This window comes from Avibacterium endocarditidis (genome assembly GCF_965138825.1).
GTDB lineage: Bacteria > Pseudomonadota > Gammaproteobacteria > Enterobacterales > Pasteurellaceae > Avibacterium > Avibacterium endocarditidis.
The window spans coordinates 1-115343 of sequence record NZ_CBCSDH010000004.1 but is presented as its reverse complement, the minus strand read 5'-3'; the positions used below and the strand labels follow the sequence as shown (position 1 = coordinate 115343).

The 115343-nt window shown below is 40.3% G+C and carries 111 protein-coding genes, 1 tRNA gene, 1 pseudogene and 2 riboswitches (1 of these 115 running past the window's edge); of the genes and pseudogenes, 67 read left to right on the top strand and 46 right to left on the bottom strand.

Features of this window, described 5'->3' with window-relative positions:
• Positions 1-639, top strand: partial view of a cation diffusion facilitator family transporter gene (locus ACNAV8_RS03550; RefSeq protein ID WP_103854711.1) — the 3' portion only. It extends 276 nt beyond the left edge of the window; the window shows 639 of its 915 coding nt (coding positions 277-915); its start codon lies off the left edge, out of view; the stop codon is at positions 637-639.
• A 113-nt stretch (positions 640-752) separates the two neighbouring features.
• Complete coding sequence (pfkA, locus tag ACNAV8_RS03545; RefSeq protein WP_103854712.1) at positions 753-1718, top strand: 6-phosphofructokinase; 966 nt, start codon at positions 753-755, stop codon at positions 1716-1718.
• Positions 1719-1788: 70 nt separating this feature from the next.
• On the opposite strand, the gene ndk is transcribed toward pfkA, so the two are convergent.
• The 4 genes from ndk to ACNAV8_RS03525 form a co-directional block, all read right to left on the bottom strand.
• The gene (gene ndk / locus ACNAV8_RS03540; protein ID WP_103854713.1) at positions 1789-2214 is read right to left on the bottom strand and encodes a nucleoside-diphosphate kinase; all 426 of its coding nucleotides are present in this window, start codon (positions 2212-2214) and stop codon (positions 1789-1791) included.
• A 9-nt stretch (positions 2215-2223) separates the two neighbouring features.
• The gene (pepB, locus tag ACNAV8_RS03535; RefSeq protein WP_103854714.1) at positions 2224-3531 is read right to left on the bottom strand and encodes an aminopeptidase PepB; all 1308 of its coding nucleotides are present in this window, start codon (positions 3529-3531) and stop codon (positions 2224-2226) included.
• A 114-nt stretch (positions 3532-3645) separates the two neighbouring features.
• On the bottom strand, positions 3646-4854 hold the full coding sequence (locus tag ACNAV8_RS03530; protein WP_103854715.1) for a low temperature requirement protein A: 1209 nt from the start codon (positions 4852-4854) through the stop codon (positions 3646-3648).
• A gap of 13 nt (positions 4855-4867) precedes the next feature.
• On the bottom strand, positions 4868-5416 hold the full coding sequence (locus ACNAV8_RS03525) for a DUF924 family protein (RefSeq protein WP_415777223.1): 549 nt from the start codon (positions 5414-5416) through the stop codon (positions 4868-4870).
• A 176-nt stretch (positions 5417-5592) separates the two neighbouring features.
• Between ACNAV8_RS03525 and infA the strand changes: the two genes are divergently transcribed.
• The 4 genes from infA (at position 5593) to ACNAV8_RS03505 (ending at position 9878) form a co-directional block, all read left to right on the top strand.
• A complete protein-coding gene (gene infA, locus ACNAV8_RS03520) occupies positions 5593-5811 on the top strand; it encodes a translation initiation factor IF-1 (protein ID WP_005627617.1) in 219 nt (72 codons plus the stop codon).
• Positions 5812-5943: 132 nt separating this feature from the next.
• A complete protein-coding gene (locus ACNAV8_RS03515; protein WP_415777222.1) occupies positions 5944-7815 on the top strand; it encodes an ATP-binding protein in 1872 nt (623 codons plus the stop codon).
• A 91-nt stretch (positions 7816-7906) separates the two neighbouring features.
• Positions 7907-9370: a sucrose-specific PTS transporter subunit IIBC gene (locus ACNAV8_RS03510; protein WP_103854716.1), complete on the top strand. Its 1464-nt coding sequence runs from the start codon at positions 7907-7909 to the stop codon at positions 9368-9370.
• Between the two features lie 106 nt (positions 9371-9476).
• Positions 9477-9878, top strand: coding sequence for an NUDIX hydrolase (locus ACNAV8_RS03505; protein WP_103854717.1), 402 nt, complete (start codon positions 9477-9479; stop codon positions 9876-9878).
• Positions 9879-9950: 72 nt separating this feature from the next.
• Here ACNAV8_RS03505 and ffh read toward each other — a convergent pair whose 3' ends face one another.
• Entirely contained in the window at positions 9951-11336 is a 1386-nt protein-coding gene (gene ffh / locus ACNAV8_RS03500) for a signal recognition particle protein (RefSeq protein WP_415777221.1), read from the bottom strand.
• A gap of 169 nt (positions 11337-11505) precedes the next feature.
• Between ffh and ACNAV8_RS03495 the strand changes: the two genes are divergently transcribed.
• From ACNAV8_RS03495 to tolA, 6 genes are all read left to right on the top strand, one after another.
• A complete protein-coding gene (locus tag ACNAV8_RS03495) occupies positions 11506-12315 on the top strand; it encodes a cytochrome C assembly family protein (protein WP_103853413.1) in 810 nt (269 codons plus the stop codon).
• A gap of 42 nt (positions 12316-12357) precedes the next feature.
• Entirely contained in the window at positions 12358-13638 is a 1281-nt protein-coding gene (locus tag ACNAV8_RS03490; protein ID WP_415777220.1) for an HlyC/CorC family transporter, read from the top strand.
• A 271-nt stretch (positions 13639-13909) separates the two neighbouring features.
• Positions 13910-15961, top strand: a complete 2052-nt coding sequence (locus ACNAV8_RS03485) for a TonB-dependent siderophore receptor (protein WP_103855593.1) — start codon at positions 13910-13912, stop codon at positions 15959-15961.
• A 165-nt stretch (positions 15962-16126) separates the two neighbouring features.
• Complete coding sequence (exbB, locus tag ACNAV8_RS03480) at positions 16127-16573, top strand: TonB-system energizer ExbB (RefSeq protein ID WP_103853410.1); 447 nt, start codon at positions 16127-16129, stop codon at positions 16571-16573.
• A gap of 9 nt (positions 16574-16582) precedes the next feature.
• Positions 16583-16969: a TonB system transport protein ExbD gene (gene exbD, locus ACNAV8_RS03475; RefSeq protein ID WP_103853409.1), complete on the top strand. Its 387-nt coding sequence runs from the start codon at positions 16583-16585 to the stop codon at positions 16967-16969.
• The gene (gene tolA / locus ACNAV8_RS03470) at positions 16970-17746 is read left to right on the top strand and encodes a cell envelope integrity protein TolA (protein ID WP_103855594.1); all 777 of its coding nucleotides are present in this window, start codon (positions 16970-16972) and stop codon (positions 17744-17746) included.
• A gap of 54 nt (positions 17747-17800) precedes the next feature.
• On the opposite strand, the gene ACNAV8_RS03465 is transcribed toward tolA, so the two are convergent.
• Positions 17801-19597 carry an ABC transporter ATP-binding protein/permease gene (locus ACNAV8_RS03465; RefSeq protein WP_415777219.1) on the bottom strand — a complete coding sequence of 599 codons (1797 nt, stop codon included), beginning with the start codon at positions 19595-19597 and terminating at the stop codon, positions 17801-17803.
• A 210-nt stretch (positions 19598-19807) separates the two neighbouring features.
• Here ACNAV8_RS03465 and ACNAV8_RS03460 point away from each other — a divergent pair, with 210 nt between their 5' ends.
• From ACNAV8_RS03460 to ACNAV8_RS03440, 5 genes are all read left to right on the top strand, one after another.
• Positions 19808-21466 carry a putative transporter gene (locus ACNAV8_RS03460; RefSeq protein WP_415777218.1) on the top strand — a complete coding sequence of 553 codons (1659 nt, stop codon included), beginning with the start codon at positions 19808-19810 and terminating at the stop codon, positions 21464-21466.
• Between the two features lie 250 nt (positions 21467-21716).
• Entirely contained in the window at positions 21717-23063 is a 1347-nt protein-coding gene (locus ACNAV8_RS03455; protein ID WP_103853405.1) for an outer membrane protein transport protein, read from the top strand.
• A gap of 151 nt (positions 23064-23214) precedes the next feature.
• Positions 23215-23754 carry a methylated-DNA--[protein]-cysteine S-methyltransferase gene (locus ACNAV8_RS03450; RefSeq protein WP_103853404.1) on the top strand — a complete coding sequence of 180 codons (540 nt, stop codon included), beginning with the start codon at positions 23215-23217 and terminating at the stop codon, positions 23752-23754.
• 30 nt (positions 23755-23784) lie between these two features.
• A complete protein-coding gene (gene mutH / locus ACNAV8_RS03445; RefSeq protein WP_103853403.1) occupies positions 23785-24453 on the top strand; it encodes a DNA mismatch repair endonuclease MutH in 669 nt (222 codons plus the stop codon).
• A 70-nt stretch (positions 24454-24523) separates the two neighbouring features.
• The gene (locus ACNAV8_RS03440; protein ID WP_103853402.1) at positions 24524-25249 is read left to right on the top strand and encodes a TerC family protein; all 726 of its coding nucleotides are present in this window, start codon (positions 24524-24526) and stop codon (positions 25247-25249) included.
• A gap of 109 nt (positions 25250-25358) precedes the next feature.
• Here the strand turns inward: ACNAV8_RS03440 and ACNAV8_RS03435 are convergent, their stop codons facing one another.
• Positions 25359-25826: a surface-adhesin E family protein gene (locus tag ACNAV8_RS03435; RefSeq protein ID WP_103853401.1), complete on the bottom strand. Its 468-nt coding sequence runs from the start codon at positions 25824-25826 to the stop codon at positions 25359-25361.
• 233 nt (positions 25827-26059) lie between these two features.
• On the opposite strand from ACNAV8_RS03435, the gene purM reads away from it, so the two are divergent.
• The 7 genes from purM to ACNAV8_RS03400 all read left to right on the top strand — a co-directional run bounded on the left by purM (position 26060) and on the right by ACNAV8_RS03400 (position 31865).
• Complete coding sequence (purM, locus tag ACNAV8_RS03430; protein ID WP_103855507.1) at positions 26060-27097, top strand: phosphoribosylformylglycinamidine cyclo-ligase; 1038 nt, start codon at positions 26060-26062, stop codon at positions 27095-27097.
• On the top strand, positions 27097-27735 hold the full coding sequence (gene purN, locus ACNAV8_RS03425; protein ID WP_415777217.1) for a phosphoribosylglycinamide formyltransferase: 639 nt from the start codon (positions 27097-27099) through the stop codon (positions 27733-27735). Before purM ends, purN begins: the two co-directional genes overlap by 1 nt.
• A gap of 142 nt (positions 27736-27877) precedes the next feature.
• Entirely contained in the window at positions 27878-28420 is a 543-nt protein-coding gene (gene pyrR / locus ACNAV8_RS03420; RefSeq protein ID WP_103853398.1) for a bifunctional pyr operon transcriptional regulator/uracil phosphoribosyltransferase PyrR, read from the top strand.
• Positions 28421-28516: 96 nt separating this feature from the next.
• Complete coding sequence (locus ACNAV8_RS03415; protein WP_250363526.1) at positions 28517-29461, top strand: peptidylprolyl isomerase; 945 nt, start codon at positions 28517-28519, stop codon at positions 29459-29461.
• An 84-nt stretch (positions 29462-29545) separates the two neighbouring features.
• Positions 29546-30397, top strand: coding sequence for a 16S rRNA (adenine(1518)-N(6)/adenine(1519)-N(6))-dimethyltransferase RsmA (gene rsmA / locus ACNAV8_RS03410; RefSeq protein ID WP_103855506.1), 852 nt, complete (start codon positions 29546-29548; stop codon positions 30395-30397).
• Positions 30398-30401: 4 nt separating this feature from the next.
• Positions 30402-31223 (top strand): bis(5'-nucleosyl)-tetraphosphatase (symmetrical) ApaH, encoded by an 822-nt coding sequence (apaH, locus tag ACNAV8_RS03405; protein WP_103855505.1) that lies wholly within the window; start codon positions 30402-30404, stop codon positions 31221-31223.
• 15 nt (positions 31224-31238) lie between these two features.
• Complete coding sequence (locus tag ACNAV8_RS03400; protein WP_415777232.1) at positions 31239-31865, top strand: HI_0552 family protein; 627 nt, start codon at positions 31239-31241, stop codon at positions 31863-31865.
• A 125-nt stretch (positions 31866-31990) separates the two neighbouring features.
• On the opposite strand, the gene ACNAV8_RS03395 is transcribed toward ACNAV8_RS03400, so the two are convergent.
• Entirely contained in the window at positions 31991-32701 is a 711-nt protein-coding gene (locus ACNAV8_RS03395; protein WP_411607059.1) for a hypothetical protein, read from the bottom strand.
• Between the two features lie 77 nt (positions 32702-32778).
• On the bottom strand, positions 32779-33081 hold the full coding sequence (locus tag ACNAV8_RS03390) for a hypothetical protein (protein WP_415777216.1): 303 nt from the start codon (positions 33079-33081) through the stop codon (positions 32779-32781).
• Between the two features lie 143 nt (positions 33082-33224).
• Between ACNAV8_RS03390 and ACNAV8_RS03385 the strand changes: the two genes are divergently transcribed.
• The 4 genes from ACNAV8_RS03385 (at position 33225) to holA (ending at position 37918) form a co-directional block, all read left to right on the top strand.
• Complete coding sequence (locus ACNAV8_RS03385) at positions 33225-33602, top strand: helix-turn-helix domain-containing protein (protein WP_103855502.1); 378 nt, start codon at positions 33225-33227, stop codon at positions 33600-33602.
• A 146-nt stretch (positions 33603-33748) separates the two neighbouring features.
• Positions 33749-36331, top strand: a complete 2583-nt coding sequence (gene leuS / locus ACNAV8_RS03380; protein WP_415777215.1) for a leucine--tRNA ligase — start codon at positions 33749-33751, stop codon at positions 36329-36331.
• Positions 36332-36380: 49 nt separating this feature from the next.
• Positions 36381-36881 (top strand): LPS-assembly lipoprotein LptE, encoded by a 501-nt coding sequence (locus ACNAV8_RS03375; protein WP_103855501.1) that lies wholly within the window; start codon positions 36381-36383, stop codon positions 36879-36881.
• Entirely contained in the window at positions 36881-37918 is a 1038-nt protein-coding gene (gene holA / locus ACNAV8_RS03370) for a DNA polymerase III subunit delta (protein ID WP_415777214.1), read from the top strand. Before ACNAV8_RS03375 ends, holA begins: the two co-directional genes overlap by 1 nt.
• Positions 37919-37999: 81 nt before the next feature.
• Here the strand turns inward: holA and menH are convergent, their stop codons facing one another.
• Genes menH through ACNAV8_RS03355 form a run of 3 tightly spaced genes read right to left on the bottom strand, consistent with a single transcriptional unit; the run spans position 38000 to position 41782 of the window.
• Entirely contained in the window at positions 38000-38755 is a 756-nt protein-coding gene (gene menH / locus ACNAV8_RS03365; protein ID WP_415777213.1) for a 2-succinyl-6-hydroxy-2,4-cyclohexadiene-1-carboxylate synthase, read from the bottom strand.
• Positions 38756-38770: 15 nt separating this feature from the next.
• Positions 38771-40477 carry a 2-succinyl-5-enolpyruvyl-6-hydroxy-3-cyclohexene-1-carboxylic-acid synthase gene (gene menD / locus ACNAV8_RS03360; protein ID WP_415777212.1) on the bottom strand — a complete coding sequence of 569 codons (1707 nt, stop codon included), beginning with the start codon at positions 40475-40477 and terminating at the stop codon, positions 38771-38773.
• 30 nt (positions 40478-40507) lie between these two features.
• Complete coding sequence (locus ACNAV8_RS03355) at positions 40508-41782, bottom strand: isochorismate synthase (protein ID WP_415777211.1); 1275 nt, start codon at positions 41780-41782, stop codon at positions 40508-40510.
• A 208-nt stretch (positions 41783-41990) separates the two neighbouring features.
• On the opposite strand from ACNAV8_RS03355, the gene ACNAV8_RS03350 reads away from it, so the two are divergent.
• Positions 41991-43205 (top strand): pyridoxal phosphate-dependent aminotransferase, encoded by a 1215-nt coding sequence (locus tag ACNAV8_RS03350; RefSeq protein ID WP_103855498.1) that lies wholly within the window; start codon positions 41991-41993, stop codon positions 43203-43205.
• A 51-nt stretch (positions 43206-43256) separates the two neighbouring features.
• Here the strand turns inward: ACNAV8_RS03350 and ACNAV8_RS03345 are convergent, their stop codons facing one another.
• From ACNAV8_RS03345 to fadR, 7 genes are all read right to left on the bottom strand, one after another.
• On the bottom strand, positions 43257-46352 hold the full coding sequence (locus ACNAV8_RS03345; RefSeq protein WP_415777210.1) for a type I restriction endonuclease subunit R: 3096 nt from the start codon (positions 46350-46352) through the stop codon (positions 43257-43259).
• A 3-nt stretch (positions 46353-46355) separates the two neighbouring features.
• Positions 46356-48482 (bottom strand): AAA family ATPase, encoded by a 2127-nt coding sequence (locus ACNAV8_RS03340; RefSeq protein ID WP_415777209.1) that lies wholly within the window; start codon positions 48480-48482, stop codon positions 46356-46358.
• An 18-nt stretch (positions 48483-48500) separates the two neighbouring features.
• Positions 48501-49055: a restriction endonuclease subunit S gene (locus ACNAV8_RS03335; RefSeq protein ID WP_245872587.1), complete on the bottom strand. Its 555-nt coding sequence runs from the start codon at positions 49053-49055 to the stop codon at positions 48501-48503.
• Positions 49027-49389: a restriction endonuclease subunit S domain-containing protein gene (locus ACNAV8_RS03330; RefSeq protein WP_103853382.1), complete on the bottom strand. Its 363-nt coding sequence runs from the start codon at positions 49387-49389 to the stop codon at positions 49027-49029. The genes ACNAV8_RS03335 and ACNAV8_RS03330 overlap by 29 nt, the downstream gene beginning before the upstream one ends.
• Positions 49386-50369, bottom strand: coding sequence for a RhuM family protein (gene rhuM, locus ACNAV8_RS03325; RefSeq protein WP_103853381.1), 984 nt, complete (start codon positions 50367-50369; stop codon positions 49386-49388). The genes ACNAV8_RS03330 and rhuM overlap by 4 nt, the downstream gene beginning before the upstream one ends.
• Positions 50366-51913, bottom strand: a complete 1548-nt coding sequence (locus ACNAV8_RS03320) for a type I restriction-modification system subunit M (protein WP_415777208.1) — start codon at positions 51911-51913, stop codon at positions 50366-50368. Before ACNAV8_RS03320 ends, rhuM begins: the two co-directional genes overlap by 4 nt.
• Before the next feature lie 73 nt (positions 51914-51986).
• Complete coding sequence (gene fadR / locus ACNAV8_RS03315; protein WP_103855494.1) at positions 51987-52712, bottom strand: fatty acid metabolism transcriptional regulator FadR; 726 nt, start codon at positions 52710-52712, stop codon at positions 51987-51989.
• A 132-nt stretch (positions 52713-52844) separates the two neighbouring features.
• On the opposite strand from fadR, the gene nhaB reads away from it, so the two are divergent.
• Together nhaB and dsbB are read left to right on the top strand one after the other, a co-directional pair.
• Positions 52845-54386: a Na(+)/H(+) antiporter NhaB gene (nhaB, locus tag ACNAV8_RS03310; RefSeq protein ID WP_103855493.1), complete on the top strand. Its 1542-nt coding sequence runs from the start codon at positions 52845-52847 to the stop codon at positions 54384-54386.
• 12 nt (positions 54387-54398) lie between these two features.
• Positions 54399-54932: a disulfide bond formation protein DsbB gene (dsbB, locus tag ACNAV8_RS03305; protein ID WP_103855492.1), complete on the top strand. Its 534-nt coding sequence runs from the start codon at positions 54399-54401 to the stop codon at positions 54930-54932.
• Positions 54933-55001: 69 nt separating this feature from the next.
• Here the strand turns inward: dsbB and ACNAV8_RS03300 are convergent.
• Positions 55002-55629 (bottom strand): annotated as a pseudogene (locus ACNAV8_RS03300) (IS1595 family transposase).
• Positions 55630-55694: 65 nt separating this feature from the next.
• Here ACNAV8_RS03300 and ACNAV8_RS03295 point away from each other — a divergent pair.
• The 5 genes from ACNAV8_RS03295 (at position 55695) to ACNAV8_RS03275 (ending at position 58742) form a co-directional block, all read left to right on the top strand.
• Positions 55695-56234, top strand: a complete 540-nt coding sequence (locus tag ACNAV8_RS03295; RefSeq protein ID WP_415777207.1) for a SprT family zinc-dependent metalloprotease — start codon at positions 55695-55697, stop codon at positions 56232-56234.
• A gap of 18 nt (positions 56235-56252) precedes the next feature.
• On the top strand, positions 56253-56849 hold the full coding sequence (locus ACNAV8_RS03290) for an opacity family porin (RefSeq protein WP_103855117.1): 597 nt from the start codon (positions 56253-56255) through the stop codon (positions 56847-56849).
• Between the two features lie 139 nt (positions 56850-56988).
• Complete coding sequence (locus ACNAV8_RS03285) at positions 56989-57399, top strand: DNA polymerase III subunit psi (protein ID WP_103855116.1); 411 nt, start codon at positions 56989-56991, stop codon at positions 57397-57399.
• Positions 57399-57842, top strand: coding sequence for a ribosomal protein S18-alanine N-acetyltransferase (gene rimI, locus ACNAV8_RS03280; RefSeq protein WP_103855115.1), 444 nt, complete (start codon positions 57399-57401; stop codon positions 57840-57842). The genes ACNAV8_RS03285 and rimI overlap by 1 nt, the downstream gene beginning before the upstream one ends.
• A 9-nt stretch (positions 57843-57851) precedes the next feature.
• Positions 57852-58742 carry a DMT family transporter gene (locus ACNAV8_RS03275; protein ID WP_103855114.1) on the top strand — a complete coding sequence of 297 codons (891 nt, stop codon included), beginning with the start codon at positions 57852-57854 and terminating at the stop codon, positions 58740-58742.
• A 28-nt stretch (positions 58743-58770) separates the two neighbouring features.
• Here the strand turns inward: ACNAV8_RS03275 and ACNAV8_RS03270 are convergent, their stop codons facing one another.
• From ACNAV8_RS03270 to focA, 6 genes are all read right to left on the bottom strand, one after another.
• Positions 58771-59211: a methyltransferase family protein gene (locus tag ACNAV8_RS03270; protein ID WP_103855113.1), complete on the bottom strand. Its 441-nt coding sequence runs from the start codon at positions 59209-59211 to the stop codon at positions 58771-58773.
• The gene (pflA, locus tag ACNAV8_RS03265) at positions 59211-59951 is read right to left on the bottom strand and encodes a pyruvate formate lyase 1-activating protein (protein ID WP_103853371.1); all 741 of its coding nucleotides are present in this window, start codon (positions 59949-59951) and stop codon (positions 59211-59213) included. The genes ACNAV8_RS03270 and pflA overlap by 1 nt, the downstream gene beginning before the upstream one ends.
• Before the next feature lie 135 nt (positions 59952-60086).
• Positions 60087-60902: a 5'-nucleotidase, lipoprotein e(P4) family gene (locus tag ACNAV8_RS03260; RefSeq protein WP_415777206.1), complete on the bottom strand. Its 816-nt coding sequence runs from the start codon at positions 60900-60902 to the stop codon at positions 60087-60089.
• A 103-nt stretch (positions 60903-61005) separates the two neighbouring features.
• Positions 61006-62025: a hypothetical protein gene (locus tag ACNAV8_RS03255; RefSeq protein ID WP_415777205.1), complete on the bottom strand. Its 1020-nt coding sequence runs from the start codon at positions 62023-62025 to the stop codon at positions 61006-61008.
• 122 nt (positions 62026-62147) lie between these two features.
• Positions 62148-64460 carry a formate C-acetyltransferase gene (gene pflB / locus ACNAV8_RS03250; protein ID WP_415777204.1) on the bottom strand — a complete coding sequence of 771 codons (2313 nt, stop codon included), beginning with the start codon at positions 64458-64460 and terminating at the stop codon, positions 62148-62150.
• A 74-nt stretch (positions 64461-64534) separates the two neighbouring features.
• A complete protein-coding gene (gene focA / locus ACNAV8_RS03245) occupies positions 64535-65389 on the bottom strand; it encodes a formate transporter FocA (protein WP_415777203.1) in 855 nt (284 codons plus the stop codon).
• A gap of 265 nt (positions 65390-65654) precedes the next feature.
• Between focA and hinT the strand changes: the two genes are divergently transcribed.
• The 4 genes from hinT to rlmC are packed head-to-tail and all read left to right on the top strand — an operon-like array spanning position 65655 to position 68604.
• Entirely contained in the window at positions 65655-66005 is a 351-nt protein-coding gene (gene hinT, locus ACNAV8_RS03240; RefSeq protein WP_103854702.1) for a purine nucleoside phosphoramidase, read from the top strand.
• The gene (locus ACNAV8_RS03235; protein WP_103854701.1) at positions 66005-66373 is read left to right on the top strand and encodes a YcfL family protein; all 369 of its coding nucleotides are present in this window, start codon (positions 66005-66007) and stop codon (positions 66371-66373) included. The genes hinT and ACNAV8_RS03235 overlap by 1 nt, the downstream gene beginning before the upstream one ends.
• A gap of 8 nt (positions 66374-66381) precedes the next feature.
• Positions 66382-67425: a beta-N-acetylhexosaminidase gene (gene nagZ / locus ACNAV8_RS03230; RefSeq protein WP_103854700.1), complete on the top strand. Its 1044-nt coding sequence runs from the start codon at positions 66382-66384 to the stop codon at positions 67423-67425.
• A gap of 9 nt (positions 67426-67434) precedes the next feature.
• Complete coding sequence (gene rlmC / locus ACNAV8_RS03225) at positions 67435-68604, top strand: 23S rRNA (uracil(747)-C(5))-methyltransferase RlmC (RefSeq protein WP_415777231.1); 1170 nt, start codon at positions 67435-67437, stop codon at positions 68602-68604.
• A gap of 21 nt (positions 68605-68625) precedes the next feature.
• Here the strand turns inward: rlmC and ACNAV8_RS03220 are convergent, their stop codons facing one another.
• Positions 68626-68865, bottom strand: a complete 240-nt coding sequence (locus ACNAV8_RS03220; protein ID WP_103854699.1) for a YgjV family protein — start codon at positions 68863-68865, stop codon at positions 68626-68628.
• A 109-nt stretch (positions 68866-68974) separates the two neighbouring features.
• A complete protein-coding gene (argE, locus tag ACNAV8_RS03215; RefSeq protein WP_103854698.1) occupies positions 68975-70117 on the bottom strand; it encodes an acetylornithine deacetylase in 1143 nt (380 codons plus the stop codon).
• Between the two features lie 100 nt (positions 70118-70217).
• On the opposite strand from argE, the gene argC reads away from it, so the two are divergent.
• The 9 genes from argC (at position 70218) to ACNAV8_RS03170 (ending at position 80360) form a co-directional block, all read left to right on the top strand.
• Positions 70218-71225: an N-acetyl-gamma-glutamyl-phosphate reductase gene (gene argC, locus ACNAV8_RS03210; protein WP_415777202.1), complete on the top strand. Its 1008-nt coding sequence runs from the start codon at positions 70218-70220 to the stop codon at positions 71223-71225.
• Positions 71226-71237: 12 nt separating this feature from the next.
• Positions 71238-72011, top strand: a complete 774-nt coding sequence (gene argB, locus ACNAV8_RS03205) for an acetylglutamate kinase (RefSeq protein WP_103854697.1) — start codon at positions 71238-71240, stop codon at positions 72009-72011.
• Positions 72012-72094: 83 nt separating this feature from the next.
• Positions 72095-73468, top strand: coding sequence for an argininosuccinate lyase (gene argH / locus ACNAV8_RS03200; RefSeq protein WP_103854696.1), 1374 nt, complete (start codon positions 72095-72097; stop codon positions 73466-73468).
• A gap of 291 nt (positions 73469-73759) precedes the next feature.
• Entirely contained in the window at positions 73760-74797 is a 1038-nt protein-coding gene (gene citC, locus ACNAV8_RS03195; protein ID WP_415777201.1) for a [citrate (pro-3S)-lyase] ligase, read from the top strand.
• 39 nt (positions 74798-74836) lie between these two features.
• Positions 74837-75124, top strand: a complete 288-nt coding sequence (gene citD, locus ACNAV8_RS03190; RefSeq protein WP_103854695.1) for a citrate lyase acyl carrier protein — start codon at positions 74837-74839, stop codon at positions 75122-75124.
• Positions 75121-75999, top strand: a complete 879-nt coding sequence (gene citE, locus ACNAV8_RS03185) for a citrate (pro-3S)-lyase subunit beta (RefSeq protein WP_165381773.1) — start codon at positions 75121-75123, stop codon at positions 75997-75999. Before citD ends, citE begins: the two co-directional genes overlap by 4 nt.
• 50 nt (positions 76000-76049) lie before the next feature.
• Positions 76050-77525, top strand: coding sequence for a citrate lyase subunit alpha (gene citF / locus ACNAV8_RS03180; RefSeq protein ID WP_410683476.1), 1476 nt, complete (start codon positions 76050-76052; stop codon positions 77523-77525).
• Complete coding sequence (citG, locus tag ACNAV8_RS03175; protein WP_410683288.1) at positions 77525-78916, top strand: triphosphoribosyl-dephospho-CoA synthase CitG; 1392 nt, start codon at positions 77525-77527, stop codon at positions 78914-78916. Before citF ends, citG begins: the two co-directional genes overlap by 1 nt.
• Positions 78917-78926: 10 nt before the next feature.
• Positions 78927-80360 (top strand): anion permease, encoded by a 1434-nt coding sequence (locus ACNAV8_RS03170; RefSeq protein WP_103854692.1) that lies wholly within the window; start codon positions 78927-78929, stop codon positions 80358-80360.
• Positions 80361-80483: 123 nt separating this feature from the next.
• On the opposite strand, the gene ispD is transcribed toward ACNAV8_RS03170, so the two are convergent.
• The 5 genes from ispD to ACNAV8_RS03145 form a co-directional block, all read right to left on the bottom strand.
• On the bottom strand, positions 80484-81179 hold the full coding sequence (ispD, locus tag ACNAV8_RS03165) for a 2-C-methyl-D-erythritol 4-phosphate cytidylyltransferase (RefSeq protein ID WP_103854691.1): 696 nt from the start codon (positions 81177-81179) through the stop codon (positions 80484-80486).
• A 12-nt stretch (positions 81180-81191) separates the two neighbouring features.
• Positions 81192-81470 (bottom strand): cell division protein FtsB, encoded by a 279-nt coding sequence (gene ftsB / locus ACNAV8_RS03160; protein WP_103853356.1) that lies wholly within the window; start codon positions 81468-81470, stop codon positions 81192-81194.
• Between the two features lie 257 nt (positions 81471-81727).
• Positions 81728-82873 (bottom strand): N-acetylneuraminate epimerase, encoded by a 1146-nt coding sequence (locus ACNAV8_RS03155; protein WP_415777200.1) that lies wholly within the window; start codon positions 82871-82873, stop codon positions 81728-81730.
• A gap of 53 nt (positions 82874-82926) precedes the next feature.
• Positions 82927-83910, bottom strand: a complete 984-nt coding sequence (locus tag ACNAV8_RS03150) for a sialic acid TRAP transporter substrate-binding protein SiaP (RefSeq protein ID WP_130231557.1) — start codon at positions 83908-83910, stop codon at positions 82927-82929.
• Between the two features lie 374 nt (positions 83911-84284).
• The gene (locus tag ACNAV8_RS03145) at positions 84285-86132 is read right to left on the bottom strand and encodes a TRAP transporter large permease subunit (protein ID WP_415777199.1); all 1848 of its coding nucleotides are present in this window, start codon (positions 86130-86132) and stop codon (positions 84285-84287) included.
• Between the two features lie 346 nt (positions 86133-86478).
• On the opposite strand from ACNAV8_RS03145, the gene ACNAV8_RS03140 reads away from it, so the two are divergent.
• The 5 genes from ACNAV8_RS03140 to nanA are packed head-to-tail and all read left to right on the top strand — an operon-like array spanning position 86479 to position 90349.
• The gene (locus ACNAV8_RS03140) at positions 86479-87168 is read left to right on the top strand and encodes an N-acetylmannosamine-6-phosphate 2-epimerase (protein ID WP_103854690.1); all 690 of its coding nucleotides are present in this window, start codon (positions 86479-86481) and stop codon (positions 87166-87168) included.
• Between the two features lie 18 nt (positions 87169-87186).
• Positions 87187-88068, top strand: coding sequence for an N-acetylmannosamine kinase (locus ACNAV8_RS03135; protein ID WP_103854689.1), 882 nt, complete (start codon positions 87187-87189; stop codon positions 88066-88068).
• A gap of 18 nt (positions 88069-88086) precedes the next feature.
• Complete coding sequence (gene nanQ / locus ACNAV8_RS03130) at positions 88087-88557, top strand: N-acetylneuraminate anomerase (RefSeq protein ID WP_103854688.1); 471 nt, start codon at positions 88087-88089, stop codon at positions 88555-88557.
• 21 nt (positions 88558-88578) lie between these two features.
• The gene (locus ACNAV8_RS03125) at positions 88579-89448 is read left to right on the top strand and encodes a MurR/RpiR family transcriptional regulator (protein WP_415777198.1); all 870 of its coding nucleotides are present in this window, start codon (positions 88579-88581) and stop codon (positions 89446-89448) included.
• A gap of 19 nt (positions 89449-89467) precedes the next feature.
• Positions 89468-90349 carry an N-acetylneuraminate lyase gene (nanA, locus tag ACNAV8_RS03120; protein ID WP_103853348.1) on the top strand — a complete coding sequence of 294 codons (882 nt, stop codon included), beginning with the start codon at positions 89468-89470 and terminating at the stop codon, positions 90347-90349.
• Positions 90350-91154: 805 nt separating this feature from the next.
• Here nanA and ACNAV8_RS03115 read toward each other — a convergent pair.
• Positions 91155-91231: transfer RNA gene (locus ACNAV8_RS03115), tRNA-Asp, on the bottom strand.
• Positions 91232-91318: 87 nt separating this feature from the next.
• The gene (dnaQ, locus tag ACNAV8_RS03110) at positions 91319-92086 is read right to left on the bottom strand and encodes a DNA polymerase III subunit epsilon (protein ID WP_103854687.1); all 768 of its coding nucleotides are present in this window, start codon (positions 92084-92086) and stop codon (positions 91319-91321) included.
• An 81-nt stretch (positions 92087-92167) separates the two neighbouring features.
• On the opposite strand from dnaQ, the gene rnhA reads away from it, so the two are divergent.
• The gene (rnhA, locus tag ACNAV8_RS03105) at positions 92168-92632 is read left to right on the top strand and encodes a ribonuclease HI (RefSeq protein WP_415777197.1); all 465 of its coding nucleotides are present in this window, start codon (positions 92168-92170) and stop codon (positions 92630-92632) included.
• A 58-nt stretch (positions 92633-92690) separates the two neighbouring features.
• Here rnhA and manA read toward each other — a convergent pair whose 3' ends face one another.
• From manA to manX, 5 genes are all read right to left on the bottom strand, one after another.
• On the bottom strand, positions 92691-93902 hold the full coding sequence (manA, locus tag ACNAV8_RS03100; protein ID WP_181021984.1) for a mannose-6-phosphate isomerase, class I: 1212 nt from the start codon (positions 93900-93902) through the stop codon (positions 92691-92693).
• Between the two features lie 2 nt (positions 93903-93904).
• Positions 93905-94459 (bottom strand): DUF986 family protein, encoded by a 555-nt coding sequence (locus ACNAV8_RS03095; RefSeq protein WP_415777196.1) that lies wholly within the window; start codon positions 94457-94459, stop codon positions 93905-93907.
• A 94-nt stretch (positions 94460-94553) separates the two neighbouring features.
• The gene (locus ACNAV8_RS03090) at positions 94554-95390 is read right to left on the bottom strand and encodes a PTS mannose transporter subunit IID (protein ID WP_017807081.1); all 837 of its coding nucleotides are present in this window, start codon (positions 95388-95390) and stop codon (positions 94554-94556) included.
• 13 nt (positions 95391-95403) lie between these two features.
• Complete coding sequence (locus tag ACNAV8_RS03085; RefSeq protein ID WP_017807082.1) at positions 95404-96207, bottom strand: PTS mannose/fructose/sorbose transporter subunit IIC; 804 nt, start codon at positions 96205-96207, stop codon at positions 95404-95406.
• A 12-nt stretch (positions 96208-96219) separates the two neighbouring features.
• On the bottom strand, positions 96220-97203 hold the full coding sequence (gene manX, locus ACNAV8_RS03080) for a PTS mannose transporter subunit IIAB (RefSeq protein ID WP_103855475.1): 984 nt from the start codon (positions 97201-97203) through the stop codon (positions 96220-96222).
• 398 nt (positions 97204-97601) lie between these two features.
• Between manX and ACNAV8_RS03075 the strand changes: the two genes are divergently transcribed.
• The 10 genes from ACNAV8_RS03075 (at position 97602) to ACNAV8_RS03030 (ending at position 105135) form a co-directional block, all read left to right on the top strand.
• Positions 97602-98816, top strand: a complete 1215-nt coding sequence (locus tag ACNAV8_RS03075; RefSeq protein ID WP_415777195.1) for a type II secretion system F family protein — start codon at positions 97602-97604, stop codon at positions 98814-98816.
• Entirely contained in the window at positions 98813-99514 is a 702-nt protein-coding gene (locus ACNAV8_RS03070; RefSeq protein WP_415777194.1) for a prepilin peptidase, read from the top strand. The genes ACNAV8_RS03075 and ACNAV8_RS03070 overlap by 4 nt, the downstream gene beginning before the upstream one ends.
• A gap of 47 nt (positions 99515-99561) precedes the next feature.
• Positions 99562-100191: a dephospho-CoA kinase gene (gene coaE / locus ACNAV8_RS03065; RefSeq protein WP_103855472.1), complete on the top strand. Its 630-nt coding sequence runs from the start codon at positions 99562-99564 to the stop codon at positions 100189-100191.
• Complete coding sequence (yacG, locus tag ACNAV8_RS03060) at positions 100184-100387, top strand: DNA gyrase inhibitor YacG (protein ID WP_103855471.1); 204 nt, start codon at positions 100184-100186, stop codon at positions 100385-100387. Before coaE ends, yacG begins: the two co-directional genes overlap by 8 nt.
• A gap of 39 nt (positions 100388-100426) precedes the next feature.
• Positions 100427-100693: a GNAT family N-acetyltransferase gene (locus ACNAV8_RS03055; protein WP_415777193.1), complete on the top strand. Its 267-nt coding sequence runs from the start codon at positions 100427-100429 to the stop codon at positions 100691-100693.
• A gap of 290 nt (positions 100694-100983) precedes the next feature.
• Positions 100984-101098: riboswitch (glycine riboswitch) on the top strand.
• 102 nt (positions 101099-101200) lie between these two features.
• The gene (locus ACNAV8_RS03050; protein ID WP_103855470.1) at positions 101201-102568 is read left to right on the top strand and encodes an alanine/glycine:cation symporter family protein; all 1368 of its coding nucleotides are present in this window, start codon (positions 101201-101203) and stop codon (positions 102566-102568) included.
• A gap of 354 nt (positions 102569-102922) precedes the next feature.
• Positions 102923-103243 carry a ribosome hibernation-promoting factor, HPF/YfiA family gene (gene hpf, locus ACNAV8_RS03045; RefSeq protein ID WP_103855469.1) on the top strand — a complete coding sequence of 107 codons (321 nt, stop codon included), beginning with the start codon at positions 102923-102925 and terminating at the stop codon, positions 103241-103243.
• A 105-nt stretch (positions 103244-103348) separates the two neighbouring features.
• Positions 103349-103393, top strand: a riboswitch (PreQ1 riboswitch).
• 2 nt (positions 103394-103395) lie between these two features.
• The gene (gene queC, locus ACNAV8_RS03040; RefSeq protein WP_103855468.1) at positions 103396-104079 is read left to right on the top strand and encodes a 7-cyano-7-deazaguanine synthase QueC; all 684 of its coding nucleotides are present in this window, start codon (positions 103396-103398) and stop codon (positions 104077-104079) included.
• Positions 104072-104494 carry a 6-carboxytetrahydropterin synthase QueD gene (gene queD, locus ACNAV8_RS03035; protein WP_103855467.1) on the top strand — a complete coding sequence of 141 codons (423 nt, stop codon included), beginning with the start codon at positions 104072-104074 and terminating at the stop codon, positions 104492-104494. Before queC ends, queD begins: the two co-directional genes overlap by 8 nt.
• A 14-nt stretch (positions 104495-104508) precedes the next feature.
• The gene (locus ACNAV8_RS03030) at positions 104509-105135 is read left to right on the top strand and encodes a 7-carboxy-7-deazaguanine synthase QueE (RefSeq protein ID WP_103855476.1); all 627 of its coding nucleotides are present in this window, start codon (positions 104509-104511) and stop codon (positions 105133-105135) included.
• A gap of 57 nt (positions 105136-105192) precedes the next feature.
• Here ACNAV8_RS03030 and ACNAV8_RS03025 read toward each other — a convergent pair whose 3' ends face one another.
• The 4 genes from ACNAV8_RS03025 to ACNAV8_RS03010 are packed head-to-tail and all read right to left on the bottom strand — an operon-like array spanning position 105193 to position 108930.
• The gene (locus ACNAV8_RS03025) at positions 105193-105840 is read right to left on the bottom strand and encodes an ABC transporter ATP-binding protein (RefSeq protein ID WP_103855466.1); all 648 of its coding nucleotides are present in this window, start codon (positions 105838-105840) and stop codon (positions 105193-105195) included.
• Positions 105837-106634, bottom strand: a complete 798-nt coding sequence (locus ACNAV8_RS03020; RefSeq protein WP_103855465.1) for an ABC transporter permease — start codon at positions 106632-106634, stop codon at positions 105837-105839. Before ACNAV8_RS03020 ends, ACNAV8_RS03025 begins: the two co-directional genes overlap by 4 nt.
• Entirely contained in the window at positions 106634-107767 is a 1134-nt protein-coding gene (locus tag ACNAV8_RS03015; protein ID WP_103853331.1) for a capsule biosynthesis protein, read from the bottom strand. The genes ACNAV8_RS03020 and ACNAV8_RS03015 overlap by 1 nt, the downstream gene beginning before the upstream one ends.
• An 11-nt stretch (positions 107768-107778) precedes the next feature.
• Positions 107779-108930 carry a polysaccharide biosynthesis/export family protein gene (locus tag ACNAV8_RS03010; RefSeq protein ID WP_415777192.1) on the bottom strand — a complete coding sequence of 384 codons (1152 nt, stop codon included), beginning with the start codon at positions 108928-108930 and terminating at the stop codon, positions 107779-107781.
• Between the two features lie 271 nt (positions 108931-109201).
• On the opposite strand from ACNAV8_RS03010, the gene ACNAV8_RS03005 reads away from it, so the two are divergent.
• Together ACNAV8_RS03005 and ACNAV8_RS03000 are read left to right on the top strand one after the other, a co-directional pair.
• Complete coding sequence (locus ACNAV8_RS03005) at positions 109202-110197, top strand: stealth family protein (protein ID WP_415777191.1); 996 nt, start codon at positions 109202-109204, stop codon at positions 110195-110197.
• Positions 110198-110332: 135 nt separating this feature from the next.
• On the top strand, positions 110333-114019 hold the full coding sequence (locus ACNAV8_RS03000) for a CDP-glycerol glycerophosphotransferase family protein (RefSeq protein ID WP_415777190.1): 3687 nt from the start codon (positions 110333-110335) through the stop codon (positions 114017-114019).
• Positions 114020-114084: 65 nt separating this feature from the next.
• Here ACNAV8_RS03000 and ACNAV8_RS02995 read toward each other — a convergent pair whose 3' ends face one another.
• Positions 114085-114444: an LbetaH domain-containing protein gene (locus ACNAV8_RS02995; protein WP_219827900.1), complete on the bottom strand. Its 360-nt coding sequence runs from the start codon at positions 114442-114444 to the stop codon at positions 114085-114087.
• Between the two features lie 82 nt (positions 114445-114526).
• Positions 114527-115138 (bottom strand): hypothetical protein, encoded by a 612-nt coding sequence (locus ACNAV8_RS02990; RefSeq protein ID WP_415777189.1) that lies wholly within the window; start codon positions 115136-115138, stop codon positions 114527-114529.
• Between the last annotated feature and the right edge of the window lie 205 nt (positions 115139-115343).

Here is a 115343-nt window from a genome sequence, read left to right as displayed (position 1 = left end):
AGTGCGATCTTCCTTTTATTACAAGGGATTTACCGTTTAACTTCACCGCAGCCGTTAAATCAAACCTATCTCGGCATTATAGTTACGCTGTTTTCCATTGTGGCAACCTTGCTTCTGGTGCTGTATCAAAGCCATATCATCAAGCAAACCGATAGCCCTGCGATTAAGGCGGATCGCTTGCACTATCAAACAGATTTGCTGATGAACATTGCCATTTTATGTTCTTTAGGGTTGAGCTTATGGGGTATGCTGTGGGCTGATGCAATTTTTGCTATTGTAATTGCTTTATATATTTTATGTAATGCGGCAAAAATGTTTTACGATGCTATTCAGTTATTGCTCGATCAAGCCTTGCCGCTAGAAGAAATTACGCAAATTGAACAGGTAATTCAATCGCAGCCGAATATTTTAGGCTTTCACGATTTGCGTACTCGCCGTTCAGGGGCAATTCGTTTTATTCAATTTCATTTGGAACTCGATGATCACCTTTCTTTTGTAGAGGCGCATCAAATCACCGATCATCTAGAACAGCGTTTACGCCAATGTTTTCCCCGCGTGGATATAGTAATTCATCACGAACCAACCAGCGTGGTGCAGATTGAACAAGCTCAAGCTGATAGCTTACAGCCAAATACTTAACCTAAATCAAAATGTGATAGAATTCACAAAATTTTTCTAGAGCAGGTTTTGCGAATAGTGTAAGCTACGCACAGTTTTTATATTATTAACTTTGAATAAAGGTATTAACGATTATGATTAAAAAAATTGCCGTATTAACAAGTGGTGGGGACGCCCCTGGAATGAATGCTGCGATCCGTGGCGTGGTTCGTTCAGCCTTAGGCGAAGGCTTAGAAGTTTATGGTATCTATGATGGTTATCACGGACTTTATCACAATAAAATCAAACAATTAACACGTTATAGCGTATCAGATATTATTAACCGCGGCGGAACATTCCTTGGTTCAGCACGTTTCCCAGAATTTAAAAAACCAGAAGTGCGGGCGAAATGTGCGGAAATTTTACGTTCCCACGGTATTGATGCGCTCGTTGTTATCGGCGGAGACGGTTCTTATATGGGCGCAAAATTGCTCACCGAAGAACACGGCTTCCCTTGCGTGGGTATTCCCGGCACGATTGATAACGATGTGGCAGGCACAGACTACACCATCGGCTATCAAACCGCATTAGAAACGGCGGTAACGGCTATTGACCGTTTGCGTGATACCTCAAGTTCGCACCAACGTATTTCAATCGTGGAATTAATGGGCAGACATTGTAGCGATTTAACCATTTCTGCGGGGATTGCAGGTGGCTGTGAATACATTGTTGCGTCTGAAGTGGAATTTGACCGCGAAGCATTAATTCAACAAATCGAACGTAGTATTTTGAGAGGTAAACGCCACGCAATCATTGCAATGACAGAGCATATTTGTGATGTGAATGAGTTAGCCAAAGAAATTGAAGCCCGTGTAAAACACGAAACACGTGCGACGATTTTAGGGCATATCCAACGTGGTGGTACCCCTTGCGCCTTTGACCGTATTTTAGCTTCTCGTATGGGTGTTTATGCAGTAGATCTGCTTTTACAAGGCAAAGGTGGCTACTGCGTGGGTATTCAAAACGAACAACTTGTTCATCACGATATTATTGACGCAATTAATAATATGCGCCGTGAATTTAAAGCTGACTGGCTCAAAATGGCAGCCCGTTTGGATTAATTTTCTATTTTTTATGCTTATAAAAAAGAGCCAATTTTTATTGGCTCTTTTGTTTTAGAAAATCACAAAATTACTCTACTCTTGGGCAAATTTCTTCGCCAGCAAAGAAATAGGCAATTTCACGGGCGGCGCTTTCTGGGCTATCAGAGCCGTGAACGCAGTTTTGTGTTTTGCTTAAAGCAAATTCTTTGCGCAATGTGCCTTCATCGGCTTCTTCAGGGTTGGTTTTGCCCATTAAAGTGCGGTAGCTTTTTATCGCATTTTCTTTTTCTAGCACCGAAACCACCACTGGCGCGGAAGTCATATATTTCACCAAATCATCAAAAAATGGCTTTCCTTGATGTTCCGCATAAAACCCTTCTGCTTGTGTTTGCGTTAAATGCACCATTTTCATTGCGATGATGTGAAACCCTTCACTTTCTAAGCGGTTGAGAATTTTGCCAATTAAATTACGCTCTACCGCATCAGGTTTAATAATGGATAATGTCCGCTCCACGCTTTCCTCCTATGAATTTGCTTGGTTGAGTAAAAAATGCGCCAAGGTCTGCACGCCAATGCCTGTTGCGCCTGTTGCCCATAAATCACTGGCTGATTTACAATAAGTCGCCGAACAATCAATATGCAGCCAATGGCGTTGGTAATTTTTCACGAAGTAAGATAAAAATGCTGTTGCCGTACTTGCGCCTGCGCCCACTGGTACTGTGCCAATATTGGCGATTTGGGCAAATTGAGAGCTGATCTGCGCGCGGTGAAATTCTTCAAAAGGCAAACGCCAGAAAGGTTCGTTAGCCGTTTGTGCAGCGTTAAACAAGCTTGCAACCAGTTCGTTATCCATTGAAAGGACGCTGTGATAATCATTGCCCACCGCCATTTTTGCCGCGCCCGTTAAGGTGGCGCAATCAATAATAAATTGTGGATTTTGCTTATCCGCTTCAATTAAGCCATCAGCTAGCACTAAACGCCCTTCTGCGTCTGTATTCAACACTTCAGCGGTTACGCCATTGCGATAAGTGATAATATCGCCCAACTTCATTGCTTCGGCGCTTACCATATTTTCTGCACAGCAAAGATAAAGCTTCACGCGCTGATTTAAACCGCCTGCAATGGCCATACCTAATGCGCCTGTAACTAAAGCAGCTCCGCCCATATCGGTGCGCATTGTGGACATTGAATCGCTTGGCTTTAAGCTATAACCACCACTGTCAAAGGTGATTCCTTTGCCCACTAAACAAGCTAAAACAGGGGCGTTTGGATCTTGGCTTGGGTTGAACTCTAATTGCAGCATTGCTGGCTTATGGTTGGAGGCTTTGCCCACATTCCAAATGCCTTGATAATTTTTCTCTAATAAGGCTTCGCCAGAAATAATCTCAAAATTCACCGCACTTTCATTGGCGTATTCTGCTGCAAGCTCGGCAATAAATTGCGCAGCACGCTCAGCTAATTTTTGTGGTGTGATAACATCGGAAGGTAAATTAATGATTTCTCTAACAAAATCACCGCACTGAATGCGGGCAAATAGCTCCGCTTGCGGCTCGTCATCTAAATGAGGAAACTCAATGGCATAATCCTGTTTTGCCGAATAAAAACCTTGATAAAACGCCCAACAGTTTTCTAAATCCCAATTTTCGCCCACTAATTCCACCTCTTTAATGCCTTGATTACGCAATTTGCGCGCGGCTTTTTGAATTAAAGTGCGGTTGGAATTTGTGGAATTTTGTTTAAGGTGAACCGTGCCTTCGTCATTTGCAAAACTCAATAATGCATTTTCGCCCCAAACTGGGCTGGCAGGTTGTGTTGAAAGGTGAATTAACATAATGCTCTTCCTTATTTAGATTAGGTTTAGTTATCCTAATACAAGAGTGAGAAAAATCAAAATGTTAAATCTCCCCTAGCCCATTTTTTCGACTAGGGGAAAGATCAATGAAACTTAACCAATTGGCTTCGTTTTATAGAATGAGATCATTGCAATTGGTGCAATCACGGTGAACCAAATTGACCATTGCAACGGCATTCCTAAATACACACATAGCACGCCAAGGAAAGTCGCAGCGATAGCAAGCACAAAACCGATCACGCTGTAATTGGTGTCTTTGTCTAAATACCAACGCAAGAATGCTAAGGCAATGAGATAAACTGCCGAGCAAATGCTTAACACGGTCATTGCAAATAAAGGTGAAACAGAATGTGCATTTGAACTTGCGTGTTCCACCACTTCTGCCATTGTGCCAAATTCTTTCACGGAATCGGCTAACAATTCTAATCCAGAACCTAAAGCGGTAAGCGCGATGAAAATCAATAAATGTCCGTAGCCATAGACTAAGGCATTATTTAACGTGCGATCACTGTGTAAAAATTCCCCCCAAGGCATTTTGAAATAAAGCCACCAAAGGGAGAACATTAACGCTGAAATCCCTAAGCCTAATGGGAATGCTTCAGTGAGCATTGCTTCATTACTGTGGAATAATGGTGTGATGGCGTTAGTTGCGCCTAAAATCCCTTCGCCCAAAACGATAATCACTAATAAGCCGTAACGCTCTGAAATGTGGTGTGGGTGCCAAGGGGTTTTGTTGGCGCTTTCCGCCCAGGCCGGCACAGAAAGCTCAAGCAAGGCTAAGAATGGGAATAAGGTGTTGAATAAATAAGGGAATTTTAATGCCACAATAGTCCAACAAATTTGTGCGAAAATAATTCCGAAGGCATAACGTAAGCAGGTGGTGCGGCGCTCTGGATCACCTTTTGCAGCACGAAACCATTGATATGCCATTGCCACACGCATTACGATGTAGCCGATCAAAATCATCACATAATCGTTGTGCTCAAATACATTATTAATGCCAATAGCTAAAATAATCGCGCCGAACATTTGCACCATTGTTACGATACGATAAGTAAAATCATCATTGTCGTAAGCAGAGGCAAACCAAGTAAAGTTCATCCACGCCCACCACACGCAGAAAAACGAGGTGGCAAAATGGATTAAGCCTTCACTAAAATGATGCGCCGCAAGGGCGTGATGCAAGCCGCTTGCAGTCGCCGCAATGGCGATCACAAAAACTAAATCAAAATAAAGCTCTAATGTGGTGGCAACACGATGGGCTTCGTGATGATCACGGGCTTTCATTAATTTATGAATCATTCAATACTCCGAATTAAAAAGAAGAATTAGGCTGGTTTAAAAATTCAATTTCTTCCGCTGTTGAGGTGCGATTTAAAATCGCATTGCGGTGCGGATAACGATTAAATTTATCAATAATCGCTTTATGGCGCAGTTCAAAATCTAAGGTGTAATCATCATTGAGTGCGGTAAATAATTCCACCGCTTGCTGATGAATCAGCGCTGATTCACTGTGCATATAAGGCATAATCATAAATTTACGCCATAAGGTCGGTAGACTAGCAAAATCAGGCTGTTTAATGGCTTCTTGAGCCAACACTAATGCCATTGAATCCTGCGCAAAGGCTGCTGGGGTGTTGCGATATAAATTACGCGAGAATTGATCTAACACGATAATTTCTGCCAAGCGCCCTTCAATGCTTTCACGCCAGTTGGCGCATTCACCTTGCGCGGCGGCTTTTAAAGTGCGGTCAAATTTTTCGCGAATTTTGTCATCAAATTCATCGCTTTTCACAAACCAAAACGGCTGATTCTCTTCGCTAAACCAAAAATCTAGCACCGCTTGTGGCGAGGCAATACTCATAAACATTTCCTTAGTTGACGATAAAAAATGAAGTGAATTTCACGGCGGCGGATTTTACCACAACTTATTAAATTTTGCCCATTAGGCTAAATTTCTAGAAAAAACTTGGTGAATGCGGGTGAAAAGAGTATAATTCGCCCGTTTTTTGACTTATTTTATTAACATTAGAGGAATTAATGGCTAAAGAAGATTGCATTGAAATGCAAGGCACGATTTTAGAAACCTTGCCAAACACGATGTTCCGTGTGGAATTGGAAAATGGACACGTTGTAACCGCACATATTTCAGGGAAAATGCGTAAAAACTATATTCGTATTTTAACTGGCGATAAAGTAACCGTGGAAATGACCCCTTACGATTTAAGTAAAGGACGCATTATTTTCCGCAGCCGTTAATTATCGCATCATTTTTCTTCTTACCTATTCAAATTTTGCCCTAGCCTTGTCTAGGGCAAATTTTTATCTCTTTTTTTATGCGTTGTTGTTATCATAACGCTATTGTCTATTTGGCTAAATCAAGGTTGTAAAATGAGAAATATCAAACACTTCGCACAACGTTATGTGGATTGGGTGATCCGCCTTGGACGCGTGCGATTTTCTATACTTGGCGTCTTAGCACTGGCGGTGCTGGCTTTATGCACACAAGTGTTGTTCAGCCTTTGTGTGGTGGGAACGGTTTATTGGACGGACGTGGTGCGTTCCGTGGTGTTTGGCTTGATTTCCGCGCCTTTTGTGATCTATTTCTTCACCCTTTTGGTGGAAAAACTGGAAAAATCTCGCCTTGAATTAGCCAAATTAGTGGAAAATTTACGCCGTGAAGTCTCAGAAAGAATGGTGGCAGAAAAAAAACTTTCTGTGGCATTAAATGATTTAGAACAAAATAGCCGTAACAAAACTGCGTTAATGACCACCATTAGCCACGAATTACGCACACCGCTGAACGGCATTATTGGCTTAAGCCGTATTTTATTAGACGGCAATTTAAGCACCGAACAGCAAAATTATCTGAAAACCATCAATATGAGTGCGGTGTCTTTAGGGCATATTTTTAGTGATATTATTGATTTAGAAAAAATCGATGCGCACAAAATTGAGTTAAACCGCAAAGAAACGGATTTTTATGCTTTTCTTAATGATATTGCCAATTTTGCTACCTTAATGGCGGAGCAAAATCAGCTCAAATTTGAACTGGAATACGAACCTGATTTACCGCAATGGCTGATGCTAGATAGTGCCAGATTAAGCCAAATTTTATGGAACTTAATTAATAATGCGGTGAAATTCACCCCAAAAGGCGTGATCAAACTGAAAGTTAGCCGAACTGGCGAACAGCAATTTGCCTTCGCCATTTCCGATACGGGTATTGGCATTGCTGAAAGCGAGCTAGCGAATATTTTTGCGATGTATTACCGCGTGCAATCCAATCAATATCAGCACGCAGGCAGCGGCATTGGTTTGGCAGTTTCCAAAACCATTGCCAATTTAATGGGCGGCGATCTCAGCGTGCAAAGTGCGGTGGGAAGAGGCTCCGTTTTTACCTTAACCATTCAAGCCGAGGCGGTCAGCAAGCCGTTAGCCTATCATCAACATCTACCAAGCCAGCTGCGTATTTTGCTGATTGAAGATATTGAAGTGAATGTGATCGTGGCGAAATCCGTGCTGGAAAAATTGGGCTATGAAGTAGATGTCGCAATGACGGGACAACAAGCCATTGAAAAATTTGAACAAAATAGCTATGACTTGCTGCTTATTGACATTCAACTGCCTGATATGTCGGGCTTTCAAATCGCCCAGCATTTACGCCAAAAATACGAAAATGATGAATATGATTATCTGCCGCCACTCATTGCGCTCACTGCCAATGTAATGCACAATAAGCAAGAGTATTTACAGCAAGGAATGGACGATATTCTGCGTAAGCCCCTTTCTTTAGAGGCGCTGACGCAATGTCTTTATCAATATTTTGCTGATGAGATTGCGCTGCCGCTAGGCGAAAATTCTTCCAAAGCAATGAGAGAAACGACAATAGAGCAAGATGACGCACTAGATTTCGCCACACTCAATGAATTTGTCGCTTTATTAGGCGTAAAAACAGTAAAAAATAACACCGCACTTTTCCAACAGCTAATGCCCGATTATATGGCGGAATTAATGGCGGCTTACCGCATTTATCAAACTCAACCCGCGCACAAAACTGAAGTCGGCAACATTGCGCATAAAATCAAAGGTGCGGCAGGTTCGGTGGGCTTAAAACGAATCCAACAAATCGCCGAACAAGCCCAGCATAGCGAAAACCCAAATTGGGAAAGCGAAATCGCCAATTATTTGGAACAATTATCGCAAAATTGGCAAAAAGATTTAGATAAGTTAATAAATTGGCTAAATTCTGTTGATCATTAGCAAAGTTTTTACACATTACACTAGCCACGCTTAAAGGTTTTAGCTAGAATCTGTGCAATTTTAATTCAATATCAACAAGAGGAGAAAACCGATGAATTTTCCAAATGTTGCCAAGCAGGTGATTGATAAACTGGGCGGCAAAGATAACATCAGTGCGCTTGCACATTGCGCAACTCGCTTACGCATTGTGGTGAAAGATGAAAGCAAAATTGACAAAGAAGCGATTGAAAATATTGATGGTGTAAAAGGTCAATTTGCAGTTTCTGGCCAGTATCAAATTATTTTTGGTTCAGGTACCGTAAATAAAGTACACGATGAAATGGCGAAACAGCTGAACATCGGCGATATGACCAAAAATGAAGTTGCAAAACAAGCTTCAGAAAATAACCAAGGGTTAATTATGCGCTTGGTGAAAGGCTTGGCGGATATTTTCGTGCCAATTATCCCTGCTATCGTGGCGGGCGGTTTATTAATGGGTATCCACAGTATGCTTACCGCACAAGGTTTCTTCTGGGACGTACCACAAGCCTTGCGTGATTCTAGCCAGCCAATTACAGGTTATTCCGTAGTCGATCGTTTTAGCAATCTTTCTGATCTTGTTGATTTTATTAATACTATTGCCAACGCGCCATTCGTGTTCTTGCCTGTGTTGCTCGGTTTTTCTGCTACTCGTAAATTCGGCGGAAATCCGTTCTTAGGGGCAGCGTTGGGAATGTTATTGGTTCACCCTGCATTAGCAGACGGTTGGAACTATGCCCTTACTGCTGCACAAGGCAAAATCACACACTGGAATGTGTTCGGTTTAGAAATCGAAAAAGTGGGCTACCAAGGCACGGTAATTCCAACGTTAATTTCTGCTTGGGTTCTGGCTACATTAGAAAAAACGTTCCGTAAATTTGTGCCGTCTTACCTAGACAACCTGATTACTCCAATGTTCTCGCTATTTATCGCGGGTTTACTTGCTTTCACCGTGATTGGGCCAATCGGACGTGAAGCAGGGGATTTGATCACTATCGGTTTAACTTGGTTATATGACAAACTTGGCTTTATCGGTGGCGGTATTTTCGGGACATTCTATGCACCAATCGTTATCACTGGTATGCACCAAACCTTTATCGCCGTAGAAACGCAACTGCTTTCTAATATGTCATTATCGGGCGGTACATTCATCTTCCCAATCGCGGCAATGTCAAACGTCGCACAGGGTGCGGCTTGTTTAGGTGTGGCATTCGCATTGAAAGATCCAAAAGTACGCGGCTTAGCCATTCCTTCGGGTATTTCTGCTTTATTAGGGATCACTGAGCCTGCAATGTTCGGGGTGAACTTACGTTATCGCCAAGCTTTCTTAGCAGCAATGATCGGTTCAGGTTTATCCAGTGCCTTTATTGCGTTCTTTAATGTGAAAGCGCAAGCACTTGGCGCAGCAGGGTTCTTAGGTATTCCGTCTATTAAACCAGACAGCCTTGCAATGTACAGCGTGGGTATGGTGATTTCTTTCGCCGTTGCGTTTACTCTTTCTGTTATTTTAGTAAAACGCGCGCAAGCTAAAGCGTAATTTTTATAAAATTCGCAAAAAAAGCACCGCACTTTGATCTGCACCTTAAACAGGAATACAATATTCTGCGTTTAAGGTGCAGATTTTTATTTTCAGCGAGGCAAAAATGAAGACGCAAATCGATAAGCTAGCTTGGCTATACATTAAAGATAAACAATTATTAATGGCACGCTCTAAAGGCAAAGAGAAATTTTATCTCCCCGGAGGAAAAAGAGAGCAAGGCGAAAGTGATCAACAAGCCCTAATGCGCGAAATTAAAGAAGAATTGGGCATCGACTTAATTGAAAATAGCCTTCAACGAATCGGTGCATTTTCCGCTCAAGCAGACGGAAAAAATATGGATTGCGTTGTAACGCTCACCTGTTACAAAGGCGATTTCATCGGTGATTATCGCCCTGAAAGTGAAATTGCTGAATTAGCTTGGATTGGTTATCAAGACAAAGAAAAATGTTCTCTCGCCACACAAAAAGTTTTGGAATATTTAAAACAGCAAGGGATGCTGGAATAAAAGAACTAGAATAAATACAAAAAAACCGCACTTTTAAAGTGCGGTTTTATTTTTACCGTTTTTTATGGTTAATTAGCGTTTGAACATATTGCCAAGACCGCCTAGGCCGCCCATTCCCCCCATCACTCCTTTCATTCCGCGCATCATTTTTGCCATACCGCCTTTGCGCATTTTTTTCATCATACGCTGCATTTCGTCAAATTGCTTGAGCAATTTATTCACGTCTTGCACCTGTGTGCCTGAGCCAAGCGCAATGCGACGGCGGCGTGAACCTTTGATGATCTCAGGTTTGGCGCGCTCTTTTAGGGTCATTGAATTGATGATGGCTTCCATTTTGATGAACATTTTGTCATCAACTTGATTTTTAATATGATCAGGCAGATTTTTCGCGCCCGGTAATTTTTCAAGCATTGTCATCATTCCGCCCATTTTTTTCATTTCAACGAGCTGATCGCGGAAGTCTTCCAAGGTGAAATCATCGCCTTTTTGGAATTTTTTCGCCATTTTTTCCGCTTTTTCTTGATCCACAGAACGTTGTAGATCTTCGATTAGCGAAAGCACGTCCCCCATTCCTAAAATGCGTGAAGCCACACGATCAGGGTGGAAAGGCTCAAGGGCATCTGTTTTTTCCCCAACCCCTAGGAATTTAATCGGTTTGCCGGTGATTTGGCGAATAGAAAGTGCCGCACCGCCGCGCGCATCGCCGTCCACTTTGGTGAGAATCACGCCAGTAAGTGGGAGGGCTTCGTTGAACGCTTTTGCAGTGTTGGCGGCGTCTTGACCCGTCATTGCGTCCACGGTGAAAAGAGTTTCCACAGGATTAAGTGCGGTGTGAATTTTTTGGATTTCCTCCATCATTTCGCCATCAACGTGCAGGCGACCAGCGGTATCCACAATCAACACATCATAGAATTTGAGCTTAGCCTCTGCTAGGGCGGCTTGCACAATCTCTACTGGATTTTGCTGGCTGTTAGACGGGAAAAAATCCACCCCAACGGCTTGCGCGAGGGTTTCAAGCTGTTTGATCGCCGCAGGGCGATACACGTCCGCCGACACCACCATCACTTTTTTCTTCTGACGTTCACGCAAGAATTTAGCTAATTTCCCCACACTGGTGGTTTTACCCGCCCCTTGCAAACCCGCCATTAGGATCACCGCTGGCGGCTGAGTGGCAAGATTTAGGCTTTCATTTGCTTCACCCATCGCTTTTTCAAGCTCGGATTGCACTATTTTGAGAAATTCTTGCCCCGGTGTTAAGCTACGATTCACTTCCTCGCCGATAGCACGTTCTTTCACTTTATTGATAAATTCACGCACCACAGGCAACGCCACGTCTGCTTCAAGCAATGCCATACGCACTTCGCGCAGGGTATCTTTAATATTATCTTCGGTTAAACGCCCTTTCCCTGTTATGTTACGCAGGGTTTTCGAGAGCCGATCAGAAAGGTTTTCAAACATCGTTTTTCCTAAATTTGAGTGGAATGAAATGAAATAAATTGTGCCAATTATACTGAAATCCCACAGATTTTCATCATTTGAAAGAAATTTATAGCGATTTTAGTGCGGCAAGGCTAGAATAAGAATAGTTCTTAATTTGGCATTAAAGCGAATAAAAAGGTGAATAAAAATGTGGTTTGCCGTTGTTTCAATTTTTTTATATTTAATTAGTATTCTTCTCATTACCCCGATGTTGTTGAAAGCCCATTCGGGCGAACAAACCAAAAAACCGAATAAAACATTGTTTTTTTGCACCGCACTTTTGGCGATTATTACCCACGGCATTAGCCTTGCGCCGTTGTTTTCCCATTGGGCGAATGAGCAAACCTTCACCTTAATGGACATCAGTTCCTTGCTAAGTGTGATCGTGGCAGCTTTAGCAACTTTTGCCATTGGTTTTCGGGTGAATACGCTATGGTTTTTGTTGCCGATTGTCTATTGCCTTGCCATTATCAATTTGATTTTACAAACATTTTTACCTTTTTCTATCGTGCAGCATTTGATCCACAATGTGGGTTTATTCTTGCATATCGGCTTGGCGTTGTTGGCTTATGCTGTCTGTTTTATTGCCACTTTATATGCCGTGCAGTTGTGGTGGATTGACCGCAATCTTAAAAGTAAAAAACTGGCTCTATCGCCAATTATTCCGCCATTAATGACGGTGGAACGCCATTTTTTCCGCTTAATGTTAAGTGGTGAAGTGTTGCTTACCTTAACGTTAATTTCTGGTGCGATTTATTTGCCAGATTTCTTCGGCGTACAAAATGTACAAAAAGCCATCTTTTCTTTCCTTGCGTGGTTGGTGTTAGGTGTCGCGTTAATCGGGCATTGGAAATGGCATTGGCGTGGAAAAAAGGTGATTATTTATAGCATTTCAGGTATGATTTTGCTTTCGATTGCCTATTTTGGAAGTCGAGTTGCGTTTGGGCTAGGGCTTTAATTTTGCCGCCCAAGAACGATGGTTTTATAAAAGGACTTGATTTTGGATAGTATTCCCCTTAGTACGTTATTTATCACTTTAATTATTTTACTCATTTTATCCGCCTATTTTTCCAGTTCAGAAACAGGCTTGCTTTCCGCCAACCGCTATCGTATGCGCTTTTTAGCCGAAAAAGGGCATAAAGGGGCGAAAAAAGCAGAAAAACTTTTGAAAAAAACAGATATTTTACTTAGCCTGATTCTTATCTGTAATAACCTTGTGAATATTTCCGCCTCTGCCATCGCCACCATTATTGGTATGCGTTTATATGGCGATATGGGCGTGGCGATTGCTACAGGGGCATTAACTTTCGCAATGTTGATCTTTGCGGAAATTTTCCCGAAAACCATTGCCGCACTTTATCCAGAAAGAGTGGCGTTTTTATCCAGCCATATTCTCACACCATTGCTGAAAATTTTTAGCCCCATTGTGTTCTTGATGAACCTAATTATTCGTGGCTTGATGAAATTATTTCGCGTGAAAAACGAGCAAAAAACCAGCTCGCTAAGCACCGAAGAATTACGCGCCATTGTGAACCAATCGGGGCATTTCATTCCTTCCGCCCACCAAGAAATGTTGCTTTCTATTTTAGATTTAGAAAAAGTTACCGTGGACGACATTATGGTGCCGCGCAACGACATTGGCGGGATCGACATTGACGATGATTGGAAAGCCATTATGCGTCAGCTCAACCATTCCGCACATAGTAAAGTGGTGCTGTACAAAGAGAGTATGGACGAAAATGTACTGGGTATCTTACGGGTGCGTGAGGCTTACCGCTTAATGTTGGACAAAAATGAATTTAGCAAAGAAACGCTCATTCGTGCGGTGGACGAGGCTTATTTTATCCCTGAAGGCACACCGCTTAATGCGCAATTATTGAATTTCCGCAACAAAAAAGAGCGTATTGGCTTGGTGGTGGACGAATATGGCGACATCAAAGGCTTGGTCACCTTGGAAGATATTTTGGAAGAAATCGTGGGCGAATTTACCACGTCAACTGCCCCGTCCATTGATGAAGAAGTTACTCAGCAATCTGACGGCTCAATGATCATTGAAGGCTCTGCCAATATTCGTGATCTGAACAAATTGTTTGACTGGCATTTAGACACCGACGAAGCGCGCACTTTCAACGGATTGATTTTAGAGCATTTGGAAGAAATCCCCGAAGAAGGCACGGAATGTGAAATCAACGGTTTAAAAATCACTATTTTAGAAGTAGCGGATAATATGGTGAAACAAGCAAAAGTAGAAAAAATCTCACCAACAAAACAGCCAGAATAAACGGTTTTTCCTATCATAAAATCACAAAGACGGAAGGTAGTTTGCCTTTCGTCTTTTTCTTTTGCCTTTTATTTACTTTTTATCTTTAAACGTTATCTAATTTATTTCACAAAGTGCGGTGATTTTTTACAAAATTTTTCTCAATTTTTAAGGATTTTCTTCCTGTTTCAGAAATTTTTATCTTTTGAATTTTTAGTTATTGACCATAAATGCAAAAGTAAACAATAATAATTCTCAATAATTTGACAATATGAAATAAAGGAAGTTCATTATGAAAAAAGCAAAATTTGTTCTTTTACCTCTCGCTACGCTTGTTGCTACAGCGGTACAAGCGGAAAGCCTTGGTGTGATTGATGTCATCACGGAAAATACAGGGGCGAAAAGCAAAACCAATGTTGTTACCCTAAAACAAATGGAACGTAGCACGGAGACGGATTTGCGTGGTTTATTATTTGATGAGCCAGCCATCAATTTCGGTGGCGGAAATGGTGGGACATCACAATGGGTAACTATTCGTGGAATGGGGCAAGATCAAATTGATTTCAAAGTGGATAATACGTATTCAGATACACAATCTTTCCATCACGAAGGGCGGTTTTTACTCGATCCCGCTTTGATTAAGCGTATTGATGTGCAAAAAGGGGCGGGGTCAGCCAGTGCTGGGATTGGTGCAACCAGTGGCTCAATCATTGCAACCACAGTTGATGCGCAGGATTTATTGAGAGAGGGGCAAAATTTTGGCTTTAAGCTCACTGGTGGCGTACGCAGTAATAAAGGCTATACGCAAGGCGCAAGTGTTTATGGCAAAGTTGGGGCATTTGATGCCTTGATTTCTGGCAACTGGAACCATAAAGAAAATTACAAAGGCGGTAAAGGCTACCAAAACCTTAACGGCTCAGACATTGTACAAAACAGTGCCTTAGGTGAGCGTGGTTTATTAGCCAAACTCGGTTGGGATATTACTGAAAATCAACGTGTGGTATTAAGCCATCGCCAAGAGCGCTATTACGGCGTAAGAGCATTGCGTGAAGAATTTGATTTTACCAATTCTTATATTTCTACATCACGCTTATCACCAGAGCAACGCAATAAGGGTTACAGCTTAAGTTCCGTTTATGCTGGGAAAGACAGACGTGGCAATGATTCTTACTATGTCCTTGATCAAAACGGTAACTATGTTGTGAATGAAGATAACAACAATCCACGTTACCGCACCACCACGCAAGATACCACCAATTTAGAGTGGACGGGTAAAAATATGGGCTTTATTACCGAAGCCAACGCCAATGTTTATCACACTAAACGTGTGCGTAAAGAACCTACAGGGCAAACCCGTATTCTTACCACTGGGGCAAACTTAAATTTAGACAGCGCTATTGGTGAAAATCACCTTGTGAAATACGGTGTAAACTATCGTAAACAAGTGGGGAAACCAAACCAACTTGCCGCAGGGGCGCATAATCAACGTAAAGATGATCTTGGATTTTATGTAGAAGGCATTTGGGGCATTGGGCCAGTTACCCTAACCACAGGCGCACGTTACGACTATTTTGAGTTTAAGGCCTCTGATGGTAAAAAAGCCAGCAAAGGGCATTTCAACCCAAGTGCGGGCTTAATTTGGCAAGTTTCTGATGATTTAAGCCTGAATACCAGCTTGAACTATGCAAGCCGCAGCCCTCGTTTATATGAAGTGGTGATTGCAGGCTCTGGCACAATTAGCGTGGATAGCAATATCCGTGCAGAGCAAGCACGCAATGCAGAAATTGGTTTTAACTACGATTTGAACGACAGCTTCTCATTAAACGGAAGTTACTTCTGGCAAAAAGTGAAAGATGCGATGTCGTTAAAAAATAACGCCATTTACAACGGCGCATTATTGCGTAACCAAGGTTATGAATTAGGCGCAGCTTACAAATATTCAGGGCTAACCTTGCGTGCTGGCGTGGCTGAAAGCAAGCCAGAAGTTTATGGCAATGTGGCGGATAATACCGTATTTGCCGTTGCTACTGGGCGAACTTGGACGACTGAGGTTTCCTATAAATTTGAGCAACCTAATCTTGAAATCGGTTGGAAAGGACGTTTTGTTGAAGGTGAAACGGGAACACCAAGCCGTGGTTCTGGTTCAGGCGACAGCGTGAAACAACCGGGTTACGGCGTCAATGATCTTTACGCAAGTTGGGAAGCAAACGAAAATCTCACCATTAATGTTGCGGTGGATAACGTGTTCAACAAGAACTACAAAAGCCACAGCCAACGTGCAGGGGTAAACAGCCTAACTGGCGCAGGGCGTGATTTCCGAATGAATGTGAGTTACACATTCTAAATGTGAAAAAACAAAGTGAGGTGATTTTTCACCGCATTTTTTGTTTGTGCTTTGACCGCAAATTTTTAATTTGCTACAATTTGCAACCTAATTGAAATTCATTCTCAATAACAATTAAGGGCAATTTGCCTCGTTTTATTTGAAGTCAGCGTTAAGGATTTCTCAATGCCGCAATTATTCGCATTTTTACAACATTATGTTGATTACATTATTTTAGGTTTACTCGGTTTAATGAGCTTTATTATGGTATGGTTCGTGATTGAACGCTTTATCTTTTTAAGCCGTGTGAATGTTTCGCACTACACCAATATCCACGAGTTAGACATTGATCTCAACCGTAACCTAACTATTATTTCCACCATTGGCTCAAATGCCCCTTATGTGGGTTTATTGGGTACAGTTATCGGGATTTTATTAACTTTCTATGAATTAGGAAATTCAGGTGGGGACATTGATGCCGCTGCCATTATGCTTAACCTTTCCCTCGCCTTAAAAGCCACGGCGGTGGGGATTTTAGTTGCCATTCCATCAATGGTGTTTTACAACGGCTTGCAACGCAAAGTGGAAGTCAATCGCCTAAAATGGAAAGCCTTAAACGGACAAAAAATCTAGGGGCATAATGTGAAAAAGTTTGATGAAATCAATATTATCCCTTTCATTGACATTATGTTAGTGTTGCTGGCGATTGTCTTAATCACCGCGTCTTTTATTTCGCAAGGCAAAATTCAAGTGAACGTGCCAAAAGCCAGCAGCACCGTAGCGTTTAAATCGGACGATTTAGCCAAATTATTAACCGTTACGGAAACAGGCGAAATCTTTTTTAACGATAAGCCGACAGATTTAGCGCAAATGGAAAAAGAAGTGGCAAGCTGGGCAAAAGATCAAAAAGTGACCCTGAAAGTGGACGCCAAAGCCACATTCCAAGATTTTGTTAGCCTGACAGATTTAATGGCGAAAAATAACATCAAAAATGTTGCCATTGTTACAATGAAAGAAAAAGGCAAATAAATGGCAAATAAACATCGTTCTTGGTTCGGCTTCTTCTTTTCTCTCCTATTTCACGCCACCGTGATCGGGGCGATTGTCTATGCTGTAAAAGCCGATAGCAGCGCCAATGGGTATCAAGCAGACGTGATCGACAACAGTATTTCAATGGAAATGCTAATGGGAATGACCGTTGAAGAACCTGAACCCGCGCCAGAACCTGTTGCAGAACCTGAGCCAGAGCCAGTGGCAAAAGAAACGGTGCCCGATCCCATTGTAAAACCTGAACCGCCAAAACCGGAAAAGCCAAAAGAAATTAAGAAAGAAAAACCGAAAGAGAAAAAGAAAGAAAAACCGAAAAAAGAGAAACCTCAACTCAAAGAGAAACCTTTGGCGAATAAGGCGCTTGAAAAAGGGGATCGCAATGTGAATTCTGAAGCGAAAATCACAGCGACAGCAACCAGCTTAGGCAAGGCAACGGTGAATAATCCAAACCTTGTTAGTAAAAGTGCTGGCTCTGATGTAAAGAATGCCTATATGGGCGCATTGCGCCGAGAAATAGAACGCCATAGACGCTACCCACAACGGGCTAAAATGATGCGTAAACAAGGGGTGGCGACAGTGAGTTTTAATATTGCTGCAGATGGTTCGTTGAGTAATATTCAACTCGTAAAATCCTCTGGTAATAATGATTTAGATAAAGCCGCCTTAGAGGCGGTAAACCGAACAAAATCTATCGGCGCAAGACCAGCAGGACTTTCACCTTCAATGACCGTGCCAATTCGGTTTAGTATTCTATAAAATATGAAGTGCGGTGGAAAAATATTGAGTTTTTCCACCGCACTTTTCTTTACCCTAATTTTCCATCGGTTGGATTAATTTCCAGCTTTTATCTGCCTGAATTTGCAAATGCAATCTGTGATGCTTAAGTAAGGTGGAGCGATGACCTACGCTGATTATGGTGGTATTTGGCAATGCGCTTTTTAATAACTGATACATTGCGTCTTCCAATCCTTCGTCCATACTTGCTGTTGCTTCGTCAAGAAATGCCACCTGTGGCTTGTGTAATAATAAGCGGGCAAAGGCAAGGCGCTGTTGTTCGCCGAGAGAAAGCACGCGCGTCCAATCTTGTTCTTGCTCGAGCTTATCGGTTAAATGTCCTAAATTAACTTGTTGCATAATTTGTTGGATTGCAGCGAGATTGCAATCTTCACTTGCCATTGCAGGATAATAAAGGGCATCAATTAAGCGACCTTGCGGCAAATAAGGTTTTTGCGAAAGAAATAGGGCGCTGTGTTGCGGGCAGATTACGGTGCCTTCGGAATATTGCCAAAGCCCTGCTGCGGTGCGTAATAGCGTGGTTTTTCCAACCCCAGATTGCCCTTGAATTAGTACCCTTGTGCCTAGGGGAAAGGTGAGGTTTAAGTTTTCAATCAGGCTTTTTCCATCAGGGCGTTTTATAGTGAGATTTTGGAATGCCACTTCGCCTTGGCTATCTTGAAGCTGGGTTTTAGACGGTTGATTAACTGCGTTGATCGCACTATGAAAACCTGTTAAACGATCAAGCACAGCACGGTAAGCCGCGAAATCATCATAAGAATTACGATAAAAAGAAAGAGATTCTTGTACTTTGCCAAAGGCTTGGGCGGTTTGCATTAAATCACCGAGTTTGATTTGTTCACTGAAGTAGCGCCCCGCTTGAATAAGAAGTGGGAAGACAACGGAGATCTGTGAAACAGCTAAGTTAAAGCCAGATAATTTCAGGGTGCGGTAAACCAGTTGCCAGATGTTTCCAATAATTTTATTGAATTGTTTGAACAATAAGTGTTGTTCCATTTTTTCACCACGGTAGAAGGCAATGCTTTCCGCATATTCTTTTAGGCGAATGAGGGAATAACGGTAATTTGCGTTGAGCCTTTCATTAGCGAAGTTGAGTTTAATTAATGGTCGTCCAATTCTAAAGGCAATCACACTGGTAATAAGCACATAAATAAACACTAAAAATACCATCATATGCGGGATTTCATAGCCCGCGATTTCCATTGGCCCTGATAAGTTCCACAAAATCGCGGTGAATGCGATGAGTGAAACTGTGGAGGAAATCACGCCTGTAGCAAAACTGAGCGAGCTGTTGATGTAAGATTCAATATCTTGCTGGATACGTTGATCGGGATTGTCTAGCTGATTGAGGCTATATAGGGTTTTATAATAGGCTTGGTTGGCTGTCCATTTTTCTACATAATGCCCATTGAGCCAAGTTCGCCATTGAATTTTGAAGCGTTGCGAAATGTAGTAGGTAAACAGCACATTCAACACGTGAACAGTGGCAAGCAAGGAAAATACGACCATTTGTTGCCAGAATACACTGACATTCATTTCTTGTAATGCGCTGTACATTGCGTTATACCAATTAGAAAATAGAATATCTAACCGCACAGCAACTAGATTAAAGAAGATGATCACCCAAAAATAGCAGAGTGGTTTGAGGCTCTGTTTGGGGGAAAGGTAATTTTTAGCTAAAAGCCAAAATTGATGCGCCCAGCGAGTTGTTTTGACTAAAAGCGCTAAGATAAGGGAGAAGACAATGCTCGTAATCACGAGGCTTTGGATTATCCATAAAAATGAACTTAGTAATTCGTCTGACCAATTCATAATATTTCCGAGTAATGAGTTGATAGAAAAGAAAATAGTTAATCGTGTTGTTTAGATAGCAGAATGAGAAATTTGTTCAAAGATTGTTAAAGAAATTAATGCGGTAAGCAAGAAAAATGTGATGTAGATTAAATTTTTGGACTTTAATTTATTCTTTCTATCTGGAGATTGCTATAATTTTTTTAGTTAAATTAAATTTTTGAGGTTGTTATGAGTGATATTGCAGTTACGATTAGCATTTTAGCCCTCGTTGCGGTGGTCGGATTATGGATCGGTCATTTTAAAATTCGTGGCGTAGGGCTCGGTATTGGGGGGGTATTGTTTGGGGGGATCATTGTTGCCCATTTTACCAACCAATATGGCGTGCATTTAGATGCACATACGCTACATTTTATTCAAGAATTTGGCTTGATCTTATTTGTTTATACGATTGGTATTCAAGTAGGGCCGGGTTTTTTTGCCTCATTACGAGAATCAGGCTTAAAACTCAATGGGTTAGCGGTACTCATCGTATTACTTGGGGCAGCCAGTGTGGTTGTGTTATATAAAGCCGCTGATGTGCCACTTGATATTATTCTTGGGGTTTATTCTGGGGCGGTAACTAATACTCCATCTTTAGGGGCAGGGCAACAAATTCTTGCTGAATTGGGAATGAGCCATACCACCAGTAATATGGGTATGGCTTATGCCGTAGCTTACCCTTTTGGGATTTGTGGGATTTTACTCACAATGTGGTTAGTGCGGTTGTTTTTTAAAATAAAAGTGGAAGAAGAGGACGCCAATTTCCAACGCGAAAGCGGTCAGGATAAGGAAAGTTTGCGTTCAATGAATGTGCGCGTAACCAACCCAAATCTTAACGGCTTGCCGCTAATTGAAATCCCGGGGTTTGAAAGCAAAGAGGTGGTTTGCTCTCGCTTAAAACGTGGTGATAACGTAAGCGTGCCGAATGCAGACACCGAAATTTTTCTTGATGATTTGCTCCATTTAGTAGGGGAAGCGCATACATTAAGAAAAATGAAACTCGTGATTGGTGAAGAAGTGGATGTGCCACGTTCAACGCTCACTGGTGATCTTCGTTCTGAGCGCATTGTGGTAACCAATGAAAAAGTCTTGGGAAAACGCATTAAATCTTTGGGTATTCATCAAAAATATGGTGTGGTGATTTCTCGGTTAAACCGTGCTGGGGTGGAACTTGTACCAAGTGCAAATACGAGCTTGCAATTTGGTGATGTGCTACACATTGTCGGACGCGCTGATATGATTGATAACGCCATTGCCTTAATTGGTAACGCACAGCAAAAATTGCAACAAGTGCAAATGCTCCCTGTTTTTATTGGGATTGGCTTAGGGGTGTTAGTCGGCTCAATTCCTTTTTATATTCCGGGCCTTTCTGTGGCGCTAAAACTGGGTTTAGCTGGTGGGCCGCTTGTTGTTGCGCTGATTTTGGCAAGAATAGGGAGCATTGGAAAACTTTACTGGTTTATGCCACCAAGTGCTAACTTAGCGTTACGCGAAATTGGCATTGTTTTATTCCTTGCGGTTGTAGGGCTAAAATCAGGCGGTAACTTTGTGGATACCCTAGTAAATGGTTCTGGGCTTGAATGGATGGGCTATGGCATTATCATCACCTTCTTCCCATTAATGGCGGTGGGGCTGTTTGCGCGTTTATACCTAAAACTTAACTACCTGTCTTTATGTGGTTTACTTGCAGGCTCAATGACAGATCCCCCTGCGCTTGCCTTTGCCAATGCGATTAAAGAAGACAGCGGAATTGCCGCACTTTCTTACGCCACCGTTTATCCATTGGTGATGTTCTTGCGGATACTCTCACCACAGTTATTAGCCATTTTATTGTGGTCTTTTTTCTAACTTTTCTCACATTTAGTAATTTATCAATGCCCGGCTTAGCTGGGCATTTTTTTATTCTTATTTTTGATATAACAGCTAAGTTTGCGATGAACTGGCTGCTTATTATCCCTTTGTTTTCTTTTTATATTTTTCAACTGGTCTGAACTCTGATTAGTTAGGCTAAATTTGTTTGCACTAGTGTAGTGCTTTCTTTATAATCCAGCAGCTTTTCTAATCAATTTTTATCAATTTAATCGAAAAAAGGTTACAAATGACTAAAACAACAATTTTTTCAAGAACATTACTTTCTTCTGCATTATTAGCTGTTGCAGGAGGTGCACAGGCAGCAGCATTCCAATTAGCAGAAGTTTCAAGCTCAGGTTTAGGCCGTGCCTATGCTGGTGAAGCAGCCATTGCTGATAACGCCTCTGTGGTGGCAACCAACCCAGCTTTAATGACTTTATTTAAAACCAACCAATTTAGCGTGGGTGGGGTTTATGTGGATTCTAAAATTCGTGTTGATGGTACGGTAACCGCGACAGCTGCTCTAAATACTACTTCTGCACAGGTTGCGCAAGGAAGCTTAGCTAATAACAATGTGGTTCCGGGGGCATTTGTACCAAATATGTATTTTGTTGCGCCAATAAACGATAAATTTGCGATTGGAGCCGGAATGAACGTTAATTTTGGTTTAAAAAGCGAATATAGCTCAGATTATAATGGCGGCATTTTTGGTGGAAAAACAGATCTAACGACCATTAATTTAAATTTAAGTGGTGCATATCGTGTAACACAAGGGTTAAGTTTCGGTGCAGGGCTAAATGCGGTTTATGCAAAAGCCAAACTTGAACGTAATGCTGGGGTTCTTGATGATGCCTTAGAAAAATATTCACAGATCTTAACTGCGGCACGTTCATCATTTGCTGCGGTGGTTACCGCACAAAGTAACGCGATGGCGAAAACCACATCAGTTGTTCGTTTACAAGATAAAAATGCCTGGGGGCTTGGTTGGAATGCGGGCTTAGTTTACGAATTTAACGAAGCTCATCGTCTTGGTTTTGCTTATCATTCTAAGGTTGATATTGATTTTAAAGATAGAGCCGCTATTGGTAATAGTCAAACGGGAGTGGGTGGACTGACTTTACATTTGCCTAGCTACTGGGAGTTCTCTGGCTTTCACCAATTCACGGATGATTTTGCATTGCATTATAGCTACAAACGCACTAAATGGAGCCGTTTACAAAGCTTACATGCAACATTTGATAATGGAAGCGAAGCGTTCCATAAGGATCTTAATTACCGCAATGCTTCACGCTTTGCATTAGGTGGTACTTATAAAGTGAATGAACAACTGCTCTTGCGTGCGGGTGTTGCTTATGACAAAGCAGCGGGCGAAGCAACGGCAGCTATTCCTGATACAAACAGAACTTGGTATAGCTTAGGAGCAACTTATGCATTTACACCAAATCTCTCGGTTGATTTTGGTTTTGCTCACTTACGCGGTAAAAAAGTTCACTTTACTGAAGATTATGTGAAAGGCACGATCAAAATTGAAGCGGATTATATCTCCAAATCCAGTGCCAACCTCTACGGTTTAAATCTAAATTACAGTTTCTAATTTGACTGACTAGGAATTTACCCTAATTTCACTATAATAAGCCTATCCTCTGTGATAGGCTTTTTTGTTCATGCCGATAATGGTGGAAATCATTTCATCTATTTAGATAAAGTGCGGTCGGTTTTTCATTAATTTTTTATGAGGGATATCAATGAGCGAGATCTATTATTGCTACTACTCATCACCAATCGGGCGGTTATTGATGATTAGCCAAGATAACAAATTAACCAATTTGGATTTAGAAGCGGAGCAAATTGCGCCAAATCCAAAATGGATTTTACAGGAAAATCACCCGCTCTTTGCGCAAGTTTCGGCGGCATTAACCCGTTATTTTAATGGTGAAAAAGAAGATTTTGCAGGGATTCCGCTGAATCCACAAGGCACGCCTTTTCAGCAAAGCATTTGGCAGCAGCTTTGCCAAATTGCTTATGGTGAAACCACAAGTTATGGCGAGTTAGCCAATCGCATTAACAAACCGAAAGCGGTGCGCGCCGTGGGTGGTGCGGTGGGGAGTAATCCAATTAGCATCATTATTCCTTGCCATCGCGTGTTAGGAAAAACACGTCAGCTAACGGGATTTGGCGGTGGATTGCCTGCCAAACGCCATTTGTTACAGTTAGAAAATATTGCTTATGTGGATAAAGGCGTGGAATACGTCAAACAGAAATTATTGAAAAAGTATCAACGCTAACAAAAACTTGATAAAAAAGCACCGCACTTTATGAATAGCCCAAATTCCGAACAAGCTCTACTCTCCCTTGCGCGATCGCTGGCGGGACTCACTTTTGGTGAAGTCGCCAAGGAGTTGAATATGTCTGTGCCGCCCAATTTGAAACGGGATAAAGGCTGGGTGGGAATGTTGCTGGAAACTGCCTTGGGTGCAACTGCTGGGAGCAAAGCGGAACAAGATTTTGCCCATCTTGGCATTGAGCTCAAAACCATTCCCATTAATCGTCAAGGAAAGCCCCTTGAAACCACCTTCGTCAGCCTTGCGCCGCTGATTCAAAATAGCGGAATCACTTGGCAATCTTCTCACGTTCGCCATAAATTATCCAAAGTGCTGTGGATTCCCATTGAGGGTGAACGCACCATTCCCCTTGCCGAACGTCATATTGGGCAGCCTATTTTATGGCAGCCCTCGCCCGAACAAGAGCAACGTTTGCAGCAAGATTGGGAAGAATTAATGGAATATATCGTATTTGGTCGGCTTGATGAAATTACCGCACGCCTTGGTGAAGTGCTACAACTTCGCCCTAAAGGCGCAAATAGTAAATCGCTAACCAAAGGCATTGGGCGAAATGGCGAGGTGATTGACACCTTACCGCTCGGCTTTTATTTATGCAAAAATTTCACCCACGAAATCCTGCAACAATTTCAGCAAAATGGCTGATTTTCCTTTCCATTAAAGCCAGAAATCTATATCATTGTTCGCTTTAGATTTAATCTATAAGGAACTTATTATGTTTGACTGGATCGCCAGCCCCGAAGCCTGGGTGGCTTTATTTACCCTAACCGCATTAGAAATTGTGTTGGGCATTGATAACATCATTTTTATCAGTATTTTAGTCGGGCGTTTGCCAGCCCAACAACGTCAATCAGGGCGAATTATCGGCTTAGGCTTGGCAATGGCTACGCGTATTTTATTGTTGCTTTCCCTTTCTTGGTTAATGAAACTCACTGAGCCGTTATTTGAGGTTTTCTCGCAACAAATTTCAGGACGTGATCTTATTTTAATCGTGGGCGGATTATTTTTGGTGGCGAAAAGCACCCACGAAATTCATCACGCAATGACGCCAGAAGAAGAGGGCGAAGACCAAAGTGCGGCAAAAAAAGTGAATTTTTTCAGCGTACTCATTCAAATTGCCATTTTAGATATTGTATTCTCGCTGGATTCCGTGATCACCGCTGTGGGAATGGCAAGCGAAATTGGCGTGATGATTTTGGCGATTGTGATTGCCGTCGGCGTAATGATGCTAGCAGCCAAACCGATTGGCGATTTTGTGGAATCGCACCCAACGCTGAAAGTACTTGCTCTTTCGTTCTTGATTTTAGTGGGCGTGGCATTAATTGGTGAAGGCTTAGATTTCCACATTCCAAAAGGCTACATTTACTTCGCAATGGGCTTCTCCGTGGTGGTAGAAATGATCAATATCAAAATGCGTAAGCGTTTGATTAAACGCCCATAATGCTAGAATAAAGAAGTGCGGTGCAAAAATTCTGAAAATTTGCACCACACTTTGTTTTTCTTCTTTTAACTTTTTCCAGCCCTAATTTTTTTATTTTACTTTTATTGCCTTACCATTTTCGATACATATTGGCGCACATCACTTGCCCTAACACATAAAGGGTGGAATTTTTTTGCAATTTTACCGTGTGTCGTTGTTGTTTGCGTAAGGCGGCGCGGATACCATCGCCCCAAAATTCACTGTAGTAATCCGTTCTAACTTGGGTAAGACGATAAGTATTACAGTTAAGAATTTTGTATTGACGCACGGAGCGCGCGTAAAGTTCTGGGCGCTCTTTATACACGAATAAGCCTTTATCCGAATTAATTACCACATCAAAATGAATTAAGTGCTTGTCTTCGTTATCCACCCAAACCGATTGGGTATCTACATAATATTCTGCATTCGGCGCTAATTTGAAATAGCCTGCTTTGGTTAAGGTTGGCAGAACGAGTTTGACTTCTGGGGGCGGTGAAGTAGGCGTAGTAGAACAAGCGGCAAGTAGCATTACGCTAAGCAATAAACCTAATTTTTTCATTTTGACCTCCTTACATTCTGAGGAAGAACGCTCGTTGATTAGGTTAGAATCATTCTGGCATATTTGAATGGGGATTTCTAACAAAAAAAGACGATTTTGTGAGCTGTTCCACAAAATCAGCTTTACATAAAGAGTGAAAATAAAGCGACGCGATAAAATTTATCGCAAACGATTGCGTAGGCGTGCTACAATACGCGCGATTTTCAGTAACTCAAGTCATATAGGAAAAAATCGTGAGCAAACAATCATTAAGTTACAAAGATGCGGGTGTGGATATTAACGCAGGCAACGCGTTAGTGGAAAAAATTGAAGCCGATGTTAAACGCACCACGCGTCCTGAAGTTATTGGTGGATTGGGCGGATTTGGCGCGCTTTGTGCATTGCCGAGCAAGTATAAAGAGCCAATTTTGGTGTCTGGCACAGACGGTGTTGGCACAAAATTACGCCTTGCCATTGATTTGAATAAACACGATACCATCGGCATTGACTTGGTGGCGATGTGCGTTAATGATTTGGTGGTGCAAGGAGCAGAACCGCTATTTTTCCTAGATTATTATGCCACAGGCAAATTAGACGTAGATGTGGCAGCCAGCGTGATCAAAGGCATTGCCAACGGTTGTGAACAATCAGGTTGCGCTTTAGTGGGCGGTGAAACCGCAGAAATGCCGGGAATGTATCATCAAGGTGATTATGATTTAGCAGGCTTCTGCGTGGGTGTGGTCGAGAAGTCAGAAATTATTGACGGCAGCCAAGTGAAAGTGGGCGATGCGTTAATCGCATTAGGCTCAAGTGGCGCACATTCCAATGGTTATTCATTAATTCGCAAAGTGATCGAGCGTTCAGGCATCGACCCTGCGAGTGCAGAATTAGACGGCAAGCCTTTCGCTGATCAAGTGTTAGCGCCAACCAAAATTTATGTTAAATCCATTTTACAATTGATCAAACATGTGCCTGTTCACGCCATTTCTCACTTAACGGGCGGTGGCTTCTGGGAAAATATCCCTCGCGTGTTACCGCACAATGTGCAAGCCGTGATTGATGAAACAAGCTGGCAATGGCCTGCCATTTTTAACTGGTTGCAAGAGCAGGGCAATATCGATCGCTATGAAATGTATCGCACCTTCAACTGCGGGGTGGGTATGATCATCGCCTTGCCACAGGATCAAGTGGAAACCGCGTTGGCATTATTGCAACAAGCAGGCGAAAATGCGTGGCAGATTGGTCGCATTGAAAGTGCGAGCGAAGGCGAAGAGCAGGTTGTTATTCGTTAATGAAAAAGATTGTTGTACTGATTTCTGGTGAAGGGCAAACCTTGCAAAGCATTATTGATGCTTGCAAGGCGGGGGATATTCCTGCGCAAATTTGTGCTGTTATCGCCAATAAAGCAAACGCTTATGGCTTACAGCGCGCGAAAATGGCTGAAATTCCCACCGCACTTTTTGAACGCAAGGATTACGCTGATAATCTAGCGATGGATCGGGCTATCGGTGATTATATTGCTGAGCTTGGTGCGGATTTAATTGTGCTAGCTGGTTATATGAAAATCCTAACTGCTGAATTTACCCAACGTTTTGCAGGCAAAATTCTCAACATTCACCCATCACTGTTGCCGAAATATCCGGGCTTACACACTTATCAGCGCGCGTTAGAAGCGGGCGATCAAGAACACGGTACAACGGTGCATTTTGTCAATGAGGAAGTGGACGGTGGTGCTATTGTACTGCAAGCCAAAGTGCCAATTTTTCCAGATGATGAAGTCTGTGATATTGAGCAGCGTGTGAAATATCAAGAGCAGCAAATTTATCCTTTAGTGATAAATTGGTTTGTTACCGATCGTTTAACGCTTCAAAATGGCAGCGCCTATTTAGATAGTAAATGCCTGCCAAATGCAGGTTATGCAATGGATTAAGGATACAAAGCACAAACTTCAGTTTGTGCTTTTTCTTTATTCTGTCGGAGAAAGAATTTCATTAAGTGCGGTCATTTTTTTGTGAATTTTTGGTATAGTAGCGAAAATTCATCATAACTTAGTTACTCTTTAGGATTTATAAATGGCAGAAAAAATTCTGATTGATGAAGATCGATTTATGCGAACCATTTCTCGAATTTCGCACGAAATCATCGAAAAACATCAAAATCTCAATGACCTCATTATTGTCGGAATTAAGCGCCGTGGGGCGGAAATTGCAGAGTTAATCAAGCGTAAAATTAATGATTTAACAGGTAAAGAGCTGCCTTCCCTTGATTTGGATATTACCTTTTATCGCGATGATTTGGAATATGTTGAGCCGCAAAGCCAATCGCCTGTGTATAGCGGCGCATCAAATTATGTGAGTATTCAAAATAAAATTGTAATTTTGGTTGATGATGTGTTGTTCACGGGGCGCACCATTCGAGCGGCGTTAGATGCGTTAATTGATTTTGGGCGAGCGGCAAAAGTGGAATTAGTGATTTTTGTGGATCGCGGACACCGTGAATTGCCAATTCGTGCCGATTATGTCGGCAAAAATGTGCCAACCAGTCGTGCGGAAAAAGTGCAAGTTCGGACGATGAAGTTTGATCAATGTTACGAGGTGGCGCTGGTATCAAAATAAACGTCGTGTAAAAAATGTTTTATCAAACTAAATCGATGAACCTTTTGGCAAATTGACACTCTAACGTAAAATAATTTGAACTAATAAATGGAAAATATGAAAGGATTTAACTTTAAAGCGATTTTAGTAGGTTTGGTGGGATTATTTGCGCTTTCAGCGAATGTATCTGCCGTAGAACGCGTGGTTGCCACCGTGAATGGAAGCCCTATTTTAGAAAGCCAAGTGCGTACTGCTTTAGGTAAAAAGGCCAATACAGAAGCAAATCGCGAGGCGGCATTAAATACGGTGATTGATGATATTTTAGTTAATCAAGCCATTAAAGATTCTGGTGTGAGTGTGAGTAGCGCACAAGTTGATCGCGTAATGGAAGATATTGCGGCACGCAATGGCTTGACGTACGGACAACTACTTGATGTATTGGATTATCAAGGCATTAACTATCATCAGTATCGCCAACAGATCGCAAATCAATTATTAATGTCGGAAGTGCGCAATCAGGCGATTGGTAAAAGTGTTGATGTAACCCGAGAAGAAGTGCAAGAACTTGGGCAAAAATTGCTTGATCAAGCGAAAGCACAGGGTAAAGAGAAAAAAGTTACTGGAACAGAATACCAAGTTCGTCATATCTTATTGAAATTAAACCCATTATTAAATGATGCGCAAGCGAAAGCGCAATTAACTCAAATTCGTGCGGATATTTTGGCGCATAAAACCACCTTTGCTGATGCTGCATTAAAATATTCTAAAGATTATTTATCTGGCGCGAATGGCGGCAGTTTAGGCTTTGCTTTCCCAGAAACTTATGTGCCACCCTTTGCTAAAATGGTACAAAGCACGAAGAAAGGCACCATTTCTGCACCATTTAAAACAGAATTTGGCTGGCATATTTTAGAAGTTACTGACACTCGCCAAGGGGATCGTACCCGTGATGCTTATATGCAAAAAGCCTATGAACAGTTAGTCAATCAACAACTGCGCGAAGCCTCACAAGATTGGGTGAAAGCCTTGCGTAAAACTGCGAATATTAAATATTTCAAGTAATTTGAAGCAATCACGAAATCCCAGCCCCAATGCTGGGATTTTTGTTTTATAATAGCGTGTCTTTTTTAACAGTGATAAATCATTATGAGTTCAAGAAAACATCTAGGTCATACCGCCCGTAAACGTTTCGGGCAGAACTTTTTATCAGACGATAATATTATTCAAAGCATTGTGGCAGCCATTTATCCACAGCCAGATCAATTCTTAGTAGAAATCGGCCCCGGTTTGGGGGCGCTAACAGAACCTGTTGCGGAGCAAGTTGAGCATTTAACCGTTGTGGAGTTAGACCGAGATTTGGCTGAACGTTTGCGTCATCACCCATTTTTACATCAAAAGTTGAATGTGATTGAAACAGATGCGATGCAGTTTGATTTTGGGCAACTTTACCGTGATGAGCATTTAGCGGAAAAAAATCAGAAATTACGCATTTTCGGCAATCTTCCTTATAACATTTCAACGCCATTAATGTTCCATTTGTTCAACTATTGCGAACAAATTCAAGATATGCACTTTATGCTACAAAAAGAAGTGGTAAAACGTCTTTGCGCTGCACCGAATAGCAAGGCTTACGGACGCTTAACCATTATGGCGCAATATTTTTGCCAAGTAATGCCTGTATTGGAAGTACCACCGAGTGCTTTTAAACCAGCGCCCAAAGTGGATTCAGCAGTAGTGCGTTTAATTCCACACAGCACGCTTCCGCACCCAGTGAAAGATTTATACTGGCTCAATCGCGTGTGTACGCAAGCCTTTAATCAACGTCGTAAAACCTTGCGTAATGCACTTTCTACACTATTTTCTGCGGAAAATCTCACCGCACTTGGGATTGATTTAAATGCGCGGGCAGAAAATCTTTCCATTGCCGATTATGCCAGATTAGCAAACTGGCTATGTGATAACCCTGTGGTGGAAAACACACAGAGCGAAACGGAATAAAACAATGGCAACCTACTTAGTCGGCGATCTGCAAGGCTGTTATGATGAATTGCACGCTTTGTTGGAAAAGGTAAACTTTGATCCGAGCCAAGATGTGCTTTATTTAGTGGGTGATTTGGTGGCGCGTGGGGATAAATCCCTTGAATGTTTACGTTTAGTCAAATCCCTTGGTAACGCGGCGCACACCGTGCTGGGCAACCACGATTTGCACTTAATTTCCACCGCACTTGGCATAAAAAAAATCAAACCCAAGGATCGCGTGGAGGCCATTTTTAACGCCCCTGATTTTCACGAATTGATTGATTGGCTACGCCAGCAACCCTTGCTTATTCATAATCAACAAGCAGGATTTTTACTCACTCACGCAGGGATCTCGCCTGATTGGGATCTTGCCACGGCAAAAGCCTGTGCTGCCGAAGTGGAGCAAGTGCTACGCCACGGTGATTATTATGCAATGATCGAACAGATGTATGATAACCAGCCTGATCGCTGGTCGCCTGATTTACAGGGTATCGATCGCCTACGTTACATTATCAACGTATTTACCCGTATGCGTTTTTGCTATTATGATCATCGCCTTGATTTCGCTTGCAAAGCCCCTGTTGATGAAGCACCTGCGGAGCTAACCCCTTGGTTTCGGCTTAATAATCCTCTATTCAAAACGGAAAATATCGTCTTTGGCCATTGGGCCAGTTTAGTGGATACGCCTACGCCAGCTAATATTTATGCCCTTGATACCGGCTGTGTGTGGGGTAATCGAATGACAATGCTACGCTGGGAAGATAAACAGTATTTTACTCAACCCGCAATGAAACAATACACCTAACCTATGAAAGAAAAACTGATTACTTCTGCCAGTTGCGAGCTATTCAATCTTCCTTTTTTTCAGTTCGCCCAGATGAAAAAATTCTGCCCAGAGCAAATCCCACAAATTAAAGCGGATTACAAACGGCAATGGAATTTATGGAAAACGGCGATTTTGCAAGTGGCGCAACGCCTTGGCCCACCTTTTGCTGAACCCCATATTGAAAAATGGTGTAATGGTTGGCAAGTACGGGCGCATTTTTTCGCTTATTTCAAATATGAATTTAACAAAAATTCTGCCGCCATTTTATCGGTTATTTTAAATCGCCGCCGTTTACAAGTGAGCCTTGATTGGCATTGCTATCGCGCCGATCGCTCGCAAATCAATGTACAACAATATAACCAATGGTTTGAACAGCTGGATCAAACTCAGTATGCCGATTTTGATTTTTGGCGTGGTGATGAAAGCGAATACGCCGATTTCCGTAAAGTGCGGTCGCTTTCTGCGCAGGATTTTTTACTCAACAATGATGAAGATTTTTTCTGTATAGGGAAAAATATTGAAAAAGCCGAGTTAGATCACATTGATGCAGTGGAATTTATCGCACAAACCATTCGAGAGTTAGTGCCGTTGTATGAGAAATGCCATTTGGAATCAATGTAACTCTAACAAAATATATATTTATTATTTTGAAAGCACCTTTAGCGAATAAATCACTAAATAAAATATGAACGCTCCCTCTCTTAAATACATTTTCTCAGAAAAGAAACGTTCAATTTATTTTTATATTATAAAAACTCTTTTCTCTCTCGTTCCATCAAGTTGCGCAAATGCTCAAAATGATTCTTATCTAGACGTTGAAAACATTTATCTATTAATTTTTTTCCTTCATCTATTGCTACAGCATAATTATTGGCTACCCATTGGTCATAAGTAATGCCTGTTTTTTCCTCATCGCATTTAAACGCACCATCAACTCTAGAATGAGTCAAATAAATTTCAAACCCTACTTTCAATTTAAAGTAATCGCCATCATAAACAAGATAATTAGGCTTTGTATAGAAATAAATTGGTATAGGTGAATAATCTTTAGCAGCAGAAAAACGGATATTTTGTTTTATGGCTTCAATATATTTAGGGTAGGCATAGCTATGACTTATATTGGGAATATTTGTTACGCTTCCTTCAAGTTCGTCTTTTGAAAAACCAAGATCGTTCCAACTACACGAAAACAAAGAAAATGGATTGCAGAGAACCACCCCAAAAGTACTATTGAATGCAGCTTTCGCGGCAGTATGTCCTCTTGTTATGACTCGAAGATTATCTTGTGAGGGGGTTGGCTTTTGTGGTTCAGCTCCTAGTTTACCCACACCATAATAGATATTTATGGTGCTACCATCAATAGTAACGAACTTCTCGCTATGGGGAGTTTTATCCTGTGTTGCACAAGATGTAATTAGTAAAGGGCAACCCAATAGCAGTAAAATAAGTTTATTCATTTTTTCTCCAAAAAATTTATCATTATTAATAAAATAATAAAGATGCTAGGGACATATTAGTTAATGATATTCCTATCTTAAAATAGCTGATAACCTTGCTTTTTAAGCATTTCCACTTTCCGTTCCCATTTTTCTTTATCATCTGGAGATACTCCCCATATGAATCCTTTTGCCTGCATACAGCTGATGATTAATGTATCTTTTTCTGTTGGGGCAACTTTATTCATCCCTACGTCATAAATACATTTTGCCTTGCTAATTCTGGCTTCTTCATTACTTGTTCCTTGTTTATACCAGCGTTCTGCGGGCATAGGAGGGTAGGAAAGCATTGCACAGCTAGTTGTCATTAAGATCATGGTAGCCATAAAAACTTTTTTCATTGTATTTTCCCCATTTGGTTGTATTAAATTAGATATACTCACTCAGAGAGTTAAATATAGAATATACAACATCAAAGAAATCAACTCAAGCGTATAAATGGCAAAAAATATCATTCAAAGAGTATTAGATTACGGAGAAAAGAATGAGCAAGTTTATAGCCGCTGAAGTTGATGCTGCGATCGGTAAAAAAATTCAACAAAGAAGAAAAGAAGTGGGGCTAACAGCGGAAAATCTGGCAGAGCAAATTGGGGTTTCTCAGCAGCAGTTTTCGCGCTACGAACGTGGGGTTACTAAGATTAATGTGTCGCATCTTGTGAATATTGCCGTAATTTTGAATACGCCAATTAGCTGGTTCTTTGCCGATGTCAAATCAGAAAATCTCACTTTTTCTTTACAAGATGAATACGTCCCTATTCGTAATGACGCCCTAAAAATGCGCTTAGATTATCATTGGGGGCATTTGAGCAATGATCAAAAACGCAATTTAATCAATTTTCTGGATTCAATCCATAAAACCTAAGTAGTGGGGCTATTTAAAGTTCTATCAATTTCCCCCATTTTACGCTATCCTATACCACATTTTCTTATTCATCTATGCCGCCTAAAATCGCCGTAATAAATGGGCAAAGTGCGGTCAATTTTTTAATAATTTTTAAAGGTAATTTTATGCAAGAACATTATCGTCCCGATTTGATTGAGCCTGAAGTTCAGAAATATTGGGCTGAAAATAAAACATTTAAAGCGGTGAAAGATCCTGCTAAAGAGAAATATTATTGTCTTTCAATGTTCCCTTACCCATCAGGTCGCCTGCATATGGGGCACGTTCGCAATTACACCATTGGCGATGTGGTTTCCCGTTATCAACGAATGAATGGTAAAAATGTGTTACAGCCGATGGGTTGGGACGCATTCGGGTTGCCAGCAGAGGGGGCGGCGGTGAAAAATAAAACTGCGCCAGCAAAATGGACATACGAAAATATTGACTATATGAAAAATCAGCTCAAAATTTTGGGCTTTGGTTTTGACTGGGATCGTGAAATTGCCACTTGCAAACCTGAATATTACAAATGGGAGCAATGGTTCTTTACGGAGCTTTATCGCAAAGGCTTGGTGTATAAAAAAAGCTCTAGCGTAAACTGGTGTCCGAATGATGTAACCGTGTTAGCGAACGAGCAAGTCCACGAGGGGCGTTGCTGGCGTTGTGATACCCCAGTGGAACAAAAAGAGATCCCACAATGGTTTATCAAAATTACCGACTATGCCGAGCAATTATTGGGTGGTTTAGATCATCTGCCAGAATGGCCAGAAATGGTGAAAACGATGCAACGCAACTGGATCGGGCGTTCGGAAGGGGTGGAAATAACTTTCAACATTGAAAATTCTGATGAAACCGTAACAGTTTATACCACACGTCCTGATACTTTCTATGGCGTGTCTTATCTTGCTGTGGCAGCTGCGCACCCATTAGCAGAAAAAGCAGCGCAAAATAACCCCGCACTTGCACAGTTTATTCAAGAAGCCAAAAACACGAAAGTGGCGGAAGCTGAGCTTGCCACAATGGAGAAAAAAGGAATGGCAACGGGCATTCACGCCATTCACCCGATTACAGGAAAATTAGTGCCTGTTTGGGTGGCGAATTTCGTGTTAATGCACTATGGAACAGGTGCGGTAATGGCCGTGCCAGCACACGATGAGCGTGATTATGAGTTCGCTAAAAAATATGATTTACCACTTTATCCAGTGATTACACCAGCAGACGGTAGCCCGTTAGACTTATCACAGCAGGCTTACACCGAACACGGTATTTTGATCAATTCAGCAGAATTTGATGGCTTGGATTTTGACGCCGCATTCAATGGCATCGCCGATAAATTAGAAAAAATGGGCGTGGGCAAACGCCAAGTGAATTATCGTTTACGCGATTGGGGCGTATCTCGCCAACGTTATTGGGGCGCGCCAATTCCAATGCTAACACTGGAAAACGGTGAAGTTGTGCCTGCCCCATTGGCAGATTTACCAATCGTGTTACCTGAAGATGTGGTAATGGACGGCGTGCGCAGCCCGATCAAAGCGGATCCAAATTGGGCAAAAACCACTTATAACGGACAACCCGCATTGAAAGAAACCGACACTTTCGACACCTTTATGGAATCTTCGTGGTATTACGCGCGCTACACTTGCCCAGATTTTCATCAAGCAATGCTCAACCCTGATGAAGCCAATTATTGGTTGCCTGTGGATCAGTATATCGGCGGGATCGAACACGCTACAATGCACTTGCTTTACTTCCGTTTCTTCCACAAATTATTGCGTGATGCGGGGCTAGTCAGCTCTGATGAGCCAGCGAATAAATTGTTGTGCCAAGGAATGGTGTTGGCTGATGCCTTCTATTACACCAGCGACACCAACGAGCGCATTTGGGTATCACCAACGAAAGTAACCCTTGAGCGTGATGAGAAAGGACGCATTATCCGTGCCATTGATGATGAAGGACGCGAGTTAGTCCATAGCGGAATGACAAAAATGTCCAAATCGAAAAACAATGGTATTGACCCACAAGAAATGGTGGAAAAATACGGTGCGGATACCGTGCGTTTGTTTATGATGTTTGCCTCCCCTGCGGAAATGACCTTGGAATGGCAAGAATCAGGCGTGGAAGGGGCAAATCGTTTCCTACGCCGTTTATGGAATTTAGTGTTTGAATACAGCAAAAATCCAGCAAAAACTGCGCTAAATCCGACCGCACTTTCAAGCCAACAAAAAGCGCTTCGCCGTGATGTGCATAAAACCATTGCGAAAGTGAGTGATGATATTGGTCGCCGCCAAACCTTTAACACGGCGATTGCTGCGGTAATGGAGTTAATGAACAAATTGACCAAAGCCCCATTGGACGATGAGCAAGATCGCGCGGTAATGGCAGAAGCCTTAAATGCCGTGGTAAGAATGCTTTACCCAATCACCCCACACATTTGTTTCCAATTATGGAAAGAGCTTGGCAACCAAGACGCCATTGACTTTGCCCCTTGGGTGAAAGCTGATGCGCAAGCAATGGTTGATGATGAAAAACTGGTGGTGGTGCAAGTAAACGGTAAAGTACGCGCGAAAATCACTGTGCCTGCGGATATGGCAGAAGACGCCATTAAAGAAATCGCCCTTGCCGATCCGAATGTACAAAAATTCCTAGACGGTTTAACCATTGTAAAAACCATCTATGTACCAGGTAAGTTATTTAGCTTTGTCGCGAAATAATCCAACCGCTCCACTCATTGAGTGGAGCGAATTATTAAGAGAAAACACTATGTTGAATTTACTTAAAAAATTATGCCTTGTCGGTGCGTTGGCAACGCTCACGGCTTGTGGTTTCCACTTTGAAAATGGTGAATTAATTCCGCAAGAGATGAAAACATTGCGTTTAGAAAGTAGTGATCCTTATGATGCGATGACGATTGCTATGCGCAAGCAGTTGCGAGCCAATAACATTCAGCTTGTTGAGCAAGGTGATGTGGTGGTGTTGCGCTTAAATAATGCTCGTGAGAATAGCGAAGTGGCGTCCATTTTCAAACAGGGGCGTGAGGCGGAAAAAGTGCTAGTGTTGCAAGTGGAAGCCAGCGTTCAGCTTAAAAATAAACAACGTTATCCGATTAACACCCAAGTTACACGCACTTTCTTTGATAACTCGCGCGCTGCCTTAGCGAAATCTGCCGAGAAAGAAGTGATTTGGAACGATATGCGTGAACAAGCTGCGCGTCAGCTTATCACCAAAATGGTAGCGTTAAAACAGCAGGTGAAAAGCCAATAATGCAACGTCTGTTTGCTGATCAGCTGAGTGCCTCGCTAGAGAAAAAATTGGTATCAATTTATTGTCTGGTGGGGCAAGATCCCTTGCTTTTGCAAGAAAGCAAGGATCTCATCTGCGCTGTGGCAAAACAGCAAGGTTTCGATGAAAAAAATGAAATCACGCTGGATAACAGCACCGATTGGATCGCCTTAAACGAACAAGTGCAATCAATGGGCTTGTTTTTTAGCCGTCAAATTTTATTGCTAAATTTTCCCGAAAATCTCACCGCACCTTTACAAAAGCGTTTAGCCGAATTAATTGGCTTATTAAATCAAGACGTGTTGCTTATTCTACAAACAGCAAAGCTCACCAAACCAATGGAAAAGCAAGATTGGTTTGTGCAGGCCAATCAGTTTGATGCGCAATTTTCTATTGTCAATTGTCAGACACCAAATATTGAACAGCTACCCCGTTGGATTGTAGGGCGCAGCAAAGCCTTAGAGATTTTTGTTGAGCCAGAAGCAATCCAGCTTTTGTGTTACAGCTACGAAAATAATCTTCTTGCCTTAAAGCAAACCTTACAACTGCTCGCCTTGCTTTATCCCAAGGATAAAATCACCTTATCGCGCCTGCAAACCGTGGTGGAGCAATCTTCCGTATTTACCGTGTTCCAATGGGTAGATGCCTTGCTTGAGGGCAAAAGCCAGCGTGCCAGACGGATTCTAACTGGATTGCGCGGAGAAGAAATCCAGCCTGTGATTTTATTGCGCACCTTACAACGCGAGCTAATCACCCTGCTGACACTGACTCAACCACAACAAGGAATGAGTAATATTGATCAACTGCTTTCTACCGCGAAATTGCGTGAGCAGTTTGATCAACTCAAAATTTGGCAATCACGCCGCCCGCTTTTTCTGCAAGCGATCCAACGCTTAACTTATCGCAAATTGTATAAAATCATTCAACAGCTCGCTGAATTAGAACGTATAGTAAAACTTGAATTTAGTGATGATGTGTGGGAAAAATTGGCCGATTTATCTGTGCAGATTTGTCATTAAATTTTTAGCTTTAGTCAGCGTTTTTAAGAAAGTGTCGCTATCTTAAAATCTGATGAATTTTCACTTAATTAGCTGATTTTTCTAGTTTATTTCTATCTTGGTTAGAATTTTTTGTAGGCACTCAGCAAAACCTTGTGGATTTTCTTGATGGGCATTGTGCCCAGCGTTCGGGATTAAATGTAAGTTCAGTTCGTTTTCCACCGCCATTTGGTGGAATTTGCTATCGTTTTCACCGCACAGATAAAAAATTGGCAAGGAATTTGACCGCACTTGTGGGCGAAAATCAGGTTGTTTGGCAAGGGAGGTGGCTTTGAGCATTTGGGCGATATTCTCACCACAATTAGCTTGGCGAAGTTGAATTAAAGCTTGGCGTTGCTCAGCGGTTAAGTGAGAAAAAACGTGTTGTTGGTACCAATCTTCTAACACTTGATGCGCAGGCTGAGTGGCAAAGCGGTCTGCCCAATCACAATCATTTTGCCAGCGCTGTTGGCGTTCTTGCTCACAGGTTAGCCCTAAATTTGCGCCTTCTAAAATCAGCCCTTGTAAATTGCCTTTTTTCACTTCTGCTTGCAAAGCATAGTAAAGGGCAAGCCGTCCGCCGAGGGAATAACCGATTAAAAAATAAGGCTGATTTTGCACCGCACTTTGAATTTGCGCACTTAAGATTTCAGCACTTTGAGCAAAATCTTTGGCTGCAAGCTGTTTGTTTTCGCCGTGAAAAGGAAGATCAAGAGCAACGCAAGGAAAGTGCGGTAGTTTTTCGATGATTTTTTGCCAATCGGCTTTTGTGCCAAGTAACCCGTGCAGAAAAACCAGATGCGGACGTTGCGTTGCCATTTTGTTATTGAGATCTTATGCGCCAATCACCGCGTGACTAATTTGTTCAATCAGGCGTTTATAAATATTGCTGCCATCACTGTTGTTTACCTTAATTTCAATCAAGGTGGCTTCACGGCGGAAATAAGCCTGTTTCAGTACCGAGCTTAAATCGGCCCAAGTGTAAGGGCGCGCATATTTGAGATCAAACATTGATGCTGCGTGAGAAAATTCCAAATTATGTGGCATACGATAGAATTTATCTTTCATTTCCGCATCCACAGGCAGCATATCGAAAATTGCGCCGCCGTTATTGTTGATAACAAAAATAATGGTTGGCTGGTTCACCTTTTTAAGCAACGCTAAGGAATTGAGATCGTATAGAGCAGAAGTATCCCCTAACATCGCAACCACAGGCTGATTTGAGCCTAGACTTAACCCTGCAGCGGTGGCGAGCAAGCCGTCAATGCCACTTGCGCCACGGTTGGTGTAAACAGGGTAGCCTTCGGGCAGTTTGGTGAGTGCATCAACCAAGCGCACAAATAGGCTGTTGCCTAAAAAGAGCAGACCATTGTTCGGCAATAAACGCTCCAAATGATGGGCTAAAGAGGCTTCATTCAAATTGCCCCCCACTTGCTGTTCCACAAAGCTTGCGCAGAACTTGGCAAGGGCGATTGGCTCAAGTAGCCAAGGTTTTTGGCGCAACGGTGGGTGAGCGCGTAACCAATGGTGAATTTTGCCATTAAAACGAGTGTGCACGTGATGGTTTGGATCAACTGAATTATCGGACGGTTCAACAATCCAATATTCCCCTTTAAACGCCGCCATAAATTGATTAATGCGCTTGCTGATAAAATGCGAACCAAATTGCAACACAATATCTGCTTCCAGCAGTTTTTGTTTAACCGTTTGATTTGCCAGCCAAATATCGGCATAAGGCAAGGTTGGCTCAACACCCGATTGAATATCGGTGAGCATAATCCAGCCTTGGGTTTCAGCCCAAGTGCGAATGCCCATAGATTGCTCTGGTGGTAGTTTACCGACCAAGATGATCCCACGTTTCGTGCGCCAATGATCCCAATGCTCGTGCATTACCACTTCTCGTTGTGGTGCTTGATGATTATGCCACGGCTTATTTTGGCTTAGCCAACGTTGAATTGGCGTAAGCCAAGAATGTTGATCTATCTGATCTGCATTGGCTTCATACAATGGCTCCGCAAATGGCACATTAATATGCACCACACCAGCGTGCTGGCTTTGGCGATAACAAGCCTGTTCCACAATCGAAATCAACCAATTTGGCGTGTAATCTTGGCTAGGGCGCGGTAAGTCCACCGTTGCCACAGGATAATCGGCAAAAATATTGTGCTGTAAAATCGCTTGATTTGCACCGCACTCTAATAATTCTGGCGGGCGATCAGCGCTTAATACAATGAGATTAACCCCACTTTGGCGTGCTTCAATCACCGCAGGGTAAAGATTTGCCACCGCAGTGCCAGAAGTAACAATAATCGCCACGGGGTTTTTATGTGCTTTGGCTAAACCAAGGGCGAGAAAGCCCAAACCACGCTCATCAAAATGAGTATGGCATTTGGCTTTGCCACCTTGTTCAAGGCGTGCCGCTTCTAACGTGAGTGGAGTAGAACGAGAACCGGGGGCAATGCAAAAATGGCTGACACCTTGGCGCACAAGGGTTTCCAAGATCACTTTTGACCAACAACGATTAAATACACTCACTGACATAGGGTTCTCCGTTTATTTTGTCCGTTCTTTTTATTCTTGTAATAAAGAAATTAATCCTAAGGCTTTACGCTCAATTTCTTGCCATTCTAACAAGGGAATAGAGCCTTCAACAATCCCTGCACCGGCAAAAACGCGAATTTGTTCTTGCTCAATGAATGCAGAGCGAATGGCAACGCAAAATTCAGCCCATTCTTTTTGCATTACGCCCAATGTCCCTGCATACCAACGGCGATCAAAGGTTTCCGTTTGGCGTAAAAAAGCAAGCGCCTCGTTGCGCCCTAAGCCTGCCACAGCCGCGGTGGGGTGAATGGCGTTTAAGAAAATATCATCGCCATATTCCGGGGAAATTTGCGCTGAAATTTGGCGTCTTAAATGCTGTACCTGACGCAAGGTTTTTAAACCCAAAGGGGACACCGTAATGTGTTGGCTATAAGGGGCAAGATGTTGTTTAATATCATCAACAACTAATTGATTTTCATAAATATTCTTTTCATCTTGCAACAACCATTGCGCTTGTTGTTCGGTTTCTTGTGCATTTTCACCCACTAACGCTGTGCCAGCTAAGGCTTCAGTTTGCAGCTGTGAATCTTGCCGCTGATACAGGCGTTCAGGGCTGGAGCCAATAAAAATACATTCTTCCGTTTCGGCAAAAAGAAAATGATAGCAACCGAAATTATAGCGTTCACTTTCGCCCAAAAAATCATAGGCGTTCAGTTTGCCTTCTGATTGGAAAAGGGTTTCATTGGCCAATACGATCTTATTCAGCACGCCTTGTTTAATGTGCTGTAAACCTTTTTCCACCCATTCGCACCATTCATTTTGTTCTGCCCGTTTTTTTCCAAAATGAATGGATTGTTGAATTGGGCAAAGTGCGGTGCTTTTTTCAAAGGTTTTTAATGCGTTTAAACAGGCTTGGCGTTCTTGCTCAATATCTTTTGTTTGATCGATAAATAACTGAATGTTTAACTTATTTTCTTGCTGTTGCAAATACAGACGCGGCAAGAAAAATTGGCTTTCGCCATAAAATTGCACGCCACCCAATAAAGGATAACCGCTTTGTTGCATAAAGGCTTGTGCCTGATTTAATTGCGAAAAGCCGCGCACTTGCCCGACAGCCGTCACAACTTGGGGGCTATCGCGGAAATTCAAGTAAAACTGCGGATAGGTTTTTTGCCCTTTTAACCAGCTTAATAAATTGAGATCGGTTTCAATTTCTGCCTGCACGCAAGCGATCCCTTGTTGCGTAGGCAGTGCAGGGGAAATTCTCTCGATCAGCTGTTGTTTAATTGATTGCAAATTATCCATTTAAAAAGCGTTGTTTTTGGCAAAAAAATCAGTTAAAAATAAGGGCTAATTCTACCGCACTTTGGCAGAATTTTTTATAAAATCTTTTCATCTTTGCAAAATAAGCGTAAAGTGCGGTGAGAAATACGCCGATTTTTATCGGCAATTTTTTACCCCAATGATAGCAGCGCGCAACATTATTGATATGGCAACCAAAAGGATAATAACAATGACAAAATTTCCTAAATCAAGCAAGTTAGAACACGTTTGTTACGATATTCGTGGGCCAGTGCATAAAGAAGCACTGCGTTTGGAAGAAGATGGACATAAAATCTTAAAATTAAATATCGGCAACCCCGCGCCTTTTGGTTTTGAAGCGCCAGATGAAATTTTGGTGGATATTTTGCGTAATCTGCCCTCGGCACAAGGCTATTGCGATTCCAAAGGTTTATATTCTGCGCGCAAAGCCATTGTGCAATATTACCAGTCAAAAGGGATTCACGGCTCGAATGTGAATGATGTGTATATCGGCAACGGTGTGTCTGAGCTAATAATGATGTCAATGCAAGCCTTGCTGAATAATGATGATGAAGTGTTGATCCCAATGCCAGATTATCCATTATGGACGGCAGCGGCCACTCTTGCAGGTGGAAAAGCGGTGCATTATTTATGCGATGAACAGGCAGATTGGTTTCCTGATTTAGAGGATATTAAAAGCAAAATCACTTCGCGCACCAAAGCCATTGTGATTATCAACCCGAATAACCCAACGGGCGCAGTGTATAGCAAAGATTTATTACAAGGCATTGTGGATATTGCTCGTGAACATAATTTAATTATTTTTGCCGATGAAATTTACGACAAAATTTTGTATGACGATGCGGTTCATCATCATATTGCTGCCCTTGCGCCGGATTTATTAACTATTACCTTTAATGGTCTGTCAAAATCTTATCGTGTGGCAGGTTTCCGTCAAGGCTGGATGATTTTAAACGGCCCGAAACATCAGGCAAAAGGTTATATTGAAGGCTTGGATATGCTGGCTTCAATGCGTTTATGTGCTAACCATCCAATGCAACACGCCATTCAAACCGCATTAGGCGGCTATCAAAGTATTAATGAATTTATTCTGCCAGGCGGGCGTTTATTAGAGCAACGCAATAAGGCTTATGAACTGATTAATCAAATCCCAGGGGTAAGTTGCGTTAAGCCAATGGGCGCGCTTTATATGTTCCCGAAAATTGATGTGAAAAAATTCAATATTTATGATGATGAAAAAATGGTGCTGGATTTATTACGTCAAGAGAAAGTGTTATTAGTCCACGGACGCGGTTTTAACTGGCATTCCCCAGATCACTTCCGCATTGTTACCTTGCCTTATGTGAATCAAATTGAAGATGCACTTTCTAAGTTAGGGCGTTTTTTAGCTAATTATCGTCAGTAATATATGAATTTTAACGCCAGTGAGTACTGGCGTTTTTTATGTTTTCGCTGTTTAAATTTTCCTTCCAATATTTTTAAATTTCTCTACAAAAGCAGCAATCCTTTTAAAGACAGCTTGTTTTTTCGTTCTATATTGCGGATTTAAAGGGCTAAGTTTTGGTAGCGCTTCATTTAGTGCTGTACCATTTTCACTTGCATAGCCACGTTTTAAAGAGGTTGAAATATAGCGTTTTGCAGCTTCTTCATTAAGTTTTTCATTCTTAATGAGTTCATTCGCTTCTTTTTCTTGTTCTAATTGGGCAAATTTATAAAAGGATTCTATAACTTCAACTCTATCAGGAATGCTATTAAGATCAGTTTGCTGAATAAAGTCAATAATTAAACTTTCTTTGGCTCGATGTCCTACACTGGAACGAATAATTCTGCGTGCTTCTTTAATTAAATCAGGTTTATTATCGGTTTTCTTATTTTCATTAAAAATTAATTCTAAAATATAATCTAAATTAATTTCTTGTGATTTTAATAGATCAACCTCGAAAACCACATCACTCCAATCAATATTTAATCTTTCTTGACTATTCCCATCAGTCTGTTGGCGCTTCCAATCACGAATATCATTATAAGTAGAAAGATAGTCTTGACGGATTTTCTCAGGCAGAACAATAGGATATGTTACATATTCACCATTTTCCTCATTAATTTGATTTCCAGAATTACTACTATCTGTGATTGCATTATATTCATCATAATTTCTTAGAATATTATCAATATGCAAATACTCACCAAATAATTTCGCAAAGGCTTTCTTATCTGATTCTTTTTCTATAGCAGTTGGAGCAGGAAATCTCGTTTGCAACTCTTTAACAATTTCTTTATATCCTCGAACTCGCTCACCCGCATCATTCACATAACCATTCATATAATCCTGATAACTACGTTCTAGCACCACATTTGCGGTATTAGTATTAGCATTGCCAAAAAGAGTAATGGCATCAATAGTGGCTTGTTCTAAATCACGGAAAGTCACAATATTGCCAAAGGTTTTAGTGCGGTTAAAAATGCGGTTGGTGCGTGAATAGGCTTGAATCAGCCCGTGATAACGCAGGTTTTTATCTACAAATAGGGTATTTAAGGTTGGCGCATCAAAACCCGTTAAAAACATGCTCACTACAATCAGCAGATCAATTTCTTGATTTTTGACCCGTTTGGCAAGGTCACGGTAATAGTTTTGAAATTCCTTGCTGTCTACACCGTAATTGGTTTGGAACATAGCATTATAGTCGCCAATAGCTGCCTGCAAAAATTCTTTGGCAGAGCTGTTCATCGCCGTGGGTTCAAAGTTTTCATCTTCAATATCGCCAATGGCATCTTGCGCTTCATTGGGCGCAAAAGAAAAGATGGTGGCAATTTTTAGCGGATTTTCTACCGCACTTTGTAACTGCTTAAAAATCTCATAATAATGTTTGGCGGCCTCCACACTGCTTACGGCAAACATCGCATTAAAGCCCTTGCCTGAGGCATTGAGGCGGTGGGTTTTTTGTTTAAAGTGTTTCAAGACATAACGAGCAATTTCTTTTAAGCGCTCAGGGTGCAGAAGGGCTTGTTTGTTTTCAAGAGCGGAGAGTTCTTTAAGATCTTGCTCTTGCTCCACAGCTCTAAATTTAGGGCGGACATCGTTATAATCCACTTTAAATTTCAGCACTTTCTCATCACGAATGGCATCGGTGATGACATAAGAATGCAATTTACTACCAAAAACGCTTTGCGTGCTTTCTGCACCTAAGGCATTTCCTTTTTTTACTAATACACCGTTGTCATATTCATCAGGAAAAATCGGCGTACCGGTGAAACCAAACTGGCAGAATTTTTTAAATTTCTTTTTAAGATTTTTCTGTGCTTCACCAAACTGTGAACGGTGACATTCATCAAAAATAAACACCACAGGCTGCCCGTAAATCGGCAAGTTGTCTTCTGATTTCATCAGATTGTTGAGCTTTTGAATGGTGGTCACGATGATTTTATTATCATCTTTTTCAATATTGCGTTTTAAGCCAGCGGTGCTGTCGGAACCATTGACGCTATCGGGCGAAAAACGCTGATATTCCTTCATGGTTTGATAGTCCAAATCTTTTCTATCCACCACAAAGAACACTTTGCTAATAAAATCTAATTCCGTGGCAAGGCGTGCGGCTTTAAAACTGGTGAGGGTTTTGCCCGAGCCTGTGGTGTGCCAAATAAAACCGCCGCTTTCGGGCTTGCTCCAGTTGTTGCCTAGATGCGTGCTGTGGATTTTCCACAAAATACGTTCGGTGGCAGCAATCTGATAAGGCCGCATAATCAAAAGCGTATTGCTAATATCAAAAACGGAATAATGCAACAGCACATTGAGCAGGGTATTTTTTTGGAAAAAAGTAGCGGTAAAATCTTTTAAATCTTTAATCAGTTCATTATCGGACTGTGCCCAATTCATCGTAAAATCAAAGCTGTTTTTATCGCGCTTGGTGGTGTTGGCAAAGTAGCGCGTATCGGTGCCGTTGGAAATAACGAAAATCTGCAAATATTTAAACAGGGAATTTTCTGTATTAAAGCTCTCTTTGCTGTAACGATGCACTTGATTGAACGCCTCGCGAATCGCCACCCCGCGTTTTTTTAGCTCAATTTGCACCAGTGGCAAGCCATTCACCAGCATCGTTACATCATAGCGGTTGGCGTGCGTGCCTGTTTGCTCAAACTGTTGGATCACCTGCAAGCGGTTGCGCTGAATGTTCTTTTTATCCACTAGATAAATGTTCTGGATTCGCCCATCATCAAACACGAAATCATAAATATAATCGTGGTGAATTTTTCGGGTTTTATCAATAAGGGTTTCAGCAGGTGGATCAAGATACTCCGCCACAAAACGCACCCATTCTTCATCACTGAAACGCACTTCATTAAGCCGTTGTAGTTGCTCGCGCACATTTGCCAAAAGTTTGTCATTGGTGGTGAGGTCTTGGCGAAATTCATAGCCTTGCTGCACGAGGTCGGCGATAAATTCACGCTCCAAATCCGCCTCGCTTTGGTAGTGGCTGGGCTGTTCGATTTTTTCGTATTCATCAAGGATAATGAATTTCGGGGTTTCGGCGATGGGGGTGGTTTCTGTTTGCATAATTTAACGTTTCCAGTATTGTTCAAAATGTTTTAAGGAATGATTTTTCTTAAAACATTCTTTCATTAATATTAAGATATCTTCTTTTGTTTTTCCATTTAACTCTGCTTCAAGATCGTCTATAGCATGTGAGTTCACATCAAATAGTTTTTTTGCTCCAGAGATATCTGAATAGAATTCAGTCAAGCTAAATCCGTTAAATTTAGTATAAGTCTCAATAATTCTTCTGATTGGGTTTAATATCATGGTTTCTTTAATATCATCGTTTAGAAATAACACCTCCAACTCCAACCAAAGAGATTCATAATTAGTTTTAAAATCATCTTGCTTACTTTCTATATGCTTAATTTGTACTTTTCTATCTAATTTTTCTAGCCTAATAAAGTTATTTTTAGAGTAACTTTCCCTTTTATTATCAAATCCATATTTTACATTTAAGTAAAAATGAGCGTTATGTGTTAGTATAATTAATTTATTTTCTCCATTGAGTTTTTGGGCTAACCTTTGTAAGGTCTCAATAATTACATACTGAAATGTATCGTCATTAGAGTTCATTGGGTCGTCAAAAATAATACATTTTTTGTTATCAGCTTCTGCTAATTTCTCAATAAAGTAAAGAAAAGCAAGGATATTTTTCTCTCCAGTAGAAAGTTCATCAACATTGCGTTCTTGATTAGTCAGTAGACATTTGATCTTATATTCATTGCCATCTTCTTGATGAACAAGTTCAAAAGAAGCATGTGAAGCCAGTTTTTTATTAACTTTCCTAACTAAAATTTTTTCATTGCGAGTGCTAGCTTGAAGAGCAGTAATTTTTTTCTTAAATACTTCAATATGTTCTTGTAGCTTTCTTATTTTATCCTTTTCTTTTTCAAAATCTTGTTTTACTTTATCAAAGTTTTTTTGTCTATTTTCAAACTCATTACATTCAACTTCATAATGAAAATCATCAAGATGCTCTTTTACTGCATGATAACGTAGTTTTTTTCTAGCTTCCTCTTGTTCCTCTTGTAGGTTATTATTATTATTTTTATTGACCAATTCATTATATTCTTGAATGCAATGATTAATATCATTAGGAATCGCTAAGGATAATTCATTGCTTGGAGAGAATAAACTATCCTTCTTTTTAGTCAATTCTAATATTAAGCTATCTATAAATCTCAGAGTATCTGTTTTGAGTTTATTAATTTTATTAGATACTATCTCTACCTTATTTGAGTGCAAGGAATAGAATTCATTTGTGTTTATTTTGATATTATCATATGCTGATTTTACTTGTTCTAAGTATTTTATTTTTCTTTGAATAGTATCTTGAATCTCTTTGAATTTGTTTACAGAAAAGTATGTATCAAGCTCTTGCCATATATCTTCTTGAACTATCCCATTACAAAAAGCACAGTGATCACCTGCTTTATGTATTTTTAATCCTTGCTCTGCAAAAATTTTTTTTGAATCAGTGTCCAGTCTATGTATGATTTTTGCTTCTTCTATTTTGCTTGACAAAATACTATTAACGTCTGACAAAATTTTTTCTAAATCACAACATGGTGCTTCAATTTTTTTTGCTTTTTTAAGTTCTGACCTAAGTAGTGCGTTAAGTTCTTGGATTTCATCGGTGGACAAGGACTTAGCATTTTGAATATCTAATTTAAAGCTATTAATATCGTAAGTTGTTGGAGCAATTCTTCTAATATCATCTTTAATCGTTTTGGCTGAGTTTCTGCAAAAATTATCAATTTTCCCCCGCTGTTCTTTTACTTTATTTTCTTTCTCATTGTATTGAGAGCATAGGTTTTCAGGCTGCTTTTCTGATTTAGTAATATTTTCATTAATCTCTTCAATCTGTTCTTCTATCTTTTTAATTTCAAGCTCATTTTCTTTAATTTCTTTATCAATATTGGCATTTTCTTCACCGAGAATAACGGTTTCTAGTCTCTTATTTTCACTAACAACCCCTTCAAATCCATCAAATATTCTTACATCGTACCCTGAGTCATGTTGTTCTTTGATTAGTGAAGCAATGGTTGATTTACCACATCCATTTTTCCCAAAGACAAAATTAATTTTTTTATCAAATTGGATCTCTTCATCTTCAAAAAATGCTTTTGAAGTTAAGTTTATTTTCATAATGACACCTGTATAATATTAATTATCAAATCCAAGCAACAAATCCCGATAATAGGCATACTGCTTCTGCCGTAGGGCGATTTCTTTGGGCAAACCCTCCGAAAGCGAATGCGCCAGCGTATGGAATTTATCTAAAATGCCCGCAATACGCTTTTGTTCCTCTATCGGGGGCAGGGGGATGGAAATTAAATTAATTGCTTTTAAACTTAATGTTTTTTGATTTCCTCCTCCGACATTTTTTTCAATAAATTCTTGGGCAGACTTAGAGGTCAAAAAATAATACATAAATTTAGAATTGATATGTGAGTGTATTACAACGGTATTTTGCCCCATACATACTGCATCATCGAGTGGAACAATACTAACATTACCATAAGACCCAACTCTTGACATAACTAAATCATATTTTTTAGGCGTGTATCTTTTAGTAAATTCCGCAAATACTTCTTCACTTACCTTAAAAGTCTCCTCAAGGTTTAAGAATCCTCCCTTAATATCTGTTACACGGCACATGCTTAAACCTTTATCGGCATAAACAGGCGTTTTATGTAAAGAATCTATTACGTCCGCCACCTCCCCCAGAACTATAAACAGCGTTATCAAAGTCTTCTATTGCCACTGCGGAAAATCCAATTTCATCAATTATCTCTGACGACGGAGTTATAAAAACATCTCCTGCTTTTATATCACAATCTTTAATTTTTTGCTCACTCGCTGTTACAACCATTGTAGGGGTTTCATTGGAAATATATTGATTATTGAAAACATCAACAAAGTTAAGAAGCCTTACTTCTCTCTCATTTTCTTTTTTCTTTTTATCTACGCCCACATTGGCTATTTCACACATCTCCCCGAGGGTTTTCCATTCTACGGGGGCGCCTTGTAGTAGTTTTTCTAAGTAGTTCATAGCTGTTTCTTCTTCGTCTTTTGGGTTAATGTGTTAATGGCTTTCAGGTAGTCTTCTTCTACGGAGCTAAGGGTTTTTGCCTTGTATTTACGCAGTTCGGCTTTGGCTTTTTCTTGCGCTTGGGCAGAAGAGATTTTGCCAGCATTTTCCAGCACTTTTCTGCCGGTGGAGGACAAAATTGTATCCAGTTCGCGCAAGAAATCTTCCATACGCATTTCGTGCTCTTCTAGGGTGTTGAGTTCGGCTAGGTCAAAGTAGGCGGCAACGAGGTTGTTGAGGATTCTGAGTTCTTTTTCTTCCAAGAAGTTTTTGGCGATCATGGCTTCTGCCTGTGTGGGCTGCGCACCTTTAAAGTGGGTTAGGCCGGCAAAAGGTTTGTCGCTGTCTACACGGTAGTAGATGACTTCGCTGGCGGTATGTCCATGAGCAGCGTAGTGCAGTTTGTTTTGTACTGTTTGGAAAAACTGCTTGCTGATGTCGCTTTGCGGGTCGTAATCGGTGGCAGTGGCATAGAGATCCAGCACTTGGCGATACATCACTTTTTCGCTAGAGCGGATGTCTTTGATGCGTGCTAAAAGTTCTTTCCAATAGCTACCACCACCGAGGTTTTTCAGCCGTTCATCGTCCATAGTAAAGCCTTTGATGAGATATTCTTTAAGCCGCGTGGTAGCCCATTGGCGGAAGCGAGTTCCCTGCAAGGATTTCACCCGATAGCCTACGGAGATGATGACATCAAGGTTGTAGTAATTCACTTCATAATTTTTGCCATCGGCGGCAGTTGTTCGGAATTTCCGAACAACTGAATCTTTTTCTAACTCATTCTCTGCAAAAATATTTTTAATATGTTCGCTAATGGTAGATTTAGCTTTGCCAAAAAGCTGTGCCATTTGGTCTAGGGTCAGCCAGACGGTTTCATCTTCTAGGGTTACTTTGATTTGTATACCGCCATCGGCCGCGGTGTATAAAATCATCTCGCTCATGCTTCTATCTCTTTGATGATTTGAGTAATCTCTCCACGTAGCTGGCTGATTTTGGCAACGGTGTCATCAATCTCAGCATTGAGCTGGTTGATGTCAATCACCTCGCGCGTGTCTTTCGCTTCCACATAGGTGCTAACGGAAAGGTTGTAATCATTTTGCGCGATGGTGCTGTTGTCTACCATGGCAGAGAGATGCGGTACATCTTCTTTTTTGTCAAAAAGTTCGATGATGTGGGCGATATGATCATCGGTCAGCGCATTGTTGTTGGTTTCTTTTTTGAAAAATTCCTCACCGCTGGCGTTGATAAACTGGGTTTTAGTATCAGGTTTGTGCTTGGAAAGTACCAAAATATTCACCGCGATGGAAGTGCCAAAAAATAGGTTGGGCGGCAGCGCAATAATGGTTTCTACAAAGTTATTGTCTACCAAATATTGGCGGATTTTTTGCTCAGCACCGCCGCGGTAAAAAATCCCTGGGAAGCAAACAATGGCGGCACGGCCTCTAGCTGAAAGATAGTACAAGGCGTGCAGCACAAAGGCAAAGTCAGCTTTGGATTTTGGCGCAAGCACGCCAGAGGGAGCAAAACGCTCGTCGTTAATCAAGGTGGGATCATCTGAACTAATCCAATTCACTGAATAGGGCGGATTGGAAACAATGGCATCAAAGGGTTTTTCATCGCCATATTTCGGGGCAAGAAGGGTATCACCCAACGAAATGTCAAATTTGTCGTAATTGATATTGTGCAGGAACATATTCATACGCGCCAAGTTGTAGGTGGTATGGTTGATTTCCCGCCCAAAAAATCCCTCTTGAATCAGGTGCTCGTCAAATTGCTTTTTAGCCTGTAAGAGCAAAGAACCCGAACCACAAGCAGGGTCATAAATTTTATTCACTTCTGTCTGTCCGTGCATCGCCAGCTGTGCAATGAGTTTAGAAACATTCTGCGGGGTGAAAAACTCACCGCCCGATTTGCCTGCATTGGCGGCGTAGTTGGAAATCAAAAATTCATAAGCATCGCCAAAGAGGTCAATATGATTATCCTCAAAATGGCCAAAATCCAAATCTGCCACGCCTTTAATCACGGCAGCAAGGCGTTTATTTTTATCTTCTACCGTGTTGCCCAGTCGGGAGCTGGTGACATCAAAATCAGCAAAAAGTCCTTTAATATCCCGCTCGGAATCGTACCCGTTAGCAGAGCTTTCAATGGCGTCAAAGATTTTTTTCAAATCCATATTTAGTTCAGAGTTGATGTGAGCATTTTTAGCGATATTGGTAAAAAGCTGTGAGGGATAGATGAAATAGCCTTTGGTTTTAATTGCATCATCTTTAATTTCTGGGGTGATGGCATCATCAGGAAAGCTGGCGTAATTTACATCAGGATCGCCACCTTCAATATAATGAGTAAAATTTTCGCTGATGAAACGGTAAAACAGTGTGCCTAAAACAAATTGTTTAAAATCCCAGCCATCTACGGCGCCACGGACTTCATTGGCGATTTGCCAGATTCTACGTTGTAATTCTGCACGTTGCTGAGTACTTGTCATTTGTGTTCTCCCAAGATTTGATGATATTTCTTCTAATTATGTTTTACTTACTGATTGTTTGTTAATAAATCTGTTACTCCCCAAAATCCGCCGGTAAATGATGCAACATTGCTTTCCAAATGCTGCTGCTGCGTTCGCGGTTTTCCGCTAGGCATTGAATGGCAAGTTCAACGTTGCCTTGTTCGCAGCTTTGGCGTAGGGCTTGGTAAAATTGCATAGTGAATTGGCGTGATTTGGCTTCAGAAAAGAATAACGATGCCACTTGGTGATAGAGATCTTTAAAGCTATTTAGAATTAAACCATAGACGGGTTTGTTAGCCACAAAGGTAAAAGAGCGGTATAAATTATAGTCAAATTCTGCGTAGGCTTGTGGGGTGTCGGCCAAGTGCGGTAGGTTTTCAAATAATTTTAATGAAGCGGCAGGATCGGTTTGAATGGCTTCTGGGATATAATGTTCCCCCATTCGAGTGCGCAAAGACACCACATTGGTGATGATCACAGGAATGGTGGATTTATCAAGCTGAATCAGCGTGCTGATAATGTTTGGCCCAGCGGTTTCCCATACGTTATTCACGCGGGTTGGTTTACCGTGTTGAATGCTTAACCAGCCATCACGGGCAAGGCGTTGCAACACTTCTCGCAATGTCGTTCTGGTTACCCCGATTTTTTCTGCTAATTCCCGTTCTGCTGGTAGATCAGAACCTGGTGGAAAATGGTTATTCCAAATGCTTTTTACAATATATTCCTCAGCTAATCCCGCTGGGCTTTGGGCTTTAAGAAGCGACTGATGATTATTCATACTTTTGCGCAATTATTTGTTGAAAAATTTGTGATATAGATAACAAAATAGAGATTTGTTATTATCCTTGAAAGGTGGATATATTACAATTAGCACAGTTATATTTTTTCGTTTTAAAGTAAAGGTCGTAATATGAACTATTCTCAAGCATTTCTGAAAAATTTTCTTGGTTCAAGTCCTGATTGGTACAAACTGGCAATAGTCGGATTTTTAGTTTTAAATCCGATTTTGTTTTTTTGTGTTAGCCCATTTATTGCGGGCTGGGTGTTGGTTGCGGAGTTTATTTTAACGCTTGCAATGGCGTTGAAATGTTATCCATTACAACCCGGCGGGCTGTTAGCCATTGAAGCGGTGATGATTGGAATGACTCACCCCGAACACGTTAAAGAAGAAATTATGGCAAATTTTGAAGTGATTTTGCTGTTAATGTTTATGGTGGCGGGCATTTATTTTATGAAACAGCTGCTCCTTTTCATTTTTACCAAGCTGTTACTCAACATTCGTTCTAAATTGGTGTTATCCCTTTCATTTAGCTTAAGTGCGGCATTTCTTTCCGCATTTTTAGATGCCTTAACCGTGGTGGCGGTGATTATTAGCGTGGGAATGGGATTTTACGGTGTGTATCATAAAGTGGCATCAGGCAAACAATTCGATGATTCTGATGATATTAATGATGACAAACACATTGGCAATAGCCGTGAAACCTTGGAAGAATTTCGTGCCTTTTTGCGTAGCTTAATGATGCACGCAGCCGTGGGGACGGCATTAGGCGGCGTGATGACAATGGTCGGTGAGCCGCAAAATCTGATCATTGCTGAACAAGCAAAATGGGGCTTTGGCGAATTCTTTTTCCGTATGACGCCAGTTACCGTGCCAATTTTAATTTGTGGCGCATTAACTTGCCTTGTGGTGGAAAAATTCCGCTTATTTGGTTATGGTGCGAAACTTCCGCGTAAAGTGTGGGGCGTACTGGCTAAATTTGACCGCAACCGCCAGCTCAAAATGAACAATCAAGAACGCGTAAAATTGGTGATCCAAGCCTTAGTCGGCGTATGGTTAGTGGTTGGCTTGGCGTTCCATTTGGCTGCAGTCGGGCTAATTGGGCTAAGTGTCATTATTTTATGTACATCAGCTTGCGGTATTACCAGTGAACACGCGCTCGGTAAAGCCTTTGAAGAATCCTTGCCATTCACTGCATTGTTGGTGGTATTCTTCTCAGTGGTGGCGGTGATTGTGGATCAACACCTGTTTGCACCTATTATTGATCTTGTGCTTTCTGCTTCCGAAGATGTGCAATTAATGCTGTTCTATGTTTTCAATGGGGTGTTATCCGCGATTTCTGATAACGTATTTGTGGCAACGGTTTATATTAACGAAGCAAAAGCTGCATTAGAACAACAGATTATTTCGCCACATCAATTTGAATTAATTGCTGTCGCCATCAACACAGGGACAAACTTGCCATCGGTGGCAACGCCAAATGGGCAAGCGGCATTTTTATTCTTGCTGACTTCTTCACTTGCGCCGTTAATTCGTTTGTCTTATGGAAGAATGGTTTATATGGCGCTACCTTATACAATTGTGTTATCTTTAGTAGGGTTATTTGCGGTAGAATTTTTATTGCCAGCAATGACACAACTTTTAGCACAAATTGGATTAATTACGCCAGTATAAGAAGGATTCCCAATGCTGAAATATTTCAAACAGTTATCACTCAATCGTGGTGGTTGGTTGCTTTTATTGATCTCAACAATTGCGTTAGAAAGCACCGCACTTTATTTTCAACACGGAATGGGGTTGGCCCCTTGCGTAATGTGTATTTACGAACGAGTCGCCTTGTTTGGCATTACATTTTCAGCATTAATTGGCTTGCTTTATCCACGCGCATTAATTTTGCGTTTATTGGCATTATTGGTGGGCTTGGGTAGCGCAGTGAAAGGCTTATTGCTCGCCATTAAACACGTTGATTATCAGCTCAATCCGGCACCTTGGAATCAATGTTCTTATATGGCTGAATTTCCACAAACCTTGCCATTAGATCGCTGGTTGCCTTATGTATTTAATCCAACGGGATCTTGTGCGGAGATTAGCTGGTCTTTCCTAGGCTTCTCAATGGCACAATGGATTGTGGTGATTTTTGCCTTTTACAGTCTACTGTTGGCGGTTTTATTAATTAGCCAATTTAAACGGGTAGAGCAAAATCGTAATATTTTTAGGTAATTGGATTATAACTGAGGATTTTATATAAACATTGAATGATTGTAGTAAATAAGGGGCTGTACTAGATAACTAGAGCAAACTTTCCTTAACGAATTGCTTTAAAGTTGAAATTTGAGATTTTATGTTACTATTGAAAACGCCATTCGTATTCCCTAAAATACAGTTCAAAATGCTCTTTGGAATGCAATTAAACTTGTATAAATGACGTTTTGCTTGGTTCCAAAAATTCTCAATTCTGTTTATATGGTTATGATTTTCAGCAAAATGTGTGCTGTGGTTGAGGCGAGGACAGCTAAATTGACTTACATCAAGTACATCATAGCTAAGGTAGGTATCCGTGTAAATAATGCTATCTCGCGGATTTGTAATAACGTCGCTGGTTGAGTATTTTAGGTACAATAACGGTATAAACCTTGCCATTTCTCTTGAGAAGTCCAAAAAATACCACGACTCTTTCTGCAGCACAGCCTTGTTTGCTTTTGCGAGCACCGCCGAAATAGCTTTTATCGACTTTGATCTGCCCCTCAAACATTTCCAAATGTAGATTGGTTTGATAGATGAGTAAGCGTGATTGATGAAAGTAATAATCGGCTACATTTTTGTTTACATTGACTAACTCACTTGCTGTTCTCGTTGTAACACTCGCAACAAACAGTTCAATGAGTTTGTTTATGCTGACTGGGCGACTTTTTCTCATTGACCCATTCTAACATAAATGGAATTTTAGTCGTTATCTAGTACAGTCCCTTATATTTTTTAGTTATGTCAGAAACTTATTCTTCATTACGTTTACTTAATATACAAATCCTTCGCCGGTTACGCCATTATTTGCAACTTGCGGAGCAATATTTTCAACGTACTTTCCCAATGCCGACAGTGAGTTATCAACTGCGTGGGGTGAAAGCAGGCGTGGCATATTTGCAGAAAAATGAAATCCGTTTTAACCGCACTTTATTGTTGGAAAATCCTGACTATTTTTTGCAACAAATTGTTCCACACGAATTAGCTCATTTAATTGTTTATCAAATGTTTGGGCGAGTTGCGTCGCACGGCAAAGAATGGAAAGCGGTGATGGAAAACATTTTCCAGCAACCTGCGGAAATTTACCACAATTTAGATGTTAAAAGTGTGCAGGGGAAAACCTTTACTTACCGCTGCGGTTGCCGCACTCACGATCTTAGCGTACGCCGCCACAACAAAGTACAAAAGAAAAGTGCGGTGTATTTTTGTAAAGAATGTAAACAAGCGTTGAACTATTTACCGTTAGTTAAAAACTATGCTAGAATTAAACAATTTTTATAACCTTTATTGGAGAATACTATGAAGAAATTATTAGCAGTCGTAATTGGTGCTTTAGCTGTTTCAGCAACAGCCAATGCAAATTGGTATGTACAAGGGGATTTAGGTTACTCAAAAACTAAATTTACTGGAGGTTTCAATGATCTTAATATGGGCAAAGTAGCTCCAAGTGTGGCTGTTGGATATAAAGTCAATGAACTACGTTTTGCATTAGATTACACTTATTATGGTAAGAAAAACTATTCTTATCATATTCAAGAAAATGCTACAGATTATGAAAAAGGCAATGGTTCAATTAAAGCTCAAGGTTTTGGTTTTTCTGCCCTTTATGATTTTAATTTAGATATTCCACTTAAGCCTTACATTGGTGCTCGTTTATCCTTAAATAAGGTAAAGCTTAATGACACTTCGGTAGAAGTTAACCCTAATGGGCATTTTACGGGTTCTGATAATGAGTCACACACTAAATTCGGTTATGGTGTATTAGCAGGAGCTTCTTATCAACTTACGGATAATTTAGCTTTAGATGCAGGTGTTCAATTGCAACGTTTAGCTTCTTTTGAAAATACCAAAGTAAACCAATATGGTGTAAAAGTAGGTCTTCGTTACGAATTCTAATCATCAACTTTTATAGATTTTCATTGTCAGTGCGGTGGTTTTCCACCGCATTTTTTTATGCTGAAATATTTTGCCTTTATTTGATGAACCTTTGCTAAATGTTTACAATACAGCAATTTTCTTAATCAACGGTAACATAATGAAACGGCATCAACTTCTGTTACAAGAAATGGGGCTTTTCCAATGGCAACTGGTGCGCCCTGAAAGTTTGCAAGGCGTAGTAAATATTCCTATTGATGAGCAGGTGCGGTTGGTGATCATTAGTGAAACCGAAAATCCCCCAACTGCATTATTACAAGATATTTTGCGTAGCTTAGATCTAAATCAAAATGAATATTTAGCGATTCATTTTGATTTTATCCCCCACTTGCACGTCAGCCACGAAGTGCATTATTGGCTCTTAAGTGAAAATTCAGAAAAAATCCACTGCACTTTACCTTATTGTCAAAAAGCATTGAGCCAATGGCGCTCGCCAGATTGGCAAACCTTTATGGCAAGCCCACAAGAAAAACGTAAATTATGGCAACAAATTCAAGGAATTAACCCATAATGGTAAAAATTTCCCCTATTCTATCTCAGGATTTTGATCGATTATTTGAGATCGAACAGCAGGCACATCTTGTGCCTTGGTCATTGGGAACATTAAAAAATAATCAAGGCGAGCGCTATTTCAATTTAAAATTGGAGAAAGAGCAACGTATTATCGGCTTTGCTATTTGCCAAAAAGTGCTTGATGAAGCGACCCTATTCAACCTTGCCATTGATCCAGCCTATCAAGGGCAAGGCTTAGGAAAGCAATTATTGCATTCGTTAATCGATGAATTGCGCGGGCAGGGCATTTTGACGTTATGGCTAGAAGTGCGTCAATCCAATGAAATTGCACAAAAACTTTATCTGCAATGCGGCTTTAACGAAGTGGATATTCGTAAAAATTATTATCCAACGTTAGACGGTGGACGAGAAAACGCCGTGGTTATGGCGTGTTATTTATAAGGAACAACAATGTTAGAACGTTATCGTGGGGAAATTATCCTTTTATTTGTGACTATTTCGGCCGCTATTGGCTGGTTCTTTTCAAAATATGCCATTGATGCTTTGCCCTCGGTAGGATTTATCGGTTTGCGGTTTTTTCTTGCCGCACTGGTTTTTCTGCCCTTTGCTTACGTTCATTTACGCCGTTTAAATCGCCAGCAAGTGATAAGTGCGGTGCTAATTGGTGGTGTTTTTGCGGTTTTTCTTGGTGTTTGGATTTTAGCCATCACCAATAATACCAATTTCGGTGAGGGTGCGTTTCTCACCAGTTTATCAATGTTGATCGCACCGTTGCTCGCTTGGATCGTGTTTAAACAAAAACCACAATCGAGCTTTTGGCTCTGTTTACCCATTGCGGTTTTAGGCTTGTACTTTCTTGCCTTAGGCAACAATGGCTTTGATCTTTCTTCCGATAATAGCCTGTATTTGCTCACTTCATTATTGGCCGCTAGCTATTTTGTGCTTAATCATCATTATGCACGCCACGTTCCCGTGTTGCCACTCACCACCATTCAGCTTGCTATGGTTGGGATTTTATGTGGTTTGTATTCAATGTTTATGGAAACTTGGCCTGCAAATATTCCTAATGAAACTTGGAGTTGGTTGGCTGCTAGCGTGTTGATCGCCACCAATTTCCGCTTTTTACTGCAAACGCTCGGGCAGAAATATTCCAGTGTCGGTAATGCCGCATTAATTATGCTGCTTGAGCCGGTATGGACGCTGTTTTTAAGTATGATAATTTTCCACGAGCCGCTCACTCCCCATAAGGCACTAGGCTGCGGCTTAATTTTTATTGCCTTAATTTTCTACCGCTTGCCGAAAGAAAAAGTAAAACAGTTTTTGCGTAGAAAAAAATGCTAAAAAATGACCGCACTTTCTGTACGGTGAGTTATATCCAGCGTCTAACCTGTTGGCAATATTGACGGTAGGTGTCGCCAAAAATTCGTAATAACGCTTGTTCCTCTTGCTTTATTTGGAACTGGTTCATAATGAGAACAAAGAAAATCAGCCCCAAAATTGCCAGCCCATTGCCTAGCCATAAAAACCAGCTGAGTAAAATCAACCATAAACTAAGATACATGGGGTTGCGGCTAAACGCATAAATGCCTGTTGTGATAAGCTGCGAAGTTTTTTCTACCGACAGCGGACTGATCGTGGTTTTAGCTTGATGAAATTGCCAAAGGCTACAAATAGCAATAAGGCCTGCGAGTAACACTATCGGCAAAATAAGAAGTCGTGAAAGGTGAAATAATCTAAAGGGCGGAAGCAAATACATTCCGCCCGCACAAGCAAGGAAAACGAGGGGAGGAGGAAGGATAATCTTCCCCATTAATAACTTACCTTATGCCCATAGCTTTCAAGGATTTGCTTGATATGCTCAAGGGATTCTTTTGTTGGTGGTTTAACATCTTCCAGTTCGTATTTTTCCCCCATCGCTTCCCATTTATGTGCGCCAAGGCGGTGGTAGGGGAGTAGCTCAACTTTTTCAATATTGTGCATATCTTGAATGAACTGCCCAAGCAAATGCACGTCTTCATCGCTGTCTGTCCAGCCCGGCACAACCACATAGCGAATCCATACAGGCTGGTTGCGTTTTTGTAAATATCGAGCAAATTCTAAGGTGCGTTTATTAGGCACACCAATCAAATTTTGGTGTACGCGATCATTGAGTTCTTTCAGATCGAGCAGCACTAAATCGGTAACATCAAGCAGTTCATCAATAATATGATCATAATGACGAACAAATCCGTTGGTGTCTAAACAGGTGTGAATACCTTCTTTTTTGCAAGCACGAAACCAATCGCGCACAAACTCTGCTTGTAACACGGCTTCACCGCCAGAGGCAGTAACGCCACCGCCAGAAGCATTCATAAAATGTCGATAAGTAACCACTTCTTTCATTAGATCTTCTACGGAAATTTCTTTTCCGCCGTGTAGATCCCAAGTATCACGGTTGTGGCAGTATTTGCAACGCATTAAGCAGCCTTGCAAAAACAGGATAAAACGGATTCCCGGGCCATCAACCGTGCCGCAAGATTCATAAGAATGGTAGCGAGCTAAAACAGACATAATGTTCCTTTGTTAGAGAGAATGTAAAATCGTTAATTTCTATTTAAGGCTTTCAAAAAAAGCATTAAATGGAAATCAATCTGCCTAAGCGTAAGGCAGATTGTGTGTATTATAGCGTAATCTTGGCGAAAAAACTTATTTTCCGCTCCATGCTTTGATGGCATCGTGGCGAATTTTGACACGGCTTTGATCATCACCTTTGTAATAATCTTTAGCTAAACCACCTTCCCAATCGCCATAGTTTGGATTTGGTAACATAATGAATTTTTTACCAAATTGCTTACTATTTTGTTGAACGAAAGCACGGCGTTCTGCGTTAGATTTTTTATAGGTAGCATCGCCAAAATCGTTAAGGTTATCGCCAACATAAAGGACGATGTCGTAACCCAGTTTTTCAATTTCAGCAAAGCGAGGGGATTTATTTGATTTGTCTTTTTTCAAATAAAGCACTTCTTCACTTGCCCCGATAAAGCCAAGGGTTTTTAGATCATCAAGGGTTGCGGTTTTTTCTGTGGCATCTTTACGATTAGAAACGTAGAACACTTTACCGTTGTGGGTATTAACATAATTATTAAATTCTACCGCCCCCGGCACTGCAGCAGTTTCACGCGCATTGACCCAGCGAGTCCAATCTTCGCCATTAAACCCTGTGCCTGTCTGCACTTGCCAGCCTGCATAAGCGCTGTTGTCCATCATTGTTTCATCAAGATCAACCACAACCGCTTTCTTTTTACCTTTAGCCGCTTTCGCTTGGTCGAATGCCACTTTTGCCAGATTAAAGGCTTGGTAAGTTAAGGCTTGGTATTCCCCTGATTGTTGCACCCAGTTTAAGCCTAATACCGCTTGCTCTTGTAATTGTTGTTCCGCATTTTGCTGGCTTGAAGTGCAAGCAGTGAGTGCAAAAAGGGAAGAAAGGGTGAGTACAGCTAGTTTGAATTTTGTGTTTTTCATCGCTTCTCCTGTAGAAAAGTAAGTTGTAGGAAAGTCATTAAAAAATTCGGTAAAAAACTACCGCACTTATTATAGCAGATAAAATTTCTAGAATAATAATATTCTAGTTAAACTCTCTATCACATTTAGCACTAGTAAATACATAAGAAGTGTATTCATTATCTTCTTCATTTTTATATATTACTGTTACTGGTATTGCAATAGATAAGGTGCTATTATCAATTACGGAAATCTTTATTTCTTCAATGTTAGGAACTATGGATTTAATTTTTTCTTTCTCCTTATTTTTTATATGTTCTATTCGTTCTTTAGCTCTACGTTTAATTGTTTCTTTGTTATTGTTACAAAAACTATTTAGTTTAGATTGATCATAAAAACTTGTGTTTATTAAGGTGTGTTTAATTGATTCTTGATGATTTATACTGTTTTTACTTATAAACAAAGGGAGGAATATTACGTTTATACACATCATTAAATAATAAAATGATTTTAGATATTCTTTTGTTGAAAAAGACTTTATTTCATAAAATAATGCCAGTATCATTAATGTGAGTGGTACGTAAAGAATTAATAAAAGTATTATATTTATTAATAGTATTAGTATAGTGCTTGATAGTGGAAAGAAGTTAATTGTATAGCCTGTAATACCTAAAATTTCTTCTGACGAAATATATGAGCAATAAGTTAAATACAAAGAAAACAATATGATTAATAAATATTTTAATATATAGTTTTCTTTTGTTTTGTTAAAGTATTTTCTAAAATTTTTACTATGTTCTAATATTACAAATATACAAATTGGAATATATATAGGTATGTATGTTGTCACTGTGATAGGAGTTGGAAGTTTAAAAAATGAGTAAAAAATGATGCAATAAGCTAGATAGATCAGGATAAATATTTTTATTTGATAAGAATATTTGGTAAGAATAAATGAAAGTTCCTTAGGAAGCTCTTTTGATGCTTTAAGCATTTCCTCAATTAGATGTATGGTGTATTCCAAAGTCTTTGCTAATGCATTTAATACCCTTATTAAAGGTTTTAAAGTAGTTTTTAAGAAATACACTAAGACAGTATATAATATATATGCAATAATGTATAAAATTAATAATGTTTTTCTCATTTTTTCTATACTATTAGGTAGTAATTTTTTATTTTTAGCATTTTCTAGAAAAATGTCAAAAAATAAAAAATCGGCTTTATATCATAAAGCCGATTTTAAAAACCAATACAAGAAATAAATTATTACATTGCTTGCGTGAAAGTACGCGTAATTACATCTTGTTGTTGCTCTTTAGTTAAAGAGTTGAAACGCACGGCGTAACCAGAAACACGAATGGTTAATTGTGGATATTTTTCTGGGTTTTCCATTGCATCTAACAACATTTCACGGTTCATTACGTTCACGTTTAAGTGTTGTCCGCCTTCAACAGTCGCTTCGTGGTGGAAGTAACCGTCCATTAAGCCTGCAAGGTTACGTTTTTGCGCTTCGTAATCTTTACCTAATGCGTTTGGTACGATTGAGAAGGTGTAAGAAATACCGTCTTTCGCGTAAGCAAATGGTAATTTCGCCACAGAAGTTAATGAAGCTACTGCACCTTTTTGATCGCGTCCGTGCATTGGGTTTGCACCCGGTCCGAATGGCGCACCAGCACGGCGACCATCTGGGGTGTTACCTGTTTTCTTACCATACACCACGTTAGATGTAATAGTAAGTACAGATTGTGTTGGGGTTGCGTTGCGATAAGTGTTGTGCGTTTGAATTTTCTTCATAAAGCGTTCAACTAAATCTACCGCTAAATCATCAACACGGCTGTCGTTGTTACCGAATTGTGGATATTCACCTTCGATTTCAAAGTCGATCGCCACGTTAGATGCCACTACGTTGCCATCTTTATCTTTGATGTCGCCACGAATTGGTTTCACTTTCGCATATTTGATCGCTGCTAATGAGTCAGCTGCTACAGAAAGCCCTGCGATACCGCAAGCCATTGTGCGGAATACATCACGATCGTGGAATGCCATTAATGCCGCTTCATAGGCATATTTATCGTGCATAAAGTGAATGATGTTCAATGCAGTAACGTATTGGGTAGCAAGCCAATCCATAAAGCTGTCCATACGTTCCATTACTGTATCGAAGTCTAACACTTCATCCGTAATTGGGGCAGTTTTAGGGCCTACTTGCATACCTGATTTTTCATCAATACCACCATTGATTGCGTATAACAAGGTTTTTGCAAGGTTCGCACGCGCACCGAAGAATTGCATTTGTTTACCCACAACCATCGGGCTTACACAACAAGCGATCGCATAGTCATCACTGTTGAAGTCTGGACGCATTAAGTCATCATTTTCGTATTGTACAGATGACGTATCAATAGATACTTTCGCACAATAACGTTTGAACGCTTCTGGTAACTGTTCAGACCAAAGAATGGTTAAGTTTGGCTCTGGTGAAGGCCCCATTGTGTAAAGGGTGTGTAAGATACGGAAGCTGTTTTTGGTAACTAATGTACGACCGTCTAAGCCCATACCTGCCAATGTTTCGGTTGCCCACATTGGGTCACCAGAGAATAATTGATCGTATTCTGGAGTACGCAAGAAACGCACCATACGCAATTTCATTACAAGGTGGTCGATTAATTCTTGTGCTTCTTGTTCTGTGATTTTGCCCGCTTTAAGATCGCGTTCAATGTAAATATCTAAGAAAGTAGAAACACGACCGAAAGACATTGCCGCACCATTTTGTGATTTCACCGCTGCAAGATAAGCGAAATACGTCCATTGCACCGCTTCTTGTGCGTTAGTTGCCGGGTTAGAAACATCAAAACCGTAAGAGGCTGCCATTTCTTTAATTTTACCCAATGCACGGTGTTGTTCAGCAATTTCTTCGCGTAATTGAATTGTCGCTTGAATATCTTCACCACGCTCTAATTTTTCTTGTAATGAATTAAATTGGTTGAATTTATCTTTCATTAAGAAATCAGCACCGTAAAGGGCTAAACGGCGATAATCCCCGATGATACGGCCACGGCCATAAGCATCTGGTAAACCAGTAATTACGCCTGATTTACGGCAACGTAAAATATCTGGGGTGTAAACATCAAATACCCCTTGGTTATGGGTTTTACGATATTCTGTAAAGATATGCTCAATTTCAGGTTTTAATTCGCGACGATAAACTTGGCATGAACCTTTCACCATTTTAATTCCGCCATAAGGCATAATGGCACGTTTTAATGGTGCATCAGTTTGTAAGCCCACGATTTTTTCCAAGTCTTTTTCAATGTAACCTGGTTTGTGAGAAGTAATGGTTGATGGCGTATCTGTATCAATGTCATAAGGTTCGTGAGTTTTGTTCTCAACCTTAATTTTTTCCATTACATCATTCCATAATTTCGTGGTCGCTTCCGTTGCACCAGCAAGGAATGATTCATCACCTTCATAAGGGGTGTAGTTTTTTTGAATAAAATCACGTACGTTTACTTCGGTTTGCCAGTCACCTGGAGTAAAACCTTCCCACGCTTTTTTTTGCGCTTCTGTTAGTTGAGTCATTACTATTTTCCTTTAACGTAAATAAAATTTTAACTATGTAAAAACGGCGAAAAAACAACCGCTCTTACGCCAAACTAATGTGAATGTGGTCTGTTAGTAAACCACTGCATTAATGCAATACATACCCCGCCACCAACAATATTACCAAGCGTAACAGGAATAAGATTTTTTATAACAAAATGATAAACATCTAAATCAGCAAATTGCGCTGCATTCAGCCCAAGAGATTGCCAAAATTCCGCAGAACTGCAATGGGCAGTGATGATCCCAAGGGGAATCATAAACATATTCGCCACACTATGCTCGAAGCCAGAAGAAACAAACAAACCAATCGGTAAAATCATAATCAATGCTTTGTCTGTTAAGGTTTTTCCTGCATAGCTCATCCACACCGCAATGCACACCATAATGTTACATAAAATGCCTAAGCTAAAGGCTTCAAACCAGCTATGATGAATCTTATGTTGGGCTGTTTTCAAAATCGTCAAGCCCCATTGTCCATTGGCTGCCATTGTTTGTCCTGCGAACCAAATTAAGCCTGCGATGATGATTGCCCCCACGAAATTGCCTGCATAAACGGCAACCCAGTTGCGTAACATTTGAATGGTATTGATGCGTTGCCCTGCGCGTGCCACCAACGTCATTGTTGATGAAGTGAATAATTCAGATCCACAGACAACCACCATAATCACGCCCACAGAGAACACTAAACCGCCAACCAGTTTAGCCAATCCCCAAGACACATTGGCTAGCCCTGTTTGCGTAGTGGTATAAAAGACGAAAGCAAGCGCAATAAATGCCCCTGCTGAAATTGCGGAAAGAAAAGAATAGAATTGATTTTTAGTGGCTTTATAAACCCCAATATCTTCAGCGAGCTGAGCCATTTCCGTTGGCGTTGCCATAAAACTCACGGCGTTTTCTTTTTTCATTCTACCCCCTAAAAGTTATGTGCTAATTCTAAGGGATATGTCCTGAACTTTAAACTAAAAAAGATTTTATTTTTTATAAAATTTGTTGTAAATCAATTTTTACAACATTGATTTAACATATCGCAACATTATAAAACTAAAATTTAACAAAATAATAACAAAAGTAATCCAGATTGCTATTTTTGAACTTTTCTGATAAAAATACCCGCACTTATCTATACTGTTTACAAGCAATAATATCCCTTTAAAACACAAGGATTTTCCAATGGCAGAAGAAACCATCTTCAGCAAAATTATTCGTAAAGAAATCCCAGCGAATATCGTTTATCAAGATGAATTAGTCACCGCATTTCGTGATATTTCACCACAAGCGGCAACCCATATTTTGATTATTCCGAATAAACTGATCCCAACCGTGAATGAAGTTACCGAACAAGATGAGGTGGCATTAGGGCGTTTATTTACCGTTGCAGCAAAATTGGCAGAGCAAGAAGGTATTGCACAAGATGGCTATCGCTTAATCGTAAACTGCAACAAACACGGTGGACAAGAAGTGTATCATTTACATATGCACTTACTTGGTGGTGAACCTTTAGGAAAAATGTTGGCAAAATAATGAAAAAACTGTTTTTTCTGTGCGGATTAAGCCTATTGCTTGCGGCTTGTAGTTCCACACCTTCGCAAAATATTGTGAGCGAAAATGAGCCTATCTTAAATGTAGAAGCCAATCTCGCGCCGTTGATTGAAACAACATTACGCCACAACAATGTTTGGCTGAAAAACAAAAGCCAGCAGCAGCTTGATGTGGCTTATTATTTCTTTTGGTATGACAAAAATGGCGTAACCCAAGGGGAAGAGCCGAATTTAAACGCGCCCTCTAGTTTGCTGCTGCAACCAAGCCAACAAACCAACTTAACGCCTGTTCCGCCAACGGAACAAAGCGCCAATTACCGTTTATATCTTCGTTTGAATAAATTGCAATAAGGATTTCAATGTCAGCGTTACTTATCGATCTTACTGGGCAAGAAGTTAGCCAAGAAGAATTAGAATTGCTTGCGCACCCCTTAGTCGCTGGCGTGATTTTATTTACCCGCAACTTTTATGATCGTGAGCAAATTCAACATCTTGTCGCCACCTTACGACAGAAAGTAAAGAAACCCTTATTGATTACCGTCGATCAAGAAGGCGGACGTGTACAACGTTTTCGTGAAGGCTTTACTCAACTGCCCGCAATGCAAAGTTTCGCTAGCCTAATCGCTGATCCGCAACAGCAACAAGCAATGGCATTGCAAGCAGGCTGGCAAATGGCGGCAGAAATGATCGCGCTGGATATTGACTTGAGTTTCGCGCCCGTGCTGGATTTAGGCCATCAATGCCGTGCTATTGGTGATCGCAGTTTTCACGATGAAGCCGCACAAACCCTTGATCTCGCACGTCAATTTATTATTGGAATGAAGCAAACAGGAATGGCCAGCACAGGCAAGCATTTCCCTGGCCACGGCCACGTTCTGGCAGATTCTCACCTTGAAACGCCGTATGATGAACGCCCCAAAGCGGATATTTTCACGCAAGATATTGTGCCGTTTCAGCGTTTAATCGCGGAAAATTATCTCGATGCGGTAATGCCCGCACACGTCATTTACACGCAATGCGATCCGCAACCAGCAAGCGGATCAAGCTATTGGTTACAACAGGTGTTACGCCAACAGCTCGGCTTTCAAGGGGCAATTTTCTCTGATGATTTAGGAATGAAAGGTGCGGGTTTTATGGGCGATTTTGTGGCGCGTTGTCAGCAATCCCTTAATGCGGGTTGTGATTTACTATTGCTTTGCAATGAGCGTGAGGGCGTGATCCAAGTGCTAGATCATTTCCAACCGCAAGAATCCCCTGAGCAATATGCCCTGCGCCAACAACGTTTGCAAGGTTTGTTTAAACGTAGCCAGTTAGATTGGAAAACTTTAGAAAAATCATCACGTTGGCAAGAAAATCAGCAAAAATTGACCGCACTTCAACAAACTTGGTTAGCGAGTGCCTAAATGTCAGCAATGCCAGTTTGTCCACACTTTATGGCGGGACAATGCCGTTCTTGCCAATGGATTGAAATGCCTTATGCAAAACAGCTTGATGAGAAAAAAGCGCATTTAGTTCAACAACTTAATGGGCTTGATCAATCACAGCTTGAATGGTTGCCACCTTATACTTCTGCGCAACAAGGTTTTCGTAACAAAGCCAAAATGGTGGTGAGCGGTTCGGTGGAACGTCCAATTTTAGGCATTTTGACCGATCCCAATGATCCACAAAGTGCGGTAGATTTATCCGAGTGTTTACTCTACCCTGCGCATTTCGCTGAGATTTTTGCCCAATTAAAAACCTTTATCGGGCGCGCGGGCTTAGTGCCTTATAATATCGCGAAACGCAAAGGTGAACTGAAATATATTTTGCTTACCGAAAGCCAAAGTAACGGCACATTAATGTTACGTTTTGTGTTGCGATCTACCGCCAAACTGGCGCTTATTCAACGAGAATTACCACAATTATTGGCGAACTTGCCACAAATAAAGGTGGTGAGCCTCAATATCCAACCGAAACACGCGGCGATTTTAGAAGGGGAAGAAGAAATTTTTCTCACGGAAAAAAAACAGCTCGCCGAAAATTTTAACCAAATCCCGTTATTTATTCGTCCGCAAGGCTTTTTCCAAACTAATCCAAAGGTGGCAGAAGGCTTATACGGCACAGCACAGCAATGGATTAAAGATCTTCCCATTAGCAAAATCTGGGATCTATTTTGCGGTGTAGGTGGCTTTGGCTTGCATTGTGCGGCGATCTTGCAACAAAAAGGCGTAAACGTGCAATTAACTGGCATTGAAATTTCCCCTTCTGCCATCGCTAGTGCCAGCTTGTCAGCAGAAAAATTGGGCTTAGCAGAGGTGAAGTTTCAATCCTTAGATGCAGCAAATTTCGCCTTAGCACAAAATGAAAAACCAGATTTGCTGATCGTCAATCCGCCACGCCGTGGTATTGGCAAAGAGTTGGCTCAATTTCTCAATAAATTACAACCGCACTTTATTTTATATTCCAGCTGCAATGCAGTTTCAATGGGCAAAGATTTGCAAGAATTAGCCAACTACCAAGCACAAAAAATCCAACTTTTTGATATGTTCCCTAATACGGCGCATTATGAGGTGCTGGTGTTGTTAGAACGCTCAGGGGGATGATGAGCGTTCTTTCTCAAGTCCTTAGTGAGATTGAAGGCTTGTCGTGTTTTTACGATGTCTAATCAGCTGAATAACATTGATGATAACGATAAAACCGTCTAACAGCACCACCGGTAAGGCATTTGTGTAGATCGCATAAATGGTAACGAAAAAAGCACCTGTGGCATTTAATAAACGTAATTTTAATAGTGAGTTGGTCATAAATGAAAGCACCACTAATGCCGTGCCAAAATAGCCAAGAATATTCATTAATAAATCCATAAAATTTCCTTAAAAAGAATGGAAAAGAAAAGGGGGCGTATCTTAGCACAATGACGCAAAAAATACGGTGAAAAATCACCGCACTTTTTATTTTTAGCAAATCTCTGCGTTAGCAAAAATGCCCAATCAACTTGCTCAATAGTTCGTGAGTGGGTTTGATAAATTCGGCGGAGAGATATTCATCAGGTTGGTGGGCTTGTTCGATTGAACCGGGGCCTAGCACCAATGTTGGGCAAAGTTGTTGAATGAAAGGGGCTTCGGTGCAATAGTTCACCGCTTCGCATTTTTCGCCAAGTAATTTTTCCACCACTTGGACAACTTGGGCAGAGTGTTCACATTCATAACCTGGGGTAGGTTCGTGTAAGGCTTTCAGTGAAATGAGATCGCCCCATTTTTCAAACATTGGGCGCAGCTTTTCTTGTAGCATTTCATTGAGATCTTCTAAGCGCATTTGTGGCAACGGGCGAATGTCAAAATGCAGTTCGCAGCACGCACAAATACGGTTTACCGCATCGCCGCCGAGGATTGCGCCAAAATTCATTGTCGGATAAGGAATGGCAAAGGCGGAATGATGATATTTTGCCTTTAACTCATTACGCATTTCCATTAAATAGCCAGTGGCTTCGTGCATTAATTCAATGGCATTGATGCCTTTGTCAGGATCACTCGAATGCCCTGTTTTCCCCATAATTCGCACCGCTTGCCCGATATGCCCTTTATGCGCGCGCACGGGTTTTAAGGAAGTTGGCTCGCCGATAATGGCACAATCTGGGCGAATATGGCTGTGCTGGCTGAAGGTTCGTGCGCCTAAAAGCGTGGTTTCTTCATCGGCGGTAGCAAGAATCCGCAACGGTTTGCTTAATTTGCTCAGATCAATATGACGTAAGGTTTCTAACACGAACGCAAAGAACCCTTTCATATCCGCGGTGCCTAAGCCGTAAAATCTGCCGTCTTTTTCAGTGAGTTTGAAAGGATCAAAATGCCAGCGTCCTTCATCAAAAGGCACTGTATCCGTATGCCCTGCAAGCAATAACCCCCCTTCCCCTTCGCCACAGGTGGCTAATAAATTGAATTTGTTTCGGCTGCCTTCCACAGGAATAATGTTGGTTTTAAAGCCTAGATCACCAAGCCAAGTGGCAAGCAATTCAATTAAAGCTTTATTCGATTGATCAAATTCTGCTTCTACGCTACTAATGGTGGGCAATGCAATAAGCTGAGAATACATTTCAAGGAAAGGCGGCAATTTTTTCATTAAGTTTATCCTGTATTAAATTAAAGGTTGATTTATGATTAATTATGCACAATAATAGCATAATTAATCAAGCGTTATATTTTTATCTACAAGGTGTTCTATGCAAAAAGCCATTATTATTGGGGCAAGTGGTTATACAGGGGCTGAATTGGCTCGTATTCTAACCTTGCACCCTGCATTTCAGCTCAATGGATTATATGTTTCAGCGCAAAGCCAAGATGCGCATAAAGCCATTTCTGATATTTATCCGCAACTGAAGCAGATTGTTGATTTGCCGTTGCAACCTTTGGACGAAAATTTAACCGCACTTGCACAACAAAATGATCTGGTCTTTTTGGCCACCGCACACGAAGTTAGCCACGATCTTGCGCCAATTTTCTTGCAAAATCAATGCAAAGTATTTGATTTATCTGGCGCATTTCGGGTGAATAATACGAAATTTTATCCACAATATTATGGCTTTGAACATCGTTATCCTGAATTATTAGAAAAAGCGGTTTATGGCTTAGCTGAATGGAATGACAGTGCCATTGCGCAAACAGATTTAGTGGCGGTGGCTGGTTGCTATCCAACAGTTTCGCAACTGAGTTTAAAACCATTAATTGAAAACAATTTATTAGATCTCAATCAGTTACCTATTATTAATGCAGTCAGTGGGGTAAGCGGTGCTGGACGCAAAGCATCGCTCACGAATAGTTTTTGCGAGGTCAGCCTGAATGCTTATGGCGTATTTAACCATCGTCATCAGCCTGAAATTGCCACCCATTTAGGCACAGAAGTGATTTTTACCCCGCACTTAGGCAATTTTAAACGTGGTATTTTAGCCACCATTACAGCTAAATTGAAAGATGGTGTAGGTGAACAGCAAATCCGTGAAGCCTATCAGCAATATTATGCGCATCGCCCTCTTGTGCGCGTCTATGAACAAGGCTTGCCAAGCATTAAAGCGGTGGAATTTACGCCTTATTGCGACATCGGTTTTGCAGTGAAAAATGGCTACATTATCATTGTCGGCGCAGAAGATAATCTGCTTAAAGGCGCGGCAGCACAAGCGGTGCAATGTGCCAATATTCGTTACGGTTTTGCGGAAACCTTGGGATTAATTTAGTGGAAGAAAAGAATGAAACCTTTAGTAATTAAATTAGGCGGCGTGCTATTAGATACCCCGCAAGCAATGGAAAATCTGTTTACCGCACTGACAAATTATCAGCAAAATTTCGACCGCCCTTTGCTTATCGTACACGGCGGCGGTTGCGTGGTGGACGAATTAATGCAGCGCCTTGCATTGCCTGTACAAAAGAAAAATGGCTTAAGGGTAACGCCTGCGGATCAAATTGATATTATCGTGGGCGCACTTGCAGGCATTGCCAATAAAACCTTGGTGGCACAAGCAGCGAAATTTAATCTCAACCCCGTAGGGCTTTGTTTGGCAGATGGCAAACTCACTAGCGCACAAGCCTTTGATGAAGAGCTTGGCCACGTTGCCAATGTAAAGCCAAATAATCCCACCCTTTTGCATACCTTGTTAAGTGAAGCCTTTTTACCCATTATTAGCTCCATTGCGGTGGACGATCAAGGGCGTTTAATGAACGTAAATGCGGATCAAGCAGCAACAGCGATTGCCGCATTAATTGGCGGCGATTTGGTGATGCTTTCTGATGTTGATGGCGTTTTAGATGCCAATAAACAACGCCTACCACAGCTTAATAGCGAACAAATTCAACAACTTATTCAGCAAGGTGTGATTACAGACGGAATGATCGTGAAGGTCAATGCTGCCTTAGATGCAGCAAAAATGCTTAACACAGGCGTGGATATTGCCAACTGGAAATATCCAGAAAAATTGACCGCACTTTTTGCAGGTGAGATAATCGGCACCAGAATTTTACCGTAAACGTAAAGCATTTGGTATGGGCGAACATTTGGGTTCGCCTCTACATTTTTTAATCATAAAAATCAAAAAGATAAGGATAAACTATGGCACTTTGGGGTGGACGTTTCACACAAGCAGCAGATAAACGTTTTAAAGATTTCAACGATTCACTACGCTTTGACTATCGCCTTGCAGAACAGGATATTGAAGGCTCAATCGGCTGGTCAAAAGCCTTGGTCAGCGTTGGCGTGTTAAGTGCGCAAGAACAGCAACAATTAGAGCAAGCCTTAAACGAACTGCTGATTGAAGTGCGGTCGAATTTGCAAGGTATTTTGCAAGATGACGCTGAAGACATTCACAGCTGGGTAGAAAGTAAGCTCATCAACAAAGTGGGAAATCTGGGCAAAAAATTGCACACAGGGCGTAGCCGTAACGACCAAGTGGCGCTCGACATCAAAATGTGGTGCAAACAGCGTGTAACCGAGTTGCAATATTCTATTCGTGCCTTGCAAACCAAATTGGTGGAAACCGCAGAAAACAACCAACACGCCGTAATGCCGGGTTATACCCATTTGCAACGTGCGCAGCCCATCACGTTCGCCCATTGGTGTATGGCTTATGTGGAAATGCTTGAGCGTGATTATTCTCGCTTGGCAGATGCTTATCACCGAATGAATACTTGTCCTTTGGGAAGCGGTGCGTTAGCTGGCACGGCGTATGCCATTGATCGTGAGCAATTAGCACAAGATCTCGGCTTTGCAATGGCAACCCGTAACAGCTTAGACAGCGTTTCCGACCGCGATCACATTATCGAATTACTTTCCACCGCTTCGTTAAGTATGGCTCACCTTTCACGTTTTGCGGAAGATATGATTATCTTCAACAGCGGTGAAGCGGATTTCGTGGAGCTTTCTGACCGCGTTACTTCCGGTTCTTCCTTAATGCCACAGAAAAAAAATCCTGATGCTTGCGAACTCATTCGTGGTAAAGCTGGTCGAGTGATGGGCGCGCTAACTGGAATGTTGATGACAGTAAAAGGCTTGCCACTGGCTTATAACAAAGATATGCAAGAAGACAAAGAAGGCATTTTTGATGCCTTGGATACTTGGCAAGACTGTTTGGATATGGCGACTTTCGTGTTAGATGATATTAAAGTGAACGTTGAGCGCACCCGTGAAGCGGCACTAAAAGGCTACTCAAATGCGACCGAGCTCGCCGATTATTTAGTGGCAAAAGGCGTACCATTCCGCGATTCTCACCATATTGTGGGTGAAACGGTGGTGTATGCCATCAGCGTACACAAAGGCTTAGAAGATCTGAGCTTAGAAGAGTTCCGCCAATTTAGTGATGTGATCAGCGATGATGTGTATGAGATCCTATCGCTACAATCCTGCTTAGACAAACGCTGCGCCAAAGGTGGTGTGTCCCCATTACGAGTGGCAGAAGCCATTGCTGAGGCAAAAGAGCGGTTGAAATAATTTGATTTTTTCCTCTTTGATTCACGCTAATTTTATTAGCGTGAATTTTTTTCCGAAACAAAAAACTGGTAAAAATAGGCACACTATGTGATTATTTTTCTAGACGTAATCATTATGTAACCGCTTGTTAACACACCATAACTTCAATGTTAATGCTTTGTTAAATAAAGCAAATTTTTCATTTTATCTATACCTTTTTAGGTAAATCTTCCTTATACTTTAACCCAATAAGATTTATTTATAACTTTTTAAGTTCATTAAATAAATGAGTGATTGTTGTTGTGAGTTTTTATGTCTGAATGCCTTTATTTTAGTGAACAAATTTCTTTTTCTTCAACCGCCAAAATAGAACAAATCCGTTTATTTTTAGCCAATAATGATTTGGAATTGGATCAACAAATTTTACGCTTTGTCGTGTTTTATCGAGAATCTGATAATCAAATTATTGCCTGTGGCGGTGTGGCACACAATATCATTAAATGTGTTGCTATTTCCCCACAATATCGGGGAACAGGGCTTGCCCTTAAATTAGCCACAGAACTGATTAATTTGGCTTATGAACTTGGTTATTCTCGTCTTTTCATTTATACCAAACCAGAAAACGAAGCCCTCTTCTCACAATGTGGTTTTTTTACCATTTCGACGGCTTATCCTTATCTTGTCCTTATGGAAAATAGCAAAATGCGTTTGCAGAAATATTGTAATCAGCTGCGTAATTCAAGAAAAAATGGCAAGAAAATCGGGGCTATTGTAATGAATGCGAACCCTTTTACGTTGGGGCATCGCTATTTAATTGAACAAGCCGTGGCGCAATGTGATTATGTTCATATTTTTCTCGTGGAAGAAGATGCTTCCCGCTATGCTTATGCCGATCGCCTGCGTTTATTAAAAAAGGGGATTGGCGATTTGCGTACCGCCATTATTCACCCGAGTTCAAGTTACATTATTTCGCGTGCGACCTTCCCAGCTTATTTTCTAAAAGATCAAGGATTAGTTGATAAATGTTATATGGAAATTGATTTGAAGCTGTTCCGTCGATATATCGCACCAACTCTTGGAATTACCCACCGATTTGTCGGGACAGAACCTTTTTGTCAGCTAACGGCAGCCTATAATCAAAATATGCATTACTGGTTAGAGGAAGCTGAAATGGCTGCACCACCAATTAAGGTTGTTGAAATTGAACGTAAAACATATCAAGGGCAAGCCATTTCTGCCTCTACTGTTCGTAAGCTTGCAGATCAGAAGAATTGGCAAGAACTGTCCCATTTTGTGCCTGATAGTACACTTAGTTTTTTGCAAGGACTGGCAGTTCAAACACAAGATTAACTTATTATTGAGATGAAATAATTATTTTAAGGAGCAATTATGCGAATAACAAAAGCAGCCGTCGCTGGAACATTGGAATCTAGTGATGTGATGATCAGAGTTGCACCGAGTGAAACCATTGATATTGAATTACATAGCTCGGTGGCAAATCAATTTGGTGAGGCAATTCTTGAAACAATTCATACTGTTTTAAAGCAACTTGATGTTAATGCTGTGCAGCTAATTATTGATGATAAAGGTGCTTTAGATTGTGTGTTACAAGCTCGATTGAAAACGGCATTATTACGTGGCTGTGAGGAAGCCGTGCAATGGGAGGCGTTATTATGAAATTAAGACGTAGTATGTTGTTTGTGCCGGGTTCTAACGCGGCAATGTTAAGTAATAGCTTTATTTATAAGCCCGATGCTATTATGTTTGACTTGGAAGATGCCGTCGCGTTGAAAGAAAAAGATAGTGCAAGAATGCTTGTTGCACACGCTTTGAAAAACCCATTTTATCAAGATATAGAAACAGTTGTACGGGTAAACCCCTTAGATTCAGCATTTGGACTTGATGATTTAAATGCGGTAGTTAGAGCTGGAGTGGATATTGTTCGCTTACCTAAAACGGATACTGCTCAAGATGTGGTTGATATGGATAATGCGATTGCTGAAATTGAAAAGCAGTGTGGGCGAGTTGTTGGCAGTACGAAGCTATTAGCGGCGATTGAATCGCCATTAGGGGTAACACAAGCAAATGAGATCGCAAAAGCCTCATCTCGTTTGATTGGAATTGCATTAGGGGCGGAAGATTATGTTCGGAATTTGAAAACAGAGCGCTCACCTGATGGCGTGGAATTATTGTTCGCTCGTTGTACGATTTTACAAGCCGCCCGAGCTGCCGGAATTATGGCATTTGATACGGTATTCTCTAATGCTGATGACGAAGAAGGTTTCTTGCGAGAAGCCTCACTGATTAAACAGCTTGGTTTTGACGGCAAATCCTTAATTAACCCACGCCAAATTGAATTGATTCATAATCTCTATGCTCCTTCACAGAAAGATGTTGATTTTGCAAAACGGGTAATTAGTGCGGCAGAACAAGCCGAAAAAGAAGGGCTGGGCGTAGTATCGTTAAATGGAAAAATGGTAGATTCGCCGATTATTGAACGTGCAAAACTTGTTTTACAGCGAGCAGCTTTATCAGGGATTCGTGAGGAATAATTATGAATAATAGAGAAAAACGTATTGGACATTTCCATTCACATCAGACAATGGCTATTTATCAGCAAGAACCCAAAGTAACCGCCTTAGAACGAATTCAGCGAGATCGTAAGCTATGTGATAGTTTAGAAACCGCGATTACACGCAGTGGATTGCAAGATGGAATGACGGTATCGTTTCATCACGCTTTCCGAGCTGGCGATTATATCGTAAATATGGTGATGAACAAGATTGCTGAGATGGGGTTTAAAAATCTAACGCTTGCCTCTAGCTCTTTAACCGATATTCATTCTCCCCTTATTGAACATATTAAAAATGGCGTGATCCGTAAAATTTATACATCGGGATTACGCGGTGAACTTGCTGATCAAATTTCTAATGGATTAATGGAAGAGCCTGTTGTTATTCATTCTCATGGTGGTCGAGTTCATCTTATTCAAAGTGGTGAATTACACATTGATGTTGCCTTTCTTGGTGTACCGATTTGTGATGATTTTGGTAATGCAAATGGATTTAGTGGAAAAAATAATTGCGGTTCACTGGGTTATGCTCGTGTTGATGCAGATTATGCGGATAAGGTTGTACTATTAACAGAAGAAATTGCAAATTACCCTCATCATCCTATTAGTATCGCCCAAGATCGCGTTGATTTGATCGTAAAAGTTGATCAGGTTGGCGACCCTAAGAAAATTGGTGGCGGAGCGACCAGAATGACAAAAAATCCACGCGAACTTCTTATTGCACGCAAAACAGCAGAAGTAATTTTCGCCAGTGGTTATTTTAAAGATGGCTTTTCGCTTCAAACAGGAAGTGGAGGTGCGTCGCTTGCTGTAACGCGATTCTTAGAAGATAAAATGTGGCGGAAAAATATTTGTGCCGATTTCGCTTTAGGCGGAATCACTTCCAGTATGGTGGCGTTACACGAAGCGGGATTAATTAAAACATTGTTAGATGTACAAAGTTTTGATAAAGATGCCGCTGATTCCCTTGCTCGTAATCCAAATCATATTGAAATTAGTGCGAATCAATATGCGAATTTTGGATCTAAAGGAGCCTCTGTTGAACGTCTTGATATTGTGATCTTAAGTGCTTTAGAGATTGACACTCAATTTAACGTAAATGTTTTAACGGGTTCTGATGGGATTATCCGCGGAGCTTCGGGCGGACATTGCGATACAGCAGCTTGTGCAAAAGTGGCAATTATTGTAGCCCCGCTCGTACGTGGTCGTATTCCAACTGTTGTAGAAAATGTGATTACTTGCGTTACGCCGGGAGAAAATATTGATATTTTGGTTACCGATCACGGTGTTGCAGTAAACCCTAAACGACCAGATTTAACCGAAAAATTGACCGCACTTGGTATTCAGCTCTTTACGATTGAGCAATTATGTGAAAGAGCTTATCAGCTAACAGGCAAACCAAAAGCCCTTGAGTTTACCGAAAAGCCCGTTGCGGTTGTTCGCTATCGAGATGGTTCGGTGATAGATATTGTTTATCAAATTAAATCGGAGATGGTGGCTGAATAATGTCTGGGTTTAGTCGGTTTTACGCTTACTTAACAAACGCACTCAGCCAACAAGGAGATTCTGTTTCATTGATGGCTTTGCTTGATGGAAAAGAGCAACGTGCGAGATTACAGCGTGAATTGTGCCAGCAGTATCGCCAAACATTACTCAGTGTAACGGTGATAGCACCTGGTGCGGTAAAGCGTAATCTATTATTAAGTTATGTATTTAAACAGGCATTGCGTAGATTAAATAGCTTGTTTAAACAACTTAATGTAAAGCCGACTAAATCTATTATTCGTAGCATAGAAAGTGGGGATGAAGCCTTTTTTGTTTTACCTATTGATGCTCAACGTTTAAAGCAAGAAACGATCATTTTAGAAGAAACTTCACCCATTGGGCGATTATGGGACTTTGACATTTTTAATTCCAATGGCGATCTGATCGCTCGTAATGATTTAGGTTATCCACCGCGTGATTGCTTGATTTGCGGAGAGAATGCTAAATCTTGTGCAAGAAGCAGACAACATTCCTTATCTGAATTGCAACACGCTATGTTCCAACGTGTGGCACAGCATCAATTAGGTCTTTTTACTGCCAAAAAAGTAAGACGAGCCTTATGGAAAGAAGCAAATTTGACACCAAAACCAGGGCTTGTTGATAGGGATAATAATGGATCCCATCAGGATATGGATTTACATACTTTTATTAAAAGTATCAACTCATTAACATCGTATTGGCAGCGGTTTGTTTGGCTAGGCTGTCGCACTGCTTCGTTTCCCCCTCAGCAGGTTCTTCCCCACTTAAGAAAATTAGGCTTAGAGGCAGAACAAGCTATGTTTAAAGCAACACAAGGCGTGAATACGCATAAAGGTGGTATTTTTGCATTTGGCTTAACTTGTGCGGCGATTGGGCGGTGTTGGACATTAGAGCAAGCTATGAATAGTACTCAAATTTGCACAACAGTGGCCGACTTTTGTTGTGGAATTAGTCAAGAACTCAATGAAAGTGATGAGCTTACCGCTGGAGTAAGAATTTTTCAACGTTATGGTATAAAAGGTGCAAGGGGAGAAGCGGAATTAGGTTTTCCTCTTGTTCGTGATTGCTCTCTTCCTTATCTTCAACAGCAGTTAAATCAACACATTCCTTTAAATCAAGCGTTATTGAAAACATTATTAATGTTATTTGCCAATAATCAGGATAGTAATGTTATTCATCGTGGTGGAATAGAAGGGCTTGCTTGGTTTCAAGACCGAGCTAAACAAACGCTTTCATATTTATCTCTGTACCCTGAACGATTAGTGCGTGAATTAACGTCTTTCAATCAAGAATGTGTTGAAAAAAATATTAGTGCAGGTGGCTGTGCTGATTTACTTGCTCTGACCTATTTCTTTTTTATTTTTTTTAATTAATGAGGAAATTATGACAAAACTTCATAAAACATTAATATTGGCTGCCATTCCTATTCTGGTTTGGATTTTACCAGCCCCTGACGGATTGTCTTTAATTGCGTGGCGATTATTTGGTATTTATCTCGCAACGATTGTTGGGCTTGTGCTAAAGCCTTATGGCGAACCTGTTATTTTGTTAGCGGCGGTAGCTCTTTCATCAATCGTGATTGGAAATACAGAAGGTGCAAGTAAACTCGTTAAGGTTTCTCAAGCATTGAGTGGTTATCAATCAGGTACGACTTGGTTGATTTTTACCGCCTTTACATTAAGTTCAGCTTTTGTTATCACGGGGTTAGGAAAACGCATTGCTTATCATCTTATTGGCTGGTTAGGAAACACCACATTGCGTTTAGGCTACGTTACTATGTTTCTGGATTTATTACTTTCACCGGCAACACCATCAAATACGGCTCGAGCTGGAGGAATTATTTTCCCGATTATTAATAGTGTGGCTGTTGCTCTAGGATCCACACCTAATGAAAGTCCAAAACGAGCGGGGCGTTTCCTCTTAATGAATGTATATATGGTTGTAAAATCAACAAGTTATATCTTCTTAACAGCAATGGCTCCAAATGCGTTAGCCCTTTCTTTGATGGCACCGATTTTAGGTTTTAAAATGGATTGGCTGCAATGGTTCTTAGCCGCTTCTATTCCTGGATTGCTATGTTTATTTTTAATTCCTTTAGTTTGTTATTTCACCGCCCCACCAGAATTAAAGCAAGTGGACAATAAAGCGATTGCTGAAAAAGGATTAGTAGAACTAGGACCAATGAGCTTCAGAGAAAAGGCATTAGCAATTTTATTTGTGTTAGCGTTACTCTGTTGGATTTTTGCCGATACCCTTGGAGTGAATGCAACTACCGTCGCGTTAAGTGTTATGGTGCTATGTGTTGTATTAAGCATTGTTTCTTGGGACGACATTCTTAAAAATAAAGCAGGTTGGAATACCTTAATTTGGTATGGTGGCATTATTGGTATGTCAACGATTCTTGATAAAGCAGGCTTTTTCAAATGGTTAGCGAATGTTTTCGAACAATATCTTAATTTTGGTGATAATAGTACATTAGCTCTTGTTGTTATTTTATTTACTAGTGTGGCAGTTCGTTATCTTTTCGCTTCTGGTGGCGCTTATGTTGCAGCCATGGTTCCCGTATTTGCAACCGTTGGTAAAGTAGCGGGGGCTCCTGTTGAGCTATTAACCATTGGTTTACTCTTTGCGAATGCTTATGGTGGCAGCGTTACTCACTATGGTGGAGGACCGGGGCCAATTACCTTTGGTGCAGGTTATAATGATATTAAATCTTGGTGGATCGCTGGTGCTATTGTCGCCTTCGGAAGCCTAATCATTCATTGTACTATTGGGGTCGCTTGGTGGAATTTCTTGTTAAATCTAGGTTGGCTATAATTGCGTCGTAACGCATTAAAGATTATCTCATCGAAAGGTTTGGCATTAATAATAGCCAAACCTTTTTAGTTATTTCACTTACCATTGCAATATTGCATTTCTCATACAATAAAAAGTGTTATGTCAGGTGGGTAGCCGAGAAAGATAAAATTCCGCTAGGGCAAGATCTTCAGGGCGGGTGATTTTGAGATTATCACTTCTGCCTGCCACAAGATGAGGGTGGAAGCCCATTAACTCCATAGCAGAGGCTTCATCTGTGATGGTGAAATTGTTGGCTAGGGCTTGTTGTAAGGCGTGTTTTAGTGTTTGAGCGGGGAAAAATTGGGGCGTTTGAGCAAGCCAAAGTTGTGAGCGATCTTCTGTTTGTTGAATTTGTAAGCTTGAATTTGTGCGTTTTATGGTGTCCACGGCTGGAATGGCTAAAATTGCTCCGTTGATGTCGTTGATTTGTAATAATTTATCGAGATCTTGATGAGTCAGACAAGGACGTGCGGCATCGTGTACCATAACCCAAGTGTTCGCGTTGTTTTTAATTTGTTGTAAGCCGTTTAGCACAGATTCCGCTCGTGTTTTTCCCCCTTCAACAAGCTGAATTTTTGAATGATTGAGTAAGTTGATTTCTGCTAAATAAGGATCGCTGGAGGTTACCGCCACAATAATTTGGCTAATGGCAGGGTAGTGAATTAGCACTTCAAGGGTATGCTCAAGAATGGTTTTTCCCTGAATTTTTAAATATTGTTTCGGTTTATCCGCTTGCATACGGCTACCAATACCCGCTGCTGGGACAACGGCAATAATTTCACGGGGCGAATGTTTCATTATTGATGCTCTTTACTTATGTTCTTTCACTATGCGATAAAAAGTTTCGTTATTTTTTACCATTTCGTGTTGTAATCTGGCGCGCTCTTCAATGGCGTCCACCCCTTCTTTGAGATCTTTAATTTCTGCCGCAATCACTTGATTACGCTGGGAAAGTTTTTCATTTTCTTGTTGGCGAAGGGTGATTTCTTTTTCGGTGTTTTTGTAATCTAAATAACCGTTTTTGCCGAACCAAAAATTGTATTGAAAAAGTAAGGCAAAACCCGCCAAAATAAAAATTAATAAACGCATAAATTTTCTCGTCAATTGAACGTAGCGATAGTTTACCTTGAAATGAGTAACATTTGTAGTATAGTCGTTTGATTTCAAAATAATACTGTGTTACTTCGCCTTGCCGTACTAGTTGTACTGTCTGCGGCTTGTTGCCTTGTCTTATTTTGAACTTAAACGACTATAAATGGATATTTTTAAGTGCGGTGTAATTTTGGCAAATTTTTATGAAAAAAGCCTCGTCAGACGAGGCTTTAGATTATGTTTATCGGTATGTTTTATTCAACAACCAGTTTTTTTCCGTCATAACTCATTGTTTGAACTGCGGTGAGCGCTTTTCCTCCTTGACCTTCACCACCGATTAATAGCACTTTGTTATCATAGCTGACACTTACCCCATAACCAATCGGCTCTGGTAAGTTACCAATGATTTTCCAAGTGCCTTTCTTGGCATTGAGTGCGTAAATATCACTATGCCAAGTTTTTTTCAACCCACCAGTGCGATGTGCATCGGTGATACCATTTTGATAATTTGCTCGTGCGCCCGGGAAGTTTGCCCCACCGGTTACGATATAGTTACCGTAGGTGTAGCCCCCCATTGCGCCTGCAATACCTTCTTGTTGTTTTTGCCCTTTCGGTGTTGGTAAATCACCTAATTTTTTCCAAGTAACTCCATTTTTACCGATTGTACCAAGTTCCGTGGTTTGGGTTCGCAATCCTGCTTTTACTTCTCCGTTTACAACAAGAAGTTTGTTATCCTTAATTGCCACAGCTGCCCCTGCTCGTCCTGAGTATGGGAAAATGCCTTCGTTACGCCAAGTATTGGTGGCTGGCTCATAGCTGACAATTTCTGGTGAGAAGAAGAAATCCTGTACGCGTAAATTGAAATAAGGATCAAAAATGGCTTTTTCTTTGTCTTTATCGCCACCAGCGGCTGCGATGTCTTGGAAAAGTCCGTTCCAAATTTCTTGGTTAATTCCGCCTACAAAATAAATTTTACCGTTCGTTTCTGCCACACTTGCGCCCACAGCTGAACGTGGTGAGCGAGTTTGCAATTTTGTCCAAGAGTTTGTTTCTGGATCATAGCGATAAGCATCATTAATCACTTGATTTTTCGCCACATCAGTATCTTGGAAACCGCCAAACACATAGAGCTTACCATCTACGCCAGCAGAAACAGGCTGATTACGTTTTCCACCTGGGAAAGCTGGCAGTTCTTGCCATTTAGCGTCTTTCTCTTTTAAATTAAGAGAATAAAATTTATCTCCACCCGTTCCTAAACCTACATAAACGGTATCGCCAATTAATGCCCCTGTTCCGCTTTTAATCCCTACAGGCAGATCAGGATATTGGCTTGCTTGTGCAGCAAATGCTGTCATTGCAATGGCAGCAAATAATGCACTGTGTAATGCTGTTTTTTTCATATTGACCTCTTGTCGTTAAGGTTATTGCTTAATAGATTGAGCAAGCAAACCGCTTATTTAGCTAACTCAGAGATTTCTTCTACAGCTTGTTTTCCAACTTCACCATTCTTTTTCAAGTATTCATCGTAGTATGGTTGTAATGCCGCTTTGAACGGTGCAAGATCAGGTTTTGTTACGGTTACGCCTTTTTCTTGGAAGAAAGCGATTAATTCATTTTCACCGTCCACAAATAATTTTGTGTGATAATCTGCGGCTTTAAGTGCGGCTTCTTTCACCACAGCTTTCAAATCATCTGGTAACTCATCAAGGGTTTCATTACTGATAACGTAAAGTTGGTCATTTAAAATGTGGTTGGTTAATGCTAAGTATTTTTGTACTTCATAGAATTTTTGCGCTTGAATGGTTGGTAATGGGTTTTCTTGGCCATCTACCGCATTGGTTTGTAACGCAAGATACACTTCAGAAAACGCCATTGGTGTTGGGGTTGCGCCTACATATTTCGCGAAAGCAAGGTTAGTCGCCGCATTTGGCACACGAAGTTTCAAGCCTTTCATATCCGCAATGCTGTTAATTGGACGGTTTGACGTGGTTTGACGAGTCCCGTTATAACCGATAGAAAGCACGCTCACGCCTAACTCTTTATTGATTTTAGCGAATAAGTTTTTACCAAAGTTTGTTTCTAACACGGCTTTTTTTGCCACATCAAAATTTTTCAACATATAAGGCAGTGCAAACACTTCCGCTTCAGGATAGAAAATTTGGAAACGGGCAGATTCTGCAAGGGTGAAGTCTAATGCACCATCTTTAAGTTGTTTTAACATTACGCGGTCATCACCAAGTTGAGCGCTTGGGAAAATTGCAACTTCAATTTTACCTTGAGATTTGTCTTTCACTTCTTTTGCGAAGAACTCAACGGCTTTGTATTCATTGGAGCTTGTACCAGCAACCATACCAAATTTTAAGTTATAGTCTGCGGCAAACACCGAGCTAGATAGACCTAAACATAATGTAGCAAGAGCAAGTTTGTTTAATTTCATTGCAATTCTCCTTTCATTGATTTGCAGAGTGAACAGAACATTTCAATCTAAATGGTTAGGGCATATTTCTCTTTGGGGATACGACAACGCCAAATAACGGAGGAAATGTCCTAATGGCTATATAATAAATGAAGTAATATTTCATTACTGAGAGCTATATCACAAAATTGAAAAAAGGTTGAAAAAACTTTTAAACGCATTTTTTCTTGAAATCACTTGGTTTTAAACGCATTAAGCATTTTTTGATATGAAATGATACTCCATTTTTTGCAAAAAGGATTTTTCTAAAAATCAAAGTGCGGTGCTTTTTTGCAGAATTTTTGCTATTAAAAAAGCGGGTGAATTTTCACCCGCACTTTGTTTTTGCTTTTCTCTTATGGCATTAAGAGATTTGGTATAAAGGTAATAATTTGTGGGAAGATGGTGATAAGCACCAAGGTGGTAAACACAGGGATTAAGAATGGTAGCACCCCTTTGGTTACCGTACTCACTGGCATATTTCCCACACGGGCTACCACGAACAATGCCATTCCCATTGGCGGTGTTAAAATGCCCACCATCATATTTAATGTGGTCATCACGCCAAAGAAGACCAGATCAATACCGAAATGCACCGCAATAGGAATTAACATTGGTAGCACTAAGAATTGTAGTGCAAGGGCATCAATAAACATTCCTAAGAATAAGAGTAGCAAGTTGATCATAATGAGCACCATTGTTGGGGTATCTGCCACCGCCATAAAGAGATCGGCAATGCGCATTGCCACTTGCTCACGCGCGATCATATCGCCGAAGAAGGTTACCGTCATCACCATTAAAGCGGTTACCCCAGTAATTGCCATTGCTTCCACACAGCTTTTGAATACCATTTTGAGCGTGAGTTCGCGGTACACAAACATTCCAATAATAATGGAGTAGGCAGCGGCGATCACGGCGGCTTCAGTTGGGGTGAACAAGCCTGAGAAAATGCCGCCAATAATTAAAATTGGGGTGAGGATTGCCCAAATGGCTTTTTTAAATGCTTCACAACGTTGTTGTAATGAGGCTTTAGGGGTTCTTGGATAATGACGTTTTTTCGCAATGGCATAGTTCATCGCCATTAATGCGATCGTGAGTAAAACCCCGGGTACAAAGCCTGCGACAAAGAGTTTTGCGATAGATTCATTGGCGATCACACCATAAATAATCATCGCAATACTTGGTGGCACAAGGGGGCCAATAATACAAGATGCCGCCGTGATCCCACCGCAAATATCATCATCATAACCTGCATCACGCATCGCTTTAATTTCAAGCTGACCTAAGCCACCAGCGTCTGCTAGTGCTGAACCCGACATTCCAGAGAAAATCAAACTTGCGCCGATATTAACGTGTCCCATACCGCCAGAATAATGGCCTAACAAGGCTTTGGCGAAGTTGAAAATTCGCTCAGTTATGCCGCCTGTGTTCATCAAAATCCCCGTTAGGATAAAGAACGGCACGGAAAGCAGTGGGAAGCTGTTTAGGCTATCAACTAATTTTGATGAGGCAGAATTGACCACATTCCAGCGAGTCATTGCGAAATATAAAATGGTAACAATAAACAGTGACCAGCCCACAGGTGTGCCAAGGAACATAATCACAAGCCACACAATTAAGCATACATACACTGCATTGCTGCCAAGTTTGATGTAGTTGCTAATGCGCAAGGCTTTGAACCATTCTGGGTGAGTCATCAAAATTGCAAACAGAAGCAACGCGAAAATAATGTAGAAAGTGGCTGGCAAATAGCTCAATTGATTTTTGTAATTTTCACTTTGCGCTTGCAGAAAGCGAACAAACACTAAAATTGAAATGAATGGCAGAGGCGCATAAAGCCATTTTTCCGAAATCTGTAAGGACACAATTTCAAAACTGGCATCTAAAAAGACTTTGAAACCTAAATAGATAAACAAGAAAATACAAGCAAAGATAATCAGTTGAACAAAAGAGTTGATGGCTTTTCGCATCTTCTCAGGCATTAAATTGGTGAGAAAGTCGATGTAAACGTGTTGTTGCGAACGCGTTGCCATACTAATGCCAAACATAGCGACATAAACAAAGAGTAAGCGAGCCAGCTCTTCACTCCAGATAAACGGAGAATCAAAAACTTGGCGAGCGATGATTTGGGCAAGAAGAATGATAAAAATGACGAGGAATAAAACGCCACCCACCCATTCTTCTAATTTATTGAAATATTTCATAGGAACTCCAAAGATGTTCAACTAAATAGTGCGATATTTATCTATAATGAAATGCGAAACAGATTTGCCTTGTAATGCTTTCATTCTCAAATTTTAATGAAGTAATATTTCAAGAAAATCCTAATTTTTGTTTGAGAGGAGAGAAACCGCATTTTCAGCAAAAAACGTATTTCCCTTTTAAAATACAAGTCTAGTGGAGTTTTTTCAAATTGTTTTATGAAATTTTACTCCAATTTATGATCTAGATCTCACTTTTAAACTATTTTTCTTGTATTTTATTTTCAGAGGTCTATCCTAGCACCCAGCGAAAATTAACTTCCTTTCTTAAAAATATCTTGGAGTTTATATGTCAAAATTGTCACATCAAGATGTGCTAAACCAGATTCGTTACGGGCTTATTGCCTCTTGCCAACCTGTTGATGACGGTCCGATGGATAAGCCTGAAATCGTGGCGGCAATGGCACAAGCCTCAGTGCAAGGAGGCGCGGCTGGATTGCGAATTGAAGGAGTCGAAAACTTAAAAGCCACTCGCCCTGTGGTGGATAAGCCCATTATTGGGATTGTAAAACGTGATTTGCCAGATAGCCCTGTGCGCATTACGCCGTTTTTGCAGGATATTGAAGATTTAGCAGCGGCGGGCGCAGACATTATTGCCGTGGACGGCACGTTGCGCACGCGCCCTGTATCCCTTGAAAGTGCGGTGAAAAAAATCAAAGAATTAGGCTGTTTGGCGATGGCAGACTGCTCAAATTTGGAAGAAGGGCTGTATTGCCAAAAACTTGGCTTTGATATTGTGGGCAGCACAATGTCGGGCTACACCGGCGGCGAAGTGCCTGATGAGCCTGATTATCAGCTAGTGAAAGATCTCAAAGCCGCAGGCTGTTATGTGATGGCGGAAGGGCGTTACAACACGCCAGAACTGGCGAAAAAAGCCATTGAAATTGGCGCAGATGTGGTTACCGTGGGATCGGCGCTCACTCGCTTAGAACATATTGTGAGCTGGTTTGCCAGTTCGGTGAAATCAGCAAAATCATAACTAAAACAAGGACGGCGTATGCGTTGTTTAGCATTAGATATTGGTGGCACAAAAATTGCTGCCGCATTGGTGGAAAATGGCGTGATTTCACAACGCCAGCAAATTAGCACCCCGCAAGATCAGTCTGCACAAGGAATGGAGCAGGCGTTAAAAACGTTAGTTACAGGCTATGCAGGGCAGTTTGATGCGGTGGCCGTGGCGTCCACAGGGATTATTAATCGTGGCGTGCTAACCGCATTAAATCCGAAAAATTTGGGCGGACTTGCCAATTTTCCACTGAAAGCGTGTATTGCGCGTTACACCGATAAGCCCATTGGCTTACTCAATGACGTGCAAGCTGCGGTCTGTGCGGAATATCAAGCACAAGATCAAAGTGCGGTGCAAAATTTCTTATTTATTACCGTATCCACAGGCGTGGGTGGTGGAATTATTTTAAATGGTGAATTAACCACAGGCGAGAACGGCATTGCTGGACATATTGGGCATACCCTTGCTGATCCCAATGGGCCAATGTGTGGTTGTGGACGCAAAGGTTGTGTGGAAGCCATTGCATCAGGACGCGCCATTGAAGCGGTGTCTTCACAATGGGCGGAACCTTGTTCACCCAAAGAAGTGTTTGAACGCTTTAGAAAAAATGACGAAAAAGCCACCGCACTTGTGCAACGTTCTGCGCAAGCCATTGCCAATTTAATTGCCGATATGGTGATTAGCTTAGATATTCAAAAAGTGGTGTTAGGCGGTAGTGTGGGCTTGGCGCGAGGATATTTACCTTTAGTACAACAATATTTACAGACAATGCCCACGTTTTATCAATGCCCTGTTGAAGCCGCTCAATCTGGCGCTGATGCAGGCTTATTAGGTGCGGCTTATTGGCTAGAACAACAATTAGTAAAACAATAAAAATCAAAGGAGTACAAAATGATTGTAGGCGATTTAACCCGTGATGACTTTGCCAGAGGTTTACCAATGGTGCTGGCAGAAATTTGTCATCAATTAAGAAGAATGGATCTCACCAAATTAACCGTTGGACGCCACGATCTCACCGATCAAATTTATATGAATGTGATGGAGTTTGACACCGCACCAAGCGACAGCAAACAAGCAGAACTTCACCATAAATACATTGATGTTCAACTGCTTATTAGCGGCAATGAAGTGATTGAATATGGCGTAAATGAGCCTAATCTCAGCACTTATAATGAATACAACGAAGTAGATGATTATCAGCTCACGCCAGAGATTCCAAACAAAAGTGCGGTGCGTTTAACGCCGAAAATGTTTGCCGTGTTTTTCCCTTATGAGCCTCATAAACCGGGCTGTGTGGCTGGGGAAGCGCCAGAATTTATCAAAAAATTAGTGGTAAAAGTGCCAGTGGAGTTAGTGAGTTAAACAAACACAGGGGGAAGTTTTATGGTTGCAACAAGCGGGAATATTCTGGATACCATCGGGGCGTTGTATAACAGCCTGACAAAAACGGAGAAGAAAATTGCGACTACGATCTTATCTTCTCCACATTTGTTAAGCCAATTTTCATTGGCGGAAATTTCACAGCAGTTTGATGTGGGGGAGGCGACTTTTATTCGCTTTTGCCGAACTCTCGGGTTTAAAGGGTTTACCGATTTCAAATTGCAGCTTTCCATTGAATTGGCAACCAAAGAAAAACAGCCAAATTCTTTGTTAGAAAGCGACATTACCAAAAATGATGATACGCAAAACATCGCAGAAAAACTGCATAATTCCATCAATAATGTGATTAAAGAAACCATTAATTTGCTTGATGCAAAACAGCTTGAACAAGTGGTGCTGGCAATGCGTCAGGCAAAACGCGTGTTTCTTTTTGGCGTGGGCTCATCAGGCATTACCGCAGAAGATACAAAACACAAATTAATGCGTATTGGATTACAGGTGGACGCTATTAGCAACAACCATTTTATGTATATGCAAGCTGCGTTGATGAATAAAGATGACGTGGTGATTGGCATTAGTCACTCAGGTTATTCTAAAGAAACCACGCAATCTTTAAATATTGCCAAGAAAAATGGGGCAACAACGGTGGCATTAACCCACAATTTACGTTCGCCCATTACACAGGTTGCCGATTATGTTCTCATCAATGGACATAGACAGGGGCAACTACAAGGAGATTCTATCGGAACAAAAATTGCACAGCTCTTTGTGTTAGATTTAATTTATGCCTTGATCGTGCAAGCCGAAGAAGAAAATGCAACAGAAATGAAGCAAAAAACCGTGAATGTGATTTTAGAACAGCGGATCAAATAAATTAGTTTAGGAGAAACCAATGAAAAACTTAAAAGGCATTTTTAGCGCCTTGCTTGTATCTTACAACGAAGACGGCTCAATCAATGAAAAAGGATTGCGTGAAATTATTCGCTACAACATTGATAAAATGAAAGTGGACGGCTTGTATGTGGGCGGCAGCACAGGGGAAAACTTTATGATTTCCACTGCGGAGAAAAAAGAAATTTTCCGTATCGCCAAAGACGAAGCAAAAGACCAAGTAGCATTGATTGCGCAAGTGGGTAGCGTAAATTTACACGAAGCCGTGGAATTAGGGAAATACGCCACGGAACTTGGTTACGACAGCCTTTCAGCGGTAACCCCGTTCTACTACAAATTTAGCTTTGCAGAAATCAAACATTATTACGACACCATTATTGCCGAAACAGGCAATAATATGATCGTCTATTCCATTCCATTCTTAACCGGTGTGAATATTGGCGTGGAACAATTCGGTGAGCTTTACAAAAACCCGAAAGTGTTAGGCGTAAAATTCACCGCAGGCGATTTCTATTTGTTAGAACGCTTGAAAAAAGCTTACCCAGATCATCTTGTGTGGGCAGGCTTTGATGAAATGATGCTACCAGCCGCTGCCCTTGGCGTGGACGGTGCGATTGGCAGTACGTTCAACGTTAATGGTATCCGTGCAAGACAAATTTTTGAACTTACCCAAGCAGGAAAACTCGCTGAAGCCCGCGAAATTCAGCACGTTACCAATGATCTCATCGAAGGCATTTTGGCAAACGGCTTGTATCTCACCATTAAAGAATTGCTTAAACTTGAAGGCGTGGACGCAGGCTACTGCCGCGAGCCAATGACCGCCAAAGCCACCGCACAACAAATTGCCGTGGCAAAAGAGCTCAAAGCGAAGTTTTTATCATAACAAGAAAAAAGAGCGGAAAATTTCCGCTCTTTCTTAGTCATCAATAATTTTTGGCTAGAGTTTCTAGCCTTTTTTCTTATGTGTTTTCCCCACTCGTACAAAACAAAGTGCGGTGCAAATTTTTGGACATGATAGACAAAAGTATTGGTAAAAAGATGTTTAGAGCCTTATAGTATAAGGCTTTAGGTCACTTTTTTGAAATATGAACCTAAAAAATGCATTTTTTGCTAAGTTCAAGCATTCAAAAAAAGGGCGAGAAAAATGGCGTTCGGTACTGTAATGTGCGCATTATCATAAGAGCTTCTCTCTCTCCAAACGACCAAATTCTATTCAAATTTAATATGAATATACTGTTAAGAAGCCAAACATACCAACAACTTGCTGAGGTTCATCAATATTCTATTAGAACCATTCAAAGGCACATTGATAAAGTCCTAAAATCCACATTAAAACCTGTCATTTACTTATTGATACCATTTTTATCGGCGCTTACATTACTGGTATTTAGCATATAACCCCTTTTTAGAGGAACGTTCTGAAAGGCTATTATCCTTATAAACATCATTATGTTCGAGGTGTCTATGCAAGTTTGAAAGGCTATCAAAATTATCTTTTCATGTGTAAAAAATAGGTAGATTTAGACATTGAAAATTTCATTTTCTCAGGGTAAAAACTACCATTGAATCTGTGAATAAATATACTTTGGTAAGAGCCATTTAGCTATGCCATTTATTTTAGTTACTTGGACTTGATATGCTGGAACAGAACTTTGAATTGTAGGAGCATTTTTAAGATATAAAAAGATTGGCGGAACGGACGGGACTCGAACCCGCGACCCCCTGCGTGACAGGCAGGTATTCTAACCAGCTGAACTACCACTCCGCGTTAGCGAGAGGCATAATAATAGTGAACGAAAAGTTCGTCAAGCAATTTTTATACCCCGCTGTTTAACTGATTAATCAATGAGCGCTAATGTATGCTTTCATTCTCCGTTCGTTTTATCCATAGACAATTTTCTTTGCTTTTTTTATTAATTAATTTTAAATAGTCTAAATGGGCTTGCTCTTCTTCTGCATCGGGTGTAATCACAGTAAAATCTTGTGAAAAAAACACCGCACTTTCAATTTGCACTTCTTCTTCAATCTGTTGTATCGGTTCTTCGGTTTCCGTATCATCAAACAAACTTGTTTGCCCCCCCGTCATTGCTAAATAAACATCGCCTAGAATCTCCGCATCCAGCAATGCACCGTGTAGTGTTCGTTTACTATTATCGATATATAAACGATCACAAAGAGCATCTAAGCTATTGCGCTTGCCGGGATATTGCTGGCGAGCCATTTGTAAGGTATCTGTAACGGTGCAAATATCGCTAGTTTTCACATTGCACTTGTGCTTTTCAAATTCATAATCCATAAACCCCACATCGAAGGGCGCATTATGAATCAACAACTCAGCACCTTGAATAAACTCAATAAACTCTTGAGCCACTTCAGAAAAACTTGGTTTATCCGCTAACATTTCATCAGTAATGCCGTGAACTTTAATTGCCTCAGGATCAACAGGGCGATCAGGTTTAATGTACAAATGCAGCTTTCGCCCCGTATATTTGCGGTTAATCAATTCAACCGCACCGATCTCAATAATACAATGCCCCTCATAATGCGCACCAAATTGGTTCATACCAGTGGTTTCTGTATCTAGCACAATTTGACGTTCAGGGATAAGTGAAGTCGTCATAGTTTTCCTATCTCTTTATTAAATTTTGCGGTATTATCGCCCCATTTGAAAAAAAATTATAGCTAAAATTTATCTGAATTTATGTTGAAACATATTGAAATTTTCACTGATGGCTCCTGTCTAGGCAACCCTGGCGCGGGTGGCATAGGCATTCTATTACGTTATAAACAGCACGAAAAACAAATTTCAAAAGGTTATTTCAAAACAACAAACAACCGAATGGAGCTGAGAGCCGTTATTGAGGCTTTAGCTAGCTTAAAAGAGCCTTGCCAAGTTACTCTACATAGCGATAGTCAATATATGAAAAATGGCATTACTAAGTGGATTTTTAATTGGAAAAAAAATAACTGGAAATCTAGCACAGGCAAGCCAGTGAAAAACCAAGATTTATGGTTATTGCTTGATAATGAAACACAAAGACACCAAATACATTGGCAATGGGTGAAAGGACACAGCGGGCATCGAGAAAACGAAATCTGCGATCAACTCGCAAAACAAGGTGCAGAAAATCCAACGTTGGAAGATGTGGGGTATGAGCGTTCATAGCAGAAAGCGATGAAGTATCTTTCACCGCTTTTTGAATATTCTAAGTAAACTTTTTATTTTAGTTGTCTTCAGTGGGCAACTTCGCAATCACCGCATACCCATCTTCAATTCCTTCTATTAAATAGTCAGAACCTGCACTGATAAACGCAGATTGACCTTGCTTTAAAGAAAGTGCGGTGGAATTTGCGCTGATTTTTAGCTCGCCGTGCATTACCAATAAAATTTCGGCACTTTGTGCGTGTAAGCGGTGTTGCTCAGCTTGTTGATAGCTCACTTGGGTGAGGGCGAAATCTTTTGCCGGTGTTTGATAAGTGAATACTGGCTCGTTTTTTGGTGCAACAGGGATAATTTGTGGCACGACTTCTCGGCAGTCGATCACTTTCAATAGTTCAGCAATATCAACGTGTTTTGGCGTTAAGCCACCGCGGATAACGTTGTCGGAGCAGGCCATTAATTCAATATTTTGTCCGCGTAAATAGGCGTGTGGAATGCCTGCGTCTTGGAAAATACCTTCGCCTTTTTTCACTTCCACAATGTTAAATAAGTAGAAACAGATCAGCCCCACATCAAGTTTTTCAGGAGAAATCTGCATTGCGTCTATTGTGTAAAGCACCCAATAATCAGGATTATCAAGGCTTAGCTGATTTTGTGCATAAGCGCTTTGATTGGCTTGAATAATTGGGTTGAGCCAAGCTGCAAGGGCTTGCTGGTCGGCTTGCATAATGTCGGCATAAAAATCTGCTAAGGATTGTTGTGCAAGTTTTTCTGCGAGCGGGGCGAGAGAAGGGCGAGCTTGCAAGGTTTGCAGAATGGCTTGCTTGGTGTTGAATCCGTGTAATAACCAAAAATCAGACAAGGCAATCATCATTTCAGGTTTGTGATTGTTGTCTTTGTAAGTTCTTTTTGGATCGTTTAAGGCAATGCCTAGGGCATTTTCTCTTGCAAAGCCAGCTTCAGCTTGTGCTTTTGTTGGGTGAAGCTGAATGGAAAGGGGCAGTTTCACATCTAAAATTTTCAGCAAATAAGGCAAGTTATCTCCAAATTGAGTTCGGCTTGCTTCCCCAAGTGCGGTGGGATTTTTCGCTAAAAATGCGTTTAGTGGCTCAGATGTGCCATTTTCTTCAATGATTGATGGGGCAGAGCTGTGATCCCCTAGCCACCATTCGGCATAATATTGATTTTGCTCGGCTGGAATGCCGAGAAACTCAGGTAAAAATTGGTGTCCGCCCCAGACATAATGCTGGAGCTGACCATTTAATGGGTAAAGCATTGTTATTTTCCTTTTTTATTGTTTTTTTCGTTTTTATTTGCCGTGGATTTTTGTTTCGCTTGTTGCTTAGCTTGTTCTGGGGCATTTTGATCTTGCGAAATACGACCACTATCGGTGAGATATTGTAGAATTTTTTCCACATCTTTAGGATTTTCAGCCACTAAAGGCACGGCTTTGCCGTTTTTTAACACTAATTGCAAAAAGCCATTTTCACCAATATTAATGGTATTGATATAAGCATATTGCAAATAAAGATTATTTAAGAAAAAGCCGTCTTTTTTCAAAATAAACACAGGGAAGCGGATAAAGAAATGATAAATCATCAAAATACCGAACATTACCAATAAAAACATTGTGTAAGGTTCGATACCTTGTGGTAGCGCTTGATAAATAGCAACACCAACCAATGCGAGCATAATAATGCCTTCGATTTTCGATTTACGGCGTAAACGCACTTTTAAGATGGTTTCACCAAAGCGTTTTTCCATTAGGAATTGATCGTAGAAAGCATATAAAAAATAAAGAATGATAAAAACTAATAAAGCGGTATTGATCATAGCAACGTCCGTATTCTGATTAGACAAAAAATAAACTCTCCGCGAAAGTTCGGGGAGAGTTTAATTTTAGCATTATTCTGCGTTTAAGTAACGATTAAGCAAGAATACCGGTTGCTGCACCGATGATACCGATGATGAAAATGCCCACGATAATCCATAAGGCATTCACACGGTTGCGTAATAACCACATACAAGCAAAGGTAAATAGCAATGGTAATAAACCCGGCATTAAGCTATCAAGGATAGATTGCACGGTGGTCACTTCAATCGTACCGTCTTGTTTTTCAATGGTGGAAACCACCAGTGGCACATTAATGCTTGTCCATTTTTGCACTAACGCCCCCATTATGAATAGACCGAGAATTGATGCCCCTTCAGTGAGTTTTTGCAATAAGCCCCCACTCATATCTTGCACCACATCAAGCCCTTTCTTATAGCCGTAAACTACGCCGTAATAACGGGTTGCTAAACGTACAAGGTTGAATAAGACGAAGAATAATAATGGGCCAAGGATACTTCCGCTTAATGCTAAGCCTGCACCAAGTGCCGCGAATACAGGACGAGCTGTTCCCCAGAAAATTGGATCACCTACACCTGCTAATGGCCCCATTAGACCCACTTTGATCCCGTTGATTGCCGCATCATCAATTTCTTTTCCATTTGCGCGTTCTTCTTCCATTGCGATGGTTACACCAAGCACAGGTGCAGCCACGAACGGTTGAGTATTAAAGAACTCTAAATGGCGTTTGATTGCATCTTTGCGTTCTTGAGAATTTGGATCTGGGTATAAACGCTTGATAACAGGTACCATTGAGTAAGCAAAGCCAAGGGCTTGCATACGTTCAAAGTTCCAAGAGCCTTGGAAAAGGTTAGAACGCATTACCACTTTATTTAAATCACTTTGGGTTACTTTTTTCATTTCAGTTGTCATTTTTCTTACCCCATTAATCTAATCTGTTATCAAGATCATTGTTGCCATTTGAAACCACTTGCACCACTTGTTTACTTTGGTTGTATTTCGGGTGAAGTTGGATATAAAGTGCTGCCATAATTGCACCTAGCACACCTAAGGCAACAAGGTTGAAATCAGTAAAGGCGGCAATCACAAAGCCTGCGTAGAAAAATGGCATTAAGTGGCCTGCACGCATCATATTGATCACCATTGCATAACCCACAACGGCGATAATTCCACCAGCAATTTTTAAGCCTGTTGTCACAACTGGCGGAATTGCATTTAACATTGCTTGCACTGCGTCTGTACCTGCGGTTAGAGCCACGATTAACGCTGGGATCGCAATACGCATCGCTTGTAAAATCAAGGCACTGCAGTGAATCCAGTCTAAGCGGTTCAAGTTACCATCTTCAATCGCACGGTCTGCGGCGTGTTGGAAACCCACAGTAATTGCACGCACAACATAGGTTAAAACCTGACCTGCTGCGGCAAGTGGAATGGCAAGAGCGATCGCGGTAGTGATTTCTTGACCACCCACAATTACAAGAATGGTTGAAACCACAGAAGCTAATGCCGCATCAGGTGCAAGTGCCGCACCAATGTTCATCCAGCCAAGGGCAAGTAATTCTAATGAACCACCCACAATAATCCCCGTTTTAATATCGCCTAACACTAAGCCCACAAGGGTACAAGCGATAAGCGGACGGTGAGTTTGAAATTCATCAAGAATCGATCCCATACCTGAAATACAGGCAACGATAAATACGAGAATAATTTGTAGCGTTGAAATTTCCATAATATTCATCCTTTACACAAGATTGTTTTTCTTCAATAAATCCATCATATATTGACGGCTATCGTTTGATACTTTACGCACATCAAGCTCCACGCCCATTGCATCAATGGCTTTGAATGCGTCAATGTCTTTATCATCAACAGATACCGCACTGGTAATCATTTTCTTACCGTCTTTATAAGCCATACCACCAATGTTGATGGATTTCATATCAACGCCAGCTTCTAGCAGTCTTAACACGTCTGTTGGATTGGTGAATAACAACATCATACGCTCGCCTGCATATTCAGGGTTGTTATAAACGCGGATCATTTTATCTACGCCCACAACGTGTGCGGTTACTCCCGGTGGCGCAACGCTTTTCAGCATTGTTGAACGCACACTATCTTTCGCCACATCGTCATTTACTACCACAATGCGAGAAACTTTGCTTTCTTTTGTCCAGCGTGTTGCTACCTGACCGTGAATTAAGCGGTCATCAATACGCGCAAGCCCAACAACAAGATGACCTTCTTTATTTGGTGTAACCACTTCAGGTTGGCTTGGTGCAGGGGCTGCTTGAGTAACGGCTTGTGGTGCTTGCTCAGGCTCTTCTTCCACATATCTCAACGCACGAACCCCCGTACGACCTGTTTCTAACGCGATTGCCACGAGTTCTTGCAAACTTGGGCCATCATCGCGAGCCATAAAGGTTTCCACCAACATTGGCACATTCACGCCCGTAACAATGTCCATATTGTCTTTGCCTTCCGATACACGGTTTGCCGCATTAAATGGACTGCCGCCCCAAGTATCAACAAGGAATAAGACTTCATCACAATGTGATAGGGTTGTGCTGAGTTTTTCCTGATATTTCGCCATAATCGTTTCAGCGTTTTCGCCGGGAACAAAATCGATCGTGGCAACGTTTTCTTGTTCACCAATCAACATTTCGGTCGTTTTGAGCAGTTGTTCTGCCGCTACACCGTGTGTTGCGATGATGATCGCAATAGCCATAAGGACTCCTTATACAAGTGGTTATGGTTTAAGTACTATAAAATCAGGCGCGCATTCTAAACGAAAATACTCCAAAATAATGTGATGAAGATCACGGATTTTGCACTGCACTAAATAAAAATTGTGATTCATATCATATTTTTTATTATTTGATTAAAAAACATTCTTTTTTTGATGTGCTATATTGATTATTTTTGAAGTGAAATTTTATAAATTTTTATCTTATTGAATTTTCTCAACAAAAAATGCTTAAAAAGTAGCAGAGTATTTTTAACTTGTAAGGTGAACGTTTATTTTTGCGATCTTGATCGTAAAAATAAAGTGCGGTGGTTTTTTTGTGAGTTTTTTCCGCTAGGCTAAAGAAAGATAATCGCTATACATCAATGAATGAAAGAATAATGAAACTGTTTAATTGGCAAGCCACGAATTTTTTGCAACAAAAACAACAAGGTATGATCGTAGCAGAGAATATTGAAATAGCGCGGCAAGCGTTGTTTCAACGACAGTTGCAAAATATCAAGCTGCAACGCAACTGGCAATTTCCGCGTAAACCGAAAGCGAATGAATTGTATGAACTGATTAACCAGCTGGCGTTACTGCTGAAATCCGCCGTGCCAATTAAGCAAAGTTTGCAATTATTGCTGCAGAATTGCACAGTGATTTCTTTAAATCTCTGGCTTGGGCGATTGATAGAAGATCTTGAAAGTGGTCTAAGTTTTTCACAAGGAATTGAAAAACAGGGGAAATATTTTTCACAACAGGAACAGCAGCTAATTCAAGTGGGCGAAATGACAGGCAAGCTCGCGCAAGTGTGTGAGCAAATCGCACAATATCGTCAGCAATCCTTAATTCTGCAACGAAAACTCCAAAAAATCCTGCTTTATCCTATGTTGGTGCTGGGCATTTCCGTGCTTTTGACCTTGTTGTTGCTGATTTTTATCGTGCCACAATTTGCTGAAATGTATGGCAATAACAATGCTAGCTTACCTGCATTTACCACATTTTTATTACATCTTTCCGAAGGATTGCAAAAACATTTTTGGCAGCTTGCTTTGTTATTTATGCTGGCTTTGCTTTTTATTCGCTTTCGTCTAAAGCGTTCGGCAAAGCTAATAAAGTGGAAAAATCAATGTATCAATAAAATGCCAATTTTGGGCAGGATTACTCAGTTAGCCCGCCTGATTCGCTTTAGCCAAGCCCTTGCGCTAATGTTGCGTTCAGGCGTGCCGTTAAATATGGCATTGCAATCTTTTTTACCGAAACAGCAAAGCTGGCAGGTAAAGCAAGTTTATACGGGCGATCCCGTGCTAAATCAAGCGGTGGAAACAGCGTTATATTGGCTCAATCAAGGTTATAAATTTTCCGATAGCGTAGCCAGTGATTTCTTTCCAATGACGGCACAACAAATGCTAAAAATTGGTGAAGAAAGTGGGCAGGTAGCACAAATGCTACAATATATTGCTGATAAATATCAACAAGATCTCAATCATCAAGTGGATTTGCTTTCTCAATTACTCGAACCCATGTTAATGCTCATTATAGGCGGCTTAATCGGCGCAGTGTTGCTAGGAATGTATTTACCCATTTTCAATATGGGATCGATGATCCAATGATAACGCTTGCAACATTTTTATTGGGTAGCTTCGTGGGGCTACTTATCTTTTTGTATATTGCCACTTTTGCCCAACGGCTAACGCAGACTGTATGGCAAGATTATTGTGAACTTTTCCAGCCACAACAAAGAGAAAAGCCAATGCCACATTCCTCTTGGCAGAATAAAAAGTGCGGTGGTTTTTTGTGTTATATTTTTGCCTTTGCAGGATTGTTTGCTTTATGTAGCAAGCTTAATGCGGATCCTTATATCACATTATGGTGGGCGATTTGGTTGAGCTTGGTGATTTTAATCAGCATTATTGATTGGCTTTATCGATTGATTCCACCGTTATTATGTGTTTGGCTTTTCTTATGGATATTGCTTGGCGTGCATTGGCACATTATTCCGCTTTCGTTGGAGCAGGCTTTAGCAAGTGCGGTAGGAATTTTGTTAATTTTTTATAGTATTTGCTACATAAGCCAAATGGTTTATCACAAAACAATGTTAGGCGAAGGGGATTGCTGGCTAGCGTTTGCACTTGGTGCAGGCATTTTCTGGCAAAAACTACCGCACTTTGTTTTTCTTGCTTGCTGTTATGCCATTGTTTTTTGTGGCATACAAAAATTGTGCAGGCGTGATGGACAACAAATTGCACAACAAATTCCCTTTGCGCCGTTTTTAAGCCTTTCTGCCCTGAGCCTATTATTGCTTCGCTAAAAAAGACAGCGTATGATTTCTAGCAAAATAAATAAAGGTAGGAAAAAATGAGTTATATTGTTGGCGTAACGGGCGGCATTGGCAGTGGCAAAAGCACCATTGTGGATTTATTTGCCGAGTTAGGGGCGGAAATTATTGATGCGGATATTGTGGCAAGAGAAGTGGTGGAGAAAGGAACACCGTTGCTGGCGGAAATTGCAGCACATTTTGGCGAGACTATTTTGCTTGATTCAGGCGAGTTAAATCGTCAAGCCTTGCGTCAAATTGTGTTTGAGCGTCCGCAAGAAAAGGTGTGGTTAAATAATTTACTTCACCCTGCCATTCGGCGTGAAATGCTACATCAGCTTGCGCAAAGCCAAGCGCCTTATGTATTGTGGGTTGTACCGTTGCTGATCGAAAATGATCTGACAGAATTTTGTGATCGCGTGTTAGTAGTTGATGTGCTGCCAGAAACTCAGCTATTGCGCGCTGCGAAGCGGGATCAAAATAACATTGCCTTGATTAAAAATATTATGGCATCGCAAGTCAGTCGAGAAAAACGTTTATCAGTCGCCGATGATGTGGTGGATAACGAACCAGAATTAAGCCAAAATCTGCCTTATTTGCAGCAAAAAGTGTTAGAATTGCATCACCAATATTTACAATTTGCAAAGGAAAAAGAGAAAAATAATGGGTGAAGAAATTTTTACCGTACCTTGTCCCCACTGTCAAAAATCCGTGCCTTGGACACCGCAGAGCCAGTATCGTCCTTTTTGTAGCAAGCGTTGCCAGCTGATTGATTTAGGCGAATGGGCAAATGAAGAAAAAGCCATTCCCTGTGAAACCGCAGATTTTGCCACGAATGAGCATTTTGGCGAAGATTGGCGTGGCTAGTTAAAAGAAAGTTATTTAAGAAAGCAAGCAAAGGAAAAAATGAATATTCAACATCAACACAATCCACAAGATGGCGAGTTTTTTGTCCTTGATGAACAAGGGCAAAAAGTGGCAAAACTCACTTATTATTTTATTGATGCGCATAGCATTAATGCCAATCACACTTATGTCTCAGAGAGTTTACGCGGGCAAGGTGTGGCGGATAAACTTTATCAAGCCTTAGTGCAATTTGTGCGAGAACATCAATTAAATTTAGTGCCAAGTTGTAGCTATATTGCTAAAAAATGGCAGCGTGAAGCGCATTAATCCATTTAAATAATTGATTGAAAACCACAAATTTTGTTTAGCAACGGTGGGCGATTAAAATGCCGTTGCGGTAATTGTCTGTCTGTTGCCTATCTATTTTCTTGTCCATTTTCTTAGATATTCCCCCGATTTTTGCAAAAGGATTGAGAAATTAAAATTATCTTGCTAAAATCCACCGCACTTTTTTACGAAAGTATGTTCGGATGAAGGTAGCTGGAGAGTAGGGAATTAACCCTGCACCGACGAGGTAAAATCTTTCAGGTGCTATTAAATTAGCGGGGACTGTTACTGGACGAACCCTTGGAGAGATCCATTGCATTTGCAAAATGGACGCCGAAGGCGCAAAAGAGCGGTGAAATTTTCATCGTTTTTCAAACGCTCAGGCAAAAGGACAGGGGCAAGAGATTATTTCAGGTGATATAACGCGAGGCTTCGCGTTGTCTTTTTTCTATTCGCCAAACTCTTTTCGCCTCCTTGTAAACCGAGATTTTTTACGAGGAACATTCAATGTCAATCACTGAATTATTATCATCAGTTAATTCATTTATTTGGGGCCCGCCACTGTTAATTTTATTATCTGGCGTAGGGCTTTATTTCACCTTTCGTTTAGGTTTTATTCAAATTTTTCAATTGCCAAGAGCCTTAACTTATTTATTTAGAAAAGAAAAAGGCGCACAAAATGGCAAGGGCGATGTGTCTGCTTTCGCCGCATTAAGCACCGCTTTGGCAGCTACCATTGGAACAGGAAATATTGTTGGGGTGGCAACCGCCGTACAAGCTGGTGGCCCGGGGGCAATTTTCTGGATGTGGTTAGTGGCATTATTTGGTATGGCGACCAAATATGCAGAATGTTTATTGGCGGTGAAATATCGCATTATTGATAAACGCGGATTTATTGCTGGCGGCCCGATGTACTACATTGAACGTGGGTTAGGCATCAAATGGCTAGCAAAAATGTTTGCCATTTGTGGGATTTTGGTGGCATTTTTCGGCATCGGGACATTCCCACAAGTGCAGGCTATCACCCACGCAATGCAGGACAGTTTTCATATTCCTGTGGAAATTATGGCGCCCATTATCACGCTTTTAGTTGCGGCGATTATTTTAGGCGGTATTAAACGCATTTCTTCTGTTGCAGCCATTGTTGTGCCTTTTATGGCCGTGCTTTATGTGGCAACGTCAATCATTATTATTGTGTTGAATTGGCAACAAGTGCCAGCAGCAGTGAGTTTGATTATTGAAAGCGCATTTAATCCGCAATCGGCACTTGGTGGTGCATTAGGTTATACCGTAATGAAAGCCATTCAATCGGGTGTGGCGCGTGGTATTTTCTCTAATGAATCAGGTTTAGGTAGCGCCCCCATTGCAGCGGCTGCGGCGCAAACCAAAGAGCCTGCACGCCAAGGCTTGATTTCAATGACGGGAACGTTTTTAGATACGCTTATCGTTTGTACGATGACAGGCGTTGTGATCGTGCTAACCGGGGCGTGGCAAGCGCCAGAAGCAGGGGCGGCGGTAACTAATCTTGCGTTCTCCAAAGGGCTTGGTACAGCAGCGGGCGGTACGATTGTCACCCTTGGCTTATTATTCTTCGCATTCACCACGATTTTAGGTTGGTGTTATTATGGCGAGCGTTGTTTTGTCTATTTAGCTGGGGTGAAAGGGGTAAAATTCTACCGTTTTATCTTTATTGTGCTAGTGGGCTGTGGCGCGTTTATTCACCTTGAAACCATTTGGATCTTGGCAGATATTGTAAACGGATTGATGGCATTCCCAAATCTTGTCGCCTTAATTGGTCTGCGCAAGGTGGTGTTCGAAGAAACTAGGAACTATTTTCAACGTTTAAGCATTGCACATCGAGATGCTGATGATTAGGAAACGTTAAATAGACATCGGCTATTTTAGGCACAGTAAAAATGATCATTTACTGTGCTTTTTTTATCTAAAATAAAAAAGGAAAGCGGATTGCACTTCAGCCAAATATTATGTAAAGAATGGAAAATTATTGCTTAAAAGGGAGGATTTCAGAAACACTAACCCCTGAATGATAGCAACTTTTTCATAAAATGAAAGTACCTTTTTTCAAATCTTCTACCTAGATCATAAATTTGTATTTTTCTTTTTTATTCTTCAATAAAGCCCTTGAAAAGTTCGCCTAACAGAGCTATGTTGTAGCCATAAGGTTTCACATAAGTAGAAATACTTACAATCAAAAGAGAGGTAAATGCTATGGCTCTAAATATCACAAGTAAACAAATGGACATCACCCCTGCAATCCGCGCTCACATTGAAGAAAGACTTGCTAAATTAGGAAAATGGCAAACTCAACTGATTAATCCTCATTTCATTTTAAATAAAGTACCAAAAGGCTTTGCGGTGGAAGCCTCCATCGGCACGCCATTTGGTGATTTGTTCGCAAGTAGCGAATCGGAGGATATGTACAAAGCAATTAATGAAGTAGAAGAAAAACTCGAACGCCAACTCAATAAATTGCAACATAAAAGTGAATCTCGCCGTGCAGAGGAACGCTTAAAAGATTCATTTAACTAAAAATTTTTCCATTTTAGCCCGCACTTTTGCGGGCTTTTTCTTTGTCTAAGACTGTCTTTATTGTACAATACCGCCCTTATTTCGTTGGCTGAATCAAATTCAGCTGTAACCGTGGTTCGCAACCCTCCCACGCAAAAAAACTAGGACATCTTATGACAACATTCAAAAATCACAATCATAAAGCGGTTGTTATCTTTTCTGGTGGGCAAGATTCCACCACCTGTTTAATTCAAGCGATTGCCGATTATGGTGTAGAAAATGTGGAAACCGTAACTTTCCATTACGGTCAGCGCCACGCCATTGAATTAGAAAAAGCCAAATGGATTGCGCAAGATCTTGGGGTAAAACAAACTTTCATTGATACTTCTGTGATTAAAGCGATCACCTCAAATGCTCTAATGAACGAAAATGCAGAAATCAAGCAAGAAAAAGACGAGCTGCCAAACACCTTTGTGGACGGGCGTAACGCCTTATTTTTGCTTTACACCGCCATTTATGCCAAAGGGCAAGGTATTTCTGACATTATCACTGGCGTGTGCGAAACGGATTTCAGTGGTTACCCTGATTGCCGTGATGTGTTCATCAAATCAATGAACGTTACCCTGAATTTAGCGATGGATTACAATTTTAATCTTCGCACGCCGTTGATGTATCTCACCAAAGCGCAAACCTGGGCGTTAGCAGATAATCTAGGTGCGCTGGATTATGTTCGCAATCATACGCACACTTGTTATCAGGGCGTGGACGGCGGTTGTGGCGAATGTCCAAGCTGCGTATTACGCAATAAAGGTTTAGACGAATATTTAAAACAAAAAAGTGCGGTGCAAAATGTTTAAAGTTTCTAAAGAATTCAGTTTTGATATGGCGCATTTGTTGGACGGACATGATGGCAAATGCCAAAACCTGCACGGCCACACTTATAAATTACAAGTGGAAGTGCAAGGGGAACTACACGCCAGCGGAGCGAAAAAAGGAATGGTGATGGATTTTTCGGATCTCAAACAGATCGTAAAAGAACAGATTCTTACGCCAATGGATCACGCCTTTATTTATGATGAAACCAGCGGGCGCGAAAGTAAAATTGCACGACTGTTGCAAGATCTCAATTCCAAAACCTTTGCCATGCCTACTCGCACCACCGCAGAAGAAATGGCACGCTTTATTTTTCAACGCTTAAGTGAACATTTGCAGATTAGCGCTATTCGTTTATGGGAAACGCCCACTTCATTTTGTGAATATCGGGAAAATTAATGGCGGGAAGATTAATGGCAGAACTGATTTCTAATCCAAGTTATCCCATTGTAGAAATTTTCCAAAGCCTGCAAGGGGAAGGGGCGAACACAGGAATGCCGAGCATTTTTATCCGCTTCGGCAAATGCAACTTAGCCTGTCCTTGGTGCGATACGCCCTACAATGATTTTGAGCCGTGGTCGTTACAGCAAATCTTAGCTAAAGTGCGGTCGTTTTCGGCGAAAAATATTATCATCACAGGGGGCGAACCCACCATTCAGCCACAGCTGAGCTTATTGCTTGATCAACTTAAGGCAGAGGGCTATTTTCTTGCCATTGAAACCAATGGATTAAAGCCTGTCCCTGCACAAATTGATTACATTGCCACCAGTCCAAAACGAGAGTATGCGCAGAAATATCGCCAACGCTGCATTGTGCAAGCTAACGAAGTTCGCATTGTGGCGGATGCCGATGTGCAAGAATTTTGTGCATTAATTGAAAGCCAAATTCAAGCGCAGCATTACTACCTTTCCCCTTGCGAAAGCAACGGTGAAATGAATTTGCTCCACACCATTACGCAATTAGGCTTGCTAAATCAACGTCCGAATAAACCGAAATGGCAGTTGAGCATTCAAACGCACAAGCTGATTGGAATTGAATAAAATTTGATAAAAAATAACCGCACTTTATAAAGTGCGGTTTTTTTTGAAAAGTTTTAATTATTGTTGATTGTAATATTTATAGGCTTCATCAATGGAAGGGAAGTCTAGTAATTTCCCCTTTTCTAATACTTTTGCATTATCACAATATTCACGAATTGCAGAAGGGCTGTGAGAAACGAGAATAATAGAGCGATCTTTACGTTTTTCAAAAAGCTCATAACGACATTTATCACTAAAGCGTGAATCCCCCACGGCAATCACTTCATCAATCAGATAGCAGTCAAATTCTACAGATAAGGATAATGCAAAGGCTAAACGCGCTTTCATTCCCGAAGAATAGCTTTTCACTGGCTCATAAAGATAATTGCCTAATTCTGAAAAATCTTCGGTAAAGGCTTTTACATAGTCAATATCAGCATTATAAATACGACAAATAAAGCGCAAATTGTCCATTCCCGTTAAACTACCTTGGAATGCGCCACTAAAGGCGAGAGGCCAGGAGATGCTCATTTCACGGCGAATTGTACCTGATGTTGGCGCTTCGACACCACTCATTAAACGAATTAGGGTTGATTTTCCCGCACCATTGCGCCCTAAGATGCCAACTTTTTCCCCTTTCTCAAGTTTAAAGTTAATATCATTTAAAACAGTTACTGGACCTGTTCTTGTATGATATTTCTTATAAACATTTTCTACACTGATCATCTTGCGTTAATCCTATTACTAAAACTGCGTACCATTAATAATCCAATTAAAAGCATCACTAGATCACAGGTAAGAAGGTAGCCAGGGGATTCCATTGTGACGATACTTGGACCAAAATAACCGTGTCTAAACATTTCTGTACCGTGAATCATTGGAAACCATAGCAACATAGATTGCACATTACTAGGCAAGCTACTTACTAAAAAGAATGCCCCTGAAATAGGAAACATCAAAAATGTTAGTGTTCCCCAGATCTTGCCAAAAAATTCTAAATAATAAGATAGCGAGCAAATAATTAAACCTAGACCAATGGCAAACAGCGCCATTAAGAACCAAGCAAAAAGCATATATAGCACATCGCTTGGCATTTCAACCCAACCGATTATTACAAGAAAGGCAAGCATCAAAATCTGAGCAACGGTCGCACCCATAATTTCCAACGTCATTCTGGAAAAAAGCGTATCTAAAGGGCGAACATTACGGTGATATAACAACGCCATATTGGCATCAATTGCACCAATTGCTCTATTTGAGGCATTACGCCACATCATCAATAAGGGATAGCCTGTGATCGCAAAAGCAACAATATTTAGCGTAGAAAACCTATCCGCCCTAAAAAAGTGCCACATTAATACAATCACAAGGGTCATCATAAAGGGTTCGACAAATAACCATAAGAACCCTAAATTTTTACGCCCATAACGAGTAATTATTTCGCGTAGCAATAATGCTTTCAGCACTCGCCACTGAATTTGGAATGATTCTCGTAATGAAGTTTGTTCGCCATACTGCATTAGTTTTTATGCTCTCTCACACCGGCTAATAATAGTGTTAATACACCATAAAGCACCAAGCCAAGAATTAACGTTGCCAAAATATTGTATAAACGATGCGGCTCTAAGGCTAAATCTGGACGATTCGGTTTAGCAATAATTTCCAAATATAGCTGCTGTCTGCCCGCTTCTTCTTTTGCACTTTGCAAGGCGGACATCGCTGCAGTTAATTGCTGTTTCGCTAAGGTATCATCTAAAATCAAACGTTGATACTCAGAAGATTGGGTCGTTAAAGATTTCTTCCCTTCAAACACCACATCTAACTGCTGTGATAACTCTTCTCGAATACTTTTTTGTCTAGCTCTTAACACTTTCACCTGAGGGTTATTTGGTGATAACGCTCTGACTTGATCAAGCTGAGTTTGAATTGAAATTAATTCATTTTGTAATTTTTGTACCAAGGTTAAAACTGATTCTGACTGGCTTGCCACATCAAAAATTTCATTTTTAACACGATATTGGCTTAATGCGACAGAAGTTTCAGTTAAGTGATTTTCAGCTTCATTAACGGATTGTTCTGCAAATTTAATGGTATCTCTACGCGCACGATCATTAAGCTGATTCACTAATTTCTCAGCGAGATTGAGCAAGGCATTATTAATTTCTTGCGCTGATGCCGCATCAAAAGTACGCACCCTTAATGTTGCAATACCCGATAATGAATCAATGCTAATTGATAGGTGATCGCGAAAATATTGATAGAACGCTTCTTGGGAGTCGAATAATCCTAGTGGATCAAAACGACTGAAAAAATCCCCTTCGTCATAATATTTTCTAAGCGGCAAATCAGTTTCTAAGGTGCTTAAGGCATTGCGAGAACGCATAAACTCTTGCACCGTGAAAGTATCATCTTGAGAACGTGCAAAGCCGATACTTTGCAATAATGCGCCCATTCCGCCTAAACTAGCCTGACTACGTGAAGAACGCACAATAAAGCTAGATTCAGAAATATAGACATCTGAAGCCCAGATCGAAAAATAAAAAATCGAACAGAAGGTAGGAATAATCACGGTTATCCACAACAGCGGATTAAGTTTCTTTAAATTCAATTTTTTCTTACGTCTTGCAATAGGCTGATCAATATTTTGTTCCATTTTTTATACACCTACATCTTATTAATACTATTTATGGTAGATAGCGCTGGATTTACTGTTCCAAAGATCATACGAATAAATTTTTGGTATTCAGCCAATGGTGCATTAGAGACATAAACAATATCTTTATCTTTAATTGGAAATTGTTGAATCCAAAACATTGATTGAGGTTCAAGTAAATTTGCCTGATATACTGTCGGAATTTTCATTCCGTTGTGATACCCCTTGGCTTGCCATTCACTTTGTTTATTTAATGACATTTCTTCAAATGGAACGTAACGGAAGATAAATACGCCTCTTGGATCTGCGCGATCATCATTTAATCCACCTAAACGACCGATTGCTTCAGCTAAAGTTAAACCTTCTGCTGAAAAACGAATTTCTTTACTATTTCCTACCGCTCCCATTGCAGTAAAGGAAAGTGGATTATTTATTAAGCTTAGGACATCACCAGAACGCAAAAGAATATTCTCTTGCGGCTCGCGTGCTAATTTTGCTAAAGAAATGGTTTTTACTTGGTTATTTCGGGTAAGTTGCACGGCAATATCTTGTAACTCTCCACTTGTACCACCTGCTGCGGTTACAGCATCTAATACACGTTCACCGTAAGTTGTTAAAGGCATACGCACAGCTGATGATTTAGTTAGTACCGTTACATTTGCAGAATTATTTTTTACAACACGCACAATCGCCTGTGGTTGATTCGCAATAGATTGTAAACGATTGACAATATCAGTTTGAATTTGCTCTGGTGTTTTTCCTGCTACACGCAAAGAACCAACAAATGGAATGGTAACGCGTCCATTATTGCTGACCATTTGCTCCGGCAAGCGAGTGCTTTGACTAGATGAAACCCCACTTTCATCTAACACACTACCAAACAAAATCGCTGGTGGTGCTTCCCAAAGGGTAATATCAAGCAAATCACCAGAACTTACCACACCTTGGTAACGTTGCTTAGAAGAACCTAACTGTTTAAAAGATTGAACTTGAAAAGGCGTATCGCCTACAACCTTGTCATCTAACTTAATTAATTGAACAGCAGGAACATTAGTATTTTGCTGTTCCACTTTTTCAATGCTGCCTTTATTTGGCCCTGATGTGGGTAAATTGGCGCAGGATACGAGTAAGCAACAACTGATAGTAATGAGAGATTTGCGCATATGTTTCCTTATAACTATTATTTGGTATTCAAACGTAAAAATGATAGATAGTCAAAAAATTTTGGGCATTATAATGCATAAATCTCATTTATGGGGATTTTTTTGTTTGAAACAGTAACTAGTTGAAATAGTTAATGAATATTGATCTCCTGAATTTCTATACAAAAAATCATGTTTGACTACCAGTAAATAGGAAAGTAGAATTATACGTTTAAAAATTTGATATGGATGAATTTAGCTGAATAATTTACCGTACAATCAAGTAACTAAAATGCATATCGCTAAACTAAAGAAATTATTTCGAGAGCCGGGTATATTTTTACGTGATTTTTTCAATAAAAAATATCCAGTTTATAATGCAGAGCAACGCATCACCGAGAAAGATGAGCTAGCTATCATTGAAAATAGCTTATATCTTGCAGACTTAGAAAGCAGTATTCAACTTGAACCTTTTAACATTGATGTTGTTTTTACTTGGGTCAATAACCAAGATCTGAAATGGCAGCAACGTCGGCATCAATTTGCCGAGGTAGCTGAGCAAACAGCACTTTATGGCAATGATGAAGCTCGTTTCAGTAATCACAATGAGCTTTATTATTCTCTACATAGCGTGCGTTCTTTTCTCCCTTGGGTAAATCACATTTATATTGTTACAGATGATCAAATTCCCGAATGGTTTACGCCAGAGAATTATCCAAATGTAAGTATTGTTGACCATGCTCAAATTATTGATAAACAATATTTGCCTACGTTTAATTCACATGTCATTGAGGCTCATTTGCATAATATCCCCAATTTAAGTGAATATTTTATCTATTTTAATGATGATGTATTTGTTGCTCGCCCTTTGCCGAAAGCGCATTTTTTTCACCCTAATGGGATCGCTTCACTTTTTATTGCAGATAAAAGTTTAAAAAAAATGGCTATGAAAGGTAAATTAACGCCAACACTTGCGGCATCACAAAACAGCATAGCCTTACTAAACAAGCATTATTTAAATCAAATCGATAGATCACTGGTTCATACATACGTTCCGTTGAGAAAAAGTGCTTTTCAAACTGCTTGGCAAAGGTATAATTCAGAGATTTTAGCTTTTTTATCTAATAAGTTTCGTACAAATCAGGATCTAAACTTGGCTACTTTCCTTGTTCCGTGGCTAATGTATTTAAATGGTCAATCTACAGTAGGTGCTGAAATATGCTATTATTTCAATATACGCTCCAATAATGCAGTAAGCCAATACCAAAAACTATTGAAAAAAAAATAAACTAGGTCAACAACCGCATTCATTTTGTGCGAATGACTTTCATAGCACAAAACAGATTAAAAACTATCAGGAAAAACTGATTGAAATGTTAAAAATTTATTTTAATAAATAGACTAAAATTACAGGTTATATCTTATGAATAAGAAAAAATTAAAAAAATTACTTCGAGATCCTAAACTATTTTTCCGAGATATGTATGCTAAAAGAGCCATACAAGTAAAAAAACATTTGCCTATGAGATATAAAGGAAATAACTACTATACTATTGTTTCTGCTGTCTATAATGTGGAAAAATATCTTGATGATTATTTTAATAGTATAGTCAAACAAAGCCTTAGTTTCAAAAAGCATATTCAAATTATTCTAGTTGATGACGGTTCTACCGATAATTCCGCTCAAATCATTAAAAAATGGCAAGCTAGATTTCCTAAGAATATACACTATTTTTATAAAGAAAATGGTGGGCAGGCTTCTGCGCGTAATTTAGGGCTAGAGTATGTTCAGACAGAGTGGGTCGTCTTTACTGATCCTGATGATTATCTACATCCAGACTATTTTAAATCAGTAGATTATCATTTAACGAAAAACGTCTCAGCTACTATGCTTGTTACTAATTTAAAATTATTTATTGAAAATCAAGGTATTATTAAAGACAGCCATCCTTTAAAATTTCGTTTTGATAAAACACATACTATTAAAGTATCAAACTTAGATCGGTTTATCAATTTATCTGCGGCATCTACTTTTTTTAAAGTATCGTATATTAATAGAAATAGATTACATTTTAATCATCAAATAAAACCGAATTTTGAGGATGGCAAGTTTATTGCTGATTATTTATTGCAGCAGCAAAATGCTGATGTAATTTTCAATAAGGATGCTATTTATTTTTATCGTAAACGTAACAATAGTAGCTCAACTCTAGATACTTCTTGGTTAAAACCTGAGAAATTTTCAGATATCTTTGAGTTTGGATTTATCCCTATGCTAGAAAGTTATAAGCATAAGATTGGAAATATTCCTTCTTTTATTCAAAAGACAGTATTATATGATATGAGCTGGTATATTCAATACTTACTGAATAGACCTGAACGTCTTGATTTTTTAACTATAGAACAAAAGCAAAAATTTTATAATCTGATAGATATTGTTTTTTCATATATTGATGAAAAAAACATTATGGAATTTAATCTAATAGGAACATGGTTATTCCATAAAGTTGGAATGCTTGGTTTATTTAAAAAAATAGAACCTCCATTTCAAATTGCGTATATTGAAAATATAGATCGTGAACAGAAACAATTTCTAGTTAGCTATTATACTTACTTTGACTTACCTTACTCAATTAAAATTGGTAATCAAGAAATTATTCCAACTTATGAAAAGACAGTTGTCAATATTCTAAATGATAAGTTATTTGTTTATGAAAAACGGTTGTGGATTTCTTACTCATCACTTAAAAACTCAGCAAGAATTGACTTATTATTAAATAATAAATCTATGCGGATTTCCATCAAGGGTAAGATATTTAGTAAGGGAATTGAATTAAAAGAACTAATTAACCTATTTATGCCATCTCAAAAATATATTTCAGATGGCAGTTGGCTTTTAATGGATAGAGAAACTAAAGCAGATGATAATGCAGAACATTTCTATCGTTATATGATGAAGAACCATCCTGAAAAAAGTTGCTATTTTGTTTTGAATAAAACGGCACAAGATTGGGATAGATTAGAGAAAGAGGGCTTTAATTTAGTTGAATTTGGAAGTAAAGATTATGAAGAACATTTGCGAAAAGCTGATAAGATCATTTCTAGTCACTTAGAAAAACACATTAATAATTATTTTGGTGATCTTTATGAATATAGCAAAAAGTTTGTTTTCCTTCAGCATGGAGTAACTCAGAATAATTTATCTATCTGGGTTAATACTAAGATTAATTTACATTGCTTCATTACTACAGCACTTCCAGAATATAAAGAAATTGCAGCAAACTTCAATCGTTATAAACTAACTGAAAAAGAAGTAGTATTAGCTGGTTTCCCGCGTTATGATAGCTTACTATCTAAAAGTATTCTTAGAGGAAAACGTATTCTAATTATGCCCACTTGGCGAAATTATATTGTGGGGAAAAATATTGGAAATGGTAGTAATAGGCGCATTATTAATAATTCTTTTATGGAGACTTCCTACGCTCAACACTGGTTTAGCTTTTTACATTCAAAAGAATTAAAATTATTAGCCGAAAAATATGAACATAAGGTTACTTTCGCTCCTCACCCTAATATAGAACCCTATTTACCCCTATTTAAGGTTCCTTCTTATATAGAAATTTGGAAAGGGGAAGAGGCTACGGAAAGCATTCAAAACTTATTTGGAGACTCCTCAATTTTAATTACAGATTATTCTTCAGTAGCTTTTGATATGGCTTATCTTAATAAGGCTGTTATTTATTATCAATTTGATCGTGATGAATTTTTTTCAGGTGCACATACTGTTCAAAAAGGATGGTTTGACTATGAAAGCTCTGGCTTTGGTCCTGTTACTTTAACTGAACAGAACACATTTGATGCATTAAAAAATATCTTACAATCAGGATTAGATAATAAATATCTTACTCGTATTAAAGAAACTTTTCCATATCAAGATGATCAAAACTGTGAACGTGTATATCAAACTATTGTTGCATTGGATAATCCTGAAGAACGTAACAATTTGCCAATTTTAAAGAATATGATTGTTCATGCTGAACAAAATCAGGCTTGGGAATTAGCAGCTAGTCGTATTCAGATTTTGTTTGATGAAAATAGGCTAGAACAAAAAGAATTAGATGATTACTGGAATCGCTATTTGAATGCACTATTTAATAGTAAGCAGTTTAATAAATTACAAAATTTACTATTAGAGAATCCTAAATACTCTCAATATTGGCAAGCTAAAATAGATTTGCAAATTGGCAATGCTATTAAAGGAGCTAGATTCTTCGCTAAAGAAAATACTATCGGTAGCCAAGAAGATTTTTTAATAGCTCTTCTTATATCAGCCTTTTATAAAGATAAAGAGAATACTAAAAATTTATTAAAACGACTAAATAAAAATTTAGAAAAAAAATACCGCTCTTTACTGGAAATAGCAAAGAAAATTTTAGAACAAGATTATTTTGTAGCGTTAGCATTACTAAAAACTTATATAGATACAATAGATATGGCTAATCGAAATAGCTTAAAGCTTGAACTATTAGCTTCTTATATTTATATGAAGTTAGGTAATTTACAAGGTGCACACCAATGCCTTGTGACCTATGAAAAGCATACTAAAAATGATCCAAGCTGCCGTATAGCAATTGCAAGATTAGCAAAGCTCCGTGGTGATTTTGACAAAATGTTTATTCAGCTTAATCGTGCTTTTGAAGAAAATTTATTACTAATTCCTGAGGATTTGGCTGTTGACTATCTGAAGAAAATGCTTGACAGTGGAAACTCTGAAGGTGAAGAGTATCTGTTGAAACAATTCCGACAAAAATACTCTGAAAATTTAGAAATAGCTTTATATGAGGCCGAAAAACTTTACCAAGCTCAAAACTGGAAAGGACTAATAAAGGTTATAGATGAATTTGTCCCAACTTCGCGTGAAGCTGCTTATTTTTATATAATTGCTCTATGTCGTTTGAAAAACGATAAAACTGCACAATATTATTTTAATGATTTGACCGCTCAAGATACGTTAGCTTATTGGAAATTAGCAGCAGAAGTTGCTGAAGTTAAGGGGGATAAAGTATTGCAAGCGAAGTGCATAAGAAAGCAATTAGAGTATTTACAATAGTCACTGAGTTAAGTAAAGCCGCCGTCTGTCGGAGTTAGTTTTTCAGACGGCTGTCTTATAATGATTTATTCTAGCTCCATTGTTGGCGTGATATACTGAAGATGGTTTATTTTTGTAAGGTCTATCCCATTATCAATATCAGTGTATAGGACATTATTTCTTTCCCAAAATACATCTTTACGTATAACTTTGGCAGGGACCCCAGCAATTATGCAATTATTAGGAAAGCGTTTTTTTACAACGGAATATGCTCCTACTATGCTGCCATTCCCTATTTGTGAGCCACCCCAAATTGTTGCTCCATATGCTACCCATACTCGATAACCAATGATTATATCCTTAGACGTATTTAAACGCTTTCCTGTACGTACATCGTAGATAGGGTGTGCGTCATCGGTTCGGATTTGATTATTAGTAGCAAACATACAATCTTCACCGATAGATAGAGTGGTATGTTCAGCGACTGTAATGTAAACAGGATTTGTGCTAGTCGTTTTGCTTCCTATTTTAATAGGTACACCCTACTCCTAAACACCATTGCCCTTTCATAGAAACATTTTCACCAATATACACTTTGCTATTATGTCCTAAAAATTCTAAAAATACATTACGAAGATTTGCATTAGGATGAATAGTAACTTGATTCCCTCCCCCGAGAAATTGAAAATGGCAGTTATGTAGATTATTTGGAGCAGTGATTTTATTACCTGATGTATCATAGTAGTTGCCAGAGATTAATTCTTTTTTTCTGCTATTAACTACGGGTACGGGACGATCGGCAAAATATTGCTCAGCTCGCTCTGCGAATTTAATAAATAAAGAACAAATCTGCGAAAAATCAAGAGTGCTCACATCATACATGTATACATTATCATTCTCCAGCTTAATTAGTTTGGTATCTGGGTATATGATACTAATATTATCTATTGGGGTTTTATCTCGGTAGAATAAAAATATTTTTTGTTGAACTAGATCCAAACTAACTGAAAAGAATGATTCACGATCACTCTGAAAGTCGCAATATACATTTTGCTGGTAATAGATTTTAATTGATGTGGATTTCAATTTAATCGTTTTCAGTATTTCTTGTTGAAATTCTTCAGTTGTTTTGTTTATCATCTTACCTTCCACAATATATTTTTAATCTGATTATCAGAATAGATAGTAAGCAGTATGCTTACTATCTATTTGATTATAGCTAGACAAAGTCTAGCTATAAAACTATACGCTATGCGTATGGAATCAAAAAGCTTAAGCGGTGAACAGAATAAAAAAGTCCTCCTATAATGAATAAGGCAGACAACCAAAATTCAGAATATAGGAG

Excerpts from the sequence above, each read along its gene's own strand:
- ACNAV8_RS03495 (WP_103853413.1), top strand. The coding sequence starts at position 11,506 with ATGTGGTTTGCCGTTGTTTCAATTTTTTTATATTTAATTAGTATTCTT.
- ispD (WP_103854691.1), bottom strand. The coding sequence starts at position 81,179 with ATGAAACATTCGCCCCGTGAAATTATTGCCGTTGTCCCAGCAGCGGGT.
- ACNAV8_RS03375 (WP_103855501.1), top strand. The coding sequence starts at position 36,381 with ATGTTGAATTTACTTAAAAAATTATGCCTTGTCGGTGCGTTGGCAACG.
- nanA (WP_103853348.1), top strand. The coding sequence starts at position 89,468 with ATGAAAAACTTAAAAGGCATTTTTAGCGCCTTGCTTGTATCTTACAAC.
- exbB (WP_103853410.1), top strand. The coding sequence starts at position 16,127 with ATGCCGCAATTATTCGCATTTTTACAACATTATGTTGATTACATTATT.
- ACNAV8_RS03005 (WP_415777191.1), top strand. The coding sequence starts at position 109,202 with ATGCATATCGCTAAACTAAAGAAATTATTTCGAGAGCCGGGTATATTT.
- pyrR (WP_103853398.1), top strand. The coding sequence starts at position 27,878 with ATGGCAGAAAAAATTCTGATTGATGAAGATCGATTTATGCGAACCATT.
- ACNAV8_RS03525 (WP_415777223.1), bottom strand. The coding sequence starts at position 5,416 with ATGAGTATTGCCTCGCCACAAGCGGTGCTAGATTTTTGGTTTAGCGAA.
- pepB (WP_103854714.1), bottom strand. The coding sequence starts at position 3,531 with ATGTTAATTCACCTTTCAACACAACCTGCCAGCCCAGTTTGGGGCGAA.
- yacG (WP_103855471.1), top strand. The coding sequence starts at position 100,184 with ATGGGTGAAGAAATTTTTACCGTACCTTGTCCCCACTGTCAAAAATCC.
- leuS (WP_415777215.1), top strand. The coding sequence starts at position 33,749 with ATGCAAGAACATTATCGTCCCGATTTGATTGAGCCTGAAGTTCAGAAA.
- ACNAV8_RS03460 (WP_415777218.1), top strand. The coding sequence starts at position 19,808 with ATGAGTGATATTGCAGTTACGATTAGCATTTTAGCCCTCGTTGCGGTG.
- queD (WP_103855467.1), top strand. The coding sequence starts at position 104,072 with ATGTTTAAAGTTTCTAAAGAATTCAGTTTTGATATGGCGCATTTGTTG.
- infA (WP_005627617.1), top strand. The coding sequence starts at position 5,593 with ATGGCTAAAGAAGATTGCATTGAAATGCAAGGCACGATTTTAGAAACC.
- ACNAV8_RS03220 (WP_103854699.1), bottom strand. The coding sequence starts at position 68,865 with ATGGATTTATTAATGAATATTCTTGGCTATTTTGGCACGGCATTAGTG.
- ACNAV8_RS03030 (WP_103855476.1), top strand. The coding sequence starts at position 104,509 with ATGGCAGAACTGATTTCTAATCCAAGTTATCCCATTGTAGAAATTTTC.
- ACNAV8_RS03485 (WP_103855593.1), top strand. The coding sequence starts at position 13,910 with ATGAAAAAAGCAAAATTTGTTCTTTTACCTCTCGCTACGCTTGTTGCT.
- fadR (WP_103855494.1), bottom strand. The coding sequence starts at position 52,712 with ATGAATAATCATCAGTCGCTTCTTAAAGCCCAAAGCCCAGCGGGATTA.
- ACNAV8_RS03135 (WP_103854689.1), top strand. The coding sequence starts at position 87,187 with ATGCGTTGTTTAGCATTAGATATTGGTGGCACAAAAATTGCTGCCGCA.
- rsmA (WP_103855506.1), top strand. The coding sequence starts at position 29,546 with ATGAGTTCAAGAAAACATCTAGGTCATACCGCCCGTAAACGTTTCGGG.
- dsbB (WP_103855492.1), top strand. The coding sequence starts at position 54,399 with ATGCTGAAATATTTCAAACAGTTATCACTCAATCGTGGTGGTTGGTTG.
- manX (WP_103855475.1), bottom strand. The coding sequence starts at position 97,203 with ATGGCTATTGCGATCATCATCGCAACACACGGTGTAGCGGCAGAACAA.
- ACNAV8_RS03515 (WP_415777222.1), top strand. The coding sequence starts at position 5,944 with ATGAGAAATATCAAACACTTCGCACAACGTTATGTGGATTGGGTGATC.
- ACNAV8_RS03455 (WP_103853405.1), top strand. The coding sequence starts at position 21,717 with ATGACTAAAACAACAATTTTTTCAAGAACATTACTTTCTTCTGCATTA.
- ACNAV8_RS03010 (WP_415777192.1), bottom strand. The coding sequence starts at position 108,930 with ATGCGCAAATCTCTCATTACTATCAGTTGTTGCTTACTCGTATCCTGC.
- queC (WP_103855468.1), top strand. The coding sequence starts at position 103,396 with ATGACAACATTCAAAAATCACAATCATAAAGCGGTTGTTATCTTTTCT.
- ACNAV8_RS03355 (WP_415777211.1), bottom strand. The coding sequence starts at position 41,782 with ATGGATAATTTGCAATCAATTAAACAACAGCTGATCGAGAGAATTTCC.
- ACNAV8_RS03395 (WP_411607059.1), bottom strand. The coding sequence starts at position 32,701 with ATGAATAAACTTATTTTACTGCTATTGGGTTGCCCTTTACTAATTACA.
- ACNAV8_RS03450 (WP_103853404.1), top strand. The coding sequence starts at position 23,215 with ATGAGCGAGATCTATTATTGCTACTACTCATCACCAATCGGGCGGTTA.
- manA (WP_181021984.1), bottom strand. The coding sequence starts at position 93,902 with ATGCTTTACCCATTAAATGGTCAGCTCCAGCATTATGTCTGGGGCGGA.
- ACNAV8_RS03345 (WP_415777210.1), bottom strand. The coding sequence starts at position 46,352 with ATGCAAACAGAAACCACCCCCATCGCCGAAACCCCGAAATTCATTATC.
- nanQ (WP_103854688.1), top strand. The coding sequence starts at position 88,087 with ATGATTGTAGGCGATTTAACCCGTGATGACTTTGCCAGAGGTTTACCA.
- ACNAV8_RS03125 (WP_415777198.1), top strand. The coding sequence starts at position 88,579 with ATGGTTGCAACAAGCGGGAATATTCTGGATACCATCGGGGCGTTGTAT.
- pflB (WP_415777204.1), bottom strand. The coding sequence starts at position 64,460 with ATGACTCAACTAACAGAAGCGCAAAAAAAAGCGTGGGAAGGTTTTACT.
- rnhA (WP_415777197.1), top strand. The coding sequence starts at position 92,168 with ATGTTGAAACATATTGAAATTTTCACTGATGGCTCCTGTCTAGGCAAC.
- ACNAV8_RS03440 (WP_103853402.1), top strand. The coding sequence starts at position 24,524 with ATGTTTGACTGGATCGCCAGCCCCGAAGCCTGGGTGGCTTTATTTACC.
- ACNAV8_RS03145 (WP_415777199.1), bottom strand. The coding sequence starts at position 86,132 with ATGAAATATTTCAATAAATTAGAAGAATGGGTGGGTGGCGTTTTATTC.
- ACNAV8_RS03055 (WP_415777193.1), top strand. The coding sequence starts at position 100,427 with ATGAATATTCAACATCAACACAATCCACAAGATGGCGAGTTTTTTGTC.
- ACNAV8_RS03435 (WP_103853401.1), bottom strand. The coding sequence starts at position 25,826 with ATGAAAAAATTAGGTTTATTGCTTAGCGTAATGCTACTTGCCGCTTGT.
- ACNAV8_RS03270 (WP_103855113.1), bottom strand. The coding sequence starts at position 59,211 with ATGGGGAAGATTATCCTTCCTCCTCCCCTCGTTTTCCTTGCTTGTGCG.
- ACNAV8_RS03070 (WP_415777194.1), top strand. The coding sequence starts at position 98,813 with ATGATAACGCTTGCAACATTTTTATTGGGTAGCTTCGTGGGGCTACTT.
- ACNAV8_RS03050 (WP_103855470.1), top strand. The coding sequence starts at position 101,201 with ATGTCAATCACTGAATTATTATCATCAGTTAATTCATTTATTTGGGGC.
- ACNAV8_RS03340 (WP_415777209.1), bottom strand. The coding sequence starts at position 48,482 with ATGAAAATAAACTTAACTTCAAAAGCATTTTTTGAAGATGAAGAGATC.
- tolA (WP_103855594.1), top strand. The coding sequence starts at position 16,970 with ATGGCAAATAAACATCGTTCTTGGTTCGGCTTCTTCTTTTCTCTCCTA.
- purN (WP_415777217.1), top strand. The coding sequence starts at position 27,097 with ATGAAAAAGATTGTTGTACTGATTTCTGGTGAAGGGCAAACCTTGCAA.
- argB (WP_103854697.1), top strand. The coding sequence starts at position 71,238 with ATGAAACCTTTAGTAATTAAATTAGGCGGCGTGCTATTAGATACCCCG.
- citD (WP_103854695.1), top strand. The coding sequence starts at position 74,837 with ATGCGAATAACAAAAGCAGCCGTCGCTGGAACATTGGAATCTAGTGAT.
- holA (WP_415777214.1), top strand. The coding sequence starts at position 36,881 with ATGCAACGTCTGTTTGCTGATCAGCTGAGTGCCTCGCTAGAGAAAAAA.
- ACNAV8_RS03285 (WP_103855116.1), top strand. The coding sequence starts at position 56,989 with ATGAAACGGCATCAACTTCTGTTACAAGAAATGGGGCTTTTCCAATGG.
- dnaQ (WP_103854687.1), bottom strand. The coding sequence starts at position 92,086 with ATGACGACTTCACTTATCCCTGAACGTCAAATTGTGCTAGATACAGAA.
- ffh (WP_415777221.1), bottom strand. The coding sequence starts at position 11,336 with ATGTTTGAAAACCTTTCTGATCGGCTCTCGAAAACCCTGCGTAACATA.
- ACNAV8_RS03255 (WP_415777205.1), bottom strand. The coding sequence starts at position 62,025 with ATGAGAAAAACATTATTAATTTTATACATTATTGCATATATATTATAT.
- argE (WP_103854698.1), bottom strand. The coding sequence starts at position 70,117 with ATGAAAAAATTGCCGCCTTTCCTTGAAATGTATTCTCAGCTTATTGCA.
- citC (WP_415777201.1), top strand. The coding sequence starts at position 73,760 with ATGTCTGAATGCCTTTATTTTAGTGAACAAATTTCTTTTTCTTCAACC.
- citG (WP_410683288.1), top strand. The coding sequence starts at position 77,525 with ATGTCTGGGTTTAGTCGGTTTTACGCTTACTTAACAAACGCACTCAGC.
- ACNAV8_RS03015 (WP_103853331.1), bottom strand. The coding sequence starts at position 107,767 with ATGGAACAAAATATTGATCAGCCTATTGCAAGACGTAAGAAAAAATTG.
- nagZ (WP_103854700.1), top strand. The coding sequence starts at position 66,382 with ATGTCAGCGTTACTTATCGATCTTACTGGGCAAGAAGTTAGCCAAGAA.
- ACNAV8_RS03510 (WP_103854716.1), top strand. The coding sequence starts at position 7,907 with ATGAATTTTCCAAATGTTGCCAAGCAGGTGATTGATAAACTGGGCGGC.
- ACNAV8_RS03275 (WP_103855114.1), top strand. The coding sequence starts at position 57,852 with ATGTTAGAACGTTATCGTGGGGAAATTATCCTTTTATTTGTGACTATT.
- hinT (WP_103854702.1), top strand. The coding sequence starts at position 65,655 with ATGGCAGAAGAAACCATCTTCAGCAAAATTATTCGTAAAGAAATCCCA.
- ftsB (WP_103853356.1), bottom strand. The coding sequence starts at position 81,470 with ATGCGTTTATTAATTTTTATTTTGGCGGGTTTTGCCTTACTTTTTCAA.
- ACNAV8_RS03085 (WP_017807082.1), bottom strand. The coding sequence starts at position 96,207 with ATGGAAATTTCAACGCTACAAATTATTCTCGTATTTATCGTTGCCTGT.
- ACNAV8_RS03415 (WP_250363526.1), top strand. The coding sequence starts at position 28,517 with ATGAAAGGATTTAACTTTAAAGCGATTTTAGTAGGTTTGGTGGGATTA.
- ACNAV8_RS03150 (WP_130231557.1), bottom strand. The coding sequence starts at position 83,910 with ATGAAATTAAACAAACTTGCTCTTGCTACATTATGTTTAGGTCTATCT.
- coaE (WP_103855472.1), top strand. The coding sequence starts at position 99,562 with ATGAGTTATATTGTTGGCGTAACGGGCGGCATTGGCAGTGGCAAAAGC.
- ACNAV8_RS03320 (WP_415777208.1), bottom strand. The coding sequence starts at position 51,913 with ATGACAAGTACTCAGCAACGTGCAGAATTACAACGTAGAATCTGGCAA.
- citE (WP_165381773.1), top strand. The coding sequence starts at position 75,121 with ATGAAATTAAGACGTAGTATGTTGTTTGTGCCGGGTTCTAACGCGGCA.
- ACNAV8_RS03075 (WP_415777195.1), top strand. The coding sequence starts at position 97,602 with ATGAAACTGTTTAATTGGCAAGCCACGAATTTTTTGCAACAAAAACAA.
- rlmC (WP_415777231.1), top strand. The coding sequence starts at position 67,435 with ATGCCAGTTTGTCCACACTTTATGGCGGGACAATGCCGTTCTTGCCAA.
- rimI (WP_103855115.1), top strand. The coding sequence starts at position 57,399 with ATGGTAAAAATTTCCCCTATTCTATCTCAGGATTTTGATCGATTATTT.
- ACNAV8_RS03290 (WP_103855117.1), top strand. The coding sequence starts at position 56,253 with ATGAAGAAATTATTAGCAGTCGTAATTGGTGCTTTAGCTGTTTCAGCA.
- ACNAV8_RS03140 (WP_103854690.1), top strand. The coding sequence starts at position 86,479 with ATGTCAAAATTGTCACATCAAGATGTGCTAAACCAGATTCGTTACGGG.
- argC (WP_415777202.1), top strand. The coding sequence starts at position 70,218 with ATGCAAAAAGCCATTATTATTGGGGCAAGTGGTTATACAGGGGCTGAA.
- ACNAV8_RS03095 (WP_415777196.1), bottom strand. The coding sequence starts at position 94,459 with ATGATCAATACCGCTTTATTAGTTTTTATCATTCTTTATTTTTTATAT.
- ACNAV8_RS02990 (WP_415777189.1), bottom strand. The coding sequence starts at position 115,138 with ATGATAAACAAAACAACTGAAGAATTTCAACAAGAAATACTGAAAACG.
- ACNAV8_RS03465 (WP_415777219.1), bottom strand. The coding sequence starts at position 19,597 with ATGAATTGGTCAGACGAATTACTAAGTTCATTTTTATGGATAATCCAA.
- ACNAV8_RS03020 (WP_103855465.1), bottom strand. The coding sequence starts at position 106,634 with ATGCAGTATGGCGAACAAACTTCATTACGAGAATCATTCCAAATTCAG.
- menH (WP_415777213.1), bottom strand. The coding sequence starts at position 38,755 with ATGGCAACGCAACGTCCGCATCTGGTTTTTCTGCACGGGTTACTTGGC.
- ACNAV8_RS03505 (WP_103854717.1), top strand. The coding sequence starts at position 9,477 with ATGAAGACGCAAATCGATAAGCTAGCTTGGCTATACATTAAAGATAAA.
- ACNAV8_RS02995 (WP_219827900.1), bottom strand. The coding sequence starts at position 114,444 with ATGTTTGCTACTAATAATCAAATCCGAACCGATGACGCACACCCTATC.
- argH (WP_103854696.1), top strand. The coding sequence starts at position 72,095 with ATGGCACTTTGGGGTGGACGTTTCACACAAGCAGCAGATAAACGTTTT.
- ACNAV8_RS03385 (WP_103855502.1), top strand. The coding sequence starts at position 33,225 with ATGAGCAAGTTTATAGCCGCTGAAGTTGATGCTGCGATCGGTAAAAAA.
- ACNAV8_RS03090 (WP_017807081.1), bottom strand. The coding sequence starts at position 95,390 with ATGACAACTGAAATGAAAAAAGTAACCCAAAGTGATTTAAATAAAGTG.
- ACNAV8_RS03390 (WP_415777216.1), bottom strand. The coding sequence starts at position 33,081 with ATGAAAAAAGTTTTTATGGCTACCATGATCTTAATGACAACTAGCTGT.
- pflA (WP_103853371.1), bottom strand. The coding sequence starts at position 59,951 with ATGTCTGTTTTAGCTCGCTACCATTCTTATGAATCTTGCGGCACGGTT.
- menD (WP_415777212.1), bottom strand. The coding sequence starts at position 40,477 with ATGTCAGTGAGTGTATTTAATCGTTGTTGGTCAAAAGTGATCTTGGAA.
- citF (WP_410683476.1), top strand. The coding sequence starts at position 76,050 with ATGGCTATTTATCAGCAAGAACCCAAAGTAACCGCCTTAGAACGAATT.
- ACNAV8_RS03235 (WP_103854701.1), top strand. The coding sequence starts at position 66,005 with ATGAAAAAACTGTTTTTTCTGTGCGGATTAAGCCTATTGCTTGCGGCT.
- hpf (WP_103855469.1), top strand. The coding sequence starts at position 102,923 with ATGGCTCTAAATATCACAAGTAAACAAATGGACATCACCCCTGCAATC.
- ACNAV8_RS03170 (WP_103854692.1), top strand. The coding sequence starts at position 78,927 with ATGACAAAACTTCATAAAACATTAATATTGGCTGCCATTCCTATTCTG.
- pfkA (WP_103854712.1), top strand. The coding sequence starts at position 753 with ATGATTAAAAAAATTGCCGTATTAACAAGTGGTGGGGACGCCCCTGGA.
- focA (WP_415777203.1), bottom strand. The coding sequence starts at position 65,389 with ATGAAAAAAGAAAACGCCGTGAGTTTTATGGCAACGCCAACGGAAATG.
- ACNAV8_RS03295 (WP_415777207.1), top strand. The coding sequence starts at position 55,695 with ATGTCAGAAACTTATTCTTCATTACGTTTACTTAATATACAAATCCTT.
- ACNAV8_RS03000 (WP_415777190.1), top strand. The coding sequence starts at position 110,333 with ATGAATAAGAAAAAATTAAAAAAATTACTTCGAGATCCTAAACTATTT.
- ACNAV8_RS03260 (WP_415777206.1), bottom strand. The coding sequence starts at position 60,902 with ATGAAAAACACAAAATTCAAACTAGCTGTACTCACCCTTTCTTCCCTT.
- mutH (WP_103853403.1), top strand. The coding sequence starts at position 23,785 with ATGAATAGCCCAAATTCCGAACAAGCTCTACTCTCCCTTGCGCGATCG.
- apaH (WP_103855505.1), top strand. The coding sequence starts at position 30,402 with ATGGCAACCTACTTAGTCGGCGATCTGCAAGGCTGTTATGATGAATTG.
- ACNAV8_RS03025 (WP_103855466.1), bottom strand. The coding sequence starts at position 105,840 with ATGATCAGTGTAGAAAATGTTTATAAGAAATATCATACAAGAACAGGT.
- nhaB (WP_103855493.1), top strand. The coding sequence starts at position 52,845 with ATGAACTATTCTCAAGCATTTCTGAAAAATTTTCTTGGTTCAAGTCCT.
- ACNAV8_RS03530 (WP_103854715.1), bottom strand. The coding sequence starts at position 4,854 with ATGATTCATAAATTAATGAAAGCCCGTGATCATCACGAAGCCCATCGT.
- ACNAV8_RS03330 (WP_103853382.1), bottom strand. The coding sequence starts at position 49,389 with ATGAACTACTTAGAAAAACTACTACAAGGCGCCCCCGTAGAATGGAAA.
- ACNAV8_RS03350 (WP_103855498.1), top strand. The coding sequence starts at position 41,991 with ATGACAAAATTTCCTAAATCAAGCAAGTTAGAACACGTTTGTTACGAT.
- ACNAV8_RS03155 (WP_415777200.1), bottom strand. The coding sequence starts at position 82,873 with ATGAAAAAAACAGCATTACACAGTGCATTATTTGCTGCCATTGCAATG.
- rhuM (WP_103853381.1), bottom strand. The coding sequence starts at position 50,369 with ATGAGCGAGATGATTTTATACACCGCGGCCGATGGCGGTATACAAATC.